This is a genomic window from Flavobacterium sp., from assembly GCF_044369455.1.
Taxonomy (GTDB): Bacteria; Bacteroidota; Bacteroidia; order Flavobacteriales; family Flavobacteriaceae; genus Flavobacterium.
This window is the reverse complement of the sequence record NZ_JBIPLW010000006.1, coordinates 115,054-218,125: the sequence shown is the minus strand read 5'-3', so window position 1 is coordinate 218,125 and position 103,072 is coordinate 115,054. Positions and strand designations below refer to the sequence as shown.

Here is a 103,072-nt window from a genome sequence, read left to right as displayed (position 1 = left end):
AAAAAATTAAGTAAAGATAATCGAATAGAGAAGTTAAGCCCGACTGCGTCCCGTCCCGAAGTTTCGGGATCGGGAGTACTGCAATTTACTTCGTCTGTTCGCTACGCTCGGGTGTGGGAAAGTATGTCGCTGCCTTTTTTAGTGGAAAGCCTGTTTCAAAAGAAACAGGCTTTCTTGTTTTTAAGCGGTACATTGTGTTCGGGTTTTAATCTAGAGTCATGTTTTTAAGTGGTTTTGCGTGAGGGACCTGCCCACCGGCAGGCAGGTGGAAGTGGCATCCTTTTTACTGTTTAAGTAAAGCCAACTCGAAGTAGCCAAACCTAATAAACAGGAAAAAGATAGAACGGACAGCCCGACCCGAAGGGGCACGCCATAATCAATTGATTCAAATTTCAGTTTGAAATAAATTTAATAATGCTTTCGATTACTTTTTTATCGCCTAATATTTTTCGATGCCCTAAATTTTCGGTAATGAAAATGCTACCATTTTTTAAATTGTGATGAATATTATGAGCTGCTTTTACTGAAATTTCATTATCATGTTGGTCGTGAACAACCAATATTGGAGTTTCAACTGATTGTGCTGCAAAACTAGCGGAATAATTCTCCATAGCTTCACCAAATTTTTTCTCAAAATGTTCTTTCATTTTCCAAGTAAATTCAGGCTTTAATTTCAGTTTTAAGACAAAATCAGTTAAAATATCTTGAATGATATCACCACTACCTATAATTATAGCTTTTTTAATTGTTAGTTTTTGTTTGATGGCATTTAATATTGACATACCACCTAAAGAATGACCAATAGCAAATTCAAACGGGCCAAATTGTTTTTCGATTTCAAGAATAGATGCTATAAATTCAGGCATTATTGTAGTTTTACTACTTGATTTGCCGTGTGCTGGCGCATCAAAACTTAGGGTTGAAAATCCATTTTTAAGTAATTCATCTGCAATTTTGACTAATTGTGTTCCTCGTCCAGACCATCCATGAACTAAAAGTATTTTCTTTTTACTGTTACCATAATGATATAAATTAATTTCTTTCCCAATTTTAGGAATCCATAGCTTTTCTTGTTGACTATTTTGTTCCATATGTATTTCTCTCTTTGGAATTTTATGTTTTAAAGGAGTCATAAATAATTTTACAGCAAAAAGAGTTGCTAACTTAGTAGAAATTGCTTGTAAAAATTTAGCAGTATAGGTAATTACTTTAGGAATTTGCAATGATTGATTGGGTATGCGCTCTTTTTTTGTCATTTCAATAAAATTTTGCTACAAATTATATAGTATAATATTTTTTTCTAAATTACAACTTCATAAAATTACAATTAAAATGCAAAACCAAACACGAATAATAATTGAAAATGTTTCTCCACAACTTGACGGTGGAGCTTTTTTTATCAAACGAATTGTAGGTCAAAAAGTTGTTGTTACTGCTAATGTTTTTTCTGATGGTCATGATGTTGTGGCTTGTTCTGTTAAATACAAACATGAAAAAGAAAAAAAGTGGCAAGAAATTAGAATGGTTGAAACAGGAAATGATGAATGGATAGCTGAATTTAAAGTCGAAAAACAAGGGTTTTATACTTATGCGGTAGAGGGTTGGGTTGATTATGCTTTGAATTGGCAGCATGGAACACAAAGAAAAATTGAAGACAATCAACATATAAAATCAGAATTACTAGAGGGTGCCGAATATTGTCAGGCGATTTTAAAACAAGTGTCGGCTACCGAAAAAACCTATTTGACTGTAGCTATAAAAGCTTTTCAAGATGAAAAACTTTATGATAAAGCATTGAAAATTGCCCTTTCACAAGAACTTCATCACATTTTTACAAAATATCCAACACGTACTTTAGCTAATGCTTCGGCGGAATTGAAAGTATATGTAGACAGAAAAAAAGCATTATTCAGTACTTGGTATGAGTTTTTTCCACGTTCGGCTTCGCAAGAAAAAGGGAAACATGGCACATTTAAAGACTGTGAAAAATTACTGCCAAGAGTAGCTGCCATGGGATTTGATACTTTGTATTTTCCACCCATACATCCCATTGGAGAAGTAAACCGTAAAGGAAAAAACAATGCTACCAATGCACAACCTGGCGATGTGGGTTCGCCTTGGGGAATTGGCTCTAAACATGGTGGACATAAGGCAACTCATCCTGAATTGGGAAGTATTGAAGATTTCAAATCACTAGTTAAAGCTGCTAAAAAATTAAAGATAGAAGTTGCAATGGATTATGCTTTACAGGCTGCACCCGATCATCCCTATGTTAAAGATTTTCCACAATGGTTTAAATGGCGTCCTGATGGAACCGTACAATACGCCGAAAATCCACCTAAAAAATACCAGGATATTCAACCGATTTATTTTGAAAGTGACGATTGGAACAACCTTTGGAAAGAATTACTTGATGTTGCTTTATTTTGGGTGGAGGAATGCGATATCAGGGTATTTAGAGTGGATAATCCTCATACGAAACCCTTCTATTTTTGGGGTTGGCTAATTGCCGAAGTAAAGAAAAAGCATCCTGATGTGTTGTTTTTGGCTGAAGCTTTTACCCGACCTAAAATCATGCATGAATTGGCTAAACAAGGATTTACACAGTCCTATACTTATTTTACATGGAGAAATACCAAAGCCGAACTAATTGAATATGTGGAAGAATTAACCAAAACAGAACAGAGCGAATTTTTCCGCCCTAACTTTTGGCCGAATACCCCTGATATTTTACCGTATGCACTTCAAAGTGGGCACGAAAGTGTGTACCTTCATAAGTACTTTTTAGCATCAACTTTGAGTTCGAGTATCGGTATATATGGACCCGTTTATGAATACATGATTTCTGAAGCCATGCCTGGAAAAGAAGAATATCATAATTCAGAAAAATATGAATTCTTCCATTGGGATTGGTCGATACAAAATAAATTGATTACCGTAATTACCCGACTGAATAAAATTCGTCATGAACATCCATCGTTGCAACAAACCAATAACATACAATTTTGTGCGACTGATAGCGACCAAGTTATTGCCTATTACAAATATGATGATGAACGTTTAGACGAAACCTTGATGATTTGTAATATCGATCCTTATTATCCAAAACAAGCTTGGGTACAATTACCTTTGAAAGCTTTAGGAATTCAAACAGGTCAACCCATTAAAGTGATTGAATTGATTACTGGAAACAGTTATATTTGGGACAAAGAATGGAATTTTGTTGAATTAAATCCCGCTCTACCTTTTCATTTATTTAAAATATTGAAATAGTCATGGAAAACGATAACCAAGATAATTTTTCGACACCTTTCGTTTTTAAAACCGATTGGAAAAATGCGTTTGAAGACGAGGAATTTATCAAAGTATTTTCTTCGGATATACTAGAGCAGTATATCATCAACAAACGTTGGTATGGTGGAAAAGCTAGCACTTTGAAGTATATTGAAGTGGTAGACCATTTCAAAATTACTTCTGTAAAAAATAGCTATTATGGGGTGCTTTTGGAAGTGAATTTTAAAGAAGCTTTTTATCAGCATTACTTTATGCCGCTAGCTTTTATGTCGGAAGAAGAATTGGATACCAGCACTATTATTGCGCCTGTAAAAATGGGCAAACAGAACGGTTTTTTGGTGGATGCTTTGCATCAGGAAGATTTCAGAAAATTGTTATTTGAAAATATCGTTCAGACCAAGGAAAATAAAGAATTCAAATTGGTTTTTCACAAGGGAGCAAAGTTTGAGGAGAAAGAATACAAGTCGTCCAAATTTATGGGAGTCGAGCAAAGCAATACTTCTATTATTTATAACGATGCTTTTGTACTAAAAATTTTTCGCCGAATTTATGTCAGCACAAATCCAGATTATGAAATCAGCCGATTCTTAACTGAAACAATGCATTTTGAAAGTTCGCCAGCTTATACTGGAAGCATTAATTTAGCATTGTCCGAAGGAAATATTACATTAGGTTTGATGCAGGAATTGGTTCCGAATCAAGGAGATGCTTGGGAGTTTATGTTAGAAGAAATTGATGGAGTATTCAGCAATCTGAAAAACAAAAAAATAAAAATTGACAAACTGCCCGATATTCCGTTATTTAAACGTTTAAAGATAAATGAAATTCCGCCCGAGATTATTGATTGGGTGGGTTTGAGTTTGTTTTTGCGTTTGCAAACATTAGCAAAACGCACAGCAGAAATGCACATTGCACTTGGAGGATGCATCCATGACACCGCATTTACGCCAACGACATACAACGGAGATTACACTGTTTGGTTAAAAAACAGAATGTTATATCAGTTTCAAAATAGATTGAATATTATTGAAAATAGTTTACACAAACTTGATGGTCTTGCTTTGGATTTGGCACATCAGTTTATGGAAAATAAAAAGTTGGTGCGTAAACATTTTGTCGATTTTGATTGGACTAAGATGAAGAGTGAACGCATTCGTATTCACGGGGATTATCACCTAGGACAAATCTTGGTGAATGGCGATGATTTTTATATTCTCGATTTTGAAGGTGAGCCCGAAAGCACCATCCGCGATAGAAAAGTAAAACAACCACCTTTGAAAGACGTGGCTGGTTTGTTTCGTTCCTTTCACTACGCCATTTATGCTACTATTTTCAACAACAAAGACAAGTATCCTTTTGACCAAGAGCAGCTTTTTAAGGCAGCCGAAATTTTGTTCAATTATTTTGTGGGTGCGTTTTTAGAAACCTATGTCGAGAAAGCGCAAGCAGGAAATCTGAACATTGGCTATAACCATGAAATTGATTTTCTCTTAAAATATTGCCTGATAGAAAAAGCGGTTTACGAATTAGGTTACGAACTCAACTCACGCCCTCGTTGGGCGGTAATTCCGTTGAGAGGAATTCAGAGTATAATGGGGTATTAATAATCAACACATACAATAACAACAACAAAAATGAACCAAGTACAAGTACATTCCCTTTTTACCGATTTTGACATCGATTTATTTAAAGCCGGAAAGCATTTCAGGTTATTCGAAAAAATGGGCGCACATCTTACCGAAGTCAATGGTGTGAAAGGCGTTTACTTTGCCGTTTGGGCTCCCTCCGCACGCTCGGTTTCTGTAGTGGGCGATTTCAATTATTGGATACAAGGGGAGCATCAATTGAATGTTCGTTGGGACGGTTCGGGCATTTGGGAAGGATTTATTCCTGGCGTGGACAAAGGCACCACGTATAAATATAAAATTCAGTCGAACAACAACGGGATTATTACGGAGAAAGCCGATCCATTTGCGTTGTATTGCGAACATCCGCCACAAACAGCTTCGATTATTTGGGATTTGGATTATAAGTGGAAAGACAAAAAATGGATGGACACTCGTAAGGATAAAAATGGTTTAGACAAACCGTTTTCAGTATACGAAGTGCATTTGGGCTCGTGGCGTCGAAATAGCGAAGGCAAATTCCTTACTTATCTTGAGTTGGCAGAACAATTGGTAGATTACGTTAAAGAAACCGGTTTCACTCATGTCGAGTTCATGCCAATCATGGAATATCCTTATGATCCTTCTTGGGGCTATCAGTTGGTGGGTTATTTTGCACCAACTTCTCGTTTTGGAAAACCTCAGGATTTTATGGTTTTGGTAGATAAATTTCACCAAGCCGGAATTGGGGTAATCCTTGATTGGGTTCCGTCTCACTTTCCTGATGACGCTCACGGTTTAGGATTTTTTGATGGTTCAAATTTATACGAACATCCCGATAGACGAAAAGGATATCATCCCGATTGGAAGAGTTTGGTATTTAATTATGGACGAAATGAAGTGCGTTCGTTCTTAATAAGCAATGCTATATTTTGGTTAAAAAATTATCATGCAGATGGCTTACGTGTCGATGCTGTGGCTTCGATGTTGTACCTAGATTATTCTAGAAATGATGGCGAATGGGAACCAAATATTTATGGAGGAAGAGAGAATCTAGATACGATCAGTTTCTTAAAAGATTTCAATGAAGCTGTTTATACCGATTTTCCCGATGTACAGACTATTGCGGAAGAGAGCACGAGTTTTCCAATGGTTTCTCGACCAACATTCCTAGGTGGTTTAGGTTTTGGAATGAAATGGATGATGGGTTGGATGCACGATACGTTGCAGTATTTCAAAAAAGAAAGCGTTTACAGAAGATATCATCAAAATGATTTGACTTTTTCAATGACATATGCGTTTACCGAGAATTTTATGTTGCCTTTATCACATGACGAAGTAGTCTATGGCAAACAATCAATTTTAGGGAGAATGACGGGTGACGAATGGCAGAAATTTGCCAATTTACGTTTGTTATTTGGTTATATGTTTACGCATCCTGGAGGGAAATTATTGTTTCAAGGTGCAGAGTTTGGACAAAGCTCGGAATGGAATTTTGAAGGAAGTTTAGATTGGCATTTGTTGCAGTTTGGTTACCATGATGGCATCAAAAAATGCATCACCGATTTGAATGCTTTGTATAAAAACAATCCCGCTTTGTATGAAAAACAATTCCATGTAGATGGTTTTGAATGGATCAATTATAGTGATAGTGAAAATGCGGTTTTGAGCTACATCCGAAAAGGGTTAAATCCAAAAGACGACTTAATTATCGTTGCCAATTTTACTCCAGTGGTAAGAGAAAATTATAGAATTGGATTGCATAGCAAAGGCAAACTAACTCAAATATTTAACTCGGATAGTACTGAATATGGCGGAAGTGGAGTAGTAATGACAAAACCTATCAAAATTGATAAAACTCCTTGGAATTACAGAGATTATTCGGCTGAATTGGTGTTGCCACCATTGGGAGTTACGGTATATAAAATAAGTTAAACTTTAGCCACTAACAATACTTCTCAAACCATTAAGAAATTAAGTTCCATTAAGAAAATACCTTAATAGGAAACACTTAATTAACTTAATTTCTTAATGGTTTAAAAATAAAATGTTTTATTAAAATCCGCAAACGTTGTAGTTAAAAACTACTCTAATAAGTTGCCTTGTTTTAGATTTCATCTTTGTAAATTTGGCAACACTACATTAAAAAATCAGTATGATTACCAATACCGAACTAGAACACAAAGGCGATTTATTTCCTTCCAATATAATATCATTTCATCAAGAGGTTGACAGCATTTTTTTTAACACGGATAACAACATGATTCTTAAAATCACAGTTCTTCGTGATAGTTTAATTCGTTTTCGATATACCACCAAAGGATATTTTAGCAACGATTTCTCCTATGCTATTGATAAATCACAATCTCATGGTTATAATCAATTAGAAGTGTTTGAAGAAACTACACATTATTTAATCAAAACCAGTAAAGTATATTGCAAGGTTAATAAAAAAGATGCCAAAGTTTCCATTCATGATATTGATGGATTTGCGATTTTGGAAGATGAAATTGGTTTTCATTGGGAAGAAAGCTATGAACATGGCGGCAATATTGTAAAGATGAGTAAGCATTCAAAAGACGGTGAAAGTTTTTACGGACTCGGAGACAAAGCCACTCATTTAAATTTAAAAGGAAAACGATTAGAAAATTGGGCAACCGATCAATATGCTTTTCAGAAAGACCAAGAGCCATTATACAAAGTGGTTCCTTTTTATATTGGTTTGCATCATAATAAAGCTTATGGCGTTTTCTTCGATAATACCTTTAGAACTTATTTTGACTTTTGTCATGAACGACGAAACGTAACCAGTTTTTGGGCAGAAGGTGGTGAAATGAATTATTACTTTATTTATGGCCCAAAAATGAGTGATGTCGTTACTGCTTACACTCATTTAACAGGTAAACCTGAAATGCCACCAATGTGGGCATTAGGATACCATCAATGCAAATGGAGTTATTATCCCGAAAGTAAAGTAAAAGAAGTCGCTGCGACTTTTAGAGAATTAAAAATCCCATGTGATGCCATTTATTTAGATATTGATTATATGGAAGGATTTCGTTGTTTTACTTGGAGTAAAGAGTATTTCCCTGAACCCAAAAGAATGGTTGCCGAGTTGGCCAAAGAGGGTTTTAAAACGGTTGTTATCATTGATCCAGGAATAAAAATAGACAAAGATTATTCCGTTTATAAAGAAGCTTTAGAGAAAGATTATTTTTGTAAGCGTGCCGATGGACCTTATATGAAAGGAAAAGTATGGCCAGGCGAATGTAATTTTCCCGATTATACAAATCCTGATGTTAGAGAATGGTGGGCAGGTTTATTCAAAGAATTGATTTCAGAAATTGGAGTTAAAGGGGTTTGGAATGATATGAACGAGCCCGCAGTTATGGATGTCCCTGGAAAAACGTTTCCGTATGATGTTCGTCATGATTACGACGGAAATCCTTGCAGTCACAGAAAAGCACACAATATTTATGGAACTCAAATGGCTCGTGCAACCTACGAAGGGGTAAAACGTTTTTCGTATCCAAAAAGACCATTTATCATCACACGTTCAGCTTATTCTGGTGCGCAACGATACACGTCTTCATGGACTGGAGATAACGTAGCTAGCTGGGAACATTTGTGGATAGCAAATATTCAGATGCAACGAATGTCAATTTCTGGAATGGGATTCACAGGTTCTGATATTGGTGGATTTGCAGAACAACCTTCGGGTGAATTATATGCACGTTGGATACAATTAGGCGTTTTTCATCCCTTCTGCAGAACGCATTCCTCCGGAGATCATGGCGAGCAAGAGCCTTGGTCATTTGGAGAAGAAGTAATCGATATTACTCGAAAATTTGTGGAATTACGTTATCAATTGCTACCGTATTTATATACGATGTTTTGGCAATACGTCAATGAAGGAACACCAATGCTGAAGCCGCTGGTTTATTTTGATCAAGACGATTTCCATACGCATTACAGAACAGATGAATTTATTTTTGGAAATCAAATTTTAGTTTGTCCAATATTAGAACCCAATGCTTTAGGAAGAAGAATGTATATTCCAAAAGGAAATTGGTACAACTACTGGACAAATGAAATGGTTGAAGGAAAAAAGGAACTTTGGATAAAATCGGATTTTGATCAAATCCCGATTTTCGTTAAAGAAGGTGCTGTCATTCCAAAATATCCAGTGCAACAATATGTAGGTGAATTGCAATTTGATGAAATGACATTAGATGTTTATTACAAATTGGGTAAAGAAAAATCAGTTGTGTATGAAGATGCTGAAGACGGTTATGATTATAACAAAGGAAGATTTTCATTGCGAACATTTACGTTAAACGGAAAAGCAAAAGAGCTTACTATTCTTCAACATAAGGAAGGAACTTTTGAAACAAGTTACTCCAACTTTAAAATAAACCTTTATGGGTTGCCATTCAAAGTGAAGAAAATTGAGGTTGATAATGAAAAAATTTCATTGGATTCTCTAAAGTTAAATGGAGATAATTCATTGGTATTATATAAAGATTTCACAGAGTTACATATCATCGGCGGATAAAATTTTCATAAATTTACTTTTCAAAAAATAGAAATAGTGTGAAAAATAAAATTTTATTTTGTGGTGTTATATTGATAGCACTTTCAGTGTCTTGTGCCAAAAATCCCTTCACAGGTAAAAACACCTTGGCCTTAGTTCCGAATAGTGAAATTTTGCCATCGGCATTTGCCCAATACAGTACATTTTTAAAAGAAAATAAAGTACTTACAGCAACAAATGATGCAAAGCGAGTTGAACAAATTGGAATTAAAATAAAAAATGCTGCTGAGAAATGGTTAAATGCTAATGGTTACAAAGACTATTTAAAAGATTATCAATGGGAATATAAATTAGTTGAAAATAAAGAAGTAAATGCCTGGTGTATGCCAGGAGGAAAAATCGTAGTCTACTCAGGAATATTACCTATAACAAAAGATGATGCTGGACTAGCAACTGTTATGGGACATGAAGTAGCGCATGCATTAGCCAATCATGGGCAGCAACGAATGAGTGCTGGAATGCTACAACAATTAGGAGCAGTAGGAACAACAGCTGCATTAGGAAACACAAGTGCCGAAACACAGCAAATTGCAATGACCGCTTATGGAGCAGTAACGCAATTTGGCGGAATGTTACCCTTTAGTAGAAGTCACGAAAGTGAAGCAGATAAAATTGGTTTGACATTGATGGCAATTGCAGGTTACAATCCAGATACAGCTATTTCATTTTGGCAAAGAATGTCAGCAGCTTCTGGCGGGCAAAAACCAGCAGAATTTATGAGTACACACCCATCAGATGAAACTAGGATTGCTAATATAAAAAGATTAGTTCCCGAAGCTAAAGCAGAAGCATTAAAGTTTGGCGTTAGTTTCAAATAAAATTTAAAAATCATCCGCCTTGGCAGATGGTTTTTTTAATTTTCAGTGGTTATTTTTTAATCAACTTCTGTGTTTGAATTTGATTTCCTTGTTGCACCTTAACAACGTAAACACTTGAAGCAAGTTCTGAAATATCCACAAGGTTTTGATTAGATACTTTGATAATTGATTTCCCAATCATATCAAAGATTTCTATTGTATATTTTTCATATTCTATATTTGAAACTGAAATTGTATTTGTAGCCGGATTTGGCATTATTGCAATTTTATCAAGTTCTGGATTGTTACTTTCTAATGTGCAATCAAGGTCGTTTATTTTTTGCCAAATTTGATTGCAAAATAAAAAAGGAACACCCGAATCTGGGGAACTTGGGACATCTCCCATTCGTATTATAACTAAACCTCTACTGGGAGCTATACTCACAATTTGTGAATTTTTTCCCAAACCTGCAAACATATCTGCAGGTGCATCTGGTGCATAGGAACCCGGAAACACAATTTGACTCGTTGGAACCATAAAACTTGGCTTTCCGTTTAACCACCACAAATAACCATAAGATTTATTCAAGTCTTGTGAAGTATTTACCATTTCATTAAAGTAGGTACTGTTAATTAATTGAGTGCCATTCCAAGCCCCGTTTCCTTGAATCAACAAACCATAACGAGCCATACTTCTTACGTTACTAAAAAACACATTATTGTAATCTATAGTAACCCAACTTCCATTCATTCCAGTAGGGTTTTTAAGTTTTAACTGGGTGTAAGTATTGATTGGTTGACCAGTTGCGTTTTGCAAAACACTTTCGAGTAAAGTATAGGGTGCATTGTGATACGCCCAGCGTGTTCCTGGAATTGCTAAGTATTCTAAACAAGTATTAAGTGTACAATCGCTATCGATTACGCCATCATTCAAACCTGAAGTCATGGTCAATTGATTTCGTATCTTAATATTATTTTCTTGAGTTGGAGTACAAATCGTCCAGCCTTGCCCCAAATAGGTTGAAGTATTATCGTTTATAGATAAGAAATTTTCTTCTTGAGCTTTACCTACTAAAAATGCAGTAATTGTTTTTCCGGCTGATGCCCAATACCATAAACTTTGATTGGTAAAAGTTCCGAAATAGTGTTCTAAAACTATTTTACCATCTTTTAAAACAATAAATCCTTTTGTATTTTCTTGTTCAAGAAAAGCATAAAGTTCATCAATTCTAGTTTGACACCATCCCAAAGATGATGGGTCAATTGTTTCCCATGTTGCTGTAGAACTAATCGGTGGATAATACAGAGGTTGAGATTTTGAAATAGTAGGAAATAAAAATAATGCGATCAATAGAACATAAAGTAATTTTTTCATAGTATTTTTTTTTAATTATTTCTAAGACCTATTTAAAACAAAAGAGTTTAATTTGAAAAAAAAATTAGCAGTAGATAATCTCTTAATTTAATCATTTGTTAACAAATTTAAAATAAATTCGCTTAAAATAAAATACTTCTGATTATGGGTAATTTACAAAAAGGAGATAAAAAATTATTGAATGCTTGGGCATTCTATGATTGGGCGAATTCAGTATATAATCTCGTTATTTCATCAGCGGTTTTCCCCATTTTTTATAATTCGCTTTTTGAAAAAGATAATCCTTATGTAGTATTGTTTGGGTTTAATTTTAAAAACTCTGCCTTAATTAGTTATGTAACTGCTGCGGCGTTTCTTTGTGTAGCATTCTTTTCTCCTTTGCTTTCGGGTATAGCAGATTATACAGGCAATAAGAAAATTTTTATGCGAACCTTCAACTACATAGGCGCATTTTCATGCATAGGATTGTATTTTTTTGATTTATCTAATATAGAACTTGGACTCACATTTTATTTCTTCGGACTAATTGGGTTTTGGGGAAGTTGGGTTTTTTATAATTCCTATTTGCCCGATATTGCTTTCGAAGAACAACAAGACAAAACGAGTGCTCGTGGATTTATAATGGGTTACATTGGCAGTGTTTTTTTATTGATTATCAATTTAATAATGATTATGACGGCAGCTGATGAAGATAGAATTGCAATGATGAAATATTCTTTTGTAATGGTTGGAATTTGGTGGATTGTTTTTAGCCAATACACTTATTATTATTTACCAAAAGGAAATCGCAATTCACCAAAAGTTACCCGTTCTGTCATTTTTAATGGCTTTAAAGAGTTAAAAAAAGTTTGGCAAAAGCTTAAAACCGAAGTTCCGCTCAAACGATACTTAATGAGTTTTTTTGTATTTAGTATGGCAGTGCAAACCGTAATGCTAATTGCAACCTATTTTGGTGCACAAGAAATAAGTTGGACAAGCGATGAAGAAAGCACATTAGGATTAATAATCTGTATTTTATTAATTCAAATTGTAGCAATTTTTGGTGCATTTTTAACATCGAGAGCATCAGCAAAATATGGAAACATTAAAGTTTTGATTTTTCTAAATGCCTTTTGGGCACTGTTATGTTGCTTTGCTTATTTTATCACAACGCCAATAGAATTTTATTTTATGGCATCATTAGTTGGATTGGTAATGGGAGGTATTCAGTCTTTGGCACGTTCTACTTATTCAAAATTGCTACCTGAGACCAAGGACACAACATCATTCTTTAGTTTTTATGACGTTTCCGAAAAAATAGGTATAGTCATAGGTATGATGGTTTATGGATTAATTGACCAAATTACTGGAAGTCCTCGATTTGCCATAGTGTTTTTGGGAGTATTTTTCCTTACTGGTTTATTGTTATTGTTGAGAATTCCAAAAAAAGCCTTGTCATAAAAACAAAAAAAAATTATATTTGAGCTTTATTTATAAAATAGTTATGAAAAACATAAAATTAATTGGAGGCTTATTATTGATAATTACAGCTTTTACTTTTATCTCGTGTGAAAATGAACCTATTGATAGCGCTATCAATTTGGATGATTTTGATGGTGGCGGTACAGGTGGACCAATGGTATTTAAGGCTGATTTTGGTGGAAATACATGGAATGGAACTGTTGCACAAGCTGTAATTTCAGGAAATCTTGTTTCAATAGGAGCAAATAGAGCAGATGGATCTACTTTTTCAATTTTAATATCAGGGAATACTACCGGAACTTACCCAGCAAATTCTAATATTATAGCATATACTCCTGCAGGTTCTGAGTATGGTTATTGGTCTGTAAATTTAGCTAATGAATCCGAACTTACGGGTTCAATAGTTATTTCAAATATAAACACAGTAAATAAAACAATTTCAGGAACTTTTAGTTATAAAGGCTATTGGTCGGATAGTACTAATACTTCTATTCTTCCTGTTGATTTTACAAATGGAGTTTTTACAAATGTTCCCTATACCTCAAGTAATCCCGTTGCTAACGATACTTTTTTCGCAAAAATAGACGGAATAGAATTTGTTGAAGAGCAAATAGACGGTGCCTTAATTACAAATGTTTCAGGCATGCCTGATCAAATTAGTGTTGTTGGATCTAAAAATAATGGTGATAGAGTTGGTTTAAATATTATACGTTCCTTAGCAGCGGGAACCTATCAGTTTACCGGACCGTTAGGCGAAAATGTAAATGCAAGTTGTGTTTTAAATAACGTACTTTACAATGCAGAGTCAGGTTCACTTACAATTACGGCTAAAACAGATACACGGATTAAAGGAACTTTTACTATGGTAGTTAAAAACTTTACAACTTCAGTTACAAAAACAGTCACTGAAGGTGCTTTTGATGTTGAGTATAATTAATTTTTTTTAAAGTTATAAATTAAATCCGTCCTTTTGGCGGATTTTTTTTGGCACAATACTTGACCAATTAAGTGCCATATCGATAGTATATGATGATATATCGATTTTTACCAAAATCAAATGTTATTCATCGATTTTAATTTATTTCTTAAAAAAGATGCCCTACTTTTGTTTAGTATTGAATAATTTCTAATGTCATTTTGACCTAATATTATACCATGTCAAACCACAATATAATTTCCTTTGACAATTTGTCACTGCAAGAATTTGATACAGAAACCGATTTAATTCCTCTTTTAACTCCAGAGGACGAAGAAGAAATGAATAAGGAAGAACTTCCAAGTTCTTTGCCTATTTTACCTTTGCGTAATACTGTTTTATTTCCGGGAGTTGTAATTCCAATATCTGCAGGTAGAGATAAATCGATAAAGCTTATTAACGACGCTAATGCTGGAAATAAAATTATCGGCGTTGTCGCCCAAAAGAATGAAGAAGATGAAGAGCCAACAAAGAATGATATTTATACAATTGGAACAGTAGCTCAAATTCTGCGTGTTTTAAAAATGCCCGATGGAAATATTACGGTTATTCTTCAAGGAAAAAAGCGATTTGAAATCGATGCGGTTATTTCTGAAAAACCCTATTTAAAAGCAACTATTAAAGAAGTTGAAGAAAAAAGGCCAGGCAAGCATGATACCGAATTTAATGCGATTACTGATTCTGTCAGAGAATTGGCTATCGAAATCATTAAGGAAAGTCCAAACATTCCAACTGAAGCTACTTTTGCCATTAAAAATATTGAAAGCCAATCATTTTTAATCAATTTTGTTTCTTCTAACATGAATCTTACGGTTAAAGAAAAACAAGATTTATTGGCTGTGAACGTTCTTAAAGAAAGAGCTTTAGAGACGTTGCGTTACATGAATGTAGAGCTGCAAAAACTAGAGCTTAAAAATGACATTCAATCTAAAGTTCGTTTTGATCTTGATCAACAACAGCGAGAATATTTCTTACACCAACAAATGAAAACCATCCAAGAAGAGTTGGGAGGTGTTTCAAATGAACAGGAAATAGAGGAAATGCGACAAAAGGCAATAACCAAAAATTGGGACGCGAAAACAGGCAAACATTTTGAGAAAGAAATCTCTAAAATGCAACGCATGAATCCTCAAGCTCCCGATTTTGGTATACAAAGAAATTATTTAGAGTTGTTTTTAGAATTGCCTTGGAATCACTATTCGAAAGATAATTTTGATTTGCAACGCGCTCAAAAAATTATTGATCGCGACCATTTTGGCTTAGATGATGTGAAAAAAAGAATCATTGAACATCTCGCAGTTTTGAAATTACGTAACGATATGAAATCCCCAATAATTTGTTTAACCGGACCTCCCGGAGTTGGAAAAACATCTATAGGTAAGTCAATAGCAGAAGCATTAGGAAGGGAATATGTGCGAATTTCTTTAGGAGGTTTGCGTGATGAAGCTGAAATTCGAGGACATCGTAAAACATACATTGGCGCTATGCCAGGGCGTATCATCCAAAGTTTGAAAAAAGCCGGAACTTCCAATCCGGTATTTGTATTAGATGAAATTGATAAATTGTCAAATTCGCATCAAGGCGATCCTTCATCGGCCTTACTTGAAGTTTTAGATCCAGAACAGAATAATGATTTCTATGATAATTTTTTAGAATTGGGTTATGATTTGTCAAAAGTCATGTTTATTGCTACTTCTAATAATATGAGCGCTATTCAACCCGCGTTGAAAGACAGAATGGAAGTGATAAAAATGACTGGTTATACTATAGAGGAGAAAGTTGAAATTGCTCGAAAACATTTGTTGCCAAAACAACTTAAAGAACACGGATTGAAATCAAAAGATTTGACTGTTGGTAAAAAACAATTAGAAAAAATCGTAGAAGGATATACGCGCGAATCTGGAGTTAGAAGTTTAGAGCAAAAATTAGCTCAGGTTATTCGTAATGCGGCAAAATCAGTAGCCATGGAAGAAAAGTACAATAGTAAACTTACTGATGAAGATATTGTAACCATTTTAGGTGCTCCAAAATTAGCCAGAGATAAATCCGAAAGTAATGATGTGGCAGGTGTAGTTACTGGTTTGGCTTGGACATCTGTAGGTGGCGATATCTTATTTATTGAGTCATTAATTTCTGCTGGCAAAGGAAATTTAACCTTGACAGGAAATTTAGGAACCGTAATGAAGGAATCGGCAACAATTGCTTTAGAATATATAAAATCTAATGCAGAACTATTTGGGTTAAAGCCCGAAATGATATCCAAATATAACATCCATTTGCACGTTCCCGAAGGCGCAACGCCAAAAGATGGGCCGAGTGCCGGAATTGCTATGCTAACGTCACTAGTGTCGCTTTTAACACAAAAGAAAATAAAGAAAAACATAGCCATGACCGGAGAAATAACGTTACGTGGAAAAGTATTGCCAGTAGGCGGAATTAAAGAAAAAATTCTAGCAGCAAAACGAGCTAACATAAAAGAAATTATTTTGTGTTACGAAAACAAAAGCGACATCGAAGAAATTAAACCTGAATATATTGATGGACTAACTTTTCATTATGTAAAAGAAATGAGCGAAGTCATCGATTTAGCTTTGACTAATGAGAAAGTTAAAAACGCGAAAAAATTGTAATTCATTTTTAACTATACTGAAAAAAGGCATAAGCATACAAACGCTTATGCCTTTTTTTACTTTTTTTCATACCATATAAAATAATATCTTCGCATTTCCGTTATACTATATAGCATAAGTCTCTTTTTGATGTTTAAAAAAGCAATTTGTATTGGGTTTTATCTCGCTAGTTTGATCAGTTTTGGTCAAATTGGAGGAAAGTCAATATACCAATTTTTAAACTTAGTGACATCGCCCAGGCAAGCTGCTTTAGGCGGAAAAGTCATTACTTTTTATGATAGCGATGTTAATCAAGCGCATTTTAATCCCGCCAATATTAATGCGGATATGGATAATAAACTTTCTTTAAATTACGGGAGTTTATTTGGAGAGGTTACCTACGGAACGGCTTCATATGCCTACACCTATGACCGACACGTTCAAACATTTTTTGGAGGTGTAAATTATGTAAATTACGGAAAATTTGATGGTTACGACGAAAACGGACAGCAAACCTCAAGCTTTACAGGAAGTGAAATTGCATTGACTTTTGGGTATGCATATAACATTCCGTTTTCAGATTTTTATCTTGGTGCCAATGCAAAACTGATTTCTTCCACCTTAGAAAGTTATAATTCCTTTGGCGCAGCAGTTGATATCGGCGCTATGTTTATTGATACCCGCAATGATGTAAACTGGGCAATTTCTATCCGGAATATTGGAACACAAATTACAACCTATGCAGATACCAGAGAAAAACTGCCTTTAGAAGTCCTTATTGGAGTTTCTCAATTGATGGAAAATGTTCCTATTCGATGGCATTTAACCCTAGAAAACATGCAACAATGGCAAATTGCCTTTTCTAATCCAAATCGAGCACAAGGTGGTTTAGATGGAAGTTCTACTCCTGACAATCCTTCTATTTTTGGAAATGCTTTGCGTCATGTTATTGTTGGCTTAGAATTGTTTCCAGAAAAATCATTTAATTTAAGACTCGGATATAATTTTAGAAGAGCAGAAGAATTACGTATTTTAGAACAACGAAATTTCTCCGGAATTTCGGTTGGTTTTGGATTGAAAATGAATAATATGAAATTTAATTATTCCTATTCACGTTATACTTTAGCGGCCAATACCAGTTTGTTCGGACTGACCATAGATTTTGCTAATGATAAATACTAATAACGATACAATTTTGAAAAAAATTACCATTGCCATAGACGGATTCTCCTCAACTGGGAAAAGCACATTAGCCAAACAGTTGGCCAAACATTTAGAATATGTATATGTTGATACGGGTGCGATGTATCGAGCCATAACTTTCTTTGCCATGCAAAATGGTTATATTTCTATAGATTTTTTTGATAAAGAGACTTTAATAAACAGCTTGCCATTTATTAAACTACATTTTGAATATAATGCAGCGTTGGGTTTTGCGGAAATGTATTTGAATGATATTTCTATTGAAAATGAAATTAGAACACTTGAAGTCTCCAGTTTTGTGAGTTTGGTTGCTGAAGTTTCGGAAGTCAGAGCAAAATTGGTCGAACAACAACAAGAAATGGGAAAAGGAAAAGGCATTGTGATGGACGGTCGAGATATTGGAACAGTTGTTTTCCCAGATGCTGAGCTTAAAATTTTTATGACAGCAAGCCCAGAAACCCGTGCGCATAGGCGTTATGACGAATTGAAAGCCAAAGGAGCAGACGTTTCTTTTGAAGATGTTTTTAATAACGTTGCTGATCGCGATTATATTGATACACATCGCGATGATTCTCCTTTACGAAAGGCAGATGATGCGATTGAAATTGACAATTCGTATCTCACTCGAGAAGAACAATTCAATGCCGTTTTGGAAATGGTGAACGAAGTTGTTAATTCATAACTTTCTAATAGACTTGTCATTCCGACAAAGGAGGAATCTCATACTGTTTTCAGAACAAACCTATGATGATTTCTCTCTCGTTTATTAATGAGACTAAATGACAAATGCAGAATCATTTATTTGTTTATCTCAATATTAATACTAGATTTACGTTCTATTTTAATAAAATCAAAACGAGTTCTATGAGTATAAAATTCAGATTGACAGTAATGAGCTTTCTCCAATTCTTTGTTTGGGGAGCATGGTTAACAACCTTGGCAAGTTATGGGTTTGGTTTTAAACAGTGGTCTGGACAGGAATTCGGAATAGTTTTTTCTACGTTAGGAATCGCTTCAATTATAATGCCTCCAATTTCTGGAATTATTGCAGATAAATATTTTAATCTAGAGCGTTTGTATGGACTACATCATATTTTTTATGCCATTGTGCTTCTCTTCGTACCATCAATAGATAATCCTTCATCATTTTTTTGGGTATTGCTTTTAGGTATGCTTTTTTATATGCCTACTATTTCATTATCAAATTCGCTTTCTTACGCTCTACTAAAAAAGTACGATTATGATGTAGTTAAAGTTTTTCCTCCTATTAGAGTTTGGGGAACAATAGGTTTTATTGCTGCGATGTGGTGTACTAATTTATTTAGTAGTGCAGAACCTCCATTTGCTTTTGGTTTAACCATTGGTGAAGAGATTTCTTCTATAACAGGTTTTCCAATACAATGTAATCAGTTTTTCTTTGCCTCATTTTTCGCAGTTATTTTAGGAGTTTTTTCATTCTTCATGCCTAAAGTAGAACCATCACGTCTTACTGCAGTTAAAAAATCAGTTTCTGAAATATTTGGTTTAGACGCATTTAAATTGTTCAAGAACTCTAAAATGGCAATTTTCTTTATTTTTTCTATTTTTCTGGGAGCATCACTTCAGTTAACAAATATGTATGGAGAAACCTTTATAACTGATTTCGGTAAATTTCCTGAATATGTAGATACTTTTGTAGTTAAATCCGCTAACATAGTATTGTCCATTTCTCAAATTTCTGAGACTTTATTTATCTTGACAATCCCATTTTTCCTGAGTAGATTTGGTATAAAGAAGGTGATGCTATTCAGTATGATAGCGTGGGTTCTGCGATTTGCTTTCTTCTCATTTGGAGATCCTATTCAAAGTTTATGGATGATCTTACTTTCTAATGTAGTATACGGATTAGCATTTGATTTTTTTAATATTTCTGGCTCCTTATTTGTTGAAACTACTACAGACTCAAAAATCAGGTCTTCTGCACAAGGATTATTTATGATGATGACTAATGGTGTTGGCGCAATAATCGGTAGTCTTGGAAGTGGTTATTTGATAGATACTTTTTTTACAGAATCTGGAATAAAGGACTGGCATTCCATATGGTTAGTTTTTGCCATTTATTCTTTAGTAATAGCGATTTTGTTTGCTGTTTTCTTTAAGCATAAACACAATCCAAACGATTTGGCTAATGTGAGTCATTAAATGGTTTAATTTTATAGTAGACCTGACAGGTTTTTAAAAACCTGTCAGGTCTTTTTTTTTTGTAATACCATCACTATCTAGCCCTGATAGAAGCGGCACCTGCCTGCCGGCAGGCAGTCGCAGTATAGCGGATAGCAGGAAAATGGAATCCTTTGAAGCCCAAACCACCTGCCTGCCGGCAGGCAGGTTCGCTCCAAATTAATAGAATTTTTTCTCTTGCTTCTTGCTTCTTTTTTTTTCATCAATTGTTTTGTACTTAAGAAATTATGCTTACTTTTGCCAACCTTTTGGCGAAGAAGAGTTTCCTTTAGGTATCAAACATTTATATATAAACACTGTTGTGTTTTTATTTGCATCAAGAAACTCAAAGAACATAACATACAAATTATTTTATCAGCATGGCTGTATTAAACAAAGAACAACAAGAGTTTTTATCTGATTTTAACTGGCACAACTACGCAGAAGGAATTGATCCTGTAGATGAGAAAAACTTACAAGAATTTGAAGAGTTAGTTACTAAAACGTTCATCTCGACAGATCAAGAAGAAGTAGTAGAAGGTGTTGTAGTTAGAATTACGGACAGAGACGCAATTGTTGACATTAACGCGAAATCAGAAGGTGTAATTTCATTGAATGAGTTCCGTTACAACCCAGGGTTAAAAGTGGGTGACAAAGTAGAAGTATTAATTGACATCCGTGAGGACAAAACAGGTCAATTGGTATTGTCTCACAGAAAAGCAAGAACTATCAAATCATGGGATAGAGTTATTTCGGCTAACGAAACGGGAGAAATTGTTCAAGGTTTTGTTAAATGTAGAACTAAAGGTGGTATGATTGTAGATGTTTTCGGAATTGAAGCATTCTTACCAGGTTCACAAATTGATGTGAAACCAATACGTGATTATGATGTATACGTAAACAAAATGATGGAGTTCAAAGTGGTAAAAATTAACCACGAATTCAAAAACGTTGTTGTTTCGCACAAAGCGCTTATCGAAGCAGATATCGAAGTTCAGAAAAAAGAAATCATTGGTCAATTAGAAAAAGGACAAGTATTAGAAGGTGTTGTTAAAAACATTACTTCTTATGGTGTGTTTATTGACCTTGGTGGTGTTGATGGATTAATTCACATTACAGACCTTTCTTGGTCAAGAATTAACCACCCAAGTGAAGTTCTTGAATTAGACCAAAAATTAAACGTGGTTATCCTTGATTTTGATGATGAGAAAACAAGAATTCAATTAGGTTTAAAACAATTAAACGCTCATCCATGGGATGCTCTAGATTCTAAATTAGTAATCGGAGATAAAGTAAAAGGTAAAGTAGTTGTAATTGCTGATTACGGTGCGTTTATCGAAGTAGCTGAAGGTGTTGAAGGGTTGATTCACGTTTCTGAAATGTCATGGTCAACGCATTTGCGTTCGGCTCAAGATTTTGTAAAAGTGGGTGATACTGTTGAAGCAGTTATCTTAACACTTGACAGAGATGATAGAAAAATGTCGTTAGGTATCAAACAATTATCGCAAGATCCATGGACAGATATCACTTCTAAATACCCAGTAGGTTCTAAACATACAGGTATCGTTAGAAACTTTACTAACTTCGGTATATTCGTTGAGTTAGAAGAAGGAATTGACGGTTTAGTGTATATCTCTGACTTGTCTTGGACTAAGAAAATCAAACACCCATCTGAGTTTGTTAACGTTGGTGACAAATTAGATGTAGTAGTATTAGAGTTAGATGTTGACGGACGTAAATTATCTTTAGGTCACAAACAAACTACTTCTAATCCTTGGGATAAACATGAAGAAGCCTACGCTGTTGGAACTATCCACAACGGAACTATCGCTGAGATTGTTGACAAAGGAGCTACTGTAGATTTCGGAGATGATGTGGTTGCGTTTATTCCAACACGTCATCTAGAAAAAGAAGACGGTAAGAAATTGAAAAAAGGAGATGCAGCCGACTTTAAAGTTATTGAATTTAATAAAGAATTCAAAAGAGTGGTAGCTTCTCACACAGCAATCTTTAAAGAAGAAGAAGAGAAAAATGTAAAAGCGGTTGCTGAATCAGTAGCAGCAAATAACAATGCTCCAGCTTCAACTTTGGGAGATAACAATGATATCCTTGCCGGATTAAAAGCAAAAATGGAAAAAACAGAGAAAAAGAAATAATTCACTGTTCCTCTAAATAGTAAGCCTCGAGTAAAATCGGGGCTTTTTTTATTTAATTATTATAGTACTTACGCTGCCAAATCTCTTCGTTAAAATTTTTCCCCATCATAAAAAAGTAATAGGCAAAAACGGCAAAGATGGATTTAAAAGCAAATAGAAATACAATTACAGATGCCAAAGGAACCGATTTACTTAAGTTGTTTTCTGGAACTAATAATGCCACAACGACACTCAATAGGATAGTCGTTATTGTAAAATTCCCTAAATTTTTTATGGGTAAAACCAATAGTTTTCTTAACGGATTCATTTCACTTCCCCATTGATGAATCAAATAGTAATAATCGTTACCCATAGGAACAAACAACAACGGATCATCATAATTTAAAAGATGAAACGCTTTGCTTGGCGCAATTATTTTAAATCCATTAAGCGATGTATTATGGGTTTTTTCAAGCATTCTGATTTTAGAAATGGCTTCTTCGGGGATTTCGTTTTTAAAGATATCACTGTCTAAAAATCGCAATCTATAATCTATACAAATGGTTTTTATTTGCTCTAAATGAAAAATCTTATTGGTTTCCAATAAATCGAATTGCAACTGATTTGGTTTTGTTGAACTTTTCTGAGATAGTTTAGTAGCAATTAGATTTCTATCAATATCATTTTCAGTAAAAAGCGCTTTAACTTCGAGCAATATTGCTGCTTCCGATTTAAATTTTTTTCTTCTAGAAAGTAACGATTCTTCCAGGTTTAACTTGTTAACAAACATTCGTCATGGATTTTTAAATGATTGATAAAATGTAAATTAAAAACCCGAAGTTAAATAATATATTTTTATTTTGGTTATGCAAATGCGATAAAATTCATTTATACATTTGTTAAAGTTATACCCACACATTACCTTCAAAAATTGTGTTGCTATTATTGTCTCAAACTTGCACCAACTTCACTTTCAAAATTTTTCTGAAGCTTGCTCATGATTTTATCAATCTGTTCCTCAGTCAAGGTTTTGGAATTGTCTTGTAAAGTGAAACTCACCGCATAGGATTTCTTTCCTTCAGGAAGGTTTTTGCCTTCATAAACATCAAACAAATTGATATCTTTTAAAATCGATTTTTCCGTTTGACGCGCAATAGTATAAATAGCATCAAAAACTACGGATTGGTCAACCAAAAGCGCCAAATCTCTTTGCACTTCCGGATATTTAGGAATGTCAGTAAATTTGATTTTAGTACTAATTAACTTTAGAATTAAATTCCAATTAAAATCGGCATAGAAAACTTCTTGTTTAATGTCAAAATGTTTCAATATTGATTTCTTTACAGTGCCAAATTCTACTAAAGTGTCATTACTACAAACTATCGCCATTCCTTCTGCAAATACATCTGATGTAACTGGTTTGTTTTGAATTTTATTGATGCCCAAACGGTCTAAAACAGAAGTCACATATCCTTTGAACAAAAAGAAATCAGAAGGTTTTTGAGCGTTTGTCCAACTTTCTTCACTTCGGTTTCCAGAAACGAAAAGCGTTAAGTGTTTCGGTTCATCATAACCAGATGGCAATTTGTGATACGTTTTTCCAAATTCGAATAACTTCAAATCACTATTTCTGCGGTTGATGTTATACGAAACGGCTTCCAAACCCGAGAATAATAACGATTGACGCATAGCAGACAAATCATTACTCAACGGATTTAACATCATCACATTGTATTCTTCTTTCAGCATTTCAGATAAGCCAACATATTCAGGTGTTGTCAAAGAATTTGCCATCATTTCGTGGAAACCTAAGCTATTCAATTGAGTTGCAATGATATTTTGCACTTTATGATCTTCGGTTCTTGCCGAATTGGAAACCGTAGCGTTCAATTTTTTAGTAAAATTGATATTATTGTATCCATAAACTCTCAGGATTTCTTCAATGACATCTATCTCACGTTGCACATCCACACGGTAAGACGGAATAATTAATCCCAAACCAGCATCGGAAACTGTAGTTACTTTGATATCCAAAGAAGCCAATATTTTTTTGATGGTTTCTTTTGGTAATTCTTGCCCAATTAATTTGGCTGTTTTATCAAAATGTAGAAACACTGGAAAATCTTCAATTTTCTTCGGATAAATATCTACAATGTCTGAAGTGATTTCGCCACCAGCCAATTCCTTAATTAAAAGTGCAGCGCGTTTTATGGCAAATTCAGTGATGTTTGGATCAATTCCTCTTTCAAATCGGAAAGAAGCATCGGTATTCAAGGCATGTCTTTTGGCAGATTTTCTAATGCTCACAGGATTGAAATAGGCACTTTCCAAGAAAATAGAATTTGTAGTTTCAGTAACACCAGAGCTTTTTCCACCAAAGACACCGGCAATACAAAGTGGACCTTTTTCATCGCAAATCATTAAATCTTCTTCGTGTAAAGTTCTTTCTACATCATCAAGTGTGGTAAATTTTGTTCCTGTAGCCAAAGTTTTCACAATGATTTTTCCATTAATTTTCGCTGCATCAAAAGCGTGAAGTGGTTGTCCTAAATCATGCAGAATATAATTGGTTACGTCTACAATATTGTTTTTTGGCGTCAGACCAATGGCTTTTAAACGGTTTTGTAACCAAGCGGGAGATTCTTTAACGGTTATTCCCGATATAGTAACAGCACAATATCTGGGAGCTAATTTACTATCCTTGACATCGACATCAATTTTTAAGGTTCTTTTGTCAATTCGGAATGTACTAACCGACGGGGTAATCAACTCGATGTTGCTGTTTTTTTGCAACAAACTGGCCCGTAAGTCACGAGCCACGCCATAATGTGACATGGCATCAGCTCTATTTGGCGTTAAACCAATTTCGAACACTTGGTCATTTTCTATATTGAATACCTTAGCCGCTGGAGTTCCTGGTTTTAAATTAGCATCTAAAACCATAATGCCTTCATGACTTGTTCCGAGCCCTAATTCATCTTCGGCGCAAATCATTCCGTGACTTTCTTGCCCACGAATTTTTCCCTTTTTGATTTCAAATTCAACACCTGATGCATCAAACAATTTAGTTCCGATAGTCGCAACGGGTACGTTTTGTCCTTTAGCAACATTGCTCGCACCACATACGATTTGAACTGGATTTCCATCTCCTAAATCAACCGTTGTAATGCTCAATCTATCAGCATCGGGATGCTTTTCACAGGACAAAACATGACCTACGACAACACCTTCTAGTCCACCACGAACCGATTGGTAATTCTCCACCACTTCCACTTCCAACCCTAAGTCTGTTAGTAAGGTTGCAGTCTCTTCTGATTTTAAATCTATTTTAATGAATTGTTTTAGCCAATTGTATGAAATCTTCATTTTTGAATTATTAATAAGTCAGCAAAGATAGGTATAATCAAAAAATATAACAATTTGACAGTTGTAAAATGTAGATTAATTTATAACAACTCTTCAACGTGTTTTTTGATGCTTTCGGCAATTTTTTTTGTTGGTAAATCATTGGCATCAACTCCAAAAGGATCTTCAATTTCCTCTGCAATTAATTCCAAACTGGCTAAAACATAAAAGATAAAAACCACTACCGGAATTACATAATATCCTAAACTAAAAACATATCCAAACGGCAATGTCATGACATAAAAGAAAATAAACTTCTTAATGAATGCACTGTAAGAGTAGGGAATAGGTGTATTTTTAATTCGTTCACAAGCACCACAAATTTCAGTAAACGATTGTAATTCAGAATTCAAAATAATTAATTGTTCACCCGAAATTTTTCCTGACTGATGTAAATCATTTATTTTATGAAAGATAACTTGTGCTACTTGATTGGGTTTGTGTTTTTGATGGTTGATTTTTAATTCTACATTTTCATATAAAAGCTGCCCGACTTCTTCATTACTTAAATGTTTGGATAAAATGGAAGCATACGTTGGAATTAAATATCGTAGGTATTTTTTATCGTGTTCATCTTTTAAAATCGCTGATAATTTTATAGCCAAATTTCTACTGTTGTTAACTAAAGAACCCCAAAGTTTTCTTCCTTCCCACCATCTTTCGTAGGCAGTATTAGTTCTATAAGCTAGTAATAAGGAAATTACAAATCCTAGCATACCATGCATGATAGAAATATTTTTGACATGGCTTTCTTCGGGGAGATTAAAATAGCTAACTTCAAGGTAACAGATAATGCCAGAATATAATGCAATGAAAATCATCATTGTAAATAATTGACGGAATGTGTCCGCTTTATGAAAACGAAAAATAAATGTTATCCAGTCTTTTGGGTTGTATTGTACCATTTTTTTAATTGATAATTGATAATTTTTGGCATTACTAACTAATATAATTCCAAATATTTTTCTTTTTTGATAATTCTAAAAAAACACCTTTGAGCGCTGCATGTTCAGGTAAACTCATAGAAGCATCTTTCTTTATTAGTTTTAAAGCTTCATTTCGCGCCACCATCAAAATGTCTCTATCTCTTACCAAATCTGCAATTTGTAGTTGCAAAACGCCACTTTGTTGTTTGCCCATCATATCTCCTGGTCCACGAAGTTTCAAATCGACTTCCGCAATTTCGAAGCCATCATTGGTTTGACACATAGTTTCCAGCCGAATTTTACTATCATTCGATAATTTAAAAGAAGTCATCAATATGCAATAACTCTGTTCAGCGCCACGACCAACACGACCGCGAAGTTGATGCAATTGCGACAAGCCAAAACGTTCGGCACTTTCTATAATCATAACACTAGCATTGGGAATATTTACGCCAACTTCAATCACGGTGGTGGCTACCATAATATTGGTTTTCCCCTCGGCAAAGCGTTTCATTTCGGCATCTTTATCGGCGGGTTTCATCTTGCCATGAACGATGGAAATGCTGTATTGTGGCAACGGAAAATCTCTCGAAATACTTTCGTAGCCGTCCATCAAATCTTTATAATCCATGGTTTCACTTTCCTTAATTAAAGGATATACGATATAAATTTGCCTTCCTTTGGCGATTTCATCTTTTATGAATTTCCAAACTTTCAATCTATTACTATCATAACGATGTACGGTTTGAATGGGTTTTCGTCCCGGTGGCAATTCATCAATTACTGAAATGTCTAAATCACCATACAAGCTCATGGCTAACGTACGCGGAATAGGAGTAGCGGTCATCACCAAAATATGTGGCGGGATTAATTCCCCTCCTTTGGAGGGGTTAGGGGAGGATTTCTTCCAAAGCTTTGAACGTTGTTCCACCCCAAAACGATGTTGCTCATCAATTATAGCCAAACCTAAATTCTGGAATTGCACTTTGTCTTCCAACAAGGCATGTGTGCCAATAAGAATGTGTAAAGTTCCATTTTCGAGTTCTTTATGAATGATTTTTCTATCTGCAGTTTTGGTTGAGCCAGTAAGTATTTTTATGTTGATATTTAGTTCTTTAGCTAATTCATTTAAACCATAATAATGTTGATTTGCTAAGATTTCTGTTGGTGCCATTAAGCAACTTTGAAAGCCATTATCCAAAGCAATAAGCATGGCCATGAGTGCCACAATTGTTTTTCCCGAACCGACATCGCCTTGCAAAAGTCGGTTCATTTGCGCATTCGTACCCATATCATTTCTGATTTCTTTAAGTACTTTTTTTTGTGCATTTGTCAGTTCAAATGGAAGATGATTATGGAAAAAATTATTAAAATTTTCGCCAACAACAGCAAAGGCATGACCTTTAATTTTATGTTTTCGAACTAAGTTTTTGGTTATCAATTGCAACTGAATAAAGAATAATTCTTCAAACTTTAAACGGAATTGTGCTTTGGATAATAAGTCTTGGCTTTTCGGAAAATGAATGTTAAACAATGCCGCATTTTTTGGAATTAGTTTTAAATCATCTATTAAATATTGAGGTAAGGTTTCGGCAAATTTCGATTGTGTTTCAATGAAGATTTGTTGCATCATTTTGTTGATAACACGATTAGAAATCCCTCTATTGGTCAAGGTTTCTGTTGATGAATATACCGGTTGCATGGCCGAACGCAAACTCTGTTCGTGTTCGCTAAACAATTCCATTTCAGGATGTGCCATATTGAAAGTACTTCCAAAAGAAGCCACTTTTCCGAAAATCACGTAGGGAATATTTAGCTTTAAACTATCTCGAATCCATTTATGACCTTGAAACCATGTAAGTTCAATTTGCCCCGTATCATCCACGAAAGTAGCAACCAATCTCTTTTTGGCTTTGGCAAATTCAACCGTCTTAATATTGATTATTTTACCAATGATTTGAACTTCGCTTTCGTTTTTTTGAAGCTCATTAATTTTGTAATAACGTGTTCTGTCAATATAGCGATTCGGAAAAAAATTGACTAAATCTTCATAGCGATGTATTCCTAATTCCTTACGCAACAATTCTCCACGTTGAGGTCCAACGCCTTTAAGGTATTCGATGGGAGTTTGCATTAGCGGATTTGACATTGAAAGAAATTGTTAAAGCGAAGATAAGTTTTTAATTTGAAAATTTTAAAATCATTATATTCGTAATCTATAAGATATAAGCGATGCGATTATTTTTTTTTCTTTTCCTTTCCTTGATTTCTTTTGCCCAGCAAACAGCTAAAGTTGATTTTATTAAAGTTAGTGGGGTCGTTGCTCCTGATGCCAATTTAAAAAAAGTGGTTGGATGGGCTGTGTACCATTTTAAAGTAATCAAAGCAACAGACACGATTCGAATTGATGCGAAAAACATGACTTTTGATACCGTTTTAATCAATAATAAATCAGTCAATTTTAAAAATAATGCTAAAGAATTATTACTTTTTGAAGGATTTAGCACAGGTTTAAATACTGTAAGTTTTAGTTATGCGGCTATACCAAAACAAACGATGTATTTTAACGGAGAAGGAGCGCATCTACAAATATGGACACAAGGTCAAGGAAAATATACGAGTCATTGGTTTCCCAGTTTTGATGATGTGAATGAAAAAGTAGTTTTCAATTTACAGATTAATTGTCCAAAAGAGCTTGTAGCACTCTCTAATGGTGTATTAAAAAGTGTCAAACCATTAGATAATGGATTAAAATCTTGGTTTTATGAAATGCAAAAACCGATGAGTTCTTATTTGGTAGTTATTGCTATTGGTGATTATGTAAATAGAACAGTTGCTTCTAAATCACACATACCATTGCAACTATTTATACAACCCAAAGACACAGCTAAGTTTGAACCAACCTATCGCTATTCAAAACAAATTTTTGATTATTTAGAAAAAGAAATAGGAGTGAAGTATCCATGGCAAATTTATAAACAAGTTCCAGTAGAAGATTTTCTTTATGCCGGAATGGAAAATACCAGTTGTACTCTTTTTGCTCAAGATTATGTAGTAGATGAAATTGGTTTTAATGATCGGAATTATGTCAATGTGAATGCGCATGAATTGGCTCATCAATGGTTTGGGGATTTGATTACGGCAAAATCAGGAAAGCATCATTGGCTACAAGAAGGATTTGCAACCTATTATGCCTTGTTGGCCGAGCGACACCTTTTTGGTGATGATTATTTTTATCATCAGTTGTATCGTTCTTCATTGCAACTCAGGAATGCTGCTAAAACAGATACTATTCCGGTTATGAATGAAAAAGCAAGTTCATTATCGTTTTACCAAAAAGGTGCTTGGGCGTTGCATTTTATGCGAGAAAGCATTGGTGAAGAAGGGTTTCAAAAGGCAGTGAAAACCTACTTAAATAAGTATCAATTTCAGAATGTAGAAACCAATCAATTTTTGGCCGAAGTTAAAAAAGTAGCACCAACATTTGATACCGAAAGCTTTCAAAAAATATGGTTAGAAGATTATCATTTCCCAACAGAAACAGTAAATGAATTATTGAATAAAAATAAATTCATGCAAACGCTTTTCGAAGTGCAGCAATTGCGTAAAAAACCTTTTTTAGAGCATAAGGACAGGTTTGCAGAATTGTTAAAATCAGATTATTTTTATCCGATAAAAACAGAAATTTTATACCAACTTAAAGACATTCCGTTTCCCGACAAAAAAGAATTACTGCTTTTGGCATTACAAACCAATAATAGTAAAGTGCGTCAAGCTGTTGCTGAGTTTACCGATGAAATTCCATTAGAATTTAAAGCCAGTTATGAATCTTTATTAGCGGATAAGTCTTATGATACCAAAGAAATAGCTTTTATGAAATTGTGGAAAAGTTTTCCAGACGCTAGGACTAATTATCTGGATAGAGCCAAAGATTGGATTGGGGGCAATGATAAAAGTCTGCGTATTTTATTCTTGACTTTTTCTATTGAGAATGAAAGTGCTGAGCGTTTGAATTATTATAAAGAACTTGTTGATTATACTTCGCCAAAATATGAAACTTCAGTACGACAAAATGCCATTATCAATGTGTTAACAATTAATCCAACTGACCAAACCGTAATGAAGAATTTAGTCAATTCAACTACCCATTACAAATGGCAATTTAGTAAATTTGGTCGTGATAAAATTAGGGAATTATTGCCTAAAGATAATTTCAGAAGGTTATTTGAGTTATTATTACCTGAACTAAAAGAGAATGAAAAAGTACAATTACAGCGACTATTAGACGAAAAACCATGAGAGCTTTAGTAATTTCTGGCGGAGGAAGTAAAGGCGCATTTGGTGGTGGAGTTGCTCAATATTTGATGCAAGAAAACGGTTGCGAATATGATATTCTTATAGGAAGTTCGACAGGCAGTTTGCTTATCCCACATTTGGCTTTGGGTGAAGTACAAAAGATTTATGATATTTATTCGAATGTCAATATGCGAAGTATTTTTGATATCAGCCCATTTGTTGTAAAAAATATAAACACAGAAAATGAAATAGTTTCTATAAATCATTGGAATGTACTCAAACAATTTTTGAATGGAAAACGCACTTTTGGAGAAAGCCATAAATTATTACACTATATCAAAGAGAATTTCACTAAACAAGAATATGATGCTCTTAGAGCGTCTGCTTGCGATGTAATTGTAACGGTTACCAACCTCTCAAAAAACGAAGTAGAATATAAATCGATTGACGATTATGATTACGAAGAATTTTGTGAATGGATTTGGATTTCCTGCAATTATATTCCGTTTATGAGTTTGGTTTCAAAAAACGGATATGATTATGGTGATGGTGGTTTTTCGAGTCTGGTTCCTATTCGAGAAGCAATTCAACGAGGCGCGACCGAAGTTGATGTCATAATTCTTGAAACTGAAGTGCAAATGCAACCTAGAAAAATAGGTAAAAATCCATTTTCATTAATGATCGATTTGTTTCAGACATTGCTTACTCAAGTAGAAAAGCATAACATCACGATTGGAAAATTAGCTGCCAAAAATAAAAATGTAAAACTTAATCTTTATTATACACCGACTCAACTTACCGACAACGCTTTGATTTTTAATAAAGAAAAAATGAAAGATTGGTGGCACAAAGGCCATGAATATGCTAAGAATAAAAGCGAACTAATGAGTGATAATTTGCAATAAACAATACAATTTTCTTACTTTAATATAGTTTTTTGTAACTATTTTAGTATTTTTATCTTTCAAAAGTAAAAGCCATGTTAGTAAAAGTTTTTGGAAGTGCTGTTTTTGGAGTGGAAGCCACCACAATTACGGTTGAAGTTAATATTGATAAAGGAGTGGGTTACCATTTGGTTGGTTTGCCTGATAATGCGATTAAAGAAAGCAGTTATCGCATTGCTGCTGCGTTAAAGAATAATGGCTATAATCTTCCTGTAAAGAAAATCACAATTAACATGGCGCCAGCCGATTTGCGCAAAGAAGGTTCTGCCTATGATTTGACTTTGGCTATTGGCATTCTCGCTGCTTCAGGACAAATAAAGGCGGATGAGGTTGACAAGTACATCATCATGGGAGAATTGTCTCTCGATGGTGGTTTGCAACCTATAAAAGGTGCTTTGTCAATCGCCATTAAAGCGAAAGAAGAAGGTTTTAAAGGATTTTTTCTTCCTATCCAGAATGTTAAAGAAGCAGCTATTGTTTCTGGTTTGGATGTTTATGGAGTTGAAAATGTAACACAAGTCATAGATTTTTTTGAAGAAAAAGGAACGCTTGAGCCAACTGTAATTAACACAAGAGACGAGTTTTATAAAACCTTAGATTTTCCAGAATTTGATTTTTCCGATGTAAAGGGACAAGAAAGCATCAAGCGTTGCATGGAAATTGCCGCTGCTGGTGGGCATAATATTATTTTAATTGGTCCGCCGGGTTCCGGAAAAACCATGCTTGCCAAACGATTGCCCAGTATTTTGCCGCCAATGACGTTGAAAGAAGCTTTGGAAACTACCAAAATTCATAGTGTGGCAGGGAAAATTAAAGATGCCGGATTAATGAACCAACGACCTTTTCGAAGTCCACATCATACTGCAAGTTCGGTATCACTTGTTGGTGGCGGAAGTTATCCTCAACCAGGTGAAATATCCTTAGCACACAACGGCGTTTTATTTTTGGATGAATTGCCCGAATTTAAGCGAGAAGTTCTCGAAGTCATGCGTCAACCTTTGGAAGACAGAGAAGTTACAATTTCTAGAGCAAAATTTACGATTACTTACCCATCATCCTTTATGTTGGTAGCCAGTATGAACCCAAGTCCGGGAGGTTATTTTAACGATCCTGATGCGCCTGTAAGTTCATCACCAGCCGAAATGCAACGGTATTTGAGTAAAATTTCAGGACCACTATTAGACCGAATTGATATTCATATTGAAGTTACACCAGTGCCATTTGAAAAATTGACTGAAACGCGTCCGGCGGAAAGTAGTGTTGCCATTAGAGAAAGAGTTACCAAAGCTAGAGAAATACAGTCGCAGCGGTTTGAATTGTTTGACAACATTCATTACAATGCGCAAATGAGCACCAAACAAATTAGGGAATATTGCGCTTTGGATGATTCTTCATTGCAACTCTTAAAAACGGCTATGGAACGTTTAAATCTGTCAGCAAGAGCGTATGACAGAATTCTGAAAGTTTCCAGAACCATTGCCGATTTAGAACAATCGGAAAGGGTAAATCCCAGTCACATTGCTGAAGCCATACAGTATCGAAGTTTGGATAGAGATGGTTGGTTGGGGTAATTTTTTAGTTTTCAAGTCTCAGTTTTCAGTTGGCAAAGCAATGGGTTTATAACCCAGATAGTAGTGGAAAGCAAACCGCAGTAGCACCACTACTTTTTAATCAAAAAAAGAGCGACTGTTAAGAAGCTCCTTTTGTTGATATAAAAATGTGGTTATAGTGTGGTTTCTTGAAACGGATAGCTGGATTGGTTTCTAATTTAACAGAGCAGAAAAAGTATCGCCTTGCCTAATATCGCCTGTTTTGTATCCTTTCATAAACCATTCCATTCGTTGTTCGGACGAGCCATGAGTAAACGATTCTTGATTAACTCGTCCTTGCATTTTACTTTGAATAGCATCATCTCCAACAGCATTGGCAGCACTCAGAGCTTCTTCGATATCGCCTGCTTCTAAGAGGTTTTTGTTATAATGTGCCCAAACTCCGGCATAAAAATCGGCTTGCAATTCTAAACAAACAGAAAGTTTATTGGCTTCAGCTTCGCTTTTACCTTGTTGTAATTGGCGCATTTTTGCAGAAGTTCCTAGTAAAGTTTGCAAATGATGTCCCATTTCGTGTGCAATGACGTAGGCAATGGCAAAGTCGCCACCTTCTGCACCAAAACGTGTTTTAAGTTCTTCAAAAAAGCGTAAATCCATGTACACTTTTTTATCACCAGGGCAATAAAAAGGGCCTGAAGCTGAGGTTGCGCTTCCGCAAGCAGTATTTACTCCATCGTCAAATAGCACCATTCCTGGTTCTTGATATTGCATATTATTTTCTTCAAAAATTTTTGCCCAAGTTTCATTATTGTATGCAAAACATGCTTCCGAAAAATCACCTAGTTCTTTTTCTTCGGCAGATAATTCTCTGGTTTGAGTGCCTTCACTTTGCGTTTGTGTGCCTTGTGTTTGCTCTAAAATGTTTCCAATTGTTTGACCTGTTTCGCCACCAAACATGTTTAATATTAGAATGATAATTCCGATTGCGCCTCCACCTAGTAATGCTTTTCCACCACCAGACATTCCTCTTCTGTCTTCAAAATTGCCGCTTTCTTTTTTATCCCATTTCATGATTTTTATTTTTTAGTTATAATTAAATTTTCTTCAATTATTCTTTTTAACAACTCTTTGTCGATAGGTTTTGGAATATAGTCATTCATTCCATATTCTATACATTTTTCTTTCTCACCTTTTACAGTTCCAGCCGTTAGTGCTATAATTGGAATGTGTTTTGTATTGGGTAGTTTTCTAATTTCAACAGTCGCATCGTAGCCATTCATTATTGGCATTTGAATGTCCATCAAAATCAAATCAGGTAGCAGTGTTTTTACTTTTTCTAAGGCAACTTCTCCGTTTTCGAGCTCAAATATTTGTGCATTAGGTACAATGTTTTTTATTAACGTTTTCGCTAAAAGCATATTAATTTTATTGTCCTCGACAATAAAAATAATTAATTTATCATTCGTTATTATACTGTTTTTAGTAATTGCTTTGTCTATTTTAGTTTCTAAGTTTGTTGTTTCATTAGAATATTTTACTTTAAGAATGAAACTGAATTCACTTCCTTTATTCACCTCACTGTTTAGCTCTAATTGACTGTTCATCAATCCTAATAACTGATTTGAAATAGAAAGGCCTAAACCCGTTCCTCCAAACTTCTTAGAAGTAGTATTGTCTTCTTGTGAGAAAGCTTCAAATATTTTTAACTGATTATTTTTTTTAATGCCTATGCCAGTATCTTTTAGGGAAAATTTCAATTCTATCGTTTCTTCATTTACTTCTTCAAAAACAGAAATTGATAAACTTACTGTACCTTTTTCTGTAAATTTCACTGCATTGCTCAATAGATTGATTAAAATTTGTTTTAATCGAATATAGTCAACCCAAATGTATTTTGGAACATTCTCTTCAATACTTAAATTTAATTGAAGACTTTTCAAATTTGCTTCAAATTGAATTAAATCGATTACTTGATTTGTCAAATCGGTTACTTTATACTTTTCGATATTTAGTTCTAGTTTTCCTGATTCTATTTTAGAAAAATCTAAAATATTATTGATTACTTCCATCAATGCGTTTGCTGATTGATTGATGGTGTTCATATATTTTTTTTGAATATCTTGCAGATTTGTATTCATCAATAGTTCGGTAAATCCTATAATACCATTTAACGGAGTTCTTATTTCATGACTCATATTAGCAAGAAATTCTGATTTAGCAGTATTGGCTGATTCGGCATAATTTTTTGCTTTTATAGCTTCTTCTGCCTCTATTCTTTGTGTAATATCAATAAAAATTCCAACAATATATTCAATTTTATCATTTTTAAAAATTGGTTCACCGAACTCTTCTACCCATACATGGTGGCCATCCTTATGAACAATTCTATAAATAAAATGAATTTTCTGTTTTTCTTTGAATAATTCTTCAACAGTGTTTTGTGCAATTTTCAAGTCTTGTTGATGTACTAGATCTATAAAGTAAATTTTGTTTTGTAGAAAGTCATCTTTGTGATAACCAGTAAGTTTTTCGATTTCATCGTTTAGATAAATTTTTGTCCATTTTTCATCATACTTAGAAAGATGTACTGTGCCAGGTATATTGTTGGCAAGGAGTCTAAATTTTTCTTCGCTTTCTTGGATTATGGCTTCATTAATATTGCGTTCTATGGCATGAGAAATATTTTTAGTGAGGTTTTCTAGTGTATTTATTTCGTCAATAGTCCATTCGCGCTCTATACTTTCTACAAAAAATGCAATCATACCATAAAATTCATTCTTTAAGAAAATTGGTAGGAATAAAATAGATTTTGAATAATATTTAGACAAAAACTGTTTTGTTTTATTGTCTTTAATTTTTCTTACTATGGCTGCATAAGGTTTGTTGTTTTTTAAATTTTCAATCACTTCATCAATTTCAGATAAGGGAATTTCTAAGTCAATTGGAAATTTATCTGTGATTGAATTAATTTCTTTGAGCCAACAGTGTTTTTTTATTAATTTATTATCTGGACTCTTTTCATAGTAAGATAATTTATCTACCTGAGTAACATTGCCAATGGCATAAAGAATTCCTTCAAAAATTTCATCTGTATTTTTTGATAATAAAAACTTTTCGGTGTTTTTTGTTATTTCTAATAATACTTCGCTTTTATAAAAAAGTTTTTGTTCGGACTCTATGCGCATTTGTGATTCAATTGCTATAGCAATAAGATCGGAGAGTGAACGAGCAAAATTAATATCTTCATTATCCCATTCTACAATTTTTTCTACTTTTTCAAAACATAAAATACCAATAATTTTTCCATTAATAAATATTGGAGTGTCTAGTAATGATTTAATATTGTATTTTGGAAAATAATCTAAACATAGTTCTTGAGTTATCGTATTGTTATAAACATTTGAAGCTACAATTTGTAAACCATTTTCTAAACTATTATAGTAGATTGGATATTTGTCTTTTTCAATGAAATAGTTTTTTTCGAAACGATCATTTTGAAAATAGTAGATGCTTTCACAATGCAACCCTTCATTATTATAAGACCAATAGCTAATTCTGTCAATCGAGCAATTTTTTCCAGCAGCTTTTAGAATGTTTTTTAGTATTCCATTGAAAGTATCTTGGTTTGAATAGCTTAATGAAGTTAATTTTTTTAAAGTTTCGTTGTGTATTCTTACCTTTTTACTCCTATTATAATGCTCTAGTTCTAGTTTTTTTATTAAAGTAATGTCTCTAGCAATTGCCGAATATCCGATGATTTCATCGTTTTCATTTTTCTTAAAGGTTATTTTTTGTGATACCCAAACTAGTTCACCATCTTTTCTTATTAATGGAAAAACTAAATCACCAAATTTATTATTTTCGTCAGGGCCATCTTTATAAAAATCAATGACATAGTTTAAATATTCTTCCCCAATAAATTTATAAAACGGTTTGTTTAGTATTTCTTCCTTAGGTATGCCAAGTGTATTTTCTGCAAATTGATTTACATAAGACAATTTTGCATTCAAATCTATTTCATAAATTAAATCGGCTGCCGATTCTATTAGATTTCTGTATTGATCTTTAACATTAATTTGTTCGGTTACATCTTGACCTATACCTATTAAAATGTCATCAGAATATTTTTTGTCTTTCCATTGAATGTATTTATAATCGCCATTTTTGCACTTTAATTTTCTAACATATAATCTATCATCAATAAAACTGTCTTGAAAAGTCTCAGAGTTAAACTCAGTGTCTTTTGTTAAATTCCAATATCCCATACCTAAAATCTCTTCAACTTCATATCCTAAAATATCCTTGATTGACTCGCTGCAAAATGTTATTTCTCCTTTTTTATTAGTAGTTAAAATCAAAGAATTTCCATTATTAACTATGATTCTAGAAAAAATAAATTTATTTCGAATATCCACATTTGCTAAATATCTTGATATGTGAAAGGCAATTATAGCAATAAAAGCTCCTGCCATTATAATAATATATTTGCTTTCGATACAATCTAATTGATAAAAAACAGCAAGTAAAATAAAAATAGAAACTACAAAAATCCAGTAATAAGTATTGCTTTCGATGACAAAATAGGAAATAAAAAAGAGTACAATTAATGTTAGAAACGTAACTATTTCAAAGGGGTTAAAAAAGACAATATATGAAATGAATGTAAAATAAATGAAATAGAAAATTGTAAAAATTTTGTTGAGATTCTTATAAAAAAAAGCGTTGCTATACCCTAAAAAATAGAATAAAAGAGATATCCCACCAAAAATATAATTACTGACTAAATAATTATGTGTTGGAATATCAAAAACTTCTAACAGAGTATGAATTAACGGAATTGTAATTCCAAAAAAAAGGAAATATATCCTAAATGGATCATCTTTAGGTTTAAATTCTGTATATTCAAGATTTATCGGTAGTTTTTTTTGAAAAGTTCTCCATATTGCCAAACAAAGTAATAGTATGACCGTCATTAATAATATAATTACAACGGAATTATTGGTACTATCAATAGAAAGTAATTTATTCAATAGTAAGGAAATAAAGTTAGGTTAATTAGATTAGGTAATTAAAATCAATACGTTAAAAATATAAAAAATATGTATTATAAACAGATAAACAAATGATTTTTTATGAAAACCATTTTAATAAACGTTTAATAGTTTCTAATTTCCCATTATATGGAGCATATCGTGTAGGTAAATCAAGCCAATTTCCTTTTTTTACAACTGCTTTGCGATGTGAAAAAATAGCAAAACTAAATTTTCCATGATAAGCTCCAATACCACTGTGGCCTACACCGCCAAAAGGCAATCTTTTATTGGTAAAATGAATTAAAGTATCGTTAATACAACCTCCACCAAAAGAATAGTTTTGAACTATTCTTTTTGCAAATGATTTATTTTCACTAAAAATATACAACGATAATGGCTTCTCATATTTAGAAATAATTTTATCCAAATCCTCTTCTGTTTTATAGCTTATAATAGGGAGAATTGGCCCGAAAATTTCATTTTGCATTACTAAACTATCCAAACTTGGCTCGTCTACAAGACTAGGAGCAATATAACAATCTTCTATTGAAGCTTTTCCCCCTAATAGAATTGTCTCATTTTCCAACATTGCAGCTAATCGGTTCCAATTTTTCTCATTGACAATTCTAGCAAAGTCTGGGGAAATTTCGGGATTTTCACCATAGCCGTTAGTGATTTCTAGTTTTAAATTTTCAATCAATTTTTCCTTCACATTTTGATGAACCATCAGGTAATCGGGAGCAATACAGGTTTGACCTGCGTTGAGGAATTTTCCCCACACTATTCTTTTGGCAGCCAATTGTATATTAGCACTTTCATCAACAATACAAGGACTTTTTCCACCAAGTTCAAGTGTCACCGGCGTCAGATGGGTTGCAGCTGCTTTGGCAACAATTTTACCAACAGGAACACTTCCTGTAAAAAATATATAATCCCAGCGTTGAGTTAATAATTCTTGAGCAACATCAACACCACCTTCGATACAAGTGACATGGTTTTTATCAAAAGTTTCACTTATGATTTTGGAAATAATTCTCGAAGTGTTTGGAGTTAGTTCAGAAGGTTTTAAAACCACTTGATTTCCTGCTGCTACAGCTGCAATCAAAGGCGAAAGCGCCAATTGATAGGGATAATTCCAAGGAGCAATAATTAAAACTTTTCCATAAGGTTCTTTATAAATATAATCGGTTGATGGAAAATTAAAAATGGATGGCAAAACCATTTTGGGCTTTGCCCAATTGTGAATATTTTTTATTGTATATTTTAATTCAGCAAGAATAAAACTGGTTTCTGTTGCTACAGATTCAAATGCTGGCTTTTTAAAATCATCATAGAGTGCTTTTATGATTTCCTGTTCATGATTCTGAACACAGTTCAATAATTTTACTAATGTTTCTTTTCGGTAATTTATATCATTCTTGAATATCATATCCTGATTGAATTGGTTAGGTACGTTACTATATTAAAAATAAAATTCAAATGTATTAACTTATAAAAAAGCATATCGGTAACCCGTATAAACATTTGCTTGTTTTCCATCTGCTAATGAAGTGATGATTGAATTGGAACCAAGATAAAATCCGGCCAATCTAAATCCGAAACCCACATTCGTTCCCGAAATATCATCTGTAGAAACCGGAATATATGCTTCAAAGAATCCTAGGTTTACTCTTGGAGTTACTGAAAAAATATTGCGGGCCGTAATTTGTTCATTGGCATCGTCTTTTTTCATTTTTTGTTGCAAATACCCGGTAACATATACTTTAGGAACGATTTTAAAATCGGCATACATTGTTAATAATGTGGGTAGATTTACTTTAAAATCGGTTTTATTTGGTGTCTGCGTTAGATAGCCATTGCTTATTAAAATAGCTTCAACTTCACTCAAATTATCAACATTTTCGAATAAATTTAAATTTAATGGAGGACGTCCTTGAGTCGTAAAAGTATAATTCGTATTATAATTATTATCGTCTTTAAAAGTCATACTACCAATATTTCTGATAGCTAACCCTGATTTTATTTTGTATTTTTCTTTACCATCTTTCCATTCATAGGTAAAACCAATATCCGTGGCAACTCCGTTTAATCCACCAAAAATAGAATTGGTATAATCATCAAAATTAGAAAAGCTATCCGCCAAACTACCGGAATATGCAACATTTAAATTAGCGGGTTGATTGGTTGTTAAGAACGCGCCACTTGCGGTTTGTGTTATGGTTCCGTTTAAATTACTCAAACCAAAATTAGAGTAAGAACCTGGAAACAAAAATTTTACAGTTAGCCCTGCATTAAATTTATGCTTGTCATTATCTACAATAGTTCTTGCCGCTGACAAGCCAACTTCGCCATATGAAGTTCCGGACAATCGTTGATTTTCAGATTGGTTTACTATAGTAGTATTAAGAGGTAAATCATTATTGAAAATGGCATTTCCTAAGGAAGTGTCAACATTTACTACGTCAAATTTCACATTGGCTTTTGTAGTAATACCAAATCCCCATTTTCTCCATTTCATGGCAAAACTTGGACCCAAAATTTGACCGTCAATTCGCATGTTTACTGATTCAGTACCCGTAAAAATTAAGTCTTCTATATTAGTGTCGGACGTTAAATCATTGAAGCCAATTTTGTTGTTTGAAACATCAAAACTTAATCCGTAAAAATTGATCTCAAATTTTTTTGAAAGATTGGAAAATTCAGCAGGGTTTATTGCACCATTTACAATTCCAACGCGATTGGAGGTGCTAATTCCTGAGAAATGGTCTTGTGCAAAAAGAGCAGAACAAAAAAGCAAACCAAGGAAAAAAAATAACGTTTTCATAGCAGGTATTTGTTTAAGATTCAACTGAAACGTAAAGTTACACAATTTAATTTTTAAATAGAGTTCCAAATAGCATCTTTAGGAGTTTCGGCAATGATTTGGAGCAGGTTTTTGGTTACGGGATGAATGAAGACTAACTTCCTCGCGTGAAGGTGAATTCCTCCATCAGGATTACTTCGATCAAAACCATATTTTAAATCACCTTTGATTGGGCAGCTTATAGCAGCCAATTGTGCTCTAATTTGATGATGTCTTCCGGTATGAAGATTGATTTCTAATGCAAAATAATTATCGAGTTCTTTGATGATTTTATACTCTAAACTGGCTTTTTTACTTTCAGGTACTTCTTTTAAGTGCGCTTTCGAAGTATTATTTTTTTCATTTCTTTTCAGATAATGTACTAAAGTCGCTTCTGCATTTTCAGGACGATTTTTCACAATTGCCCAATACGTTTTTTGCGTTTCTCGATTGCTAAACATTTCGTTTAATCGAGTTAATGCTTTAGAAGTTCGGGCAAAAACTACAATTCCCGAAGTTGGTCGGTCCAATCGATGAACAACGCCAAGAAAAACTTCTCCGGGTTTGTTGTATTTTTCTTTAACGTACTCTTTAACAACTTCAGACAACGGTTTGTCTCCTGTTTTATCTCCTTGCACAATGTCACCTGCGCGTTTGTTGATGACGATTAGGTGATTGTCTTCGTGAAGAATGAGGAGATTGTCCTTTGTAGAAATTACTTTAGACATAATTATCCTTTAAGACCTAGCAATTGCCAAACACCAGACTTTTTGTATTCTTTTACAGCTACTGAATAAGTAGTCTTTTCATGCTCTGCATAATAATCAGATTCACTTTTGAAAATGTAATGATTTTTGCAACGTATGATATCTAAAATCGTCACTCCTGATTCAGAAGTTTGTAATCTCAAAATATCTTTACCCTCATAATCATCTTCATTTTCAGGACCAAAAAGAGCTTCGGTTTTACTGTAGTTTAAAATTAGTTTTTTATTCTTTATTTTAAATGTCCCGGTGGTATAAGTCTCCGATGGTATACAATAGAAATCGCTAATAAAAGTTCCGTTTTTTAAAAATACAATTTTGCCATCGCAGCAGTCGCAGCCATAGTTATAAACAGTACAATTTTCAGTATTTAAATGGGTTGAAATATAAAATACCTTCGAATATAAATCGGATGTTTCCAAAAAATCAGAAACAGGTTTGGCAATAGGTTCTGTTTCCTTTTTTTTGCATGAAATCAAAGCTAGTATAAGAACTAAAATAATTTTTTTTCGCATCAATTAAGGATATTAATACTGTTCATTAACATTTGGAAAATCTTTCGACTTGACATCAGCCACATAATTCCCAATGGCATTTGTCATTTGCTCATATAAGTTTAAATAACGGCGTAAAAATCGGGGGCTGAATTCGTTATTCATTCCCAACATATCGTGAATGACCAATACTTGTCCGTCAACACCACCACCAGCACCAATTCCGATTACTGGAATAGAAATAGTCTTGGCCACTTTTTCAGCCAATACAGCGGGAATTTTTTCCAATACTAAGGCAAAGCACCCCAGTTTTTCTAACAATTTTGCATCTTCAATTAATTGTTCTGCTTCAGCATCCTCTTTGGCTCGAACAGTATACGTTCCAAATTTATAGATTGATTGTGGTGTTAAACCCAAATGTCCCATGACCGGAATTCCAGCATTCAATATCCGTTTAATACTCTCTTTTATTTCACTTCCGCCTTCCATTTTTACGGCATGTCCGCCACTTTCTTTCATGATTCTAATTGAGGAACGCAAGGCTTCTTTTGGATCCGATTGGTAACTTCCAAAGGGCAAATCAACAACAACTAAAGCACGCTCAATAGCACGAACTACGCTTGACGCATGATATATCATTTGGTCTAGGGTAATTGGTAATGTAGTTTCATGACCCGCCATTACATTACTAGCGGAATCGCCAACCAAAATAACATCAACACCAGCAGTATCTACAATTTTTGCCATGGTAAAATCATATGCTGTTAACATTGATATTTTTTCGCCATTAGCTTTCATGTCAAATAATGACTTGGTAGTTATTCTTTTGTAATCTTTTTTTGCTGTAGACATAGTTGCTTGTTTTGAAATACAAAAGTATTAAATCTATTTGGATGTCGATTGTTTTAGTTTGATTTGAATTTGAAATTTAATTTATTGAAATTACACTTTTGATGGTTAACTTTGCAGTCTTATAAAATGATAAAAATGCCCAAAATATTAATAATTGAAGACGAAATATCAATCCGAAGAGTATTAACCAAAATACTTTTGGAAGAAAGCGATTCGTATATTGTAGATGAAGCAGAAGACGGAAAACTTGGTTTCGAGAAAATTAAAAATGAAGATTATGATTTGGTACTTTGTGACATCAAAATGCCAAAAATGAATGGTGAAGAATTGCTTGAAGCAGTTAAAAAAATAAAGCCTGAAATTCCGATGGTAATGATTTCTGGTCACGGCGATTTAGAAACAGCAGTAAATACAATGCGTCTTGGAGCCTTCGATTATATTTCAAAACCACCCGATTTGAACCGATTGTTGAATACTGTTCGTAATGCTTTAGATAAAAAGCAATTGGTGGTCGAGAATAAAATATTGAAAAAGAAAGTTTTTAAAAACTACGAAATTATTGGTGAAAGTGATGCTATTAATCAAATTAAACTGATGATAGAAAAAGTGGCGCAAACCGATGCTAGAGTATTAATCACAGGGCCAAACGGAACTGGAAAAGAACTGGTAGCACATCAATTACACGAAAAAAGCGAAAGAGCCGAAGCTCCTATGATTGAAGTGAATTGTGCAGCAATTCCATCTGAATTAATAGAAAGTGAACTTTTTGGTCACGTAAAAGGAGCTTTTACTTCTGCTGTAAAAGACCGTGCAGGAAAGTTTGAAGCTGCCGATGGCGGTACCATTTTTCTTGATGAAATTGGCGATATGAGTTTATCGGCACAAGCCAAAGTATTACGTGCTTTGCAAGAAAGTCTAGTTCAAAGAGTGGGTGCCGACAAAGACATCAAAATCAATGTGCGTGTCGTTGCCGCAACTAATAAAGATTTGAAAAAAGAAATAGCTGAAGGACGTTTCCGTGAAGATTTGTATCATCGTTTGGCCGTAATATTAATCAAAGTTCCATCCTTAAATGACAGACGAAGCGATATTCCGTTGTTGATTGAACATTTTGCCATTAAAATTGCTGAAGAACAAGGAAATTCGACCAAAGTTTTTTCTAAAAAAGCGATTACGTTATTACAAGAATACGATTGGACAGGAAATATTCGGGAGCTGCGCAATGTAGTAGAGCGATTGATAATTCTTGGCGGAAACGAAATTTCGGAAACTGATGTGAAGTTGTTTGCGAGTAAATAAATTAGGCATAAGGGATAAGGCAAAAGCAATAAGTCTAATCCCTTTTCCCTTGTAACTTATCCCTTTAAATGAACTTAAAAAAAATAAACCCAAATCTCCAAAAAGCGCTCATAGAGAACGGTTTAACCGAAGCTAATGAAATGCAACAAGAAACATTTTCTACGATTAAAAGTGGTGCTGATGCGGTCATTCAATCTTTAGGAGGAACTGGAAAAACAACCACAATAGTTTTAAATGTAATTCAGAAGTTAGAAAAAACGAAAGACGAAAGTACTAGAGCTTTAATCATTGTTGAAAACAAAGAAAAAGTGTTGCAAATGGAAGCCCTTTTTTTAAAATACGGAACCTATACCGATTTAAGTATTTTAGGTGTTCATGACAAAGGCGATATCGATTATGATAAAAATGTGGTTTCGATGGGATTGGATATTTTGATTGGAACGCCAAATAAAATTAACGCCATGTTTTCCTCAGCTGGATTTAATAGTAATACCATTAAGTTGATGATTGTTGATGACGCTGATGTATTATTCAGAAACAGAGTTGATGCTATTATTTTGCGATTATCACAAAGTATTGAAAAAACACAACGCTTGTTCTTTTGCTCACAAGTAACCGAAAGAGTAGAATCGTTGGCTGATAAGATAATGATCGAACCACTTTTCTTCGAAATGGAAGAGTAATAATGATGAATTGCGGGTGGTAAATGGTGATTGAATCATTTTTTTCCACAATTCAAGCGAAAAATTCACAATTAATAATTTATAATTCACAGTTAAATTCATGGGCTTAATAAAAATATTTTCAGGAAAAGAAATTTTAGCAATAACACTAAAAGAACAATTAGAAGAAGCTACCATTACGGTTGTGATTAGAAGTAACAACCAAGCAAATGTTTTACCAAGTATTCAAACCGAAAAAGCAGTCGAATTATTCATTCAAGAAGTCGATTTTGGAAAAGCGAGTCCTGTTATTGAGGAGTTTAGATTGAGTATTTAAGGTGAAAAAAATTATCAGAATATTGCCTTTTTTTCTTTTCATAGTACTTCTTGATCGTTTTTTCTTTTTACCGGGCAGAATGGATGCTACTTGGGAATATGAAAAAGGAATTAATATGGGAAATCCAATTACATTCGACAATATTGTAATCATCAATAATTTTGTAATTCAAATTCAGAAAACCGGCGAATTAAATGAATGTTATCTTTTAGGATGTTATTTTGGAAATTTGTATTTGCTTAATTCACAAACCTTAAAATACACAAAATATGTTGAATTGGATGAAAGTACTTTCATGAATTAACTATTTAAAAATCTTCAAGCGACTAACCAAAAGAATAATAAATATCCTAAAAATACCAATAATAGCAAAGGTATACTTCAAATTGATCAGAATAAATAACAACCAAGCTAATGTTTTGCCAAGTATTCAAACGGCAAAAGCAGTTGAATTATTTATTCAAGAATTCGATAGTGGTAAGGCCAATCCGGTAATTGAGGAATTTAGACTAAGCATTTAATTTTCTATCTTTTTTGTTATTTCTAATATTTGAGTACCGTTAACAGGTTTAGAAAAATATCCCATAATTTCTGGGAATGTTTTTGCCTTTTCTTGGTCTTCATAGGCGATTGAAGAGGTAACTATGTAAATTGAAGTTGCATTCTTTTTATCAGATAGTATTTTATCAATATTTTCCATAAAATCCCAACCGTCCATAATAGGCATTTTTAAATCTAATAAAATGATTTCGGATAAGGTATTGTTCTCTTTTAAATCAGATGAAATGCTCTCTAATGCTTCTTTACCGTTTGTAAACGAAACAATATCATAATCAATTTTTGATTTTGAGATGACTTTATTAATTAAAAGTCTATAGATAGGATCATCATCTATAATACAAATTACTTTATTGCTCATTTGAAAAAAAGTGTAAATGTGGTTCCTTTATTGATTTCGCTTTCAGTTTCTATTCTGCCACCCATGGCATCAATCTGATTTTTAGTAATAAATAATCCAATACCTTTAGAATCAGGATTGTTATTAAACGTTTTATACATACCAAAAAGTTTATCACCGTTCTTTTTTAAATCAATTCCAATTCCATTGTCTGAAATTATCAAGGCTCTTTTATCTTCATTAAAAGATAATGTTATTTCTGGCGTTCTATCAGGATGACTATACCGAATTGCATTTGAAATAAAGTTGTAGATGATGCTTTCAAAATAAGCAATATTATAATCGACTTCTATTGTTGTTGAAACAAGATTGTTAATTTTAGCGTGTTTTTTTTGAATTTGTTCAGCTAATACGATTCTTGTTTTTTCGATATATTCATGAACATTTACTTTTTCAACTAATAAATTAATATTGTTTCTAATACTTACGACTTCGTTAAGATTATATATGGTTTCATTTAAAGAATGGGATACTTTTTTTAACAAATCAATCATTTCATCTCTTTCTTCCTTGTTGTTGGCTGTTTCTAAAAAAGAGGAAATCATTTCAATATTACTAGTATGTGATCTTAAATTATGCGATACGATATAAGAAAAATTTAATAGTCTTTTGTTTTGTTCGGAGACTAATTCAAAAGATTGTTTCAGCTCTTCTTCAGTGCGTTTCTTTTCAGTTATATCTTCGACAATGCCAATGATATATCCTGGAGTATCATCTACTGTCAAGATATTGGAAACTAATAGGTTAACCCATATTATATTGCCTTTTTTATGAATATATCTTTTTTCCATAGAAAACTCATTAATCTTCTGGTTTTTGAGGTTTTCCATGTTTTTTAATTCTTCTTCTAAATCATCGGGTTTAGTGATTTTTTGAAAATTAATTTTTTTCAATTCTTCTTCACTATAACCAACAATTTTGCAATATTCTTTATTAACTTCTATGAAGTTTCCAGTGGTACCATCTACCCGAACAATACCAACCGGTGCTTGATCAAAAATGGCTTTAAATTCAGTTTCGGTATTTAATATTTTTCGGGCTTGTTTTAATATCAACTTTTGTAATTGAGCAGGTTTTTTTAGAATAGAAGTTACCCAAAATCCAGATATTATACAAAGTAAAGAACCTAAAACTATAGAAAAAATGACTTGAGGAAAAATAACACTTTTATCTCTGGTGATTAAATACAATTTCCAATTGCCTTCAGAAATATTTGCAGCAATGTGCTCCTTTTTTGAAAAATCATTTATTTTAGGAAGATAAAATTTTTCTTTGCCATTATAGGGGTCAGCTTTAGAAAATTGAAAATAGTATTTACTTTCATCTATTGACTTTATTCCTGAATTTTTAAAAAGACTCTCTAACCGAATTACGACTGCTGCAAATCCCCAAAACTTATTTTTTTTGTAAATGGGGAGTCTTCCAATGATGCCTAGGCCACCTTGTTTTAATTCTAAAGGTCCAACAAAATGAATGCCTTTAGATAGCGTTGACGCCTTAACATCTTGTTCTAAATCAGAGGATTTTATTATGTCATAATTTAAGGCATTTTCGTTTCCTTTTAACGGATAAACATATTTAATTACCCCGTTTGGGAGTAGTTCAATAGCATCAATATTTGGATTTGACTTTAATAATTGGGGCGCTATTTCATTAAAGTTTTCAGGTTCTCCTGCATCGTTGATTGTTAATGCTAATGTGTAGTTTGTAGAATAACTGTTTTTTAGAATTTGAGAAATGTTATTGTGTACAACATTTAGAATATTATTCATTTCTCTATGTTGGCCTTCAATTGCTATGCTATATCTTAACCTAACCACAAATCCAATAAGAATCAACATGATAATGAATACGAATAGCCCAATGGTGTTAGGCCTTGTAAATAACAAACGTGAAAAATTATTCCATTTTGTATTTTTTCTCATACAATGAGGTTTGATTAGGCGGATTTCTAAGGTTTTATAAATGTATAAAAATACTATTTATAATTAAGATTTTTTTAAATACGATCATTATTAATTGATGCGCTCTATGCCGCTTCAAAAAATAACTACACGATTACTATAAATGACATAGCTTTTGAATTTGGCAGCACCACACTTTATAGCGAAGTAGCATTTGCCATCAATGAAACCTAAAATTGCCCTTAATGGGAAAAATGGAGCTGGAAAATCGACACTTTTAAAGTTTTGTCCTGAGAAAATAAACCTACATGAGTTGCCAATTCTGCTCAAAAAGAATAAGTGCTTGTCTAATTGCCGCATCATTTATCGGCTACAGACAATTGCACAGTATTAGAAGAATCGTCTTTTCTGAATTGATTATTTAAATATTTTTAACCGGCTAACTAAAAGGGAAATTAATAAACCAAAAATCCCAATTACAGCAAACGAATATTTCAAATTTGTTACCTCAGCTATAAAACCAATAAGTGGTGGGCCAATTAAAAATCCAAGGAAGCTAATACTTGTTATTATTGTTAAGGCTATACCTGTTGGTACTTTTTCATGGTTACCTGCAGTATTAAAAATAATTGGAATCACATTGGAAACACCAAAACCAACCAGCATAAAAGCGATAGTACACGAAATCAAATAGGGTAATAATACCGCTAAGTAAAGTCCGGTTGAAATTACAATACCACTAAAAATCAACACTCTTTTGGCTTTATATTTATGAACTAATATATCGCTTAAAAATCTGCCTATTGCCATGCTCACCATAAAAGAAGTATAGCCCAAAATTACCAAAGCTCCGGGAGCTTTCACGATTTCTTTAAAATAAACACCACTCCAATCGAACATGATTCCTTCGCTAGCCATACCACAAAAACAAATTATTCCAAGCCAAATTAAAGTCAAATCGGGATTCTTAAAAAAGGAATAAGAATTATGCTTTTCCTCTTGTTTTGATTTGGCATTTAAGATGTACTTATAGTTAAAAAGAATAATCAAAAGTACTAACACAAAGGCCAAGGCAAAGTGTATCAAAGGACTTAATCCAAAAGTGAGCATTAACAAACCAACTAATGCTCCACAAAATCCAGCTAAACTCCATGTGCCATGAAATGAACCTATAATGGGTTTATCATACAATTGTTGTGTGTAAACACCTTGCGTGTTGATAGCGATATTACAAAAATTGCTAAAAAAACCAAACAAAAATAATCCAATTGCCAATTGCCAAGTAGTTGTTGCTAAACCCAATAAGATTAAGCAAAAGGTATATACAAGTAATCCTAAAATTGAAATGATTCTACTTCCATAGTGGGTTACAACGTTACCCGAAAATGGCATGGCAGCGAGTTGGCCAATTGGCAAAACAAAAAGCATACTTCCCAATAAAGCTTCGCTCATATTTAAGGTTGATTTAATATCAGGAATGCGACTAGCCCATGTAGAAAAGCAAAACCCCATTCCGAAGAAAAACAGCGAAGTTGCTAACCTAACCCTATTGAGATACGATTTTTTAGTCTTTTTAAAATTGTTTTTAATCTTGGCTTTAGGTAAAATTTTGGATAAAAAACTGTAATCGATTAATGGCATCGTTTCAAAAGATTGTTGTGCTAAAGATAAATAAAACAACGCATACATTTTCAAATTGCATCATTTCTAAATTAGACTATCTTTGCCGCTTCAAAAAGCTAAGATTTCTAACGAACTAAATGGTCTAAGAAGTCTAAAACACGAGCGTCAGCGAACTGGCGCAGCAATCTAACAATCTGAAAATGATTACTGTAAATGACATAGCCGTTGAATTTGGTGGCACCACACTTTTTAGCGAAGTAACTTTTGCCATCAATGAAACCGATAAAATTGCCCTTATGGGGAAAAATGGGGCGGGAAAATCGACACTTTTAAAAATTGTGGCGGGAGAAAATAAACCAACACGCGGAAACATTTCTGCTCCTAAAGAAGCGGTTGTTGCCTATTTACCGCAACATTTGTTGGCTGCCGATAATTGCACCGTAATGGAAGAAGCCTCAAAAGCGTTTGCTGAGGTTTTTAAAATGAAAGCTGAAATAGACGAAATCAATGAGCAATTGACGATTCGCACTGACTACGAAAGCGATGCCTATATGAAACTGATTGAACGCGTTTCTGAGTTAAGCGAAAAATACTATTCGATTGAGGAAGTGAATTATGAGGCTGAAGTAGAGAAAGTATTGAAAGGCTTGGGATTTGTTCGTGAAGATTTTAACCGACCAACATCGGAGTTTTCGGGTGGATGGAGAATGCGTATCGAATTGGCAAAAATTCTTTTAAAACAACCCGATTTGATCTTGTTAGATGAGCCGACGAATCATTTGGATATGGACAGTATTCAGTGGTTGGAAGATTTCTTAATTAATCAGGCAAAAGCCGTAATGGTAATTTCCCACGACAGAGCATTTGTCGATAATATTACCAATCGAACCATCGAGGTGACGATGGGAAGAATTTATGATTATAAGGCCAAATATTCCCATTATTTAGAGTTACGGAAGGATAGAAGGGTGCACCAGCAGAAAGCCTACGACGAGCAACAAAAATTTATTGCCGATAATCAAGCTTTTATTGAACGTTTTCGGGGTACTTTTTCAAAAACTGATGCGGTTCAATCTCGTGTTCGTATGTTAGAAAAAATTGTTCCAATTGAAGTAGACGAAATTGATAATTCGGCATTAAAACTAAAGTTTCCTCCATCGGTGCGCTCAGGACAATATCCTGTAATTGTGCGTGATTTAGAAAAATCGTATGGTGAACATTTGATATTTAAAGATGCCAATTTAGTTATCGAACGCGGTCAGAAAGTGGCTTTTGTGGGAAAAAATGGCGAAGGAAAATCAACCATGATTAAAGCCATTATGAAAGAAATTGAAATCAATGGTGGAAGTGTCGAAATAGGACACAACTCACAGATTGGTTATTTTGCCCAAAACCAAGCCTCCTTATTAGATGAAAATGCTACCATTTTTGAAACGATAGACAACATTGCTGTTGGTGACGTTCGAACGCAAATCAAGAATATTTTGGGTGCGTTTATGTTTCATGGTGATGATGTACAGAAGAAAGTAAAAGTGCTTTCAGGTGGTGAGAAAACACGATTGGCGATGATAAAATTATTGTTAGAACCCGTTAATGTATTGATTCTGGATGAGCCATCTAATCATTTGGATATGAAGACTAAAGACATTATTAAAGAAACGCTTAAAGACTTTGACGGAACACTGATTTTAGTTTCTCACGATAGAGATTTCCTCGACGGATTAGCAGAAAAAGTTTTCGAATTTGGCAACAAACGCGTAAAAGAACATTTTGAAGATTTGAAAGGTTTCTTAGCGCATAAGAAAATGGAAAGTTTGAGGGAAATAGAAAAATAGACTGTAGAACTCAGGTTTTAGAGAATCAGAAATCCTGTCCGTTGTGCACCAGACAGGATTTCATCAATCTACACTCAACTTCACTTAACTATTTTCTTTTTCATTAATTTGTGGCTTCCATCAATCGGATGAACTCAGCTCTGTAGCCCTGATCGTCGTAGGCCAAACCTTCTTTTGCTAACTTTTTGATGTCTGACATGGATTTGTTGGTTATGAATTTGGAATCTCTCAGTTTCAATCCGAACCAAGCAACCGCTGAACTAAATTTTAAATCGCTTGAACTGTCCGTCATTTCAGTCGATTGGTCTTCAATCACGCGAATCATCTCAATACTTTTATCGCCATCAGGCTTTTTGTAGCGAAATTTTACAGTAGCTAATTCATTATTAAATTTGGTCTGCTTCGCCAATTCGCTGTCGCTCGGTTCCGTTTCTTTGGTGTTGGTATATTTCAAAGTGGTTGGTTCGATATAAAATTTGCTTTTTATACCCACCGGAATGATTTCATATAAGGCCGTAACGGTATGTCCGCTGCCTAATTCGCCCGCATCAATGGCATCGTTTTGAAAATCTTCTGGATTGAGTTTGCGGTTTTCGTAACCAATCAATCGGTATGACTTGACGTGAGCTGGATTGAATTCGATTTGGATTTTTACATCTTTAGCAATCGCAAACATTGAACCTTTGAATTCTTTACCTAAAAAGCGATTCGCTTCCTGAATGTTATCGATATACGCATAATTTCCGTTGCCTTTATCCGCTAAGGTTTCCATTTTACTGTCTTTGTAATTCCCCATTCCGAAACCCAAGCACGTTAAAAATACACCTGATTTTCTTTTTTCTTCAATTAAGGTTTGCATATCGCTGTCGGAAGAAGCACCTACATTAAAATCGCCATCAGTGGCTAAGATTACCCGATTGTTTCCATCTTTGATAAAATTCTCTGTTGCTGTTTTATAAGCTAATTGTATTCCGGCTCCACCAGCAGTACTTCCGCCTGATTGCAATTTTTCTAAAGCATCAATAATGGTTTGTTTCTGACTTCCCGAAGTGGTAGGCAAGACCATTCCGGCTGCTCCGGCATAAACCACAATAGAGATTTTATCTTCATCACGCAATTGGCTTACCAAGACTTTCAAAGATTCTTTTACCAATGGCAATTTGTTTTCATCACTCATCGAACCCGAAACATCTATAAGGAATACTAGATTCGATGCCGGCAAAGTATCAGTGGGAAGGATTTTTCCTTGCAAGCCAATGCGAACTAATTTGGTATCTTTATTCCACGGACAATTACTGTATTCGGTCGTAATTGAAAACGGATGTTTATCGCTAGGTTGCGGATATTGATATTTAAAGAAATTAACCATTTCTTCAACCCGAACGGCATCTTTCGGAACCTTTTGCCCTGCATTAATAATACGACGAATGTTGGTATACGAAGCATTATCTACATCAATAGAAAAAGTAGAGAACGGAGCTGTTTTTGGACTTTCAAAAACATTTTCAATCAACATTCCATAATCCTCATCATTTTCATCATACAAACCCGAATTGATGATGGGATCCTGGACAATACTGTTTTTATTGGAAGCATCAACGCTAAGTGATGAGTCACCTCTAATAATTACACTAATTTTGTTGGAACCCGGCTGCGAAGAACCTAATGTAATATTACTTCCTGCTACTTGACCTTTTAACGACTGAATAACGTTTACATTAGGTCTGTTTGCGACAGTTTTTGAAGAAACGGTTTGCATAGCTGCAAGGGTTCTTGATTTTGAAACTGATTTAGCATAGCCTTGAACCACTACTTCTTCAAGTTTCATAGTGTCTTCTTTCATGGTTACATTGATTACTTTCGAATCTCCAACTTTTACTTGAGTATCATTCATTCCGATAAAGCTGAAAACTAAGGTTTCTCCTTTACTGGCTTTGATGTGGTACTTGCCGTCGAAATTAGTTTGCGTATTTCTGGAAGTTCCTTTTACAACTACATTGGCTCCGGGTAACGGACCGATTTTGTCTGAAACTACTCCAGTAATGGTTCTTTGATTTGCGCTCGAGTTTTGCGCGTTAGCTACGGTACAAAAGAGCATAGCTATGGCTAATGAAATGAGTTTAATACTTTTCATGACTTAAAAATTTAAAAGTTGAACACTGTTATTTTGCTTTCTTCGAAGCGGTTACGGGTTTTCCGTTTTTGGTGGTAATAATGACGACGCCTTTTTTGCCTTTACTGCCATAGATTTCGATTGCTTTTTCATGCTGCAGTATAGAAAGCGTTTCGATTTGCTGTTGATTTAATGGCGTATAAGGACTAGTCGGATTCGGTCCAAAGACTTCTTTTTCGGTATATTCGACACCATTAATAATATAAAGTGGTTCGTTTAAAACTATTAAAGAATCGGCCTGGTTAAATTCGTGTTCTCTCAAGTTTTTTTTAGATACTTTATCGTCAATGATGACCAAAGGTTCTTCTTTCTTTTCACTAGAAGTTTGACTGCTTTTATCCATAAATAACTCAACATCTTTAGCATCGGCTTTTTTAGTAACAAAATAATATTCTTGATTTGGTATGCTCTTTACTCCAGCTGGTGTTGGTGCTGAATACCTCATGGCAGTGCTGGAAATTCCTGTCGAGAGTACCATGTCATCCGATTTGATGCTTTCTTCTAACGCCACTTGATTTGGCGTTTTTATTTGTGTATTTAAAATTTCTTCAGCTTCTTTTTTAATGACCGGATTTAAAGTTGTTTTATTTAATGCACCTTCAGATTTTGAATCTATTGTTACTACTTCATTTGATGCAGCATTATTTTTTTGGATAGAATCAGTTGTTATTACCACACCGCTTGGTTGAATTCTATTTGGGTGGGTTTTAAAAAACTGATATCCTAAGGTGGCAACTAACAGGAGCGAAGCTGCTACAGCTATTTTTTTCCAAAGTAGCATCGCTTTTTTATCTTCTTTGTTATCGAGCTTTTCTTCAACGCGTTGCCAGACTTTCTCCATTCCCGGAAAACCTTTGGTTTCAGCGCTTTCGGCAGCCGATTTGATTTGGTGTAACAAATTATTTTCTTCCATGACTATTTTGCTTTTTGATAATACAACTGATTGACCAGGTCTTTCAGTTTGGTCTTGGCAACATTCAATTGCGATTTGGATGTTCCTTCCGAAATACTAAGCATTACCGCTATTTCTTTATGACCGTAACCTTCAATGACAAACAAATTGAAAATCGTTTTACAACCTTCCGGAATATGTTCCAATAATTTCAGTAAATCTTCTTCTTCCAATGGTGTTTCTTCGGCGCTCTCGGGCTGAATCCGAAACGGATTATCTTCTAAATAAAGATTGAAATTCACATTGCGCTTTAATTGATACAAACAATGATTTACCGCAATCTTCCGAGCCCAAGCTTCAAAAGCTCCATTTTCTTTCAGCTGTTCAACTTTAGTAAATATGGTATAAAACGCATCAGCCATTACTTCTTCAAGTTCTTCTTCTTTTTTCAAATACCGTTTACAGGTGTGATACAACTTGGGAGCCATATATTCATACACCTGACGCTGGGCATCACGTTGCATTTTTTTACAGGCTGTTATGAGTATTTCGTTTATCAAAATGAATGTCTTTGTAACTAAAGAGAACTTATTTTATAAAAAGGTTGGGAGGGGTTGAAAAAAAAGTTTAAAAGTCAAGAGGGATAAGAGATAAGGAATGTTATTTTTCTAATTCCTTTTCCCTAATTCCTTATTGCTAAGGTATAAATAGTAGTTTCTAAATCTTCTGTATCAGTATCTTCACAAAGCAGCAACTCTATTTGAGTGGCTGTTTTTTTGTATAAGGTTAGTCCTTCAAATTTATGAGTATCACTAATTTGAATTGAATTAAGTATTTTCATGGTTTTTAAATCAATCGTTCCAATAATGCTTCCCAAAACTTCACCGTCATCATAAGTTGAAGTTGTATCTTCAGCTGCAGCCAGAAAGTAAATTTTATCTTCTATTAAAATAGCATCGGTGAAAGTGGCAGATACATTTTTTATTTTGGGTAGATCAAAAGGTACAAATTTAAAAATCCGGTTTTCTATATCTTCATTAGAATAGATGATTCCGTTTTTACTATTGGCACCATTACCTCTTTGAAATAAGTAGATGATGTTTTTGTGCTGAATTAAACCTTCAATATTAAGTTCTTCATCCTTTATATCAAGTTGTGTTTTGATATCCTGAAAAATAATACTGAAATCTTTATCATTAATTTTTTTTGATGTTGGGTTGTACTTCACAACTTTATTTCGGTTATTGGTAGAACCTGACCCTAAAATATATAATTTGTTTCCCAAAAAAGAAATCGACTCAAAATCGGGTTTGTCTTTTTTGATGATAGTTTCTTGTGGATTTTCAACCAAAGCTATTTTGTTTAAATTTTTGTTTGATATTGTATATTCATAAAGAAAGGAACTGTTGTCTGAAATGATATATAGTTTGTCTTCGTGATATACCAAACCAGAGGCAGAACCGATTCCGATAATTTTAAACAGTATTGAAAGTTGAAATTTTTCCATAAGTTAGCCTAAATAATTAGCCCCGATGGGAGCGAGCTACCATGTAGCGCGGACAGCGGGAATCAGCTCCTAAAATTAGTATATTTACAAATATAAATACTTACGTTATGAAAAGCATAAATCCAGATGATTTTAGAGTTATAAATCCAATTTCGTTGTCAAAAATCCCAACAGATTTAAATAATATAGCCAGTGATGATGAAAAAGTAGAAGAATTGCTAAAAATTCAACAAAAATTAAGCAAACGTCAAGATGCCATGTACGCCCACAACCGATATGGTGTTTTGATTTGCCTACAAGGCATGGATACTAGTGGCAAAGATAGTTTGATTCGCGAAGTATTTAAAGAGTTTAATCCACGTGGTGTTGTAGTGCATAGTTTTAAAACTCCCAATTCGACCGAGTTGGAACACGATTATTTATGGCGCCATTATTTGGCTTTACCCGAAAAAGGAAAATTTGCCGTTTTTAATAGAACCCATTATGAAAATGTATTGGTAACGCGCGTGCATCCCGAATATATTTTGTTTGAAAATTTACCAGGCATTGAGAACGTGGAAGACATTACGCCACAGTTTTGGGAAAACAGAATGGAGCATATCAATAATTTTGAAAAGCATATAACCCAAAACGGCACACTGGTTTTGAAGTTTTATTTTCACATGAGTAAAGAGGAACAACGCAAACGATTGCTCAAAAGATTGGAAAATCCAGAAGATAACTGGAAGTTTTCTATAGGCGATTTAAAAGAGCGAGAACGATGGGATGATTATATGAAGTACTACGAAGAAGCTATTAACAATACTTCAAGAGAAAATGCGCCTTGGTTTATAATTCCAGCCGACGATAAAGAAATGGCACGCGTCATTGTCGCAAAAATCATTTGGGAAGAACTACAAAAACTAACGGATATAAAAGAACCCGAACTTGACCCAAAGGTAAAAGCAAATATCGATTTGTATAAAGAGCAATTAAAAGGTTAATTTAGAAATATATATCAATTTAAATAATTATTAATTAGTTAAATTTTCAATCCCTTTACCATTGATTTTTGCCATTGTCATTGCAATTCAATCAGCTATCTTTGCAACCTACAAATTGCAAAATGAATTTAACCCAATATACCAAGGAGTTCTCCTATAATTTACGATTAGCGTATCCTGTAATTATTGGAATGCTTGGTCATACGCTAATTGGTATTGTCGATAATATTATGGTTGGCAAATTAGGTTCAACCGAATTGGCGGCTGTTTCATTAGGAAATAGTTTGATTTTCATCGCCATGTCTATTGGCATTGGATTTTCTACAGCCATTACCCCAATGGTAGCCAAAGCGGATGCTGAAGATAACACATCAAAAATTCGCTCTATATTTCATCATGGTTTGTTTTTGTGTATCATTTTAGGTTTTATGCTATTCGGATTGGTATTGCTAGCCAAACCCATTATGGAATTACTACATCAGCCCAAAGAAGTGATTGTTTTAGCCCGACCTTTTTTAAATTGGGTGGCTTTTTCTTTAGTGCCCCTAATTGTGTATCAAGGGTATAAGCAATTTGCAGACGGTTTGTCATTGACAAAAGTTTCGATGTATGCTATCGTAATGGCAAACATTCTTCATGTCATTATTAATTATTTTTTAATTTATGGTATTTGGATTTTCCCAAAAATGGGTATTCTCGGGGCTGGTTTAGGAACCGTATTATCCCGTATTGCCATGGTCACTTTTATGCACATCATTTTATCACGAAAAGATCAATTAAAACAGTACTTCAGCGATTTTAGTTTTGATGAAATTAAGAAAGAAATGCTACAAAAAATCATCAATCTTGGATTTCCCTCTGCCATGCAAATGCTTTTTGAAGTAGTCTTGTTTACCGCAGCTATTTGGCTTTGTGGCACGATTGGGAAGACCAGTCAGGCAGCGAATCAAATAGCCCTGAGTTTGGCATCAATGACCTTTATGGTGGCCATGGGTTTGAGCGTGGTAGCAATGATAAGAATTAGTCAACAAAAAGGGTTGAAAGAATACAAACAGTTAATTGTTGTTGCACGTTCCATATTTTTGCTAGCTATTATTATAGAAATTGTTTTTGCTTTACTATTTGTTATACTGCATCAAATTTTACCTTATTTGTTTCTTAATATGGAAAATCAAGGGCAACTACTAGACAATCAAGAAGTAATTATTATTTCAGCAAAATTGCTTTTAGTAGCTGCAATATTTCAGATTTCGGACGGAATACAAGTGGTTGTTTTGGGCGCTTTACGCGGATTGCAAGATGTAAAAATTCCAATGTATATTACTTTTGTTGCCTATTGGATTGTTGGATTTCCGATTTCGTATTATTTAGGTATTTATACAAATTTAAAAGCGGTCGGAGTTTGGATTGGACTTTTGGCTGGATTGACAGCTGCTGCACTTTTTCTCTTTATTCGATTTCATTATCAAACTAAAAAGTTGGTTTCCGATAATGCATCATCATAAAATGTAACTTCCCAAAGAGAGTTACGTATAACCAGCATATAATCTAAAAATTTATAAAATGATACTTTCATTTATTATTGGTATTATCTTAATTATTATCGGTTTCACACTAAAAAATAATGAAAACCCTATTGCAAAATTTGCTAATCTATTTAAAATATTCGGCATTGTAATTATTTTGATTGGTTTGTTATCGTCATCGTTTAAACAAATAGATGCCGGAAAATTAGGTGTGAAATCACTTTTTGGAAATGTGCAACCCGATGTTTTAGAAAGTGGTTTGCATATGGTCAATCCCTTATTAGACATTACCATTTTTGATGCGCAAACCCAAAACTATACCATGTCGGCCATTCATGATGAAGGCGACAAAGATGGAGACGATGCGATTCGTGTCTTATCAAATGACGGATTAGAAGTTGTGATAGATTTAACTGTTTTATATAGGGTTTTACCCAATGATGCTCCAAAAATCTTAAAGAGTATTGGAGAAAACTATACCGATAAAATTGTTCGACCTGTAACAAGAACGCGTATTCGAGATAATGCAGTTTATTATGATGCCGTCGCACTATATTCTTCTAAAAGAGGTGAATTTCAACAACGAATTACTAAAAGTATCGAAGCCGATTTTAAATCAAGAGGTTTGGTGTTAGAGCAATTATTAATTCGAAATATTAATCTTCCTGCTTCAGTAAAAACGACTATTGAAAGCAAAATTAATGCCGAACAAGAAGCACAAAAAATGCAGTTTGTACTACAAAAAGAAAAGCAAGAAGCCGAGCGTAAAAGAGTAGAAGCACAAGGTATTGCCGATTACCAAAGAATTATATCCACAGGTTTGACCGATAAGCAATTGCAATACGAACAAATCAAAGCGCAAAAAGAAATAGCCACTTCGTCTAATACCAAAATTATTTTTATGGGCAAAGGAAGTGCGCCGGTTATTTTGTCGGATAAATAATAACTGTTTGTTGTTTATGGTTTGTTGTTTAGAGTTGAAAAACAAACCATAAACCATAAACAACAAACCAAAAACAAATAATTAAAAATGGAATTACCAAAATTTGTTCTAGCCGATAACTCTGATTTTCCAGATGATATATTTGTAATCCACCTCGATTTTCCACGTTTTATTATCAACTTAAAAGATGATGAAGTGGAGTTTTTGGAAGATTTAGAAGGGGAAGACGAAACCGAATTAGAATCTGAAATGGAGCATTTAATTACTTTAGCCGGAGAATTCTACGATAAAGAAATGGAAGGCTACGAAGAGTAGTATTTTCAATAAAACCTTATTAAAAATTTAAAGTGAGGACAACTCATTTTTAATCGTATACACAGCAAGTCCCACTCGGGTTTTAATGTGTAACTTTTGAGAAATATTGTCTTTACAGTTTTCTACCGTACGCGTGCTACATCCTATTTGAGCCGCTATTTCTTTATAGCTTAAGTCGGTGGTGACATAGTTTAAAAACTCGAGTTCTCGTTTGGTGAATTGTGCTCGAATTGCTGCCTTTGATTTTTCTTTATTTTCAATATCATTAAAAATAGTTTTGGCAGCCCAATCCGGATAGAAGAAACCATTTTTAAGCATCGTAAGTAAGGCATTTTCTAAATCGGAAGGATAGGTATTTTTAAGAAGGTATCCTTTGGCACCATTTTTTAGCATCGTTATGACGCTTTGATCTTCATTTTGCATACTCAAAGCCATGATTAATATGTCAGGATGATGGGTTGTGAGCCATTTTGCAGTTTCAAAGCCATTCATAATGGGCATACTCACATCAAGAAGTACAATAGTCGGAATGTTGTTTTTATCGGCTAGCTTATCCTGAAGTTCTTTACCGTTTTCACATTCATATAAAACTTCAAAATCTTTAAAACTAGAAATAATACTGCTTAAAGCTTTTGCTATTAATATGTGGTCATCAACAATTACTATGGTATTTTTCATATAAAATAGGTTATTTCTACTAGTACGAAAGTAGTGAATGTTTAAATATTTTACTCCTGAAAAGGAACTTTTATACTAACGGATGTTCCGTTATTAGTGCTGTTTAAAAAAAACTGTCCGCCAATAATTTCGGCTCGTTTCTTCATGTTTTGGAGCCCGATACCGTCCGCTTTTTTGGTTTGTAGGTCAAAACCTTTTCCATCATCTACTAAGGTTAACGTTAACAATTCATTTTGTTTACTTAGATTGATTTGTATCAAATTACAATCAGAATGTTTAATAGCGTTTTGAATAAACTCTTGGGTGACCCGCACCAAAACACTCTTGACGGCATAACTTTGTTTGTTGTACAGATTGAGGTTATCTACCATAAGTTCACATTTTTTTATACTATTAATTTTTTGACTCTCTATTTCTAGTAATTCTGGTAATGTTTTATTTTCGATACTATCATCGCTCAAGGATTGGGATAATTGCCTTAAATCGGATAAGGAATCATTAATAATCGAATTGATAGAAGCCACATTTTTATTGTCTGAGGCTACTTTGTTTTCGTAAATCAACTGTTGAAAATACAAACTCGCCAAGGTTAATTTTTGTCCAACATTGTCATGAATTTCCCTGCCAATTTCTTGCATGGTTTTCTTTTGCATCTCCAATTGTGTCGCTAAAAGTTCCTTTTGATGCTGATCTTTTTCATACGTAAGCTGTAACTCATTTTCTTTTTTCTTTCTGCGGTATTTCCAAATATAAAGAAAGATGGCTACCATAAAAAGTAGAAAAAAAAGGTTAAAGACAATAGTGATTAGTAAGTATTCGGTTTCCCCCATATAAAAGCCATTGAAAAAAGTAGATACATCAATTGATTTATCAGTAAAAAGAAGACATAGTAGTTTGTAAAAATTTCATTGTTTTTATAAACGATAGCATAAAACGAAAACAATGGCAACGTTCCAACATATAATAGGCTTACCCCTAAATTAATATAAAACATCATGTTCTCCTTAAACCGAATTATTTCATCCGATTGAATTTGTTTTAAATATTCTAAAAAAACAAGAATCCCCAGTAAAAAAGCACCAACGACATAATTAAACGAGTACACCATTGTTTTTTCACTCTCCAAATATAAATGTGGTATAAAGGAAGCCAAGTAAACCAACGAAAACCAACGAAAAAGATTGACATTTTTCAGTGATTTACAAGCGTATAGCCAATACAAAAACAAGAATTCAATAGGAATAACGGCAAAGCCATAAACATATTTTATTCTGGATACATCCCATATAATTTCATTGTAACTTAAAAACTCGATGCAAAATATAAATGCCAAATAATACAAAAACCATTTCCAATACGTATTTTTTATTTTTTTATAAAAGTAAAGCCCAACAATGACCGGAATACCTTCGGCAAAATTCATTGTACTGGCTAAAGTTTTCAAAAGTTCTTCCATATAAAAAACACGTTCTGTTTCACTTTCTCAAAGTTAAATTTTAAAATGAAACAGCACGTGTTTTTATCTATTTAAAACCATAGTCCCGTTTTAGTACCCGGTGGATATAATGCACCATGATTTTTAGCCATGATGCCTGTTCCTTTTCCAGATGGTTTAGTTCCGTTATAGGTGCTTACATCATAAGGGTTAAAGTCATAATTGATACCATCAATTTCTGTGGTTGGAACGGCAATTAGGGTATGTAATTTAGCATAGTTGGGGTCAACCGTATCTAATGCCTCATAATTTTCATCTTCCCAATTTGATTGGTCAGGATACGCAGCATAATAAAACCGAATTCCAATATTGCTAACAGGTATTTCCGGGTGTTTGGCTACTTCTTCCTCTATGGTTGCTATAAAGTCTTTTAACTTTCCTAGTGAGAATAAGGCTGCGGTAGCGTCAAAAACCATTGGGAATTTCGCAGAGTATTTAATTGAAACCAACTGGTGAGTTTTGTAATTGTCAACTAAATCTTCAATAAGTTCTAAGGGTAGTTCATAATTAGACATAAATAATTTGGTTTAAATGATTGTCTCAAAGTTAACGATATAATTTAATAATAAAACAGAGTAGAAACCACATTTTAAATTGTGGTTTCTACTCTGTTTTGATGACCTTATATGTTGGAAGTTTGTAAAATCAGAAAAGCTAAGAACATAGAAATGAGTTTTTTAATGTACTCTTTTGCTGATTTCTTAACAAAATAGAAGTTAAGTTAGTTGTAAATATTCCTGCTCTTTTACTAAAGTTTGTGGTACTTTAAATAAAGGGCAGGGTATTTTAAAAAAATAATACAAGCATTATGAAAAAAGAAACCGATACGAATCAAGACCATGCTTCATTTCAAAAAATAATTAGGGTTTTGATTACATTACTTGTTGTGACAGCAATACTCATTGTCTTTTGTAACATTTATATAATCGTAAACCACCTGATTTGATGGGTGACGTACACGAAAAAGACAAAACACCCTCGGGAGCCGAAAAGAGGAACTAGAGTAGGCTGGAAATAAATTTTTATGGTATGAAACTTCTAAAACTGGGCGTTGAAAACAACGATGTAAAAAAATGGCAATACTTCTTAATGGGGCAAGGACATTATCACGGACAAGTAACGGGCAAATTTGATGCGATTACCCATGCCGCAACCATAGCGTTTCAAGAAAAACAAGGACTTCAACCCGATGGTGTTGTGGGCAACAAATCGGTAGGACGCGCAATGCAGTTGGGATTTGGACTCATAGACGATACCCGAACCGATATTACTAGTGAAAACTTTCCAAGCAAACCCAACTTTCCGCCATTAGTTTCAAATGCCGAACGTGCCGTGGTATTTGGCACCCTAAAATTCAAATCAAAGCCATTACAAGGCAATCCAGAGAACATCGAAATTACCAACAACTGGGATAGTCAAAACATCATTAAAGTGCTGGTGCCGCAACTCATTCCGATTAAAGGAACGGCAACCGTCTATTTTCATAAAAAAGGAGCCAACCAACTGATCAAATTGTTTAAAGACTGGGAGACAGCAGGACTACTGCATAAAGTGATCACTTGGGATGGTGCTTATAACCCGCGTTTTGTGAGAGGAAGCAAAACGGTGTTGAGCAACCATGCCTTTGGGACCGCTTTTGATATCAATGTCAATTGGAACCGACTGGGTACTATTCCGGCGCTAGTAGGACAAAAAGGAAGCGTTAGAGAATTGGTGCAAATCGCCAACAACAACGGATTTTATTGGGGCGGACATTTTACTAGAAAAGACGGAATGCACTTTGAAATTGCTAAAATACAGTAAAAACACACATTGCCTCGGTAGCTGAAAAGTGGATTATAGAGTAGGCAGGATTATAAACATTAGAAATTATGGACGACAATAGAAGATTATCTCTTAAAAACCTACCTGACGTATTTGTGATTTTAAAATGGATGCTCATAATGGGTATTGTCTTTATCATATCCTTATCATGGGTATATTTTGACAAAAGCCAAGTATCTGGTTTGTTTTTCAAAATTGGAAATGCTTCATTGATTGCGGGTGCTTTTTATGGTTTAGGTGGATTAACGGGTTTTTTGTTTGGAATTCCAAAAATAATTCAGTCCTCTGTTAGCGACACTAATAACAATAACAATTCTGATATAGTACACAATGATAATCTTGTTCAAATTAGTGACTGGTTGACTAAAATTATTGTTGGAGTTGGGCTTACTCAAATATATAATATTCCCAAAGCATTACATCATGTTGGAGAAAAACTGGGAACTTCAATCTTAGGATATGATCCAAAAAATGATATGGGCACTAATGCATCTGTTGCTATAATTCTTTATTTCACTGTTCTTGGTTTTATGATGGTGTATATCTGGACACGATTATACTTTTATGATATTTTAAAAGAAGCTGATGCCAAATTCAAACAAATGTATAAAGAAACGAAAGTCCAATTAGAGAATGTAATTATCGAGAAAAAAGAAATTGAAGCCGAAAAGGATGCCATTATTAGCACGTTTCCAGATGTTACGCAAGAGATTAAGGAAAAACAAATCAACATTAGAAATGATGATAGTGTTGAAAACGACCCAAACAAAGGAAAATTTGGAGGACTTAATGAAAATTATGGAAGAAAGATAACAGCTATTGTAAGAGAGACATCTTATGATAAAGAATTATTTGTTGTTGATCTTGAAGTAACCTCTACAAATGTTGCAAATCCACTTACGGGAGAAGTTATTTTTCATTTGCATCCTTCTTTTAATAACGAAAAGGAAATTATAAAAGTAATTAATGGAAAAGCAGAAAATAAACTAATTAGCTATGGAGCTTTTACTGTTGGTGTAGAAGCAGATAATGGTGCAACAAAATTGGAGCTTGATTTAGCCGAACTACCAGATGCTCCAAGAATTTTTAGAGAAAGATAAAATAATAAAAACCTTAAAAAAAACAACCCTCGGTAGCCGAAAAGAGGATTATATAGTAAGTGTAATTAAATTATAGAAATTATGGGAAATGTTAGAATTAAAGTAGATGTTTTTGGTGGAACTGCACCGGTACCAATTTTTATTTTTATTGACAAAGTCAATAGTAATGATGACACGAGAATTAAAAGAAATGGTTCTTTTGATGAAAGTTTTACAATAGCTGGAGGAGAGTACAATGTAATTGTTTCAGGCGAAAATGCTATTGGAGGAAGTACTAATGTTGAAGTTGAATACACCGATAATAATGGAATAACAAAAACAAAAAGGTACAGTATGACAAATCCAATTTATTCTAAAATTTTTAAAGTATTCATATAATAATTATCCTAATGAAAAAATATTTTATTTTAATGGCACTACTTTGTTTTACATTTTCTTTTTCTCAAACAGATTTAATAGAAAATGAAATAGATAAAATTCAGAATAGAAGAACGGGTAATTTTAAAGATGCCTTTTATAACATTATTCAGTTGACTACAAAAAACCTTACTGAAGATGAAAAATCGTTAGAATTAAACACCACCCTTTTTAAGATTATGTATAATGCTGATTTAAAAAACATATCAGATTTAACCATAAATAAGTCTTACTTCTTAAGAAACTTTCAAATTAATGCTAAAGTCAATTTAGATAAAGACTATAAATATAAAGGATTTTCTGGTGGTTTTACTTATGCTATTGTCAATGGAAGAGATAAAGCAACAGTGAATCTAGCAAAAGGTATTTATGGTAAGCAAAGAGAAAAATTTATCACTGCATTTCAGCAGGTTCAATCAAGATTAGCTGCAACTGAAATAACTGAAACAGAATTAGATTTATTGAATAAAGCTAGTGATGATATTTTAAACGATGTTGAATATGATATAACTGGAAATCCATACTATGATAGAATCATTGAGGAGTTTAAAACAACAGCTGCTACTATTTCATACGCAGATGGCAAAAGCCTAACATCGACTGATATTTCAGATCATGTTAAATATTTAAAGCAAGTTAGAAAATCTGAAATGGATAAAATAGACGGCAAAGCACTTTGGACATTAGCAGCTGATGGTTCTACAAATACCGATGGAAAATTCAATAAATGTTCTGTAAGTAGCGTTTATCTTAAAGGAATTGATAAATCAGGTGACCAAATTGATATTAGAGGAACATTTACTTATGATGATGATACATTGGTAAATATGCCAAGAACTACTTTTAATGGAAAAGCAGGGTTAAACTTTGTATTGTTAAGAAATACATCTGAAAATGTTAGCTGTTTCGAAGTTAAAGCTTTGGGTGAATATACTAAGGTTTATAAAAACGTATTACCCGATGAAGATGATGAAATCATCACTGCCAATGCAGAGTTTAGAATACGATTAGCAAATGATTTTTGGATTCCTATTACAGTAAAGTATGATATTGACAATGCTAATCTACTAGGGTTTTTAAATCTTACATATAATTTTGGTGGCTGATTTAGCCTACTACTGCATTTAGATCCAAACATTTCAAAACATCCCCTCGCAAGCCGAAAAGAGGAACTAGAGTAGGCCAACTAAAACAAAACAAAATGGGAACAAACACAACCGAAATCCCCAATGACAACATCTCGGTATTACTGGGTGCTATAGACCCGAAGTTTAACGATACCGACGATTTTCTAGACATTGTTCAATGGAATTTGAGATGGTTCGACGGAAACGAACCCGAAAAAGTAGCCAAAATAGAACAAGTATTAAGCATCCTTAATTCTGACATCTTCGTCTTTCAAGAAATTGCACACGGGTCGCTAGACGGCATGGCAAAATCGCTAAAAGCCGCCGGAAAAGGCAACTACCAAGTGGCCTATGGAGACACCGGAGGACAACAACGCGTTGCCGTAATGTGGGATATGGATTGGGTGCGTACCAAAGACGACACCCGTGAACTATTTGCCAAAAAAGAAGTAACCACCCCAAGTGGCAAAGATGTTTTTCCGCGCCAACCCTTGTGGAGCTATTTTTATTGCAAAAGCACCATTAGCAGCAAACGAGGTATTGATTTTCAACTTGTAGGGCTGCACCTCAAATCGCAAATGGATAGAGGCAATACGGGCGAAGACGACCTACAACGCACATTGTCTTGCGCCAAACTAGCCGATTGGTTAGTAAAAGATGGCAATAATTATGATGCCGATTGTATTTTGCTAGGCGACTGGAACGAACCACCAACAGCCAAAGCGTGGGGCACCATGCGTGATTTAGAGAAAAACGGCATTGTTGAATTTGAATCAATAAACGACCCTAGCGATTACAGCCACCTGTACTATCGTAATAAAAATAACGTAGGTAGTCTTCTCGATCTTAAGATAGTAACTTCTGATTTTGCTTCCCAAATGAATAAAACAGGTGGTGTTATCAAGTGGATAGCGCTAGAAAATCTGTTGGCAAGTAGCGCATCGGCTGGTGAGATTAAAACACTAATCAACTCCATCAAAAATGATATTACAGATCACTTACCGGTGCTCACCCGATTTGGAGTAGATTCTAAACCAAAAGCCAGAAAAGCTAAAAGAAGAGTCAATAACTAAATTGTAATCGTACCCGATAGCGCGGATTCGCACACGAGCGAAGCGATTGCAGAAGGAATCCGTGCCGACAAATCACAAGAATCTTTCGTGAAGAAACAAAACAGGAAAACCGATGCCTGACCAAAGTAGGAGACATAAATATTTACATCATGAAAGCAGAAGATTTTACGAATAATGGAGAGGTTCTAACAATTCTTAATGATTTAAAAAAAATTAAGGAAAGTAACAAACGATTTTCAAATATTGTCGACCAACAAGGTCATCAATATGTCGATTTGGTGCAAGAAGGTGGCGGCGTTTTAGGCGTTGCATTGGTGGGTTATGTGTATGTGTTGGAGCAAATGGGAATTCGTTTTCTGAGCCTTGCCGGAACTTCTGCTGGAAGCATCAATACACTACTTATGGCTGCTGCTGGTCCAATAGATGAAACTAAATCGGAATGGATATTGGATTGTTTATGCAATAAAAAACTATATGATTTTGTAGATGGTGATAAAGATGCCAAAGAATTTATTAATGCATTAATTAAACAATCGGGCAATTTAAAACTAGCGCTAAAAGCCATACAGGTAATTGATAACTTTAAAAATGATTTTGGACTAAATCCGGGCAAAAATTTCCATAAATGGCTTACCAAATTATTAGCAGATAAAGGAATAAAAACCTATCAAGATTTACTAGATCTAAGACAAAAAGGAACCTCTGGTGATGATAACAAACTGTATAAAATTGTTGACACAAATGGTATTCAAACCCTTGAAGAATATAATCAAGTAAACCATATCAGTGAAATTGCCATAGTGGCAGCCGATATTACGACGGAGAGTAAAATTGTGTTTCCCAAAATGATTGACTTGTTTTATTCAAAACCTTTAGAACAAAATCCAGCAGATTTTGTCAGAGCCTCAATGTCGATTCCTTTCTTTTTTACACCACATAGAATTTCAAAAATCCCTCAAGGTAAGGCTAGCTGGGAAAGATGGAATGCATCTACGGGTCTACGTTGTTCTGTACCCAAAGAAGTATTACTGATGGACGGTGGCATTATTTCAAATTTTCCAATTGATATTTTCCATAATAACCACAAAGTTCCAAGCGCACCCACTTTTGGAGTAAAACTAGGCTATGACAAAAATGAAGTAAATGAAAACAATAAGTTTATGAGTATAGTTGGGTCTATGTTTGATACGTCTCGGTTTGCCTATGATTTCGAATTCCTTCAAAAAAATCCCGATTTCAAACACCTTATCGGTTACGTAGATACCGGAGAACATAATTGGCTCGATTTCAATTTAACAGACAAAGCTCAAATAGATTTATTTGTTAAAGGCGCTCTAACGGCTGCTAATTTCCTTAAAAGCTTTGATTGGGAAAGCTATCGAAAAATTAGAAAAGAAAAAGCGGATTATTACAATAAATCAATGTAAAACAAATTGAGAAGCACTTCTTGGATTTAAAGCAGTTAACTAAAAAATAAAACATGAAAAAATTCATTCTATTCGTATTTCTGATACTGATTTGTATAAGTTGCTCGAGTAACAAGAAAACCTTAGCTGCTTTAAACGATTTAAAAAAAGATAATAAGGAACTAGCCGAAAAATATGGTAATGTTATCAAAGAAGCAGAAAATATTGCAAGCGAAATGCAGATTAAAAATTCTCGTATTGCGGAATTACAATATGAAATAGAAAGGTTACAAAGAGACGGTTCTGGAGTAAATAATTCTTCGGGACAAGAAAACATGATAAAAATAGAAACCCAACTCAGCCAGGCTAAAAGTCAAATTGAAGCGCTCGAAAAACAAAAAAAAGGGCTCCAAACTAAAATGGCAACTATCCAACCCAAAGTAGTTACAAAACAGCAATTTGTGTTACCCGAAAACTTAATAGGCAATGTTGCTTTTCATTGTCCGGTTAAAATGAGAGAAAAACAAACCTATGAAGTAGCAGCACAACTGGGAAGTTTGTTAACCAAAGAAGAAATACAAAATAGTCTTTTAGCATCAATCAATGAATCACGAATAGAAAACGGAGATAAACTTTTGACCAAAGAAGATATTCTTACGCGCAAGGTAAATCTTGGTTATTATGTAAAAATAGAATTAAAAGGCGATGACGATAAGTTTGTTATCAAACCAATTGATGAGGTTAATGTGCCCATACAACAAGTATTAGATAAAGAAACTGCTGCCTTTTTAAAAGAAACGTTCGAGTGGCACTGGAGTGTGACTACCAAAGAAAATTCTAACGGAAAAGGAACACTCAATTTAGTCATTACACCACTAAACCTTGATAAACAACCGATTGAAAGCAAAACCAAGACGTTTAAAATAGACATCGATTTTGAACAAAGCTTTTTGGGAAGCGTTTGGGAAGAAATGAATCGAAACATAGCTTGGGCAATTTCAACCATCATAGCACCTATCATAACTTTTTTAGTGGGTAGGTATTTAAAAAATAAAGAAGCAAAAGCAGTTTAACTTTTTTAGGATAGTTGATAGCATAATAATCGATCCGCAACCTTCGGAATGATAAATAAATAATTGAAGCAAAAACAGCAAAGCCAATGGCTGAAAAAAGTAGGCGAAAAATAATAAAAAACAAATATGAAAACAGAAGTTAAAAACACGCTCTATCGGTTTATAACCATGAGAGCTCCAGAATTACTGGAAAAAAATGAAGTAGATGCTAGTTTTGTTCAGCATCCTGAGATTAAAGACAGTAATACAACCTACACTAGTGTGTTTTTAAGTAGTTTAAATCCTATTGAACCGGGTAAAACTAAAATGCAAGTGTTGCAAGAAAAGGCACAAGGTTTTGAAAATAGTGCTATAAAAAATAGAGAAAAAATAAGAGAGGATCTTCTAACGGAGTCTTTTTATGATTTTGCGATATGGCTTACCAAAAACAGAACCACTTTTGAGCTTAATGAGATAAAAGATTGGATGGATAAATTAAATTCACTAAAAGCAAAACCGTTTCCAGCGATAACATTATGGGACAATTTATTTTACCAAATTATTACTTATAAATCAAACTATGTAAGAGATGCTATTATCGCAGTATTGGTAGCCGATTTTTTTATTCGAAATTATAATCCATCGGGTACTGTTGAGGAGACAAGGATTTTGGCTCAAGCAAGAGTAATCATTCCAAAGTTTATGTTTGAATCGGAGGAAAATAGTGAAGCTGAATCCAATAAAAAAACAAAATCAAAAATAGAAGCAGTTGTAAATACAAAAGAGCTTCAAAAAGCAAATGAATTATTAGTAATAAAAAATCTCAAAAGTCAATTAGAGTCGATTAAAAAAGGGCTACTAGCGGTTGAAAGAAAGTACAAAATCGAGTATAAAAATTCATTGGATGCTTATAATACTCAATATAATATTGATACAAAAGCAGCCTATGATGCAGCAACACCTGTTGAGATTACTCATACCGACCCAGTTACTAATGAGATAACTAAATATATAGAATATGAAAATCTTGAGCTTCCTGAATACAATTTTCAACCAGAGGGAGAATTAGAGTATAGTTTAAAGATTTCATCAGGCAAAAGTATTTATAATGAGTTTGTTCTACAATGTAAAACAGATTTATTGTTTTCAACTTTCAAAGAAGTTTTTGATTTAATAGATGAAAAACTAAATGAGCTAACTGCTAAGCAATTTGAAAGAACCACCACCTCAAAACGAGTTGCGAATGTAAATGGAGTTGCATTCGCCACTGCCAACGATAGTGCTAGTCATGCTAGAATCTCAAGTGGATTTGCAATAACAACTTTAGGTACAGGTAATAACCAATATTTAGCGCTAACATTCACCGATATGGAAATGGGGACAGATATAGTTTCAGGTAGTTATAGTATTAGTTTTGATGACGCAAACGTAACTGTCATAGATGGAGAATATAACAACGTAGCTCAAAACATAGAATGGCATAACGGGAAATTAGTTTTAAATATTTTCAATACACCTGCTAATTATTTTGAAGCTCCAGAAGCCTGTACTTTTAGAATTTCAGGAACATTTTTTTCGTCAACACAAAGAGAATTAATACTTGGAGAAGGCAGTTTTGAAGTAGTTGAAAGGGTCTCAAGTCTTAATACTGATATTAATGCTATTCATGATAGCGAGGGAAATCCGATTACATACACAGGCAACAATTCAAATCTATTTGCAAGAGGTGTAGGAAAGTATTCATACGAAGATGCAATTTCGGGATCAACAGGTTCATCAGGATCAACCGATACTGACGGCAGTGCTTCTTCGGGAACTGTACCATCTACTGTAGGATCAACTCCGTCAGGGTCAAATACTATTCAGCAAAATGTGATTAACTACATTCCATCAGGATATGGTATTAAACGATTGGGAATTGCCGATTACCGTAAAGTAGAACAAGAGATTTGTTGCTACGTGCCGGGAGAAGTTTCGCACATCGAAAATGTAATGGCACGAGAATATAAGGAAAAAGCAACACGCCGTCTGCGCCGTCAAGAAGATACTGTAACCACAAGTAAAGAAAAGGAAACAGAAAAACTTACTGATACTACTTCAACGGAACGTTTTGAAATGAACCAAGAGGTAAATTCTGTTTTGGCTGAACAAAACGCTTTTGGAGCAAACGTAAGCGTAAATCAAAGTTGGACCGGAGGTGGAATGACGGCTGGAGCCGACTTTGCTAACAACACCTCGCAAGAAACATCCAACCATCAGGCAGTAACGTCTGCTCAAGAAGTTACCGAAAGAGTATTAGAACGTGTCGTTCAAAAAGTAAAAGAAGAACGAATTACCAAAATCATTGAAGAGTTCGAAGAAACCAATAAGCACGGCTATGATAACCGAAAAGGCGACAAACACATATCGGGCGTATATCGTTGGGTTGATAAAATTTATAGAAACCAAGTAGTTAATTATGGCAAACGATTGATGTATGAATTTATGATCCCTGAACCAGCCGTTTTTCATACTAGGGCCATTGATGATAAAGCAAAAAACAATGAGGTGGAAGAGTTGATTAAACCTATTGACCCTAGAACAATTACAGGAGGTTTAGCTTTGAAAACATTTTTGGATGTAAAAGAAGAAACCTATTCGCATTGGGCAGGAATTTATAATGCTGAGGTTGAAGCTATGCCCCAGGAAACTATAAAAGTTGGAAAAAGTTTAAAATTAATAAGTCCAAAAGGAAGGGATCAAAAATATTTTTCTATTAGTGATGAAATTACTGTGCCAGAAGGATATTCAGCAACAAAAGGGTATTCAACAGCTCAAATGATGTATCATTTAACAGGTAGAGAATGGCCACAAATTATTACAACTATAGGTGAAATTTCAAAAAGTCTAAAATGCTTGCCTAATACAACAAACACTAATAATCCATGGGATGGTCAAAGCAATAATCATGGTGCAAACATCAAAGAAAACGGTTTTGTAGAACACATTTTTATTAACCCTTACGTCCAAAAAGTTCCTATTGCTGCAACAGCTTACGACTCAGAACCAGAAGCTCATGCAACATTCAGTGTATTATGCCAACTAACCAACGAAGCCAAAAAACAATGGCAAATAGAAACCTTCAACGCCATCATTGCTGCCTATGAAGACCGCCTAAAAGAATACAACGATAAAATGGCGGAACTAAATGCTACTCAAACCCAGAAAATAAAAACGAATCCGCTATTCTACCGTCAGATTGAGAATACAGTATTACGCAAAAATTGTATTGAGTACATGATCAGTCATGCTGCATTGGGTAAAGAATCCTTTATTACAGGAACTACATATCAAGATTCAAGAGTAAAGTATGATGATCCCAATTTAGAAACTTATGCGGCCAAAGTAAAATTCTTTGAACAAGCTTTTGAGTGGAACTTAATGAGTTATTACTTCTATCCATTTTATTGGGCAAAAAAAGAAAATTGGAAAGCGCTTTATAATGTTGATGAAGTAGATGATGCTGTTTTCCGTTCTTTTCTGCAAAGCGGTATGGCACGAGTTATTATTACGGTGCGCCCTGGTTTTGAAGAAGTAGTAAATTGGTACATGGCAACCGGACAAATTTGGAATGGCGGACAAGTACCTACTATGAACGACCCATTATTTGTATCAATAGTAAAAGAATTACAAGAGCCAACAGGCGAAGTAGAGCAAACATGGGAAAGCCGAGTGCCAACCTCGTTAACAGTGATTCAAGCTGGAACAATCGGGTTGAATGTTGAGGGACTTCCGTGTGATGATGACTGCAAAGATAACCTCTTGTTTGACTCAGATGGCGAACCAGTGCTGGATAGTAATGGAAACCAAATGAATATTATTGGGCAAAACCCCGACGATGTTCAACTCGGTAATATCACCGATGAGCTTGAAACCGTTTCCGAAAGTATTGAAGAAATTCAAGCCGATATTGAGGAAATTAAAAATACACTATCTAATGGAGGTGGCAATTAATTAAAAAAAAATGGGGTAGTGTAGGCTGCCCCATTAAGTAATCTTATTTAAAAAAAATTAATAGTATAATATTATGAAAAAAGTAGTTTTACAAATATTTATTTCAATAGCTTTAACTTCTTCAGTTAAAGCTCAATTGAGCTACAATAACGGACTAATTTCCACAGGAACACTTACAAAGAGTGGAGTAGCTGCACCAACTGTTCCTTCTCAGCATGAATGGAGCGAATGCCAAAACAATACAGGTAATACAACACAAAGCAATAACATCTTTGGTTTTGATGGATACTTTAATGGTTTCAATACAGATTTAAGAGTTTTTGACGACTTTACAATTCCTTTTGGGCAAACTTGGAACATTAGTAGTGTTGATGCCTTTTGCTATCAGCAAAATTTTTTGGGTAACTCAGCGCCTTTAGATGTTTTTAGAGTTCGCATTTGGAGTGGGTTTCCATACCTTGTTACCTCCACAGTGGTATCGGGTAATATGACGACTAACGTATTGGATACCTCAAATAGTCAAGATATGTTTACTTTAAGAATAAGTAACACACAGATACCTTCTCCTGTTACACCTCCAGAGGAAACTCGCAGAATTTGGCGTATAAGAGGAAACATAACAGCAAATTTATCTGCTGGGGTATATTGGATAGAATATCAAGGTAGGGCAATAAATAATGCTATTTTTAAATTTATTCCCACTACAACAATTGGTTCTAGAGGCAACGGAAATGCTAATCAGTATAATGTAATTTCAAATACCTTTAGTTCCTTATCAGATACAGGTAATCCATTTTCTGCACCCGACATTCAACAGGATTTAGCATTTAGGATTAATTACACGAATCCATTATCCAGCCAAGAACAAACGTTAGATTCAAAAATTAAAGTCTATCCAAATCCAGTTTTAGATGTCTTTTTTATTGACTTTGATGGCGCACAAAGCATTAAATATGACATTTGTGACACTATGGGCAAAATAATCAAAAGTGGCAAAACCAATAACAGTATTGATAGTAAAGATTTGAGCAGCGGTTTGTATATACTTTGCATTGAAGTTGAGGGACAAAAAGTATATAAAAAAATAATCAAAAATTAAATTGTTTACTCAGTAAATTTTGGAACTAAACAAAATAAAAATGTTTTATTAATACAACCTAGAGAGAAAGATTCTCTCTAGGTTTAATAAAAAATAATATGGAAAAATCATTTAGTGAAATATTGGGCTATAAAAGTCTTTTTGCAGAAGAGAGCACTTTTAATCCTGTCAATGAGTTAATTGCGAAACTTGAAAGAGAGATAATTGAAGATACTACAATTGATCAAACTTTAGTTACTAAAAAACGTAATTCGGCTAATGGTTTTTATTATCTTTATGATGGCACTTTGTTGGGCAAATATGGTAATTCTAATGAAGTTGTAGTATGCGATGAAGTGAAAACAATCCCAAAAAGTAAAATCAATCAGAAAGATTATGATATGTTTTATAAGCCAGTACGATTAAAAATGACTAATGCAGAATTAAACACAAGGGCTTTTATGTCAACATTGAGAATGACCGAAAATTATAGTGCTGGCAAACCTACTGACTATAATTTTTTATACGGAAGAAAAAAAGACGGTGGAGGAACTTTTACGGACTCTAGTTATGAAGAAACCCCGGCAGACTATAAAGATCATCCAAGAAAATATGTAGTTTCTTGGGGAAATCCAAAAGCTCAGAGTCCAGCTGGGGCTTTCCAGATAAATGTACTCACATGGGATGATTTGAAAGATAAAGCTGGAGTTACTGACTTTTCTCCAAAAAGTCAAGATACCTTTGCTAAGTATTTGATGTTTCAAAGAGCTGCGGTTGAAATTAAATCGGGTGATGTCGATAATGCAATGAAAAAATTAAATGGTCGATGGTCATCACTACCAGGAGGAAAAGACCAGCAAATAGATATAAAGTTAGGTAAAGAAATTTTCAAGAGCTATATCGCCAGAGAGCTTAACGGTTTAACCATAATTGCAACACCGGTAGGTAGTTTAATTTAATATTTAATGTATAAAGTTTATTTATTTCTAGTACCTTTTTTTTTAGTCTTCTATAGCGATATAGTCTCAATAGCTTATCAACATCCTCAATGTGAAAAGATAACTAAAAAGACAAAAAAGTATTCTTATAGTTATGGAATAAAATTAAAAAACAACAGCTATTCCTTACTTGTAATTACAAAGAGCTATCGAGATGAAACCATTAAGGATTCTGATGTTTTCGATTTGAACGAGCCCGTTTTAACCCAACAATTGTATTTTCTTAAGGGTAATGATACCATAAAGTCATTGGCTGTTGATTCTAATAAAGGGATATTGAAATTAAAAAGGAGCAAGAGAGACTTCAATTACTCTAAGAACCAATTGAAATTCATTGGTGTTATTAAAGGAAAGAATGACTTTTTCTATTATTTAAGTGGTGGTGAAGATTGTGTTTCTGGTTGTCCGGAATATTACGCATTTTATGATAAAAAAGGAAATTTACTGTGGAAAAGTTACTTAAAATATGAGGGTAATTATTCTAAAACATTAAACTCATTTAAGATTAAAAAGGGTATTTTTAATAAAAATTCTCTAAAACTAATAAGGGTTACCCCTTACAATGAGATAGGCACTACTATCAATTCTTCATTAATAAAATTTCAAGAAAACCGCTAGAGGCAAAATATGGAAAAATCATTTACTGATAAAATGGGGTATAAAAGTCCTTTTGAAGATTCATTTAATGAATCTTCAGAAAACAATCCCAAACCAATAGTAAAAACATCTGATTCCGCTGTTTTAGCGAGAATAAACCAAGAAAAACAGGAAGCTAAAGAGCAACAGGAAAAACAACAACAGGAAGGCGGCGAAGTAAAGGAAAGTAAGAGCGGAACCAATATTGTCGTTGTAAATAAAGAAGGTACAAGGATAAATCAGGTAAACCATGAAATGGTTGGTGTTGGCGAAAGCATTTCGCAAGTTAAGCGTGTTACTTCAGCAGGATATACTAAACAAGGGACTGTTTTTGTAAGCCAGTTTAGGACACAGGTGGCCTCGCGGGGAGAAGAAGTTTGGGCCTATAAAAATGATCACGCTACATTTGAAGGGACACTAGAGCAGGCAAAAAAAGCATTTCCTGATGTTGATTTTTCGGGTCTTGATCCTGCAAAAGGATTGGTTATTTCACAAGAGGTCGATCCCAGTATTGAGATTCCACCTAATTCACCCTTATTATGGCATCCGTTAAATGAGTTTGATGCGGTAAAGGACAATAAAGGAAAGCCAACAGATTGGAAATCCTATCTTGACGCAACACAAACTGCTATCGACATGATTGGAATGATTCCAATTGCTGGTGATGCAGCCGATATCATAAATTGTACAATATCATTGGCAAGGGGAAATTATGCTGATGCTGCCTTAAGTTTTGCATCTGCCATACCAGTAGCCGGAGTATTTGTTGGAAGCGCGAAAATCTTAAAAAAGATTGCTAAAACCGCTGAAGATGAAAAAGGGGTTTATGATCTAGTTGTTAAAAATGCAGATGATTTAGAGGGATATGTTGGACAGTCACAAAATGTTGTTAATAGGATAAAGGATCATTTTAAAAAGACCTTAAATGGAGGAGGAAAGCTATCCCATACAGTTTTGAAAGAGACTCCAATAATTCATAAAATGCCGGGCTCGGACCCATTAGAGCGCGAAATTTATGAACAATATATTATTTTAGAAAAATATGGTGGTAACCTCAAAAAAGAAGGGGAAGCTGGATATTTATTAAATAAGGTCAATCCTGTAGGCGGAAGATTTGATTTGAAAACCAAAGCAGGGGAAAAGTTATTTAAAGATAGGGCTCTCAAAATCGCAAAAAAATATAAATTACCAACAACTTTTGACCCTTTAATATTTTAAACTATGTATTTATCAGGATTTGCACATGCCCCATATTTAATGATTAAACCCGAATCGGATTTAGAAAATATAAATCCAGATTTTTTAGAGAACAAATATACCTTAAGACTTTTTGGAGAATATGATAATACTTTCTTAAAAAAATTTATTCAAATATTCAATAATGTAAGGAATTTAGACATTGGACATCAATATGGAGACGGAGATAATTCATTTATTTATGATTTACCAAATTTAGAGGGTCTTGTTATTTCATTATATAAGGATTCTGATTTTGTATTAGACTGTTCAAAATTACCAAAGTCATTATATTCATTGAATATTGAAATATGGACTAAAAAAAAAATCAAAAATATTGAAACATTAAATGATACTAAATTGGAGCATTTATACCTCTCAGACTTTGATGAAAATGATTTAAATGAAATATGTAGTCTCACAAAATTAAAGAGTTTAAGTATTACTAGGGCAAAAATAAAATCACTCAAAGGCATTGAAGCACTGACAAATTTAGAATTTCTCTCTCTTGGAGCTGTTCGTAGTTTGGTTGATATTTCGGATATCATTAGTTTGAAAAAATTAAAACGAATAGATTTTGATATTTGCTGGAAGCTTCAAGATTTTAGTCCAATTGGAGAACTACCCAATATTGAAATTTTAGAATTAAACGATTGTAAAAATTTAGCGTCAATAAAATTTGTTGCCAATTTGCCAAAACTTAAAAGATTAATTGCTTTAGGAACAACCGTTATCAACGACTATGATACTACACCAGCTAAAAACATCCCTGTTTTTTGGGGAAGTCAGCGCAGTGAATATAATGTTCATTATCCGGAAAAAGAGATAAAGTAAAGTTTAAAAATTTTTATTTGAAGATGTTGTTACCCCAGCTACGCAAACAGTTCCTATGAAAAGCCCCGCAAAGTCTCACAACTTTGTGCAACAGGGAAAAAATATACAATATTATGGTGTGCATAATTTTCAAAACTAAAAAGTATGCTACAATTTGTTGTGCATAATTCACAAAACCAAAAAGTATGCTACAATATGGTGTGCATGTTTTATAAAACTGAAAAGTATGCACAATGGGTTGATGGGTTGATGGAAGGATTTCTCCGCGGGGCAAAGTCGGGAGACTTTTTATAATGTTGTTAATAAAACCTCTGCCAATGACGACTATAATGGCTGACTTTTTTGTAGTTTGGCTCAAAGTCGGGAGACTTTGCGTTGCGGGGATAGTTTTTTTTCATTGTTTTACAACCTAGACAAAAGATATTTCGCTTCTTCGGAGCTTGATTTTTGTACATCTTTATATCCTTGGTTTAGCAACCAAGGCAACAGGTATTTCGCTCCTTCGGAGCTGGGAAGCATAAAGCCACATCGTGGCGACACATTGGTCAGACCGAGTGTAAGCTCGGTGAGTGAAACCACAAATCATCATAATAAACCGCGTAGCGGTGAAACATTTGTAACACTGAGCGAAAGCTCGGTGAAGAGCGTAAGCTCGGTGAAGAGCGTAAGCTCGGTGAAGAGCGTAAGCTCGGTGAAGAGCGTAAGCTCGGTGAAGAAAAGCACTAACAAACTAGCCACATCGTGGCGACACATTGGCAACACTGAGCATAAGTTCAGCAAAAAGAAAAAATATGGCAAATAGTTACACCCAAATACATCTTCAGTTTGTATTTGCAGTTAAATATAGAAATGCGGTAATTGCCCATACTTGGGAAACCGATTTATATAAATACATAACTGGCATTGTACAAAACAACAAACACAAACTTATTGCAATTAATGGAATGCCCGACCACATTCATATTTTAGTTGGTTTTCATACTACTCAATCTATTGCAGATTTAATGAGAGACATCAAAGCCAACTCATCCAAATGGATTAATGAAAACAATTTTACAAAAGAAAAATTCGAATGGCAAACGGGTTATGGTGCATTTAGTTATTCAAAATCGCATGTTCAAAACGTTATAAATTATATTAACAACCAAAAGCAGCACCACACAAAACAATCTTTTTTAGACGAATACATAGCACTTTTAAAAAAATTTGAAATAGAACACAACATCGAATATAGTTTTAAAGAATTACTATAACAACAGGATCAAAAGAATATCAAGATACATCAATTGTACAACTTTGACAACCTTTTGAACTTTGACAACGTTTGTTATAAAATTATAGTATTTTTGGGAATAGAAAGGGAAATAAACCAAACTGAGATTGGTGAATGTTTAAACGGGTATACGTTAGTTAGGGGCAACCGTACCGCAGACTGTGCAAATAAAAACATATACAGAAAAAAGTATTATTTAAAAATCGCTAATTTTGAATTCGACAATAAAAAGTGAAATACATAAGAATCTTGTTTATGAAAAACTGACTTTGATTGTAATTTTAAATCACAAAGACAAATATAGTTAGTTATGAATATTTCTATTTTTAAACCTAAACACGCTTTACTACAAAAATATATTAGTAGCTATTTTTTTCTTGAGCAATCTGAAACAGAAATATCTGATTTTCTGATCTTTCCTAGTCTTTCGCCCAATTTTTCTTTTTCGATTAATACTAGCACAGAAGTGATTAATAATAATAGAGTAATTACAAAACAAAGCAAACCAAATTCAGTTGAATCTTTCCTTATTGCTGACAATTCAAAACCGATGCATTATACTTATTCGGGGAAAATTTATGAATTAAGTATAAGTTTTAAGCCATTAGGAATTAATGCTTTTTTGCCAAAAGATTTAAACTACTATGTAAACAAAGGGTATGTATCTCATTTTCCCTATGATGATATTCAAAAAACCTTGATGAGAATTTTGAAAATCCCAAATAAAGAAGAAGCAATTGATGCCTTAGAAACCTATTTAATCAGTATATACAAACCTTTTAAACATGTGTTTTTAGTTCATGTTGTAGAAGATTTTTTTGAAACAAAGGGTAATTTCAATATTGCGGCTATAACTAAAAAACACCAATTAAGCAGACAAACGCTAAATACATATTTTAAAAAATATATCTGTCGTTCTGCTGTTGAAAGCAAGAGAATAATCAGATTTAGATGTGCTTCTGAAAATTTTTTTCAAGATACAATTACGGAACTAACCTATGATGTTCATTATTTTGACCAATCGCATTTAATAAAAGATTTCAAAGCGTTTACAGGTCTTACACCCAAACAGTTTTTTGCTCAAATTTATACTACAGCTGATTCGCATATTATGTGGATATAAAACGCTTACTTGACATTTTTACAATTTTAGTATTTCAAGTGGCACGTATTTTTGCAATAAATTTATAAACGCAGAAATATGAAAAAGGTTTTATTATTGACGTATTGTCTCTTTGCGACTACTTCAGTTTGCTTGTTTGCCCAAGAAATTCGTGAAGGCGATGACTTTTATTTACATGTCAACAAAACTTGGCTTGATACTACTCAAAATCCATCTGTGGTTTTAAAATTAATTAGTGAAAAAACTGATTTAAAATTATTAAAAATCCTTAAAAAAAACGCGCAAAGTCAAAATCTTAATCTAAATTCTCCAGAAAAGAAACTTGCTGATTATTACAATAGTGGCTTAGATACAGTAAAAATTGAAACTAGAGGTATTCAGCCATTATTGAAATATTTTGATAGAATCGACAAGATTAAAAACATTGATGAATTTTTTAATCTTGTTGCCACATTATATAATGAAGGACATGGGTGTTTTTTAGGTATTGATGTTACTCAAGATGATAAAAATAGTCAATATATGGCTTTATTTTTAACCCAAATTGGTTTAACATTAGGGATACCTTCAGTTTATAGTGAAGAAGGCGAAATTTTTGATGCAATACGAAACAGTTATAAAAAATACAATCAAACAATTTTTGAATTAATTGGGCAATCAAAAGAAGTTGCAGAAAAAAATTCAAATGATGTTTTTGAATTTGAAAAAGAAATGGCTAATTCTTTTATGCCTGAGGCAGATTTGTACAATCCAGATTTAGCATATAATAAAATGACTTTAGTTGAACTCGAAAAGTTAACGCCACTAATCCATTGGTCAAAACTATTTAAAATCATGAACATCAAAACAGAAAGTGTAATTATTCAAAATCCAAAATACCTTATTGCATTAAATACTTTAGTTCAAAACAAAGATTTAGAAGTTTGGAAAAATAAACTAAAAGGATACATAATATTAAAGAGAACAGCTGCTCTAAGTTTTCAATTTCGTGAAGCTTTAGTTCAATTAAAATCGGTATTCACTGGAGGTAAAATTTACACTCCTAGACAAGAAGAGTTACTTACTGTGTGCAATAATGAGATCTTAGGACAACTTTACATCAGAGAATATTTCAATCAAAAATCAAAGGAAAAAATTGAAAATATAGCACTTAATATAAAAAAAGCATTTAGAGTAAGACTTTCAAAAAACCAATGGATGACTGAGGAAACCAAAAATAAGGCATTAAAAAAACTTGATGCTTTAGGATTTAAAATAGGTTATCCTGAAAGCATACATGATTATAAAGAAGTTAAAATTAATACATCATTGTTTTTTGAAAATATGGATAGTTGGTCTGCCTACAATTTTAAATTGAAAACGGAAAAGATTGATGAAAAAATTGATAAAAAAAAATGGCACGAGGTACTTCCCCAAACAGCAAATGCCTATTACGACCCGGTAAATAATGAGCTTATTTTTCCGGCAGCAATACTCCAGGAACCTGTTTTTAATCAAAATCATTCTGATGCAGTTTTATATGGATCAATTGGTTATATAATTGGACATGAGCTAACCCATGGTTTTGACAAAAATGGAAAAAAATATAATGATCAGGGCAATCTTCAAGATTGGTGGGATGAAAAAGATGAAAAATCATTTGAAAATTTATGCTCAAAACTAATAAATCAATTCAACCAATACGAAGTAGCAGAGAAAATTTTTATTAATGGTGAGCAAACATTATCTGAAAATATTGCAGATTTAGGAGGATTAACTGTTGCTTATGATGCTTATAAGTTATCTGAAATGGGAAAGAAAAATGATACAGAATTCGATAAACAATTTTTTATATCTTTTGCTAAAGTTTGGAGGGAAAAGCTTTCAGAAGATGAGTTAAGAAATATGATTTTAAGAGATACTCACACACCTCCAAAATGGAGAGTAAATGGTGTGCTTTCAAATTTTACACCATTCTATGAAGTATTCAATATTAATAAAAAAGAGAAGCTTTACAAAGATAAAAAAGATAGAATTGTAATATGGTAAATAGTAATCTTTTAACTATTAATCGCCAGCTGAAGGCATATAATTCAAAAAACTTAGAGGAATTCATAGTTAACTTTTCAGAAGATATTAAAGTTTATGAGTTTCCTGAAAAGTTATTGTATGAAGGAAAAGATCAATTCAGGTTATTTTACAGTCAACGATTTTTATACTCGAATTTACTCAACTGTATAATTAACAACAGAATAATCTTGAATGAAATAATTGTAGACCATGAAATAATTCATGGAATAATTGAAAATCCAGTAGAAGTGATAGTACTCTATAGTTTTAAAAACAATTTAATTTTTAGAATAGATTTTTTGAAGTAAGTTATAATTACTAACAATACAAAAAAAAGTTAAGAAAGATGATTAGTATTCGCAAAACCAGTTTCGTTTGCTATTTATATTTTATATCGGGACAATATTCAAACTTCTTTCTCTCTACTTCATCTTTACAGAATGTTTCTAAAAAACTTGTCACAATAACAATATAAAAAAAACAACACAAAGCAACGGACGTGAAAACGGCAGCCGATAACAGCAGTTTCTAGCTATTGCTGGTTTTTCTTGAATTGTACTTATTTCTTCACGAAAAAATTTTATCTTAGCAGAAAGTACGCAGTTCATTGGAATCGCAACAGACGTAAAGCCGCAAAATGCTAACAATCAGTGCTTTTACCAGTTAGTAAAGGGATACAATTAATTGAAAACTAGGAAACATTTTATATTTACAAAAATTTAAAAAAATAAACATATTATGAACAATACTGAAACTCAACTTCGCAATGCTCTTATCGATAATATCCTAAGATACTTGATAGATGAAAATTTTCCTCGTGTCATAAAATGCCTCGAAATGTTAAATGAAGAAGAAATTTGGTATCGACCAAATAGTCAATCAAATAGTGTTGGCAATTTGGTATTACACCTAAATGGCAATTTGAATCAATGGATTCTTGACTATATTGGTGGAAAACCTTTTGTGAGAAATAGGCAATTAGAATTCGATGCTGAAAAAACGCATAGTAAAGAAGAGCTTATACTTATGATGACTAATTTAAGCGAAGAGTTACGTCCTTGTATTCAATCAGTCACCAGGGATAAATTGTTGGGGATTCTACCCATACAGAATCAACAGGAAACAGGCATTTCAGTTTTAATACATATTACAGAACACTTCTCATTTCATACAGGACAGATTGCTTTTATAACAAAATGGTTAAAAGAACAACAAACTAATTTCTATTAAAACTTCAAAAACGATAACAAATTACTCCCGCTAAGCAAAGTCAATGAGCGCGTGCATCTTACCCTCTCCGAAGCCGCCCTTCTGAGCAATAAAATTAAAAACCACAACCTTGTTACCCTTTTGAACTTTGACAACGATAATTCCAAAATAGTAGTATTTTTGGAAAGTATAATAAATTAAACATGCTACTATATACAAGTTGGTAGCAATTTAAATGACATCGTAATGAAAATTTGTGCAGCTCAGACAAGACCTATTAAAGGGAATATTCCCCAAAATATTGAAACGCATAAGAAGCTTGTAGAAATTGCTATTTCTAATCAAGTTGACATTATTATTTTTCCTGAACTCTCTTTAACAGGTTATGAGCCTGAATTGGCTGATGAATTATCAACTTCACAATTAGAAGACAATAGATTAAATGACTTCCAACTTATAAGTAATGAAAATAATATAATTATTGTTGTTGGTATGCCAACTAAAAGTGAAAATGGAATTTGTATTAGTATGATAATTTTTCAACCAAATGAAAAAAGACAAATTTACTCAAAACAATATTTACATCCAGGAGAAGAACAATATTTTGTAAGCGGACAAAACATTTCACCAATAGAAAAAAAGGACAATAAAATTGCCTTTGCAATTTGTTATGAAACTTCAATCTTTGAACATTCGGAAGCGGCACATAAAAACGGTGCTGACATATATATTGCAAGTGTTTTAAATTCTGTAAACGGTGTTGATAATGACATAAAAAGAATTTCAGAAATCTCAAACAGATATGGGATGATTGCATTAATGTCGAATTTAACAGGGAAATCAGGAGACTACGAATGTGCGGGCAAGTCTTCAATTTGGAATAGACAAGGAAATTTAGTTGGACAACTAAATAGTGAAGATGAAGGACTGATTATTATCGATACAATAAATCAAGAAATAATAGAAAAGTATTTGTGAACTAAACTGCCCCCCATTGGAAAAATAAGGAAAATAACGTAAAATAAATTGATAAAAATAGAATATGAAAAGTACTATTGACAATGTAGAAATATATGAAATCGAAAATTATCTAACCTATATTCGTCCGCCAGAAGAAATTAGAGACAAGCTTGATATTTCATATCGAATTGAAAAACAAAGTGTGATTATTTTTGAAATTAGACCAAATTGGCGAGCTGAAAATGAAAAAATGGAAATTGATATTGTTAAATCAACTTTTGTAAAGAAGGATAATAACTGGAAAGTTTATTGGAAAAGAGCAGATTTAAAATGGCACTTATACAAACCAAATCCAATTGTTAATAACTTGCTTGATTTTATAAGGTTAATTGAGAAAGATGAATATGGATGTTTTTGGGGATAATCCGCCCCTCTCCGAAGCCGCCCTTCGGAGCAATAAAATTAAAAAAAAACCTTGTCAACCTTTTGAGCTAAGACAACGTTTATTTTAAAATGATAGTATTTTTTGAAATTGAAAGGGGAAGAAACATGTAAATATCTTACCAAATAGGGTGTATACCTATACAGAATATGCGACTATAAGTTAGTTGAGCAGCATGCTAAAAAAAATCCGTAGAAAAGAAGATGATATACTAAAAAGATATACATTTGTAATATAAATATAAAGCATATGAAAACAGTATCATTAAAAATAGATGATTCAATATTCGGAGAAACTGAAAAAATACTATCTCGCATAAATATTCCCAGAAACAGATATATCAACGAAGCAATTGAATACTATAACAAAGTACAAAAAAGACAAATTTTAGAGAAAATGCTTAAAGCTGAATCTAGCTTAGTTAAAAAAGATTCCATGAATATTTTAAAGGATTTTGAAAAAATTGACTATGCAGATTAATCAATATGAAATTTGGATTGCCGACTTAAATCCACAAATAGGAACTGAAGCTGGGAAAACTAGACCAGTATTAGTTGTGCAGACAAATTTATTAAATAAAATTCCGCATCCATCAACAGTTGTTTGTCCAATTACAACTAATGTTCAAAAAGATTCTCATATATTAAGAGTTCATCTGAAAAAAGGAATGGCAAATTTACATGAGAATTGTGACGTAATGATTGATCAAATTAGAGCAATTGACAATAAACGTTTGATTAAAAAAGTTGGAAATTTACCTGTTGAACTAATTGAAAATATAAAAGAAAATATTGCAATAATAATTGACTTAGAATAGCAGCACGAAAACACAAAAGCTGTCAAACGCCTTCGCTAGAATACGGTCTCGGGAAATCGAGAATGTCAAACTGTAATTTTTCGTCCTGAGAAAAGAACAACTTTTTCTTTAATAATTACCAAATTTTGGTGACTTAAATAAAAATAAGTAAACTATGGGAAGAAATACATCTGTTTCTCTTGGAAACTATTTTGAAAACTTTGTCGACAACAGAGTTTCAGAAGGAAGATTTAAAAACGCTAGCGAAGTTATTCGAGCTGGATTAAGATTGTTAGAAGAAGAAGAAGAAGAAAGCAAAATTATTGCACTCAAAAAAGCTATAAGTGAAGGGGTTGAAAGCGGAACTGTTGAAGACTTTGATCCAAAAAAACATCTTGAGTCGTTGAAAGCCAAAAAGAGAAATGGCTGAATACAAAGTAACAAACAACGCTGTCGAAGATTTATCCAAGATTTGGGAGTATACATACGAAGTTTGGTCTGAAAATCAATCGGACAAATATTATTTTGAACTTCTTGAAGATTGTCAAGTATTGGCTGAAAATCAAAACTTAGGGAAAAATTATTTTGAGATTGACAATGATATTTTTGGTTATAAATCTGGACAACAAATCATATTCTTCAGAATATTTAGCGAAAAAGAAATTGAAATTACAAGGTTTTTACATTCTAGAATGGATTTAAAAACAGAATTCAAGAATAAAACTCCCCTCCTCAATGCTGCCGAAAGCGTCACTACTATTCCCCGTTAGGCGTATTTACCCATGTCGTGCGGTAGCTGGGAAGATAATCTGGTGACTACAACTCTATCTTTCAAAGAAAATTTGTAGGTTTGTTTTGTCAGTGATTGCGGCAGCAACTGGTGCAAGCTGTATACGTTGGCAGTAATTAAACTCAATATTAACCATAAAAATGAAAAAAAAAAATGAAAAAAACAATCTTACTTATTTTATTAGTCTTGCCAATGACAATTATCGCTCAATCGAAATTTAATGCGGAAGCGTATGGAACATCTCTGATAATTAAAAGCGACGCAGGATTAGCATATGGAGCTGGTTTAGGTTACCAAGCATCAAGCCGAATTAATTTAATTTTAGGTTTTATGAATGGAACAATCGATAGCGATTTGATAAACGATGATTACAATGTTAGTAAATACTATTTTAATGTTGATTATAGATTTAATTCAGAAGATTCAAAGTTTGGAATAGCCTCGATTATGGGTTTTTCTTATATGGATTTCGATGATAAATTAAATTTAGATGATGGTAATGGATTTGGTATGGATTTAGGTGTAAGAGCATTTATTTCTCAAAACGATAATTATGAATATGGTTTTAGACTAATATCGACTTATAATAGTGAATCACCTGGAGCAATATTAGAAACTGGATTATATTTTAAATATAAATTTTAAGCTGAAAAAATAACTCCCTAGCGAGAGCATCTTGCTATTGCCCACCAAGAAATTTTAAATAATAAGGACTTTATTATTTCCGAAGCCACCTTGCTTAGCAATAAAATTTAAAAAATAACCTTGTCAACCTTTTAAACTTTGACAACGTTTTTTCAAAATAATACATATATTAGTTGCAGAGAAAACAAAGTTTGATAGCAGTCAAAACAATCCACCCAATAATTGGAGAGATTGTGATTAATTTTCAGGTCTAGATATTAGTTTTAAATGATTAAAATATGAAAATAGCTTACAAAAAGAAATACTTAAATATAAATCTTATATATGCTTTAATTTTCACGGTGACGTTGTTTACAGTTTTTTTGGAAAGTTCAGAGAGTTGGAAAATCATAATAGGGATATTGACACCTACTTGTTTTATCGCAAAATATTTTTATCAGAAACAAAACAAATATCTAACAATTGAAAATGAAAGGATAAGAGTTAATAACATTTTCGGTCAAGGCATTAATTTAAATGAAATACTTACGATTGAAAAATATGCTGGGGATTATATACTTAAAACTGGAAAGAAAAAACTAAAAATTGATACAACCATTATAGAGCCCTCGGAGCTATCTAATTTAAATTCAGCATTGGAGAAACTAAATGTGAAGTGGGAATAAAAACCTCTCTGCATAACCCCCGCTAGCGCGAGCATCTTGCTCGTACCCACCAAGAAATTCTGAATAATAAGAACTTTCTAATTTCCCTTTTTTCTACTTTTACATAAGTTTGTTACCCAAAAACAATCAGAAATAGAATAATTAAAACAGTAATAATATGATGATACAACCCTACCTTGATTTCTTTCTTCGCGACTTAGATAAAGTCAAAGAAGAACTATTACTCTACAAAAATGAAAACGATCTATGGACGGTTAAAGGTGACATCCAAAACGCTGCAGGAACACTTACGCTTCATTTAATCGGAAACCTCAAACATTTTATAGGTGCGCAAATCGGTTTTACGGGCTATATACGCAATCGTGACAAAGAATTTTCTGATCGGAACATCTCACGAGAAAAACTGATTTCCGAAGTTGAGGAAGTAATTTCTATAGTAAAAAAGGTTTTGCCAACTATCAAAGATGAAGACTTCAGCAAAGAATTTCCAGTTGAAATGTATGGAGCGAGAAGAACCACCGGCTATATTTTGCTGAGTCTATCAACTCACTTCTGTTATCATCTCGGACAAATAAATTATCACCGGAGATTACTTGCTTACTAATACAAAAAACCTAGCGCTAATCTAGAGGAAAGCGATTTACTTCTTCTGTTCGCTTTCGCTTGATTCCAATTTATGAATTTTAAAAAAAAACAATTACAATCTAGTAATATACAAGCGTATGTTAAATAAATACTTAAAATTATATAGAATTATAGCAGCACAAATCACTTAGTCAGTTCGCTTCGATCGGGTGCAAATCCGCTAGCGGATAACTAACAACTTACATATGGAAAAAAAAAGTTTTATAGAAAAATTTGCTCAATTTCAATTTACAAAAGGAATGATTGCCTTAGCAATTGCAGTTATAATTATAGCTTATGTGTTACTAGAGAGTTTGTTTAGCTAAAATAGGTTACCTTACTCTTTAAAATATCGTTTCAATAAAATTTGCGCCGCTACAAAAGGCGACACTTCACCCTTGGCAACAGCTTTTTTGTTTTCCTCTAAAAGTTGTCCTATTTCAGGATGCGTATAAAAGTCGTTCTTCAGTTGTTCGTTAATGGTTTCTAGCATCCAAAATTGGTTCTGGTCTTGGCGTTTTTGTTCAAAATAGTGATTGGCTTTTACCAATGCAACATAATCTGAAATCGTTTGCCAAACGGCATCAATATCCGTTTTTTCATAAGCACTACAGGTAGAAACTGTCGGTATCCAACCCGAACTTTTAGCCGGAAATAAATGCAACGCTCTGTTAAATTCGGTTTTGGCCAGTTTCGCTTTATTAATGTTATCGCCATCGGCTTTGTTAATGACAATCGCATCCGCCATTTCCATAATCCCACGTTTAATACCTTGCAATTCATCGCCAGCACCCGAAATTTTCAATAGTAAAAAGAAATCCACCATACTGTGCACCGCAGTTTCGCTTTGTCCCACGCCAACCGTTTCAATAATAATCGTATCAAAACCTGCCGCTTCACAAAGGATAATCGTTTCACGCGTTTTTCGTGCTACGCCACCCAATGTTTCTCCCGAAGCCGATGGGCGGATGTACGCATTCGCATCTTTTACCAATTCCTCCATGCGGGTTTTGTCGCCCAAAATACTACCATGCGAAATAGTACTGCTGGGATCTACCGCTAGGACGGCTACTTTTTTACCTACTGCCGTCAACAGTTTTCCAAAAGCTTCAATAAAGGTTGATTTTCCAACGCCAGGAACACCTGTAATGCCAATACGAACCGATTGGTTGGCATGAGGCAAACAGCCCGTAATGATTTCACTGGCTTTCGCCAAATGGGCAACATTGGTACTTTCTACTAAAGTGATGGCGCGACTTAACGCGACTTTATCTCCCGATACAATACCGGCTATGAGTTCTTTAGCGGTGGGCTGTTTTTTTCGGCTTTCGACGATTTTTTGCAATGATACTGCACTCAGGGTTTCCGGTTGCGGAACTCCCTCTTTTTCGTGAAGTGCTGATTTTTTGGGTTGCTTGTCGTTCAAGTGAAAATCGTTTGGGTAAATTTAGTAAAATATTGCTTTCTAATAATTCGAATCACCGCAATTTTACGAAACCTTTGATTCTCTTTTCCTTTTTTTTGACGTCCTTTGCACAATAATTTACAATTTCGAATGGAAACTGCAATCGATAGTACTGAAAAAAATCATGTACTTCACAAAACAATTTATTCTATACTTTTTTCGATAAGTTTTGCCCATTTGTTAAACGATTTAATTCAGGCGATAATTCCATCGGTTTACCCCATTTTGAAACAGAATTATCATCTTACGTTTACACAAATCGGATTGATAACATTTGCGTTTCAATTATCGGCATCCTTGCTTCAACCCTTTATTGGCTATTATACAGACAAATACCCAAAGCCTTTTTCTCAGGTATACGGAATGCTGTTTTCTTTGGCTGGAATAGTGGCCTTATCATTCGCCAATACTTTTTATTGGATTTTACTTTCGGTAGTATTAATAGGTATTGGTTCTTCTATTTTTCATCCGGAATCCGCCCGAATTTCCAATATGGCATCCGGTGGGAAACGTGGTTTAGCTCAATCTATCTTCCAAGTGGGTGGTAATTTAGGAACAGCACTTGGTCCACTTTTAGTAGCCTTAATAGTGGTGCCTAATTCCCAAAAATACATTCTTTGGTTTGTTATTGCTGCGGTGATTGCCTTGGGTATTATCAGTAAGATTGCTTTTTGGTACCGCGATCATTTGGTATTCAAAAAGAACAAGCCCACGGTGTTTATTGATTATCATAACGTGTCTAAAAGCAAAGTGAAATGGGGAATTGCCATTTTGCTCATCGTTATTTTTTCTAAATTCTTTTATACAGCTTCATTATCGACCTATTATACTTTTTACATCATGGATAAATTTGGTCTAAGTATTAAACAAGCCCAGTTTCACATGTTTATTTATCTAATTGCGTATGCCTTAGGAACCATACTCGGCGGCCCATTAGGCGATAGAATAGGGCGGAAACATGTTATTTGGTTGTCTGTTTTTGGTGCCACACCCTTTGCTTTGTTGTTGCCGTACGTTAATTTGTTTTGGACCGATGTTTTGATGATTACGATAGGCGTTATCATGTCATCAGCTTTTCCGGCAATCTTAGTATATGCACAAGAATTAGTGCCTAAAAAACTCGGAATGATTTCGGGGTTGTTTTATGGTTTTGCCTTCGGAATGGGCGCTTTGGGTTCGGCATTGTTAGGGAAATTAGCCGATGCGACATCCATTCAATATGTGTACCATGTGTGTTCTTATTTACCTTTGGTTGGAATTATATGCTATTTTCTACCGAATTTAAAGAAGAAATAATAGTTAGATTTAAACTGTTGGGTGTAATCAACAAAAATAAATTAAAAATTAACTTTTTTAATTAAATCCCATAGTCCATTAGAATCCAAATGTCAGTCTGAGCTTGTCGAAGACCAATAAAAAATACATTTCGACAGGCTCAATGTGACAATTGTTATAAAATTAACCTTAAAAAATAATTACCCTAATGGGTTAATAGTTAGATTTATTATATTTACATTCAATTTATTTTAAAAATGCTTAGTTCTGAAATACTCCAAAAACTTTCTCAAATAGTTGGTGCAAACTTTCTTTTCACCGACATAGAAACCTGTAATCATTATGGTCACGACGAAACGGAAGATTATGTTTTTCCGCCAAATGTTGTTTTAAAGCCAGCCAACGCTCAAGAAATTTCCGCCATACTTAAAGTCGCCAACGAATATAAAATTCCGACAACACCCATTGGTGCTAGAACAGGTTTAAGTGGTGGCTCGCTGTCTATTTATGAAGGCATTGGATTATCCATGGAACGCTTGGATAAAATTTTGGAAATTGACGAGCAAAATTTACAAGTTACAGTTGAACCTGCAGTAATTACTCAAGTAATGCGTGAAGCTGTATCCGAAAAAGGTTTGGTCTATCCCGTTGATCCAAGCAGTATGGGAAGTTGTTGGATTGGAGGAAATATTGCCGAAAATTCAGGTGGAGCAAGAGCGGTAAAATATGGCGTAACCAAAGATTATGTGCTCAATCTCGAAGTAGTATTGCCCAATGGTGAAATCATTTGGACTGGAGCCAATACGTTAAAAAACTCAACTGGTTATAACTTAACACAATTGATGGTAGGAAGCGAGGGAACTCTTGGAGTTATTACCAAAGCGGTTCTAAAATTGTTACCCAAAAACAATCACAATGTATTGATGTTAGTTCCGTTTTATAAAGCACATGAAGCTTGTGAAGCAGTATCCGCTATTTTTCGTGCCGGAATTGTTCCTAGTGCTCTGGAGTTTATGGAACGCGACGCCATCGATTGGACAGTCCGATTTGTAGAAGGAATTAGTGTGACGATAAAGCCAGAACATCAAGCGCATTTATTGATTGAAGTTGACGGTAATTATCCTGAAATCTTGATGCAAGAAGCCGAGAGAATTTTATCGGTAGTAGAACAATTTGAAATCGATGAGGTCTTATTTGCCGATACTGAAGACCAAAAAAATGCACTTTGGAAAATGCGTCGTGCTGTTGGTGAAGCTGTAAAATCAAATTCCATTTATAAAGAAGAAGATACGGTTGTTCCTAGATATGTATTGCCAGAATTATTAGCTGGAATCAAGAGCATAGGAGCGAAGTATGGTTTCAAATCGGTGTGTTACGGACATGCTGGTGATGGAAATTTACATGTTAATATTATTAAAGCAGATATGACGGATGATAATTGGAACACACAAGTACCAATTGGTATTCGTGAAATATTTGAATTAACGGTTTCATTGAAAGGAACACTTTCTGGTGAGCATGGCATTGGTTTTGTGCAAAAGAATTTTATGGATATTGCTTTCTCCAAAGTACATTTAGAATTAATGGAACGCATCAAACATGTTTTTGACCCCAATAATATTCTAAACCCTGGGAAGATTTTCCCGGATGAACTTTAAATACTATTTTTAACCACAAAGTGCACAAAGTATAAAAGCACAAAGCTCACAAAGATTTATTTCCTTGTGAGCTTTGTGTATTATTAGTGTTCCCTGCCTAAATGCTGGTTTTTGGTTAAACTAGTCTCTTTTAGGACTATTTTTCTTCTCGCGTTTTTCAGCTTTTTTTTCTTTTGCGGTCTTCAGAGGTTCTTTTTTCACCGCTTTTTGAACGTCTTTTCCTTTTGCCATGATATGATTTTTTAAATTGGTTTATGAATGATAGGAGTAAAGATAAAAAATATTTTTTTTATAAAACTAATTCTTTTTTCACACTTTGGTCAAACAAATAGTAAAAAATAGCTAAGTGATTAACATCATCAAAGTTGAAAAATTTTCCATTCCGTGTTGGTGCTTTCATCCATCGCAGAAACGAAAGTTGATATTTTCTTTACGTTAAAACTGTTTCTTTTGGGTTCAAAAGTGACTTCTTTGGTATTGTTGTTTTTAGCAACCAAACTTTTTTTCGCTAGTTTATTTGGTATATTCAAATAACGCATTTGTTTAGGAATAGTAACACAGTATAGATAACTTATTACGACTTGTAAATTGTTATGACTTTTATATGTTTTGTTTTCAATTAGTAATAAAGGAACAATATTTAAAACGACTAATGGGTGCTGGCTTTTATTTATCTCCGTAATGAAATCTACATTGAATTATGATACATTTTTGATCAACTCCTTTAGTGCCAATTATAGAATAAACTAATCTATGTTCTGCAGTTATTCTGCGAGACCAGAAACCTTTTAAACCAAACTTTAATGGTTCAGGTTTTCCAATTCCTTTGAAAGGTTCTTGGCGAATTGATTTTAGTAACTCTTTTATTTTAGCAACAATATCTTCATCAGTTTCCAACCAATAATTAAAATCTTCCCATCCGTGACTTGTAAATTCAATATTCATAAAAATATCGGAAATTACAATTTATAAGAAATTGTTTTTCCTTCACTAATTTGTTCTATAGATTCTTGAAGTCTTTTCAAATTATTTTTGGTCGATAATAAATATTCAGTTTCTTTTAAAGAATTATATTCTTGAATAGACATGATTACAACCGCTTCATTTTCTTTATTTCTAGGAACTATAATGACTTCCATTGACTTAGTAACGTAGTCAAAATATTCTTTCATGTCTTTTCTCAAAGTTGAAATTGTTATAGCTTTCATTAGATTTTATTTTTTAACAAATGTACTTAAAAATGTACATAATTGTGAAATAATGAAAACTTTTCTGTTTAGATTTTTTTTAAGCTAGAAGTACGTTACTAGAATTTTGAGGTTGCTGACCAAGGAAGTCTAAAATTTCATAAATACTGAACTCAAAATTAAAAAAATAACTTTATCCCGAAGGTTAGGCATGACTAACAATCCAATTTGCTTGGACGGGCTGTTACCAGCAGTTTTTTTCGGCAATTTGCTTAATTTTATTTTTCTCACTTTCATTTAGAGAAATCAACTTTAATTCAACTTCAGTTTTTGTAATTTCTTTTTCTCCAAAATTAATCTTCACAATATTATTTTCGAAACTTATTTTGTTAGTTTTTTTAACATAAGCAAAAGGAAACCTATTTGAAAATTCGTTAACTTCTGCTGTTAGAATAATTGGCAGGGAAAGTTGCTTAAAGAAACTATCTTTAGTAAATCCTAAAATTACAATAGCGTTTTTTGTTAAATATAAATCGCAATGATTAAATAAAAAATCTCGATTTTTTAATCCAAATGTCATGGTTGCACTTTTGGTTTGTTCTACATAAATTTCTGTTTCCTTTTTAAAACTTTCTATTAAGATTTCGTATTGTTTTTCTCTTTTTTTATTCGCTGATTTGATTATAAAAAAAATTAAGGTAAAAAAAGTGGAAAATGCAATTATTGGTTCTAACATATTATAAATTTTCTATTCTATTTTTATAGTAATTATTTAAATGTCAATACTTAGCAAAATTTTCTTGTAAAATTTCTGGTAACGTTTCGGCAGCTTGGCGAAGTGGCGGTTTAAAAAGCACAAATGTTCAAGCTAGCACAAAGGTAACTAAAAATACCTAAAGTTTCAATCTAGCACCGAACCCGCCATTTTGCCAAACTGCGTGTTGTATGCAGGCTTTTTGTCTTTATTGTTTGAATATGTTAGTAAAACTATCTTTTTGTAAGTTGTCTAATGAAAGGTTGAAGTCTGATTTTTCAATTTCGCTCACTATTTCACCACCAAAACCAATAATTATTTCTCTTAAACAGATTGGGTTGCTCCATTGTTGAAATAATGCTTTTGTTGCAGTTATTGTAATTTCTGAATTCCCTGAAACCCTGCTTTGACCTGCTCCAAAATTTAAAATTACAAAACATATTTTATCTTCTTCTGGAATTAGCATACCTAAAATGTTTTGCTTTTGAACTGATTGACATTTGGTTTCAAGAAACAAATTATTTGGATTCATCATAAAATTATAATCGATTTCGTCTCCTTTACCAACTATAATTTTATATTCACAATTACCTTGTCCAGAAAAAACATTACAGGTTACTAAAGTAGGCTCTTTCAACCCATTTTTTGAATATAAATATTCGACAGCTCCGTTAGGTGCATCAGTTATGTCGCCTGAATACATTAAATCACCATTTCCTTGTTTATATTCTGAATTCCAACCTATTTTTCCACCAATGTTTAGTCCTGACAAATCTATATCGTGTGCTCCCCATTGGTTTTCCCAATAAACACCAACTGCCATAGTTTCTCCATAAAATTTACTACCAGTAGGAATATTGCCAACAAACATTTTTTCAGAAGTAGGCAATGCATACTCAATATTATGTGGTAGATAGTATTTTTTTCCTTTAAGATTAAATCTATTTTTGCAATAATCAATGAGAAAACTATAATTCGTCCAAGCTGCACCTGAAACTTTGTTTGTCTTGATAAATGATTTACCATTTCTTATTCTGTATGCAAAAGCATATTGACCTTGAATTCTTGAATGACAAGCAGAAATAGCCCTAAATAAAGCAAATGGTGTGGCATTGTCTAACCAATGTAAATCGTCTTCCTTGTTTAATATAATACTTGTTACATAATTTAGAGGATTTGAAACTAATGGTTTATGGTGAACTTTTGAAAGTTTTGAAATTTTATTTATCGTTTTTGGACATTTGGTTTTAAATGATAAAAATAAAGGTTTGAAACGATTAAATATTTCAGCTAATTTTTCTAAGCCAAACTTTTCTAATTGCACAGCAGGATTATAATTAGAAGCTTTAATTGCTTCAATTACATCTTTGCTTTTTATCAAAAGTGAATCTCCTGTAGCTCGAAATATGATATAGCGAAAAAACTCCAAAGTATCATTTGGAATAACACCATACATATCTGCAATTTTTATTACAGCTTCTTTGTTTTTAATGTTTTCGTTTCCTGAAAATTTATAAGAAAGCTCATCAACTAAAACAGAAAGAATATCATTAATCGTTTCTTCTTTTAATGCGATTCCCGATTGTAGAAGTTCTAAACATTTTTGAGTCATTACATCTTTCGGGTAAGCTTTTACCACTTTGAAAACGACTTTTCTATCAGGAACTTCAAGTATTTCGTAAGGAATATAAATCTCATCTTGAAAATCACTTCCATAGGTAGAAATATAATGCTTGATTTGTTCTAACAACAAATCTTCTCTAGAACTTTTAAAGATAGTACTCCAAGATTTATGAAAAGTTTTATTCAGACCATAACCGTCCAATTTTTCACTCTTATAGAAATTAATAATTTCCTTTTTTGCCCACAATGCACCTGATTCTATAACGAATCCTTGTTCTGAAATAAATGGTTTCTCATCTGTCTCTTTGAGAATTACCGAATTAAATAATTTTAATGTTTTCATTTTACTTTCTTAAAAATAAGTGAGGAGTAATTTGTGGAAAGTATAGGAACTCCTTTTACCTATTAAAAAGATTTCAGCGAGAAGTAATTTACCAAAAATATAGGAACTTCTTTTGCCGAATTTCTTGTTTTATTTTATTGTTGTCAAATTTAGGTACTTTTTATTTATGTTCTGCGGTTTTTTAAGCTTGCATACAACTACTAAATATCCGCAGCTTCCAATTGCAAATACTTATAAATGTAAAAATATAAATAAATCCCCAATAGTTTTAACTATTGAGGATTGTATTCTTTAATTTAATTGGGTATTAAGTTATTTAAGATAACTCTTGAAATTTTTTTCTAAACTCCAATGGGTTTTTAATCTTAGGGAATATTTCCCTGGTTCCACCAGAGCCAACAATTATTATTGTGCCATAACCAAGTATTCTTGCTAGTATTCCTTGGTCAACATTTACACTCTCTATTTTTGAATGGTTCATTTCAAATGTTTTTCTGCTAATTAACCCCGTTTTAACAATGACACGTCGGTTAGTAATCACAAATTCATCAGAATACTTGTCAATTAGTGGTGCAATAAATAAAGTTAGAATGGCTCTTAGATTGCAAAAAATAATCCAATGATACGTTGTTTCTAATTCAACATGTTCATCTTTGATTAAATTATTGTTTACATAACTTCCCATTTTCTATTTGATTTTTAATTTTTAGAATTTGAATTTTTTTTATCATTTAATACTATTAGCTGAACACTATTTTAGTCATGCACCAAAACCCATTCTCCACTTGCCAACATGCTTTCTGCTTTTTTGAATTTCATGGTTTCGGTTTTCCCGCTCATGACGTGTTTAATCGTTACGGTATCGTTACGGTTTATTTTTGGAGTTTCTCTTACAATAGTTTCGGTGACTTGTGGTCTTTGAGAAGCGGCTTGACCAACTTGGCGATTCGTATTTTCACTACTTTCGATTTCGTCTTTTGTTTCAGTGTAATTTTGTTTTTGACGAACTTGTCTTGCTTCTTGAATAGTGTTGCTTTGTTGCGGTAAATCGCCTTTGAACAAGAAGGATATCACTTCTTTGTTGACGCCATCAAGCATGCCGCTGAACAATTTGAATGCTTCTAATTTATAGATAAGCAAAGGATCTTTTTGTTCGTGAACTGCCAATTGAACCGATTGTTTCAACTCATCCATTTTGCGCAAATGTTTTTTCCAAGCTTCATCCACAATGGCCAATGTTATATTTTTTTCAAAATCAGCAATCAATTGTGCTCCATTAGTATCGTATGCTTTTTTCAAATCGGTAACCACATTTAACGATTTAATTCCATCCGAAAACGGAACAATGATTCTTTCAAAGGTGTTTCCTTCTTTTTTGTATACATCGGTAATAATCGGTAATGCTTCACGGGCACTTCTTTCAGTTTTCTCAGTATAATAAGTCATTGCCGCTTTATACGCTTTGCCGGTAATTTCCATTTCAGATAATTTTTCAAATTCACTAGCCGAAATAGGGGAAGTTATGGAGAAGTAACGAATCAATTCGAACTCAAAGTTTTTGAAATCGCTTTTTCCTTTGTTCTCACCAACAATTAATTCGCAAGTATCATACATCATATTGGCAATATCCAGTTTCAAACGTTCTCCGTGCAAAGCATGACGACGTCGTTTGTAAACTACTTCACGTTGTGCATTCATCACATCATCATATTCAAGCAAGCGTTTACGTGTACCAAAATTGTTTTCTTCCACTTTTTTCTGAGCACGTTCAATCGATTTGGTCATCATGGAATGTTGAATTACTTCACCTTCTTTCAATCCCATTCTGTCCATGATTTTGGCCACTCTATCCGAACCAAACAAACGCATCAAGTTATCTTCCAACGACACATAAAACTGTGAACTTCCTGGATCACCTTGACGACCGGCACGACCACGTAATTGACGGTCAACACGACGCGAATCGTGACGTTCCGTTCCAATGATGGCTAAACCTCCAGCTGCTTTTACTTCGGGAGATAATTTAATATCGGTTCCACGACCCGCCATGTTCGTTGCAATAGTTACAACTCCCGATTTACCTGCTTCTTCTACAATTTGAGCTTCTTGTTTGTGCATTTTTGCATTCAATACATTATGGTTTACTCCACGTATTTTCAACATTCGGCTCAATAATTCTGAAATTTCTACTGAGGTTGTCCCAATTAAAACTGGTCTTCCAGCTTGTGATAATTGGGTAACATCTTCAATTACAGCATTGAATTTTTCACGAACCGAACGATAAATTAAATCTTCTTTATCAATTCTTGACATTCCTCTGTTGGTAGGAATTTCAACTACATCCAATTTATAGATTTGCCAAAGTTCGCCAGCTTCAGTAACCGCTGTTCCAGTCATACCAGCCAGTTTGCTGTACATACGGAAATAATTTTGTAAAGTAATTGTAGCAAAAGTTTGCGTTGCGGCTTCAATAGTAACTTGTTCTTTGGCTTCAATGGCTTGATGCAATCCGTCAGAATAACGTCGGCCATCCATAATACGTCCCGTTTGCTCATCGACAATCAAAATTTTATTGTCCATGATGACATATTCTACATCTTTTTCAAAAAGGGTGTAGGCTTTTAACAGCTGAGTAAGCGTATGAATTCTTTCTGATTTAATTCCGAAATCTTGAAATAATTTTTCCTTAGCTTCCGCTTCTTTGTCTTTTTCTAAATTTTGTTTTTCGATGTTGGCAATTTCAGTTCCAATATCAGGAAGAACGAAGAAACTTTCATCTGTATCTTTTGAAAGGAATTTGATTCCGTTATCAGACAATTCCACCTGATTGTTTTTTTCTTCGATAACAAAATACATCGCTTCATCAACTTCCGGCATTTTACGGTTGTTATCTGCCATGTATTCGTTTTCTGTTTTTTGAAGTAATGCTTTTACACCCTCTTCACTTAAGAATTTGATAAGTGCTTTATTTTTTGGCAATGCTCTATACGCTCTTAACAATTGGAAACCTGCATCTTTCATGTTTCCATCTTTGAAGAAACGTTTGGCTTCGGTTAAAAATCCGTTTGCCAACTGACGTTGTAGGTTATAAAGGTTTTCAATTTTTGGTTTCAGTTCATTGAACTCGTGACGATCACCATCTGGCACTGGACCTGAAATAATCAACGGCGTTCTTGCATCATCAATCAGTACCGAATCGACCTCATCGACAATCGCATAGTTGTGCTTTCTTTGTACCAAATCTTCTGGTGAATGCGCCATGTTATCACGTAAGTAATCGAAACCAAATTCGTTATTGGTGCCATAAGTAATATCGGCTTCATAAGCTTTTCTTCGCGCATCTGAGTTTGGTGAATGATTATCAATACAATCAACGGTCAACCCGTGAAACTCGAATAATGGTGCTTTCCAAGTACTGTCACGTTTTGCCAAGTAGTCGTTCACGGTTACTAAGTGAACACCATTTCCTGTCAAAGCATTTAAGTATAGTGGCAGCGTAGCTACCAATGTTTTTCCCTCACCCGTTTGCATTTCCGCAATTTTACCTTCGTGTAAAACGATACCGCCAATTAACTGAACGTCATAGTGAATCATATCCCAAGTGATTTCTTTTCCGGCGGCATTCCATTGGTTTGCCCAATTGGTTTGGTCACCAACCAAAGTAATATACGGTTTTGTAGCCGAAAGTTCTCTATCTTTTTCAGAGGAAGTAACGGTAATAGTTGTATTTTCTTTAAAACGTTTCGCAGTTTCTTTGATTACAGCAAACGCTTCAGGAAGAATTTCTAAAAGTACTTTTTCTGAAACTTCATACGCCTCTTTTTCTAAAGCGTCTATTGCATTGTAAATATCTTCTCTTAAATCGATATCGGCAGTATTTTCAGCTTCCAATTTTTTAGCTTCAATTTCTGCATCTTGTTTGGCTCTAGCTTGTTTTATTTTTTCTTTGAATTCTGCTGTTTTAGCTCGTAGCTCATCATGAGAAAGCGATGCTAATTTAGGTTCTAAAGCTTTTATTTTAGTGATGTAGGGTTGTGTCGCTTTAACATCTTTTTGAGATTTGTCGCCTACAAAAGCTTTGATAATGGTATTTATGAAACTCATAATGGGTTTGTTTTTATTGTTTTTAGATGCTTGATGTCAGATGTTGGGTGTTTTGGCTTTTACATCCAACATCAGCCATACATCATCCCGCATTTTTTAAGTGTGCAAATTTAAACAAAAAAAAAGCCCAAAATGGACTTTTTTCTGTTGTGGTTGTTTATTTTTTAATATTCATCCTCATTCCAAAGATAATCTTCGTCCGTAGGATAATCTGGCCAAATTTCTTCCATCGATTCGTAAATTTCACCTTCGTCTTCTATAGATTGCAAATTCTCCACTACTTCAAGCGGAGCACCAGTTCGTATAGCATAGTCAATAAGTTCATCTTTGGTAGCTGGCCAAGGCGCATCACTTAAATAGGATGCCAATTCTAATGTCCAATACATCTTCTGTCGATTTTAAGTTTATGCAAAAATAAATTTTATACTGAAAAAGTCAAGTTTTTTTTGATTTATTTTTAAATATGTTTAAGAACGTCCTATTCTAGTGGTCAGTGGTCAGTTTTTAGTGATCAGTAAATGACTGCTTTCTGAATACTATTTCCTCGGAATCCATTTCACTTCATCTGCGTTCAAATCGTGGGACAACTTTCGTGCCAAGACAAAAAGGTAGTCAGAAAGTCGGTTTAGGTATTTAATTACTTGCTCGTCTGTAGGTTCTAATTCATGTAAATGCACTGCTAATCGTTCCGCTCTTCGGCATACACAGCGGGCAATGTGACAATATGACACAGTGGTATGGCCACCAGGCAAAACAAAATGTGTCATTGGTGGCAATGTGGTATCCATTTGGTCAATTTCATTTTCGAGAAAGGTAATATCGCTATCGGA

89 protein-coding genes and 1 pseudogene (1 of these 90 cut by a window edge) are annotated in these 103,072 nt (G+C 33.6%); 56 read left to right on the top strand and 34 right to left on the bottom strand.

Features of this window, described 5'->3' with window-relative positions:
* A partial coding sequence (locus tag ACIQ2L_RS08140; RefSeq protein ID WP_396157701.1) for a hypothetical protein occupies positions 1 to 228 on the top strand: 228 nt, incomplete at its 5' end.
* Between the two features lie 164 nt (positions 229 to 392).
* Here the strand turns inward: ACIQ2L_RS08140 and ACIQ2L_RS08135 are convergent.
* A complete protein-coding gene (locus tag ACIQ2L_RS08135) occupies positions 393 to 1,256 on the bottom strand; it encodes an alpha/beta hydrolase (RefSeq protein ID WP_396157700.1) in 864 nt (287 codons plus the stop codon).
* Positions 1,257 to 1,332: 76 nt separating this feature from the next.
* Here ACIQ2L_RS08135 and ACIQ2L_RS08130 point away from each other — a divergent pair, with 76 nt between their 5' ends.
* The 5 genes from ACIQ2L_RS08130 to ACIQ2L_RS08110 all read left to right on the top strand — a co-directional run bounded on the left by ACIQ2L_RS08130 (position 1,333) and on the right by ACIQ2L_RS08110 (position 10,310).
* Complete coding sequence (locus tag ACIQ2L_RS08130; protein WP_396157699.1) at positions 1,333 to 3,273, top strand: alpha-1,4-glucan--maltose-1-phosphate maltosyltransferase; 1,941 nt, start codon at positions 1,333 to 1,335, stop codon at positions 3,271 to 3,273.
* 2 nt (positions 3,274 to 3,275) lie between these two features.
* Positions 3,276 to 4,898 carry a trehalose synthase gene (locus ACIQ2L_RS08125; RefSeq protein WP_396157698.1) on the top strand — a complete coding sequence of 541 codons (1,623 nt, stop codon included), beginning with the start codon at positions 3,276 to 3,278 and terminating at the stop codon, positions 4,896 to 4,898.
* 30 nt (positions 4,899 to 4,928) lie between these two features.
* Positions 4,929 to 6,833: a 1,4-alpha-glucan branching protein GlgB gene (gene glgB, locus ACIQ2L_RS08120; protein ID WP_396157697.1), complete on the top strand. Its 1,905-nt coding sequence runs from the start codon at positions 4,929 to 4,931 to the stop codon at positions 6,831 to 6,833.
* A gap of 220 nt (positions 6,834 to 7,053) precedes the next feature.
* Entirely contained in the window at positions 7,054 to 9,453 is a 2,400-nt protein-coding gene (locus ACIQ2L_RS08115; RefSeq protein WP_396157696.1) for a glycoside hydrolase family 31 protein, read from the top strand.
* A 38-nt stretch (positions 9,454 to 9,491) separates the two neighbouring features.
* Positions 9,492 to 10,310: a M48 family metallopeptidase gene (locus ACIQ2L_RS08110; protein ID WP_396157695.1), complete on the top strand. Its 819-nt coding sequence runs from the start codon at positions 9,492 to 9,494 to the stop codon at positions 10,308 to 10,310.
* 49 nt (positions 10,311 to 10,359) lie between these two features.
* Here ACIQ2L_RS08110 and ACIQ2L_RS08105 read toward each other — a convergent pair whose 3' ends face one another.
* A complete protein-coding gene (locus ACIQ2L_RS08105; RefSeq protein ID WP_396157694.1) occupies positions 10,360 to 11,664 on the bottom strand; it encodes a serine hydrolase in 1,305 nt (434 codons plus the stop codon).
* A 144-nt stretch (positions 11,665 to 11,808) separates the two neighbouring features.
* On the opposite strand from ACIQ2L_RS08105, the gene ACIQ2L_RS08100 reads away from it, so the two are divergent.
* From ACIQ2L_RS08100 to rpsA, 7 genes are all read left to right on the top strand, one after another.
* Entirely contained in the window at positions 11,809 to 13,104 is a 1,296-nt protein-coding gene (locus tag ACIQ2L_RS08100; protein ID WP_396157692.1) for an MFS transporter, read from the top strand.
* Between the two features lie 43 nt (positions 13,105 to 13,147).
* On the top strand, positions 13,148 to 14,062 hold the full coding sequence (locus ACIQ2L_RS08095; protein WP_396157691.1) for a DUF6252 family protein: 915 nt from the start codon (positions 13,148 to 13,150) through the stop codon (positions 14,060 to 14,062).
* Between the two features lie 218 nt (positions 14,063 to 14,280).
* On the top strand, positions 14,281 to 16,731 hold the full coding sequence (gene lon / locus ACIQ2L_RS08090; RefSeq protein ID WP_396157690.1) for an endopeptidase La: 2,451 nt from the start codon (positions 14,281 to 14,283) through the stop codon (positions 16,729 to 16,731).
* Between the two features lie 129 nt (positions 16,732 to 16,860).
* Entirely contained in the window at positions 16,861 to 17,892 is a 1,032-nt protein-coding gene (gene porQ / locus ACIQ2L_RS08085) for a type IX secretion system protein PorQ (protein WP_396157689.1), read from the top strand.
* Between the two features lie 13 nt (positions 17,893 to 17,905).
* On the top strand, positions 17,906 to 18,595 hold the full coding sequence (cmk, locus tag ACIQ2L_RS08080) for a (d)CMP kinase (protein ID WP_396157687.1): 690 nt from the start codon (positions 17,906 to 17,908) through the stop codon (positions 18,593 to 18,595).
* Between the two features lie 182 nt (positions 18,596 to 18,777).
* Positions 18,778 to 20,094 carry a nucleoside permease gene (locus ACIQ2L_RS08075; RefSeq protein WP_396157686.1) on the top strand — a complete coding sequence of 439 codons (1,317 nt, stop codon included), beginning with the start codon at positions 18,778 to 18,780 and terminating at the stop codon, positions 20,092 to 20,094.
* 398 nt (positions 20,095 to 20,492) lie between these two features.
* Complete coding sequence (rpsA, locus tag ACIQ2L_RS08070) at positions 20,493 to 22,268, top strand: 30S ribosomal protein S1 (RefSeq protein ID WP_396157685.1); 1,776 nt, start codon at positions 20,493 to 20,495, stop codon at positions 22,266 to 22,268.
* 52 nt (positions 22,269 to 22,320) lie between these two features.
* Here rpsA and ACIQ2L_RS08065 read toward each other — a convergent pair whose 3' ends face one another.
* From ACIQ2L_RS08065 to recG, 4 genes are all read right to left on the bottom strand, one after another.
* A complete protein-coding gene (locus tag ACIQ2L_RS08065) occupies positions 22,321 to 23,037 on the bottom strand; it encodes a hypothetical protein (RefSeq protein ID WP_396157683.1) in 717 nt (238 codons plus the stop codon).
* A gap of 152 nt (positions 23,038 to 23,189) precedes the next feature.
* Positions 23,190 to 25,613: a phenylalanine--tRNA ligase subunit beta gene (gene pheT, locus ACIQ2L_RS08060; RefSeq protein WP_396157681.1), complete on the bottom strand. Its 2,424-nt coding sequence runs from the start codon at positions 25,611 to 25,613 to the stop codon at positions 23,190 to 23,192.
* Between the two features lie 80 nt (positions 25,614 to 25,693).
* Positions 25,694 to 26,557 carry a bestrophin family protein gene (locus ACIQ2L_RS08055; protein ID WP_396157680.1) on the bottom strand — a complete coding sequence of 288 codons (864 nt, stop codon included), beginning with the start codon at positions 26,555 to 26,557 and terminating at the stop codon, positions 25,694 to 25,696.
* 34 nt (positions 26,558 to 26,591) lie between these two features.
* Positions 26,592 to 28,727 carry an ATP-dependent DNA helicase RecG gene (gene recG, locus ACIQ2L_RS08050; protein WP_396157679.1) on the bottom strand — a complete coding sequence of 712 codons (2,136 nt, stop codon included), beginning with the start codon at positions 28,725 to 28,727 and terminating at the stop codon, positions 26,592 to 26,594.
* Positions 28,728 to 28,810: 83 nt separating this feature from the next.
* Between recG and ACIQ2L_RS08045 the strand changes: the two genes are divergently transcribed.
* The 3 genes from ACIQ2L_RS08045 (at position 28,811) to ACIQ2L_RS08035 (ending at position 33,389) form a co-directional block, all read left to right on the top strand.
* Positions 28,811 to 30,877, top strand: a complete 2,067-nt coding sequence (locus ACIQ2L_RS08045) for a M1 family metallopeptidase (protein WP_396157678.1) — start codon at positions 28,811 to 28,813, stop codon at positions 30,875 to 30,877.
* Positions 30,874 to 31,779, top strand: coding sequence for a patatin family protein (locus ACIQ2L_RS08040; protein ID WP_396157677.1), 906 nt, complete (start codon positions 30,874 to 30,876; stop codon positions 31,777 to 31,779). The genes ACIQ2L_RS08045 and ACIQ2L_RS08040 overlap by 4 nt, the downstream gene beginning before the upstream one ends.
* A gap of 74 nt (positions 31,780 to 31,853) precedes the next feature.
* A complete protein-coding gene (locus tag ACIQ2L_RS08035) occupies positions 31,854 to 33,389 on the top strand; it encodes a YifB family Mg chelatase-like AAA ATPase (RefSeq protein ID WP_396157676.1) in 1,536 nt (511 codons plus the stop codon).
* A 192-nt stretch (positions 33,390 to 33,581) separates the two neighbouring features.
* Here the strand turns inward: ACIQ2L_RS08035 and ACIQ2L_RS08030 are convergent, their stop codons facing one another.
* The 7 genes from ACIQ2L_RS08030 to panB all read right to left on the bottom strand — a co-directional run bounded on the left by ACIQ2L_RS08030 (position 33,582) and on the right by panB (position 43,353).
* On the bottom strand, positions 33,582 to 34,439 hold the full coding sequence (locus ACIQ2L_RS08030; RefSeq protein ID WP_396157675.1) for a neutral zinc metallopeptidase: 858 nt from the start codon (positions 34,437 to 34,439) through the stop codon (positions 33,582 to 33,584).
* 5 nt (positions 34,440 to 34,444) lie between these two features.
* Positions 34,445 to 38,398, bottom strand: coding sequence for a PAS domain S-box protein (locus tag ACIQ2L_RS08025; protein ID WP_396157674.1), 3,954 nt, complete (start codon positions 38,396 to 38,398; stop codon positions 34,445 to 34,447).
* A gap of 100 nt (positions 38,399 to 38,498) precedes the next feature.
* Positions 38,499 to 39,830 carry an aldehyde dehydrogenase gene (locus ACIQ2L_RS08020; protein WP_396157672.1) on the bottom strand — a complete coding sequence of 444 codons (1,332 nt, stop codon included), beginning with the start codon at positions 39,828 to 39,830 and terminating at the stop codon, positions 38,499 to 38,501.
* A 60-nt stretch (positions 39,831 to 39,890) separates the two neighbouring features.
* Positions 39,891 to 41,225: a hypothetical protein gene (locus ACIQ2L_RS08015; RefSeq protein ID WP_396157671.1), complete on the bottom strand. Its 1,335-nt coding sequence runs from the start codon at positions 41,223 to 41,225 to the stop codon at positions 39,891 to 39,893.
* A 53-nt stretch (positions 41,226 to 41,278) separates the two neighbouring features.
* The gene (locus ACIQ2L_RS08010; protein ID WP_396157670.1) at positions 41,279 to 41,971 is read right to left on the bottom strand and encodes an RluA family pseudouridine synthase; all 693 of its coding nucleotides are present in this window, start codon (positions 41,969 to 41,971) and stop codon (positions 41,279 to 41,281) included.
* Between the two features lie 2 nt (positions 41,972 to 41,973).
* Entirely contained in the window at positions 41,974 to 42,522 is a 549-nt protein-coding gene (locus ACIQ2L_RS08005) for a hypothetical protein (RefSeq protein ID WP_396157668.1), read from the bottom strand.
* Between the two features lie 12 nt (positions 42,523 to 42,534).
* Positions 42,535 to 43,353 carry a 3-methyl-2-oxobutanoate hydroxymethyltransferase gene (gene panB, locus ACIQ2L_RS08000; RefSeq protein ID WP_396157666.1) on the bottom strand — a complete coding sequence of 273 codons (819 nt, stop codon included), beginning with the start codon at positions 43,351 to 43,353 and terminating at the stop codon, positions 42,535 to 42,537.
* A gap of 135 nt (positions 43,354 to 43,488) precedes the next feature.
* Between panB and ACIQ2L_RS07995 the strand changes: the two genes are divergently transcribed.
* The 5 genes from ACIQ2L_RS07995 to ACIQ2L_RS07975 all read left to right on the top strand — a co-directional run bounded on the left by ACIQ2L_RS07995 (position 43,489) and on the right by ACIQ2L_RS07975 (position 46,172).
* Entirely contained in the window at positions 43,489 to 44,652 is a 1,164-nt protein-coding gene (locus ACIQ2L_RS07995; protein ID WP_396157665.1) for a sigma-54-dependent transcriptional regulator, read from the top strand.
* 68 nt (positions 44,653 to 44,720) lie between these two features.
* Complete coding sequence (locus ACIQ2L_RS07990; protein WP_396157663.1) at positions 44,721 to 45,335, top strand: DEAD/DEAH box helicase; 615 nt, start codon at positions 44,721 to 44,723, stop codon at positions 45,333 to 45,335.
* Positions 45,336 to 45,435: 100 nt separating this feature from the next.
* Positions 45,436 to 45,651: a DUF2007 domain-containing protein gene (locus ACIQ2L_RS07985; RefSeq protein ID WP_396157662.1), complete on the top strand. Its 216-nt coding sequence runs from the start codon at positions 45,436 to 45,438 to the stop codon at positions 45,649 to 45,651.
* Between the two features lies 1 nt (position 45,652).
* Positions 45,653 to 45,955 carry a hypothetical protein gene (locus ACIQ2L_RS07980; RefSeq protein ID WP_396157661.1) on the top strand — a complete coding sequence of 101 codons (303 nt, stop codon included), beginning with the start codon at positions 45,653 to 45,655 and terminating at the stop codon, positions 45,953 to 45,955.
* Between the two features lie 82 nt (positions 45,956 to 46,037).
* Positions 46,038 to 46,172: a hypothetical protein gene (locus ACIQ2L_RS07975; RefSeq protein WP_396157660.1), complete on the top strand. Its 135-nt coding sequence runs from the start codon at positions 46,038 to 46,040 to the stop codon at positions 46,170 to 46,172.
* Here the strand turns inward: ACIQ2L_RS07975 and ACIQ2L_RS07970 are convergent.
* Both ACIQ2L_RS07970 and ACIQ2L_RS07965 read right to left on the bottom strand, forming a co-directional pair.
* Positions 46,169 to 46,570, bottom strand: a complete 402-nt coding sequence (locus ACIQ2L_RS07970) for a response regulator (protein ID WP_396157659.1) — start codon at positions 46,568 to 46,570, stop codon at positions 46,169 to 46,171. The genes ACIQ2L_RS07975 and ACIQ2L_RS07970 overlap by 4 nt on opposite strands.
* Positions 46,567 to 48,534, bottom strand: coding sequence for a PAS domain S-box protein (locus tag ACIQ2L_RS07965; RefSeq protein ID WP_396157658.1), 1,968 nt, complete (start codon positions 48,532 to 48,534; stop codon positions 46,567 to 46,569). The genes ACIQ2L_RS07970 and ACIQ2L_RS07965 overlap by 4 nt, the downstream gene beginning before the upstream one ends.
* Before the next feature lie 132 nt (positions 48,535 to 48,666).
* Here ACIQ2L_RS07965 and ACIQ2L_RS07960 point away from each other — a divergent pair.
* Positions 48,667 to 48,800 (top strand): annotated as a pseudogene (locus tag ACIQ2L_RS07960) (ATP-binding cassette domain-containing protein); the annotation flags it as partial.
* Between the two features lie 130 nt (positions 48,801 to 48,930).
* Here ACIQ2L_RS07960 and ACIQ2L_RS07955 read toward each other — a convergent pair.
* Positions 48,931 to 50,202 (bottom strand): MFS transporter, encoded by a 1,272-nt coding sequence (locus ACIQ2L_RS07955; RefSeq protein ID WP_396157657.1) that lies wholly within the window; start codon positions 50,200 to 50,202, stop codon positions 48,931 to 48,933.
* Between the two features lie 134 nt (positions 50,203 to 50,336).
* Between ACIQ2L_RS07955 and ACIQ2L_RS07950 the strand changes: the two genes are divergently transcribed.
* Entirely contained in the window at positions 50,337 to 51,971 is a 1,635-nt protein-coding gene (locus ACIQ2L_RS07950) for an ABC-F family ATP-binding cassette domain-containing protein (protein WP_396157656.1), read from the top strand.
* 103 nt (positions 51,972 to 52,074) lie between these two features.
* Here ACIQ2L_RS07950 and ACIQ2L_RS07945 read toward each other — a convergent pair whose 3' ends face one another.
* The 4 genes from ACIQ2L_RS07945 to ACIQ2L_RS07930 form a co-directional block, all read right to left on the bottom strand.
* Positions 52,075 to 54,105 (bottom strand): von Willebrand factor type A domain-containing protein, encoded by a 2,031-nt coding sequence (locus ACIQ2L_RS07945; RefSeq protein WP_396157655.1) that lies wholly within the window; start codon positions 54,103 to 54,105, stop codon positions 52,075 to 52,077.
* 28 nt (positions 54,106 to 54,133) lie between these two features.
* The gene (locus ACIQ2L_RS07940) at positions 54,134 to 55,057 is read right to left on the bottom strand and encodes a hypothetical protein (protein WP_396157654.1); all 924 of its coding nucleotides are present in this window, start codon (positions 55,055 to 55,057) and stop codon (positions 54,134 to 54,136) included.
* 2 nt (positions 55,058 to 55,059) lie between these two features.
* The gene (locus ACIQ2L_RS07935) at positions 55,060 to 55,560 is read right to left on the bottom strand and encodes an RNA polymerase sigma factor (protein WP_396157703.1); all 501 of its coding nucleotides are present in this window, start codon (positions 55,558 to 55,560) and stop codon (positions 55,060 to 55,062) included.
* Positions 55,561 to 55,718: 158 nt separating this feature from the next.
* Positions 55,719 to 56,543: a DUF6929 family protein gene (locus ACIQ2L_RS07930; protein ID WP_396157653.1), complete on the bottom strand. Its 825-nt coding sequence runs from the start codon at positions 56,541 to 56,543 to the stop codon at positions 55,719 to 55,721.
* 107 nt (positions 56,544 to 56,650) lie between these two features.
* On the opposite strand from ACIQ2L_RS07930, the gene ACIQ2L_RS07925 reads away from it, so the two are divergent.
* The 4 genes from ACIQ2L_RS07925 (at position 56,651) to ACIQ2L_RS07910 (ending at position 60,310) form a co-directional block, all read left to right on the top strand.
* Positions 56,651 to 57,526, top strand: a complete 876-nt coding sequence (locus ACIQ2L_RS07925) for a PPK2 family polyphosphate kinase (RefSeq protein ID WP_396157652.1) — start codon at positions 56,651 to 56,653, stop codon at positions 57,524 to 57,526.
* 122 nt (positions 57,527 to 57,648) lie between these two features.
* On the top strand, positions 57,649 to 59,031 hold the full coding sequence (locus tag ACIQ2L_RS07920; RefSeq protein WP_396157651.1) for an MATE family efflux transporter: 1,383 nt from the start codon (positions 57,649 to 57,651) through the stop codon (positions 59,029 to 59,031).
* A 58-nt stretch (positions 59,032 to 59,089) separates the two neighbouring features.
* Positions 59,090 to 59,995 (top strand): prohibitin family protein, encoded by a 906-nt coding sequence (locus ACIQ2L_RS07915; RefSeq protein ID WP_396157649.1) that lies wholly within the window; start codon positions 59,090 to 59,092, stop codon positions 59,993 to 59,995.
* 87 nt (positions 59,996 to 60,082) lie between these two features.
* Complete coding sequence (locus ACIQ2L_RS07910; RefSeq protein ID WP_396157648.1) at positions 60,083 to 60,310, top strand: hypothetical protein; 228 nt, start codon at positions 60,083 to 60,085, stop codon at positions 60,308 to 60,310.
* Positions 60,311 to 60,337: 27 nt separating this feature from the next.
* Here ACIQ2L_RS07910 and ACIQ2L_RS07905 read toward each other — a convergent pair whose 3' ends face one another.
* From ACIQ2L_RS07905 to ACIQ2L_RS07890, 4 genes are all read right to left on the bottom strand, one after another.
* A complete protein-coding gene (locus ACIQ2L_RS07905) occupies positions 60,338 to 60,988 on the bottom strand; it encodes a response regulator (RefSeq protein WP_396157647.1) in 651 nt (216 codons plus the stop codon).
* A 50-nt stretch (positions 60,989 to 61,038) separates the two neighbouring features.
* Positions 61,039 to 61,818, bottom strand: coding sequence for a sensor histidine kinase (locus ACIQ2L_RS07900; protein ID WP_396157645.1), 780 nt, complete (start codon positions 61,816 to 61,818; stop codon positions 61,039 to 61,041).
* Positions 61,794 to 62,444, bottom strand: a complete 651-nt coding sequence (locus tag ACIQ2L_RS07895; RefSeq protein ID WP_396157644.1) for a hypothetical protein — start codon at positions 62,442 to 62,444, stop codon at positions 61,794 to 61,796. The genes ACIQ2L_RS07900 and ACIQ2L_RS07895 overlap by 25 nt, the downstream gene beginning before the upstream one ends.
* Before the next feature lie 71 nt (positions 62,445 to 62,515).
* Complete coding sequence (locus ACIQ2L_RS07890; protein ID WP_396157643.1) at positions 62,516 to 62,998, bottom strand: hypothetical protein; 483 nt, start codon at positions 62,996 to 62,998, stop codon at positions 62,516 to 62,518.
* 514 nt (positions 62,999 to 63,512) lie between these two features.
* On the opposite strand from ACIQ2L_RS07890, the gene ACIQ2L_RS07885 reads away from it, so the two are divergent.
* From ACIQ2L_RS07885 to ACIQ2L_RS07755, 27 genes are all read left to right on the top strand, one after another.
* Positions 63,513 to 64,286, top strand: coding sequence for a M15 family metallopeptidase (locus tag ACIQ2L_RS07885; protein ID WP_396157642.1), 774 nt, complete (start codon positions 63,513 to 63,515; stop codon positions 64,284 to 64,286).
* A 68-nt stretch (positions 64,287 to 64,354) separates the two neighbouring features.
* Entirely contained in the window at positions 64,355 to 65,407 is a 1,053-nt protein-coding gene (locus ACIQ2L_RS07880; protein ID WP_396157641.1) for a pYEATS domain-containing protein, read from the top strand.
* An 81-nt stretch (positions 65,408 to 65,488) separates the two neighbouring features.
* Positions 65,489 to 65,785 (top strand): hypothetical protein, encoded by a 297-nt coding sequence (locus tag ACIQ2L_RS07875; RefSeq protein WP_396157640.1) that lies wholly within the window; start codon positions 65,489 to 65,491, stop codon positions 65,783 to 65,785.
* A 32-nt stretch (positions 65,786 to 65,817) separates the two neighbouring features.
* Positions 65,818 to 66,930, top strand: coding sequence for a hypothetical protein (locus ACIQ2L_RS07870; protein WP_396157639.1), 1,113 nt, complete (start codon positions 65,818 to 65,820; stop codon positions 66,928 to 66,930).
* Positions 66,931 to 67,025: 95 nt separating this feature from the next.
* Positions 67,026 to 68,024: an endonuclease/exonuclease/phosphatase family protein gene (locus ACIQ2L_RS07865; RefSeq protein WP_396157638.1), complete on the top strand. Its 999-nt coding sequence runs from the start codon at positions 67,026 to 67,028 to the stop codon at positions 68,022 to 68,024.
* Positions 68,025 to 68,173: 149 nt separating this feature from the next.
* Positions 68,174 to 69,451 (top strand): patatin-like phospholipase family protein, encoded by a 1,278-nt coding sequence (locus ACIQ2L_RS07860; RefSeq protein WP_396157637.1) that lies wholly within the window; start codon positions 68,174 to 68,176, stop codon positions 69,449 to 69,451.
* 53 nt (positions 69,452 to 69,504) lie between these two features.
* Positions 69,505 to 70,503: a hypothetical protein gene (locus ACIQ2L_RS07855; RefSeq protein WP_396157635.1), complete on the top strand. Its 999-nt coding sequence runs from the start codon at positions 69,505 to 69,507 to the stop codon at positions 70,501 to 70,503.
* A 126-nt stretch (positions 70,504 to 70,629) separates the two neighbouring features.
* The gene (locus tag ACIQ2L_RS07850) at positions 70,630 to 74,475 is read left to right on the top strand and encodes a hypothetical protein (RefSeq protein ID WP_396157634.1); all 3,846 of its coding nucleotides are present in this window, start codon (positions 70,630 to 70,632) and stop codon (positions 74,473 to 74,475) included.
* 73 nt (positions 74,476 to 74,548) lie between these two features.
* On the top strand, positions 74,549 to 75,574 hold the full coding sequence (locus ACIQ2L_RS07845; protein WP_396157633.1) for a T9SS type A sorting domain-containing protein: 1,026 nt from the start codon (positions 74,549 to 74,551) through the stop codon (positions 75,572 to 75,574).
* Positions 75,575 to 75,672: 98 nt separating this feature from the next.
* Positions 75,673 to 76,512 carry a hypothetical protein gene (locus ACIQ2L_RS07840; protein ID WP_396157632.1) on the top strand — a complete coding sequence of 280 codons (840 nt, stop codon included), beginning with the start codon at positions 75,673 to 75,675 and terminating at the stop codon, positions 76,510 to 76,512.
* A 6-nt stretch (positions 76,513 to 76,518) separates the two neighbouring features.
* Positions 76,519 to 77,169 carry a hypothetical protein gene (locus ACIQ2L_RS07835; RefSeq protein WP_396157631.1) on the top strand — a complete coding sequence of 217 codons (651 nt, stop codon included), beginning with the start codon at positions 76,519 to 76,521 and terminating at the stop codon, positions 77,167 to 77,169.
* Between the two features lie 9 nt (positions 77,170 to 77,178).
* A complete protein-coding gene (locus tag ACIQ2L_RS07830; protein ID WP_396157630.1) occupies positions 77,179 to 78,405 on the top strand; it encodes a hypothetical protein in 1,227 nt (408 codons plus the stop codon).
* A 3-nt stretch (positions 78,406 to 78,408) separates the two neighbouring features.
* The gene (locus ACIQ2L_RS07825; protein ID WP_396157629.1) at positions 78,409 to 79,257 is read left to right on the top strand and encodes a hypothetical protein; all 849 of its coding nucleotides are present in this window, start codon (positions 78,409 to 78,411) and stop codon (positions 79,255 to 79,257) included.
* A gap of 144 nt (positions 79,258 to 79,401) precedes the next feature.
* Positions 79,402 to 79,551 (top strand): hypothetical protein, encoded by a 150-nt coding sequence (locus ACIQ2L_RS07820; RefSeq protein WP_396157628.1) that lies wholly within the window; start codon positions 79,402 to 79,404, stop codon positions 79,549 to 79,551.
* Between the two features lie 497 nt (positions 79,552 to 80,048).
* Positions 80,049 to 80,510: an IS200/IS605 family transposase gene (tnpA, locus tag ACIQ2L_RS07815; protein ID WP_396157627.1), complete on the top strand. Its 462-nt coding sequence runs from the start codon at positions 80,049 to 80,051 to the stop codon at positions 80,508 to 80,510.
* Between the two features lie 330 nt (positions 80,511 to 80,840).
* Entirely contained in the window at positions 80,841 to 81,653 is an 813-nt protein-coding gene (locus tag ACIQ2L_RS07810; RefSeq protein WP_396157626.1) for a helix-turn-helix domain-containing protein, read from the top strand.
* A 78-nt stretch (positions 81,654 to 81,731) separates the two neighbouring features.
* Positions 81,732 to 83,681, top strand: a complete 1,950-nt coding sequence (locus tag ACIQ2L_RS07805) for a M13-type metalloendopeptidase (RefSeq protein WP_396157625.1) — start codon at positions 81,732 to 81,734, stop codon at positions 83,679 to 83,681.
* Positions 83,682 to 84,440: 759 nt separating this feature from the next.
* Positions 84,441 to 84,932 carry a DinB family protein gene (locus ACIQ2L_RS07800; RefSeq protein ID WP_396157624.1) on the top strand — a complete coding sequence of 164 codons (492 nt, stop codon included), beginning with the start codon at positions 84,441 to 84,443 and terminating at the stop codon, positions 84,930 to 84,932.
* A gap of 225 nt (positions 84,933 to 85,157) precedes the next feature.
* The gene (locus ACIQ2L_RS07795; protein WP_396157623.1) at positions 85,158 to 85,889 is read left to right on the top strand and encodes a carbon-nitrogen hydrolase family protein; all 732 of its coding nucleotides are present in this window, start codon (positions 85,158 to 85,160) and stop codon (positions 85,887 to 85,889) included.
* 64 nt (positions 85,890 to 85,953) lie between these two features.
* Positions 85,954 to 86,295, top strand: coding sequence for a DUF3024 domain-containing protein (locus tag ACIQ2L_RS07790; RefSeq protein WP_396157622.1), 342 nt, complete (start codon positions 85,954 to 85,956; stop codon positions 86,293 to 86,295).
* A gap of 267 nt (positions 86,296 to 86,562) precedes the next feature.
* Positions 86,563 to 86,793, top strand: coding sequence for a hypothetical protein (locus ACIQ2L_RS07785; protein WP_396157621.1), 231 nt, complete (start codon positions 86,563 to 86,565; stop codon positions 86,791 to 86,793).
* A complete protein-coding gene (locus ACIQ2L_RS07780) occupies positions 86,783 to 87,130 on the top strand; it encodes a type II toxin-antitoxin system PemK/MazF family toxin (RefSeq protein WP_396157620.1) in 348 nt (115 codons plus the stop codon). Before ACIQ2L_RS07785 ends, ACIQ2L_RS07780 begins: the two co-directional genes overlap by 11 nt.
* Positions 87,131 to 87,284: 154 nt before the next feature.
* Positions 87,285 to 87,539 (top strand): type II toxin-antitoxin system ParD family antitoxin, encoded by a 255-nt coding sequence (locus ACIQ2L_RS07775; RefSeq protein ID WP_396157618.1) that lies wholly within the window; start codon positions 87,285 to 87,287, stop codon positions 87,537 to 87,539.
* Positions 87,532 to 87,879 (top strand): type II toxin-antitoxin system RelE/ParE family toxin, encoded by a 348-nt coding sequence (locus ACIQ2L_RS07770; protein WP_396157617.1) that lies wholly within the window; start codon positions 87,532 to 87,534, stop codon positions 87,877 to 87,879. Before ACIQ2L_RS07775 ends, ACIQ2L_RS07770 begins: the two co-directional genes overlap by 8 nt.
* 173 nt (positions 87,880 to 88,052) lie before the next feature.
* Positions 88,053 to 88,544, top strand: a complete 492-nt coding sequence (locus ACIQ2L_RS07765; protein WP_396157616.1) for a hypothetical protein — start codon at positions 88,053 to 88,055, stop codon at positions 88,542 to 88,544.
* Positions 88,545 to 88,822: 278 nt separating this feature from the next.
* Positions 88,823 to 89,209 (top strand): hypothetical protein, encoded by a 387-nt coding sequence (locus tag ACIQ2L_RS07760; RefSeq protein ID WP_396157615.1) that lies wholly within the window; start codon positions 88,823 to 88,825, stop codon positions 89,207 to 89,209.
* A 157-nt stretch (positions 89,210 to 89,366) separates the two neighbouring features.
* On the top strand, positions 89,367 to 89,813 hold the full coding sequence (locus ACIQ2L_RS07755; protein WP_396157614.1) for a DUF1572 family protein: 447 nt from the start codon (positions 89,367 to 89,369) through the stop codon (positions 89,811 to 89,813).
* A 357-nt stretch (positions 89,814 to 90,170) separates the two neighbouring features.
* Here ACIQ2L_RS07755 and meaB read toward each other — a convergent pair whose 3' ends face one another.
* Positions 90,171 to 91,259: a methylmalonyl Co-A mutase-associated GTPase MeaB gene (gene meaB / locus ACIQ2L_RS07750; RefSeq protein WP_396157613.1), complete on the bottom strand. Its 1,089-nt coding sequence runs from the start codon at positions 91,257 to 91,259 to the stop codon at positions 90,171 to 90,173.
* Between the two features lie 129 nt (positions 91,260 to 91,388).
* Here meaB and ACIQ2L_RS07745 point away from each other — a divergent pair, with 129 nt between their 5' ends.
* Together ACIQ2L_RS07745 and ACIQ2L_RS07740 are read left to right on the top strand one after the other, a co-directional pair.
* Complete coding sequence (locus ACIQ2L_RS07745; RefSeq protein ID WP_396157612.1) at positions 91,389 to 92,594, top strand: MFS transporter; 1,206 nt, start codon at positions 91,389 to 91,391, stop codon at positions 92,592 to 92,594.
* Positions 92,595 to 92,830: 236 nt separating this feature from the next.
* On the top strand, positions 92,831 to 94,231 hold the full coding sequence (locus tag ACIQ2L_RS07740; protein WP_396157611.1) for an FAD-binding oxidoreductase: 1,401 nt from the start codon (positions 92,831 to 92,833) through the stop codon (positions 94,229 to 94,231).
* Between the two features lie 359 nt (positions 94,232 to 94,590).
* Here ACIQ2L_RS07740 and ACIQ2L_RS07735 read toward each other — a convergent pair whose 3' ends face one another.
* The 9 genes from ACIQ2L_RS07735 to ACIQ2L_RS07695 form a co-directional block, all read right to left on the bottom strand.
* Positions 94,591 to 94,770, bottom strand: coding sequence for a hypothetical protein (locus ACIQ2L_RS07735; RefSeq protein WP_396157610.1), 180 nt, complete (start codon positions 94,768 to 94,770; stop codon positions 94,591 to 94,593).
* A 127-nt stretch (positions 94,771 to 94,897) separates the two neighbouring features.
* A complete protein-coding gene (locus ACIQ2L_RS07730; RefSeq protein ID WP_396157608.1) occupies positions 94,898 to 95,176 on the bottom strand; it encodes a Txe/YoeB family addiction module toxin in 279 nt (92 codons plus the stop codon).
* A gap of 14 nt (positions 95,177 to 95,190) precedes the next feature.
* The gene (locus ACIQ2L_RS07725; RefSeq protein WP_396157607.1) at positions 95,191 to 95,439 is read right to left on the bottom strand and encodes a type II toxin-antitoxin system Phd/YefM family antitoxin; all 249 of its coding nucleotides are present in this window, start codon (positions 95,437 to 95,439) and stop codon (positions 95,191 to 95,193) included.
* A 223-nt stretch (positions 95,440 to 95,662) separates the two neighbouring features.
* Positions 95,663 to 96,154, bottom strand: a complete 492-nt coding sequence (locus tag ACIQ2L_RS07720; RefSeq protein ID WP_396157606.1) for a hypothetical protein — start codon at positions 96,152 to 96,154, stop codon at positions 95,663 to 95,665.
* A gap of 226 nt (positions 96,155 to 96,380) precedes the next feature.
* Positions 96,381 to 98,138, bottom strand: coding sequence for a hypothetical protein (locus ACIQ2L_RS07715; RefSeq protein ID WP_396157604.1), 1,758 nt, complete (start codon positions 98,136 to 98,138; stop codon positions 96,381 to 96,383).
* A 316-nt stretch (positions 98,139 to 98,454) separates the two neighbouring features.
* Positions 98,455 to 98,823 carry a PH domain-containing protein gene (locus tag ACIQ2L_RS07710; protein WP_396157603.1) on the bottom strand — a complete coding sequence of 123 codons (369 nt, stop codon included), beginning with the start codon at positions 98,821 to 98,823 and terminating at the stop codon, positions 98,455 to 98,457.
* A 71-nt stretch (positions 98,824 to 98,894) separates the two neighbouring features.
* A complete protein-coding gene (secA, locus tag ACIQ2L_RS07705; RefSeq protein WP_396157602.1) occupies positions 98,895 to 102,242 on the bottom strand; it encodes a preprotein translocase subunit SecA in 3,348 nt (1,115 codons plus the stop codon).
* 164 nt (positions 102,243 to 102,406) lie between these two features.
* Positions 102,407 to 102,628, bottom strand: a complete 222-nt coding sequence (locus tag ACIQ2L_RS07700) for a DUF2795 domain-containing protein (protein ID WP_002986941.1) — start codon at positions 102,626 to 102,628, stop codon at positions 102,407 to 102,409.
* 150 nt (positions 102,629 to 102,778) lie between these two features.
* On the bottom strand, positions 102,779 to 103,072 hold the 3' portion of the coding sequence (locus ACIQ2L_RS07695) for a cob(I)yrinic acid a,c-diamide adenosyltransferase (protein WP_396157601.1). Its footprint extends 276 nt past the window's final position; the window shows 294 of its 570 coding nt (coding positions 277–570); its start codon lies beyond the right edge, outside the window; its stop codon occupies positions 102,779 to 102,781.

What these genes read in the sequence shown, in the direction of transcription:
- ACIQ2L_RS07910 (WP_396157648.1), top strand. Translation starts at nt 60,083, where the DNA reads ATGGAATTACCAAAATTTGTTCTAGCCGATAACTCTGATTTTCCAGAT.
- lon (WP_396157690.1), top strand. Translation starts at nt 14,281, where the DNA reads ATGTCAAACCACAATATAATTTCCTTTGACAATTTGTCACTGCAAGAA.
- ACIQ2L_RS08100 (WP_396157692.1), top strand. Translation starts at nt 11,809, where the DNA reads ATGGGTAATTTACAAAAAGGAGATAAAAAATTATTGAATGCTTGGGCA.
- ACIQ2L_RS07925 (WP_396157652.1), top strand. Translation starts at nt 56,651, where the DNA reads ATGAAAAGCATAAATCCAGATGATTTTAGAGTTATAAATCCAATTTCG.
- porQ (WP_396157689.1), top strand. Translation starts at nt 16,861, where the DNA reads ATGTTTAAAAAAGCAATTTGTATTGGGTTTTATCTCGCTAGTTTGATC.
- tnpA (WP_396157627.1), top strand. Translation starts at nt 80,049, where the DNA reads ATGGCAAATAGTTACACCCAAATACATCTTCAGTTTGTATTTGCAGTT.
- ACIQ2L_RS07890 (WP_396157643.1), bottom strand. Translation starts at nt 62,998, where the DNA reads ATGTCTAATTATGAACTACCCTTAGAACTTATTGAAGATTTAGTTGAC.
- ACIQ2L_RS07760 (WP_396157615.1), top strand. Translation starts at nt 88,823, where the DNA reads ATGAAAATAGCTTACAAAAAGAAATACTTAAATATAAATCTTATATAT.
- ACIQ2L_RS07930 (WP_396157653.1), bottom strand. Translation starts at nt 56,543, where the DNA reads ATGGAAAAATTTCAACTTTCAATACTGTTTAAAATTATCGGAATCGGT.
- ACIQ2L_RS07845 (WP_396157633.1), top strand. Translation starts at nt 74,549, where the DNA reads ATGAAAAAAGTAGTTTTACAAATATTTATTTCAATAGCTTTAACTTCT.
- ACIQ2L_RS08040 (WP_396157677.1), top strand. Translation starts at nt 30,874, where the DNA reads ATGAGAGCTTTAGTAATTTCTGGCGGAGGAAGTAAAGGCGCATTTGGT.
- ACIQ2L_RS07805 (WP_396157625.1), top strand. Translation starts at nt 81,732, where the DNA reads ATGAAAAAGGTTTTATTATTGACGTATTGTCTCTTTGCGACTACTTCA.
- pheT (WP_396157681.1), bottom strand. Translation starts at nt 25,613, where the DNA reads ATGAAGATTTCATACAATTGGCTAAAACAATTCATTAAAATAGATTTA.
- ACIQ2L_RS07935 (WP_396157703.1), bottom strand. Translation starts at nt 55,560, where the DNA reads ATGCAACGTGATGCCCAGCGTCAGGTGTATGAATATATGGCTCCCAAG.
- ACIQ2L_RS07800 (WP_396157624.1), top strand. Translation starts at nt 84,441, where the DNA reads ATGAACAATACTGAAACTCAACTTCGCAATGCTCTTATCGATAATATC.
- recG (WP_396157679.1), bottom strand. Translation starts at nt 28,727, where the DNA reads ATGTCAAATCCGCTAATGCAAACTCCCATCGAATACCTTAAAGGCGTT.
- ACIQ2L_RS08115 (WP_396157696.1), top strand. Translation starts at nt 7,054, where the DNA reads ATGATTACCAATACCGAACTAGAACACAAAGGCGATTTATTTCCTTCC.
- ACIQ2L_RS07840 (WP_396157632.1), top strand. Translation starts at nt 75,673, where the DNA reads ATGGAAAAATCATTTAGTGAAATATTGGGCTATAAAAGTCTTTTTGCA.
- ACIQ2L_RS08020 (WP_396157672.1), bottom strand. Translation starts at nt 39,830, where the DNA reads ATGATATTCAAGAATGATATAAATTACCGAAAAGAAACATTAGTAAAA.
- ACIQ2L_RS07965 (WP_396157658.1), bottom strand. Translation starts at nt 48,534, where the DNA reads ATGAGAAAAAATACAAAATGGAATAATTTTTCACGTTTGTTATTTACA.
- panB (WP_396157666.1), bottom strand. Translation starts at nt 43,353, where the DNA reads ATGTCTACAGCAAAAAAAGATTACAAAAGAATAACTACCAAGTCATTA.
- ACIQ2L_RS07905 (WP_396157647.1), bottom strand. Translation starts at nt 60,988, where the DNA reads ATGAAAAATACCATAGTAATTGTTGATGACCACATATTAATAGCAAAA.
- ACIQ2L_RS07735 (WP_396157610.1), bottom strand. Translation starts at nt 94,770, where the DNA reads ATGCGTTATTTGAATATACCAAATAAACTAGCGAAAAAAAGTTTGGTT.
- ACIQ2L_RS08075 (WP_396157686.1), top strand. Translation starts at nt 18,778, where the DNA reads ATGAGTATAAAATTCAGATTGACAGTAATGAGCTTTCTCCAATTCTTT.
- ACIQ2L_RS07885 (WP_396157642.1), top strand. Translation starts at nt 63,513, where the DNA reads ATGAAACTTCTAAAACTGGGCGTTGAAAACAACGATGTAAAAAAATGG.
- ACIQ2L_RS08055 (WP_396157680.1), bottom strand. Translation starts at nt 26,557, where the DNA reads ATGGTACAATACAACCCAAAAGACTGGATAACATTTATTTTTCGTTTT.
- ACIQ2L_RS07945 (WP_396157655.1), bottom strand. Translation starts at nt 54,105, where the DNA reads ATGAAAAGTATTAAACTCATTTCATTAGCCATAGCTATGCTCTTTTGT.
- secA (WP_396157602.1), bottom strand. Translation starts at nt 102,242, where the DNA reads ATGAGTTTCATAAATACCATTATCAAAGCTTTTGTAGGCGACAAATCT.
- ACIQ2L_RS07820 (WP_396157628.1), top strand. Translation starts at nt 79,402, where the DNA reads ATGCTACAATTTGTTGTGCATAATTCACAAAACCAAAAAGTATGCTAC.
- ACIQ2L_RS07740 (WP_396157611.1), top strand. Translation starts at nt 92,831, where the DNA reads ATGCTTAGTTCTGAAATACTCCAAAAACTTTCTCAAATAGTTGGTGCA.
- ACIQ2L_RS07810 (WP_396157626.1), top strand. Translation starts at nt 80,841, where the DNA reads ATGAATATTTCTATTTTTAAACCTAAACACGCTTTACTACAAAAATAT.
- ACIQ2L_RS07900 (WP_396157645.1), bottom strand. Translation starts at nt 61,818, where the DNA reads ATGGGGGAAACCGAATACTTACTAATCACTATTGTCTTTAACCTTTTT.
- ACIQ2L_RS07745 (WP_396157612.1), top strand. Translation starts at nt 91,389, where the DNA reads ATGGAAACTGCAATCGATAGTACTGAAAAAAATCATGTACTTCACAAA.
- ACIQ2L_RS07950 (WP_396157656.1), top strand. Translation starts at nt 50,337, where the DNA reads ATGATTACTGTAAATGACATAGCCGTTGAATTTGGTGGCACCACACTT.
- ACIQ2L_RS08005 (WP_396157668.1), bottom strand. Translation starts at nt 42,522, where the DNA reads ATGCGAAAAAAAATTATTTTAGTTCTTATACTAGCTTTGATTTCATGC.
- glgB (WP_396157697.1), top strand. Translation starts at nt 4,929, where the DNA reads ATGAACCAAGTACAAGTACATTCCCTTTTTACCGATTTTGACATCGAT.
- ACIQ2L_RS08010 (WP_396157670.1), bottom strand. Translation starts at nt 41,971, where the DNA reads ATGTCTAAAGTAATTTCTACAAAGGACAATCTCCTCATTCTTCACGAA.
- ACIQ2L_RS07725 (WP_396157607.1), bottom strand. Translation starts at nt 95,439, where the DNA reads ATGAAAGCTATAACAATTTCAACTTTGAGAAAAGACATGAAAGAATAT.
- ACIQ2L_RS07830 (WP_396157630.1), top strand. Translation starts at nt 77,179, where the DNA reads ATGGAAAAATCATTTACTGATAAAATGGGGTATAAAAGTCCTTTTGAA.
- ACIQ2L_RS08130 (WP_396157699.1), top strand. Translation starts at nt 1,333, where the DNA reads ATGCAAAACCAAACACGAATAATAATTGAAAATGTTTCTCCACAACTT.
- ACIQ2L_RS07865 (WP_396157638.1), top strand. Translation starts at nt 67,026, where the DNA reads ATGGGAACAAACACAACCGAAATCCCCAATGACAACATCTCGGTATTA.
- ACIQ2L_RS07790 (WP_396157622.1), top strand. Translation starts at nt 85,954, where the DNA reads ATGAAAAGTACTATTGACAATGTAGAAATATATGAAATCGAAAATTAT.
- ACIQ2L_RS07970 (WP_396157659.1), bottom strand. Translation starts at nt 46,570, where the DNA reads ATGAGCAATAAAGTAATTTGTATTATAGATGATGATCCTATCTATAGA.
- ACIQ2L_RS07995 (WP_396157665.1), top strand. Translation starts at nt 43,489, where the DNA reads ATGCCCAAAATATTAATAATTGAAGACGAAATATCAATCCGAAGAGTA.
- ACIQ2L_RS07825 (WP_396157629.1), top strand. Translation starts at nt 78,409, where the DNA reads ATGTATTTATCAGGATTTGCACATGCCCCATATTTAATGATTAAACCC.
- ACIQ2L_RS07895 (WP_396157644.1), bottom strand. Translation starts at nt 62,444, where the DNA reads ATGGAAGAACTTTTGAAAACTTTAGCCAGTACAATGAATTTTGCCGAA.
- ACIQ2L_RS07780 (WP_396157620.1), top strand. Translation starts at nt 86,783, where the DNA reads ATGCAGATTAATCAATATGAAATTTGGATTGCCGACTTAAATCCACAA.
- ACIQ2L_RS08125 (WP_396157698.1), top strand. Translation starts at nt 3,276, where the DNA reads ATGGAAAACGATAACCAAGATAATTTTTCGACACCTTTCGTTTTTAAA.
- ACIQ2L_RS08105 (WP_396157694.1), bottom strand. Translation starts at nt 11,664, where the DNA reads ATGAAAAAATTACTTTATGTTCTATTGATCGCATTATTTTTATTTCCT.
- ACIQ2L_RS07880 (WP_396157641.1), top strand. Translation starts at nt 64,355, where the DNA reads ATGGACGACAATAGAAGATTATCTCTTAAAAACCTACCTGACGTATTT.
- ACIQ2L_RS07855 (WP_396157635.1), top strand. Translation starts at nt 69,505, where the DNA reads ATGAAAAAATTCATTCTATTCGTATTTCTGATACTGATTTGTATAAGT.
- ACIQ2L_RS07720 (WP_396157606.1), bottom strand. Translation starts at nt 96,154, where the DNA reads ATGTTAGAACCAATAATTGCATTTTCCACTTTTTTTACCTTAATTTTT.
- ACIQ2L_RS08030 (WP_396157675.1), bottom strand. Translation starts at nt 34,439, where the DNA reads ATGAAATGGGATAAAAAAGAAAGCGGCAATTTTGAAGACAGAAGAGGA.
- ACIQ2L_RS07915 (WP_396157649.1), top strand. Translation starts at nt 59,090, where the DNA reads ATGATACTTTCATTTATTATTGGTATTATCTTAATTATTATCGGTTTC.
- ACIQ2L_RS07920 (WP_396157651.1), top strand. Translation starts at nt 57,649, where the DNA reads ATGAATTTAACCCAATATACCAAGGAGTTCTCCTATAATTTACGATTA.
- ACIQ2L_RS07755 (WP_396157614.1), top strand. Translation starts at nt 89,367, where the DNA reads ATGATGATACAACCCTACCTTGATTTCTTTCTTCGCGACTTAGATAAA.
- ACIQ2L_RS08045 (WP_396157678.1), top strand. Translation starts at nt 28,811, where the DNA reads ATGCGATTATTTTTTTTTCTTTTCCTTTCCTTGATTTCTTTTGCCCAG.
- ACIQ2L_RS07765 (WP_396157616.1), top strand. Translation starts at nt 88,053, where the DNA reads ATGAAAAAAACAATCTTACTTATTTTATTAGTCTTGCCAATGACAATT.
- ACIQ2L_RS07795 (WP_396157623.1), top strand. Translation starts at nt 85,158, where the DNA reads ATGAAAATTTGTGCAGCTCAGACAAGACCTATTAAAGGGAATATTCCC.
- ACIQ2L_RS07835 (WP_396157631.1), top strand. Translation starts at nt 76,519, where the DNA reads ATGTATAAAGTTTATTTATTTCTAGTACCTTTTTTTTTAGTCTTCTAT.
- ACIQ2L_RS07875 (WP_396157640.1), top strand. Translation starts at nt 65,489, where the DNA reads ATGGGAAATGTTAGAATTAAAGTAGATGTTTTTGGTGGAACTGCACCG.
- ACIQ2L_RS07955 (WP_396157657.1), bottom strand. Translation starts at nt 50,202, where the DNA reads ATGTATGCGTTGTTTTATTTATCTTTAGCACAACAATCTTTTGAAACG.
- ACIQ2L_RS07715 (WP_396157604.1), bottom strand. Translation starts at nt 98,138, where the DNA reads ATGAAAACATTAAAATTATTTAATTCGGTAATTCTCAAAGAGACAGAT.
- ACIQ2L_RS07785 (WP_396157621.1), top strand. Translation starts at nt 86,563, where the DNA reads ATGAAAACAGTATCATTAAAAATAGATGATTCAATATTCGGAGAAACT.
- ACIQ2L_RS08135 (WP_396157700.1), bottom strand. Translation starts at nt 1,256, where the DNA reads ATGACAAAAAAAGAGCGCATACCCAATCAATCATTGCAAATTCCTAAA.
- ACIQ2L_RS08065 (WP_396157683.1), bottom strand. Translation starts at nt 23,037, where the DNA reads ATGTTTGTTAACAAGTTAAACCTGGAAGAATCGTTACTTTCTAGAAGA.
- rpsA (WP_396157685.1), top strand. Translation starts at nt 20,493, where the DNA reads ATGGCTGTATTAAACAAAGAACAACAAGAGTTTTTATCTGATTTTAAC.
- ACIQ2L_RS07940 (WP_396157654.1), bottom strand. Translation starts at nt 55,057, where the DNA reads ATGGAAGAAAATAATTTGTTACACCAAATCAAATCGGCTGCCGAAAGC.
- ACIQ2L_RS08035 (WP_396157676.1), top strand. Translation starts at nt 31,854, where the DNA reads ATGTTAGTAAAAGTTTTTGGAAGTGCTGTTTTTGGAGTGGAAGCCACC.
- ACIQ2L_RS07990 (WP_396157663.1), top strand. Translation starts at nt 44,721, where the DNA reads ATGAACTTAAAAAAAATAAACCCAAATCTCCAAAAAGCGCTCATAGAG.
- ACIQ2L_RS07860 (WP_396157637.1), top strand. Translation starts at nt 68,174, where the DNA reads ATGAAAGCAGAAGATTTTACGAATAATGGAGAGGTTCTAACAATTCTT.
- ACIQ2L_RS07700 (WP_002986941.1), bottom strand. Translation starts at nt 102,628, where the DNA reads ATGTATTGGACATTAGAATTGGCATCCTATTTAAGTGATGCGCCTTGG.
- ACIQ2L_RS07770 (WP_396157617.1), top strand. Translation starts at nt 87,532, where the DNA reads ATGGCTGAATACAAAGTAACAAACAACGCTGTCGAAGATTTATCCAAG.
- ACIQ2L_RS07775 (WP_396157618.1), top strand. Translation starts at nt 87,285, where the DNA reads ATGGGAAGAAATACATCTGTTTCTCTTGGAAACTATTTTGAAAACTTT.
- ACIQ2L_RS07730 (WP_396157608.1), bottom strand. Translation starts at nt 95,176, where the DNA reads ATGAATATTGAATTTACAAGTCACGGATGGGAAGATTTTAATTATTGG.
- ACIQ2L_RS07850 (WP_396157634.1), top strand. Translation starts at nt 70,630, where the DNA reads ATGAAAACAGAAGTTAAAAACACGCTCTATCGGTTTATAACCATGAGA.
- ACIQ2L_RS08015 (WP_396157671.1), bottom strand. Translation starts at nt 41,225, where the DNA reads ATGAAAACGTTATTTTTTTTCCTTGGTTTGCTTTTTTGTTCTGCTCTT.
- ACIQ2L_RS08095 (WP_396157691.1), top strand. Translation starts at nt 13,148, where the DNA reads ATGAAAAACATAAAATTAATTGGAGGCTTATTATTGATAATTACAGCT.
- ACIQ2L_RS07870 (WP_396157639.1), top strand. Translation starts at nt 65,818, where the DNA reads ATGGCACTACTTTGTTTTACATTTTCTTTTTCTCAAACAGATTTAATA.
- ACIQ2L_RS07710 (WP_396157603.1), bottom strand. Translation starts at nt 98,823, where the DNA reads ATGGGAAGTTATGTAAACAATAATTTAATCAAAGATGAACATGTTGAA.
- ACIQ2L_RS07985 (WP_396157662.1), top strand. Translation starts at nt 45,436, where the DNA reads ATGGGCTTAATAAAAATATTTTCAGGAAAAGAAATTTTAGCAATAACA.